A 115,343-nucleotide genomic window follows, 5' to 3' on the forward strand; every position below is an offset into this window, starting at 1 on the left:
CCTGGTGCTGGCCAACAACGGCACCAGCACCGGCCTCTACCTGGTGGTCGATGCCAACGGCGACGGCCAGGTGGCGACCACCGACATCCGGCTGCTCGGTGTCTTCAACAACACCACCTCCGTCGGCTTCGGCGACGTCACGCTGGGCTGAGCGCCGGCCCGGCACCGGTGCCATGACGGAAAAGGGGCGCTCCGCAGGGAGCGCCCCTTTTTCCGTTCAGGACCGGACCGGCGGTCGCCTAGCCGGACCGGCTCTCCGGACGCGCTTCCAGGGTCGTCACGTAGGTGCGACCCGAGCCTTGGATGTGGGCGGTCATCAACGCCTCGTAGGCGGCGAAGTCCCCGCGGTCGAAGAGGTCGAGCAGCCGCCGGTGCTCCTGGTAGGAGCGCGGCGTCATCACATCGACCGGGGAGGATAGGTTGGTGCGCAGGGCCGCCACCCGGCTCGCCACCAGCCGGTAGGCCTCCTCCACATAGGCGTTGCCGGAGCGCGCGACGATGCTGTCGTGGAAAGCGGTGTCGGCGCGGCCATAGGCGACCGTGTCGCCGGCCGCGACCGCCGCCTCCATGGCCGCGACCGCCCGCTCCAGCGCCTCCACCACCCCGGCGCGGTCATGCGCGAAGGCGAGCTCCGCGGCGCGCGGCTCCAGGATCATGCGGAAGCGGCAGAGCGCCTCGACATCGCCGACGCTGGGCGAGAAGACGAAGCTGCCGACCTGCGGCCGGATCACCACCAGCCCCTGGATCTGCAGCAGGTTGAGCGCCTCGCGCACCGGGGTGCGGCTGACCCCGAAGCTCTGCGCCAGCGTCTCCTCCGGGATCATCGAGCCGAGCGCGAACTCGCCGTCGATGATGGCGTCGCGCAGCCGCTCGAAAACGAGCCTGGCGCGGGACTTCTGCGGTTCGAGCTTCAGGGACTTCATGAGAAACCGCACATACAGCCACACCACCCCGCGCACAAGCCCGCCGGTTCCCGGCGCGGCGTCATACCGGCGGCACGAGACCGTGACCCGTGCCGCTGGAGGGCCGCGACCGCGGCCCCGCGCCCACATGGGCGCCCATGTGGACGTGGGGGGCAAGGGGCCGGATGGCCCCGCCCGCCGTCTGAGGGAGCCTTGGACGTGTCAACGTCCAAGGCCGTTGGCATCACTTGCCGCGGATCGCCTTCAGCTCGCCGAACACCAGATCCAGCGCCTCCTTGCCGATGGTGGCCGAGTGCCGGTCGTAGATCACCGCCAGCTTGCCGCGGATGCGGTCCAACTCGGCCGGGGCGATCTCGTTCACCGTCATGCCGTTGGCCTTGAGGTTGGCGAGGCTGACCTTCGACTTCTCGCGGTTGACCTTGCGCTGCTCCGCGCGCCCCACCGCGGCGCACTCCTTCAGCACCGTCTGTTCGCCGGCCGACAGCGTGTCCCACACCCGCTTGGAGAACAGCACCAGCGTCGGCGAATAGGCGTGCTTGGACAGCGTCAGGTATTTCTGCACCTCGTAGAACTTCATGTTCTCGATGTTGTTGTAGGGGTTCTCCTGCCCATCGACGGTCTTGGTCTCCAGGGCCGAGTAGATCTCCGAGAAGGCCATCGGCACGGCGTTGCTGCCGAGCTCCTTGAAGGTGTCGATGAAGATGGTGTTCTGCATGACGCGCATCTTCACCCCCTGGAAATCCTCCAGCTTCGTGATGGGGTGGCGCGAGTTGGTGGTGTGGCGGAAGCCGTTCTCCCACCAGGCGAGGTTGACCGCGCCGACCGCCGGCAGCTTGGCGGCGAACCAGTCGCCCGCCTTGCCGTCCAGGACCTTGTCCGCCTCCTCCTCGTTGTCGAACAGGAAGGGCAGGTCGAAGACGCCGAGCGACGGGATGATCGCGGTGAGCGGGGCGGTCGAGGTCAGCACCATCTCCAGCGTGCCCGACCGCACCGACTGGGTGGCGGTCAGGTCGTTGCCCAGAGCACCATCCCAATAGGGCTGGATCCTCATCTTCCCGCCGGTGCGTTCCAGGGTGCAGGCGCCCATGGCGGCCAGCCCGTTGCCCATGGGGTGTTCCTTGCTGACCCCGTTCGACACCCGGAAGACGCGATCCTGGAACTGGGCTTGCGATTGGGCCGGGGCAGTGGAGACGCCGGCCAGCAGGGCGACGGCGGCGAGCAGCAGCGATTTGACGGTCATGGCATTCCCTCCGCAGGATTTTGTTCTGAAACTCAATGGGTGAGCCACCACAGCGGGCCGGTGACGAGGCCGGGAAAGAGGACGAGCAGGAAGAGCACCGCCAGCTCGGCCCACAGGAACGGCCACAGCCCCTTCATCAGGTCCGGCATGGTGATCTTCGAGACACCGCACATCACGTTGAGCACGATGCCCACCGGCGGCGTGATCAGGCCGATGGCGTTGTTCATGATGAACAGCACGCCGAAATAGACCGGGTCGATGCCCGCCTCCTTGACGATGGGCATCAGGATCGGCGTCAGGATCATCAGGGTCGGGGCGAAGTCGAGTGCCGTGCCCACCACCACCACGATGACCATGATGACCAGCATCAGCACCGTCTTGTCCCACATGAACGGCTCCAGCATGGCCTTCACCTGTCCGGGCAGTTCCGACAGCGTGATGAGCCAGGCGGAGATCAGGGCCGCCGCGATCAGGAACACGACCACCGCGGTGCTGCGCGCCGCCGCGGTGAAGAGCCGCGGGAGTGCGGCGGGCTTCAGTTCCCGGTAGACGAACAGCCCGACGACCAGCGCGTAGACCGCGGCGACGACGCCGGCCTCGGTCGGGGTGAAGACGCCGAACTTCAGACCGCCGATGATCCCGAACGGCATCAGCAGCGCCCAGAAGGCCTCCAGCACGGCCTTGCCGCGCGCGTCCCAGCCCTGCCGCGGACGGATGGCGACCGCGTCGCGCCGCGCCACCCACAGCCAGGTCAGCACCAGCGCGACGCCCATCATCAGCCCCGGCACGATGCCGGCGAGGAACAGCTTGCCGATCGAGACGTTGGCGACGACGCCGAAGACGATCAGGCCGATCGACGGCGGGATGACCGGGGCGATGACGCCGCCCGCCGCGATCAGCCCGGCGGCGCGCGGCACGTCGTAGCCGGCCTGCCGCATCATCGGGATCAGCAGGGCGCCGATGGCGGCGGCGTCGGCGGCCGCACTGCCCGAGATCGCGGCCATCACCACCGACGCGAAGATCGCGACCAGCCCCAGCCCGCCGCGGATGTGCCCCACGAAGGTCAGCGCGAACAGCACGATGCGCCGCGAGATCCCGCCGGCGTTCATCAGCTCCCCGGCCAGCATGAAGAAGGGGATGGCGAGCAGGGGGAAGCTGTCGGCCCCCTCGACCAGCTTCTGCGACAGGATCGTCGTGTCGGTCTGCCCGCCCGCCACCATCAGCACGACGGCGCAGACCAGCAGCGCGAAGGCGATCGGCATCCCGATCGCCATGGACCCGAGCAGGGCCGCGGTGAAGAGCGCGACGGTCACGGACGGTCCTCCCGCAGCACGGGCGCCTCGTCCTCGCGCACCTCGATCAGCTCGTCGTCGCGGATGGTGCCGGTGGCGATTCGGGCCAGCCGCAACACGGCGTGCACCCCGATGCCGGCCGCGGTCAGGTAGACGACGCCGAACACCCAGGCCATCGGGATGCCGGTGACCGGGGCCATGGTCGTCGCGTTGATCTCGTGCTGGCGCAGCGTGCCCAGGAACAGCAGCACGCAGCACAGCAGGATCAGCGCGTTGCTGACCGCGGCGCAGACCATCCGCCCGCGCCGGCCGAGCCGGGCGACGAGGCTGTCCATGCCGAGATGCGAGCCGTCGCCCATCGCCACCACCGCCCCGATGAAGGTCAGCCAGACGAAGAAGAAGCGCGACAGCTCCTCCGACACCGTGATCCCCGAATTGAAGACGTAGCGGAGGACCACGTTGCCGAAGACCATCGCCACCATCGCCGCCAGCAGCAGGGCCAGCACCGCGTCGGCGAGCCGGACGAGGAGGCGCGTCATCCGACCACCTTTCCGGGGTTGAGCAGCCCGGCCGGGTCGAGCGCGGATTTCAGCACCCGCATCAGCGCGATCTCCACCTCGCTGCGGGCGTAGGGCAGCCACGGCTTCTTCAGGGTGCCGATGCCGTGCTCGGCCGAGATGGAGCCGCCCATCTCCCGGATCGTCCCGTAGACCACCGTATCCATGGCGTGCTTGGGCTGCTCGGCCAGCGGCAGGCCGGGGACCCACGCCACCAGATGCAGGTTGCCGTCGCCGATGTGGCCGTAATAGACGCTCTCGCAGCCCGGTATGGCGGCGGCGAGACCGGCCTTGCAGCGCGCCGTGAACGCGCCCAGCTTCCCGGTCGCCAGCCCCACGTCGTAGGAGATGTGGGGGCCCAGCACCCCGACGAAATCGGCGCAGGCGTCGCGCAGGCCCCAGAAGGCCTGGGTCTGGGCCAGCGACTGCGCGACCGCCGCGTCGGCCAGGATGCCGCGCTCCAGCACCCCCTCCAGCCAGCCCTCGAAGCGCGGCTGGTCCGCCGCCTCGTCGGTGCCCTGCGCCTCGACCAGCACATAGGCGCCGTGCCCGCCGCCGATCGGCGCGCGCACGCCGCAGCGCTCCGTCACCAGCTCCCAGTAATCGGGCCACATCACCTCGAAAGCCGAGAGGAGCGGGCCCAGACCCCGCCGCGCCTCGGCCAGGAAGGCCAGCACGGCGTCGTAGTCGGGCAGCGCGCAGAGCGCCGACATGGTGCTGAGCGGCTTGGGGTAGAGCCGCAGGACGACGCGGGTGATGATGCCCAGCGTCCCCTCCGAGCCGATGAACAGGTGCTTGAGGTCGTAGCCGGCGTTGTTCTTGAGCAGCTTGTTCAGGCTGTTCAGGACGGTGCCGTCGGGCAGCACCACCTCCAGCCCGAGCACGAGGTCGCGCGCCATGCCGTAGCGGATGACGCGGTTGCCGCCGGCGTTGGTGGACAGGTTGCCGCCGATGGCGCAGGACCCGCGCGAGCCGAGGTCGAGCGGGAAATACAGCCCAGCCTCCTCCGCCGCCCGCTGGATGGTCTCCAGCGGCGTCCCCGCCTTCACGGTCATGGTGGACGAGGCGGCGTCGATCTCCTCGATGCCGACCATCCGCTCCATCGAGATGGCCACCCACCCCGCGCGCGGCGTCGCCCCGCCGCACAGGCCGGTCAGCCCGCCCTGCGGCACGAAGGGAAGGCCGGCGTCCCGGCAGGCCCTGACCGCGGCCGACACGCCGGCCGCGTCCACCGGCCGGACCACGGCGAGGGGGGTGGCGGGCTCCAGCCCGCTCCAGTCGCAGCGGTTGCGCATTGGCACCGCGTCCCCGACCAGAACCGCGGCCGTTCCAAGCTCCGCCGCGAGAGCGCCGAACACCCCGTGCGCCTGTTCCACCCTCAGCCTCATTGCTCTTGTATGTAAGGTACATTTTGGTATCACCCGCCCGGAAACAGGTCAAGGGGCGTATTGCCGGCTACCCCGATCATCGGGCGACCGGATGGGCATAGGCCCTTGGGACGCGGCATGAGGCGCCAGGACACTTGACGATTCCGTCAATCCCGCGGATGGTGCTCCCGGCACCATGCCGGTGGAACGGCCGGAGGAACGGATGGCACCGAAATTCGTGATGGCGGGCGAGGAGCTGCGGCGCCTGCGCGAGCGGCGGCGGCTCGACCAGCAGGGGCTGGCGGAGCTGTTGAACGACCAGCTCGGCCGCTCCTACGACCGCAGCCGGATCTCGCGCTGGGAGAAGGGGACCGAGCGTATCCCGCAGGTGGTCGCCGCGGCCCTCCAGGCGCTGGAAGCGCCGGCGGAGCCGACGGGCACCGGCTCGGCGGTGGTGCTGGCGGTGGCCAACCAGAAGGGTGGGGTGGGCAAGACCACCTCCTGCGTCAACCTCGCCTTCCTGCTGGCGCGCAAGGGGCTGCGCGTGCTGCTGGTCGACTGCGACGGGCAGGCCAACGCCACCATCCATTTCGGTTTGGACCCGCTGGCGGAGGAGCACGCCGGCCACACGCTCGACCATGTGCTGTTCGCCCAGAAGCCGCCGGGCGACGCGGTGGTGCGGGTGTGCAACGATCTGTTGGGGCTGGTGCCCGCCAGCATCAACCTCGCCGCCGCCGACACCGAGCTGATCCGCGAGCCCAACGGCTCGCTGGTCCTGCGCGAGAACATCGACGACATCCGCGCCGACTGGGACTTCATCATCCTGGACTGCGCGCCGAACCTGGGGCTGCTGACCATCAGCGCGCTCAACGCCGCCGACCTCGTGCTGATCCCGTCGCAGACGGAAATGCTGTCGATTGCCGGCATCCCGAAAATCATGGAGACGATTTCCAAGGTGCGCCGCCGCATCAACCCGCGCGTCGCCGTGGTCGGCATCCTGCCGACCCTGCACAAGGCGCGCCGCGCGCAGAACCGCGACATGATGGACCAGCTCCGCGCCATGGCCGATCGCTTCGGGGTGCCGCTCTTCGACAGCGTCCCCGACGCCGCCGATTACGGCAACGGCGTCACCGCCGGCCGCCCGGCGCTGGAGATGAACCCGGCGGTGCCCGGCGCCGACATCTACGCCACCGTCGCCGACCGCCTGATCGCCCACCGCCGCGAGCGCGCCGAGGAGGGCCGCCATGCCGCCGCGTGACAGCCGGCGCCTCGCCAACGCAGCCTTGCTCGCCACCGCCACCGACCGCACCGCCCGGCTGTTCGGGGTGGAGGGCGGCTACACCCTGCGCGAGTTGGACGTCGCCCGGATCGAAACCAACCCCGAGCAGCCCCGCCGCCATTTCGAGGAGAGCGACCTCGCCGAGCTCGCCGCCTCCATCCAGCGGCACGGGCTGCTGCAGCCGGTCTGCGTGCAGGAGACCGCCACCGACCATTTCCGGCTGGTGGCGGGCGAGCGGCGGCTGCGCGCCTTCATCCGGCTGGAGCGCACGACCATCCCGGCCATGGTGGTGCGCACCACCGACCCGGAGGCGCTGTCGCTGATCGAGAACGTGCAGCGGGTCGACCTCGACGCCTTCGAGGTGGCGGGCGCCCTGGATCTGCTGCTCGCCAAGCACGGCGCCACCCACGCGGAGTTGGGCAGCCTGCTCGGCAAGAGCCAGCCCTACGTCACCCGCACGCTGGGCATCCTGCGGTTGCCCAGGACGATCCGCGAGGAATACGCCCAGCACCGGCAGGTGCCGGCCTCGGCGCTGATGATCATCGCGGAGACGGAGGGTGAGCGACGCCAGATGGCGCTGTGGCGCCTCGCCAAATCCGGCGGCAGCGTCCGCGCGCTGCAAGAGGCGCGCAAGACGGAGCCGCGCGACGCCCCGCCATCTCCCGACTTCGCCCGCGTCCACAAGGGGCTGAGCCGCAACATCGCGGCTCTGCAAGCCCTGCACAACGCCGGCGCGCTGGGTGATACGGAACGCACAGCGTTGCGCGCCCTCCGCGACGCGCTGGACGGGATGCTCGACGGGCCGGCGGACTGACCCTCCACTGGGGAAGGGCCGGCCGCCGGCAGCGCGCCGATTAGACGTTTAATAGGCCGGCTCCCGTCGCCGGGCGGACACGGCCTCCGCCGCTCAGTTCTTGGCGTCCTCGGCGCTGCGCTCGATGGCGCGGCCGGCGTCCTGGATGGCCTCGCCGGCGCGCTCGCCGACCCGGCCGGCCGCCTCCCCGGCGTTTTCACCGGCCCGGTCGATGGCCTGGCCGATCTCCTCGCCGGTCTCCTCGGCCGACTGGTCGCAGGCGGCGACCAGGGGCAGGGCCGCGAACAGCAGGGCGGCGGCGAGGGTCCGGGTACGGGTGGTGCGCATCATGGGGTCATCCCTGTGGTTTCCGATGCTGGAGAAACGCGAAAGGGGTGGTGCAGGTTCCACTCAACCCAACCGGCGCGCCACCACCGCCCCGCGGACCGGCGCCGTGATGTCGTAATGGGCCGCCTGCACCACCGCGGTGACGTGGCGCGGGCGCAACGCCACGGCGTTGGTCCCGCCCCGGTGACGCAGGCTGTCGTAGAGGATGCCGTCGCCGCCCGCCGCCCGCACCGCCTCACCGAACGCCTGCGAGGCCGTGTAGGAGGCGGGGTCGTACAGCTCCGGCCGGGTGTCCCGCAGGCCCCGCAGGTCGGTGTACGCACCCAGCAGGCGGGCGCTGTACGCGCGGTACTGCAGGCGCATCTCCGTCCTGCGCCGGAACAGCGCCTCGCGGCGCAGGTGGTGGGCCACCTCGGCGATGGCGGTCTTCAGCGTCAGCCCGGCGTACCAGCCGCCGAGCTGGCCGGAGGTGAAGCGCGTGCCGTCCGGGGCCGCGTGCAGGAAGCTCGCCATCACCACGCTGGCGCAGGGGCTGCCGAACACCCACTGGTCGCGCGGCAGCCGCGCCAGCCGCTCGGCCACCAGCCGGTCGTTGGTCCAGCCCTCCAGCTCCATCACGGCGGCCAAATCCTCGGCCGACGCCACCGTGTCGAAGGCGGCCACCGGCGGGAAGCGGGTGGGGATCAGCCGGTGCGTCGGCCCGTCGATGGCCGCGGTGGGAAGGCCCGTCACCGACGCCGCTCAGACGATCACGATGTCGTCGTCGCCGTACGCGTCGGCCGCGTCCACCGCCGAACCGGGCGCGGCGAAGACGCCGCCGCGCAGCGCGTCCAGATAGCGGCGCACCAGCATGATGCCGTCCGGCGTTCCGTTGGTCAGCAGCGCCAGCGGCGGCTGCCCGCCGAAGGTCGGGGCGTCGTGCGGATCGCGCAGCCACGCCACCCCTTCAGGATCATCGGCGAACAGGATGCGCAACGCCTTGTGCACCCCCAGCACGCCGGAGATGCGCAGCAGCGTGTCCACCGGCAGCGTCAGATCCTGCCCCGCCCGCGCCTTGGCGACCCAGCCGAAGTAGGTCGACCGCCCCGGCAGCCCCAGCAGCAGCAACCGCTCCCCCTCGCCCAGGCCCCAGGCGTCGGCGATGGCGAGGAAGCTGCGCAGCCCCGGCCCGCTCAGCCGCCGCCGGTTGTCAGCCGCGAAGCGGCCGGCGTCGAGGATGGCGGGGCCGGCGGCGGGATGGCCGGCAGTGCCGCCAGCGGGGTCGATTTTGTACGCGTGCCGGGCCATGCTCCGCCCCATCCTGCTTCCATCAGGCTGTCCAGATATGGACAACATGATGCAGCTCTGGACCACGGTCAAGGCCGCAGCGTGCCGGTTTCATCCGTTGGGGCATGGGCGGAGCGAACGGTGGTATCTGATTGTTGGTGGTTCCCCATCTCCGTCCCGGAGCATCCGATGACCCTGCATCCCGCGCTGGCCTTGTCCGGCGCCCTCGTCGCCCTGTCCGCCTGCGCCGCCGACCGCATCGCCCCGCCGCCGCGCCCCGCGCCGGAGGCGGCGACCCTGGCCGCGGTGCAGCGTCTGGCCCCGCACCCCTGCGAGCGCGCGATCGCCGGCGTGCTGACCGGGGTCGGCATTCCCGGCGACAGCATCAGCGCGATCACCGTGGAGGAGCGGCGGGAGATGGACGGCGACCAGTTGCTCGGTTACGAGGCGTGGGTGTGGCGCACCGGGCAGCCGGGGTCGGTGGTGGTCAGCCTGGACGCGATCTGCGTGCCCTATCAGGTCTACGCCCGCGAGGGCGCGCGGCTGCCGTCGCGCTGACCGTCGGCGCCATGGCCGCCGGCGGGCGGGTCCGCCTCCGCCACGCCGACCCGGTGGCGGTAGATCAGCTCGCCGCCGGCCCAGGCGGTGAGGCCCAGCAGCGCCGCGGTGGCCGCCGACAGGGCGAGCCCGCGCGGCAGGATGTCGGCTTCCGGATCGCGGCGGCGGGTGGCGAGGTTGGCGGCGGCCAGCCCCAGCACAACCGTGTTGCCGAGCGCGTGCAGCGGCCCGACGCTGTGCTTGCGCGCGCGCGGGATCGACAGGTAATCGACCGTCCCGGCCGTGGCCGCCGCGGCGCCCGAGGCCAGCCCCGCCTTCAGCAGCGCCGACGAGGCGCGCGCCCAGAAGGGATCGCGCGTGCGCCAATAGGCGAGGTCGCTGCCCAGCGTCGCCACCAGGAAGGCGATGGGGAAGGGCACCAGGGTCGGGTGGATCGGGTGCTTGCCGATGGCGGCGACGCTGGGCGCCGCGGCCCGCTCGTCCGCGGGGGTGTTGCGGCCAGCCCGGCGGACGGCGGTCAGCGTCTCGACGACGGTCATCTCGGTCGGTCCTGCTCTGCGTGCCTGTTGGCGGGATGATTCCCATGCGAACAGGGGGTGCGGCGGCGAGGTTCCGTTTTCCCGCGGTCAGCCGGTGCCGGGCTGGGAGGACTCGTCGTCATCCTCCGCCCGCTCGCGCAGCTCCTTCACCGTCAGCCCGGCGGGGGTGGAGCCCTGGAGCGAGCCGTCGCCCGGCGTGCGGTTCATGTCCAGCCGCTCGTCGCCGGGCTTCGTCCCCGCCGGCTCGTCGGCGGCCGGTGTGTCGGGAGTGGTCTTGCGGGTGGTGTCCTCGGCCATGGAGTGTCTCCTCAAGGGAAGCCTGTCCGAGGACAACACCGGCGGGACCGGGTGGTTGCGCGGGCGTGTCGCACCCGGCCCCCGCCCTCACGCCCCCATCTGCGTCACATACTTGGTGTTGAGGTACGCCTCGACACCCTCGCTGCCGCCCTCCGAGCCGTAGCCCGAATCCTTCACGCCGCCGAACGGCGTTTCCGGCAGGGCGAGACCGTTGTGGTTGATGGTCAGCATGCCGCTCTCGATGGCCGACGCCAGCGCCGTCGCCGTCCTGGTGGAGCGGGTGAAGGCGTAGGAGGCCAGCCCGAAGGGCAGCCGGTTCGCCTCCGCCACCACCTCGTCGAAATCGCCGAAGCGGGCGAACAGGGCGACCGGGCCGAACGGCTCCTCGTTCATGGCGCGGGCGGTGACGGGCACGTCGGCCAGCACCGTGGGCTCGAAGAAATAGCCCTTGTTGCCGATGCGCTTGCCGCCGGTGCGCACGGTGGCGCCGTGCTGCACGGCGTCGGCGACCAGCGTCTCCATGGCCTGCACGCGGCGCTCGTTGGCGAGCGGCCCCATGGTGGTGCCGGCCTCCAGCCCGTTGCCGACCTTGATCGCCTGCGCCGCCGCGGTGAACTTGTCGAGGAAGGCGTCGTACACCCGGTCCTGCACCAGGAAGCGGGTGGGGGCGACGCAGACTTGGCCGGCGTTGCGGTACTTGGCGCCGGCCAGCACCTTGGTGGCGGCGTCCAGATCGGCGTCGTCGAACACGATGGCCGGGGCGTGGCCGCCCAGCTCCATGGTCGCGCGCTTCATGTGCAGCCCGGCCAGCGCCGCCAGCTGCTTGCCCACCGGGGTGGAGCCGGTGAAGGAGATCTTGCGGATCACCGGGTGCGGGATCAGGTACTCGCTGATCTCCGCCGGGACGCCGTAGACCAGCCCGATCACGCCCGCCGGCACGCCGGCGTCGGCGAAGGCGCGGATCAGCTCCGCCGGGGCGGCCGGCGTCTCCTCCGGCGCCTTGACGATCACCGAGCAGCCGACGGCCAGACCGGCCGACAGCTTGCGCACCACCTGGTTGATCGGGAAGTTCCACGGCGTGAAGGCCGCCACCGGCCCCACCGGCTCGCGCACCGAAAGCTGGTAGATGCCGGGGCCGCGCGCCGGGATGACACGGCCATAGGTGCGGCGCGCCTCCTCGGCGAACCACTCGATGACGTCGGCGGCCACCAGCGTCTCGCCCTTGGCTTCCGCCAGCGGCTTGCCCTGCTCCATGGTCATCACGCGCGCGATGGCGTCGACCCGCTCGCGCATCAGGTCGGCCGCGCGGCGCATGATCTTGGAGCGCTCATAGGCCGAGGTGGCGCGCCACAGCGCGAAGCCCTTCTCCGCCGCCGCCAGCGCGCGGTCGAGATCCACGCGCGACGCGTGCGCCACCGTGCCGATCACCTCCTCCGTCGCCGGATCGAGAACGGGGATCGTCCGCCCGTCCGCGCTGCCGGTCCATTCGCCGTCGATGAAGAGGCGGACGTCGCTGTACATGCCGGTTGTCCTTTCTGTCCCGAACCCTGTGGTCCTTTGGGCATGGTTGTGGGGCATCGGGGAAGCGGGCGCAAGGGGGTGCGGGCGAGGGGCCGGATTGACTTCACGGCATCGGTGAAACCATGTAGGGACTCTGCACGCGACGCGCTCATTCGGCGCCATGGGTTGACGCATGTCCAGTCCGCAGCCGGCCGAAGCGGTGGTCGGCCTCTACAACGAGCTGGTCCGGCTGCAGCCGTCCGATCGGGCGGCGGTCGGTCGGATCGTGTGGCAATTGCGGAAGCTGCAGCTGGCGAAGCCGTCGGATGTCGACACGGCCATCGCCCTCGCCCAGTCGCTCGCCCTGAACGGGGAGCCGGCGGAAGCCTGCGCCCTGGCAGAGGGGTTGTGGGGGCGGCGGCACCTGCTAAGTGTGGAATCGGCGTATTCCTATGCCAACCTGCTGATGGGCGTGGGTAAATTCGACAAGTCCGTTGATGTTGCCCGCTCCGTTCAGACACACTTCGCCGAGGAATTTGACAAGGATTGGCGCCTGCTTGCGTCACATGGCGCCTTTGCCGCAGGCGATATGGCGAGCGCTCTCCGTTTTGGAACTGCCAGCGCGGATGATCCGGACGCCAATGCTCATACCGTTCGGTTGTTCGGCGATCTTGAAGCCCTTGGCGTTCTTCGTCACATCGCCTGGCATCAAAGCGTTGTCAACGCGGCGCTTGCTGACCGGATCACCCGGTTTGACTTGATTTTCACCGCACCCGATGGCCCGCCCGAAATCGGCCTCAACTATCATACTCCCGCCACCCGTGCCGAACGGAGGGCTCTGACGGTGATGATCGATGATGCCATCGAGCGGGAGACGGAAGTGCGCGGCCTTCCAGCCGGGCTGTTCGTCCCGACGCTGGTGGTCAACGTTCTGGACCACGACGCCCAGCCACCTTACCTGCACTGAGCACCGGCCGTGACTCCGCTGGAACTGGCCGAAAAGCTGCTCGCCGACGCCCAATCGGAAACCGAGTATCGCGCCGCGGCGTCCCGCGCCTACATGGCGACGTTCCAGCATCTCCTCGCCCACCGGAGCTTAGTGGCCTTTCCGGCGACCGCCACCGGCGCCGATCACCGGCTGCTGATCGAGCATCTGAAGACATCGACGGTCGCCACGCGGCGGAGAATCGGCATCCGCCTGCTTCCCCGTCCGCGCTCGCTGCGCAACCACGCCGGCTACGACCTGAAGAAGCACCCCTTCACCCGCGGCCTTGCCGAGGAAGCGCTGGACACCGCGTCCGAGATCATCCACGACCTCCTCCCCTGAGAGCCTGTCCTGAAAGATTATTTCCTGGTGAGGCGGCGTAGCATCAGGCGGATCATGGCGAGGCGGATGAAGGTGACGGAGGTGCGGAGGTACTGTTCGTAGTGGCGCACGAGCCGACGGCAACGGGTGGGCCATGACAGGGTTCGCTCGACCAGCCATCGCTTCGGGAGCACGACGAAGCCCTTGGCTTGGTCAGAGCGCTTAACGATCTCCAGGCGCGAGTTTCCCGCTTCACCGATCTTGGCGGCGGCGGCCTCCCCCTGATGGCCGCCATCAGCGAAGATCATTTGGAGAAACGGAAAGAGCGTGCGGGTGCGCTTGTCCAGCAGCAGGGTGGCTCCGTCGCGGTCCTGGATGTCGGCGCGATGGACGACGACGTTCAGCAGCAGTCCGAGTGTGTCGACGAGGATGTGGTACTTGATGCCCTTGATCTTCTTGCCCGCATGAAAGCCGACGGCATCGAACGGCACCCCCCTTTTTCGGCGGTGCGGGCGCTTTGACTGTCCATAACCGCCGCTGTTGGGCTGGCCTCCCGGCCTTCCTGCTCGCGCACCCGGACGTAGAGTTCGTGATGGATGCGCTCCGGGGTGCCCTCCCACGCCCACAGGTGCAGGCAACTGTCGCAGGTGGCGGCGGAACGTCCTTCGGCAGGTGGCGCCATTGGCACCCGGTTTCCAGGACGTAGAGCACGCCGTCCGGGACCGCCCGGAGATCGACGCTGCGCCGCCGCCCACCGCGACGGCCCGGCGGGATCAGCGGCTCGATCACCGCCCATTCCTCATTGCTCAGATCACCCGGGTAGCGCAGCCCGGCACGACGATCGCGGGTGCGGGTCTCCGGCTTCCACATCTCTGGCCCTCATTTGAATGCGACAGCGACACCTGCTCGGAGGGAGTTGGCGACGGTGCAGCGCTCCCGAGCCCGAGCCAACAATTCGTCAGCGGCTCCTCCGTCCGCAAGTTCGCACTGGACGCAGACTGTTGCAGTAATTGCTAGAAGCGGGTCGCCGTCAAAGTCGATAGTTACAGTGACCTGCAACCGCGATACAGCGGTGCCCAGTTCGTGTGCTGTATAGTGAACATCGTTGCAGAAGCAACCGCCAAGCGACAACGCAAGCAATTCGCCCCCGTTGAACCCGAGTCCGGTTCCTGAGGCTTTTCCTTCGGGCCTATCCGCAATGACCGTGTGATTGCCAGCACGACCAATCGAAGCTCCCATTCCTTCGATGCTTCGGTATTCAATTGTCATGGACGTCATAGCCACCCCCGCACCGCCCATATAGCAAAGACGATGTCCGTTTCTCATCCACGTAGACATTAGCACGATCACTTCTGATTGAGACGCTGCCAGGAGCGGTGCCACATATGTACTACATGCATCCCCCTGCTGAGCGCCAGTAGTTGGCGTAGGTCAACGCAACCATGACCGGCGTGAATGTCTGGCTTCCACATCACTGGCACCTTTCAGGGAGGTTCCTTGATCCATAACCGACTCTTCCGATTCAACAACTTCGTGAATGGGCTCTGATCGCTCCGCAATGCACCACCAAGCCCGTCGCGGCGGTCTTCCCCATGCTGGCAAGCCGGGCCGGCCGCGCGTGGTGGGTGCGATGGTGGTGGACGCGTGGTAGCGTGCCGGTCAGGCGGGTATACTGCGGAGCGGCATTGCGATGGCGTTGGATCCGGTGCTTTGGGATGTTCTCGACAAGGGGAATGCCCAACCGACCCTGGTGGACATCGGGGCGTCCGGCGGGTGCCCCGAACCCTGGAGGCTGTTGGCGCCGCGCAGCACCTACGTCGCGTTCGATCCCGACCGCCGGGAGTTCGGTGAGGGCACCGGCGACGGGTTCAAAAGGTCCTTCGTGATCCCCTACGCCGTCGTCGGTGCCGAAGGCCGCGACCGCGTGACGTTGAACCTGACCCACAATCCCTTCTGTTCGAGCACGCTCGAACCGGACATGGCGGTGCTGTCCGATTATTCCTTCTGGCCGTTCTTCCGCGTCGAACGAACCGTCGAGTGCCCCGCCATCACTTTGGACGCTGTGTGGGCGAAGTACGGTCTCGATGCCATGGATTGGCTCAAGGTCGACAGCCAGGGAACCGATCTGGCGATCCTGCAAGGTCTGGGCACGCGCATCGACGACGTGATCGCCTGCGAACTGGAGCCTGGATTCCTGCCCTTCTACAAGGGCGAGTCGGTGTTCCGGGACATCGACGCCTTCATGGCCGAACAGGGATTCTGGCTGGCCCACCTCGACATCCAGACGGCGGTGCGGTTCCGGCCGGAGACGCAGAAGCAGGTGTTCGGGGACAGCCACTGCCTGAACGATCCGGTGTTCGGCAGCAGCCCGGTCGCGCCGGAGGCCCTGTATTTCCGCCCGCTCCGCTATTTCAGGGAGCGGGGCGACAAGACGCGGCTCTATGTCAAGGCGTGGAGTTTCGCGGTGGTCCGGGGAAAGCTCGGCTTTGCCATGGACCTCGCCAGGGACTTCTTCGATGCGGGCGACGACCGTGAACTGGCGCGGTACATGATGGACATCTGCAAGACGATCGTCGTCCAGAAGAAGGCGGCGGCAACCTGACGCCGGGCCGCCTCCCCTGACCGCCCCTCAATACACCACCGCCCCCGTCACCGGGTTCTTGCCCATGATGATCATGCCGAGGATGTCGTCCTTGGACAGGTCCTTGGTGCGGACCACGCCGACCATCTTGCCGTTCTTCATCACGGCGCAGCGGTCGGCGAGGTCGTAGACGTCGTGGATGTCGTGGCTGATCAGGAAGATGCCGATCCCTTCCGCCTTCAGCTGGCGGATGAGGTCGGCGACCATGCGGGTCTCGGCGGGGCCGAGTGCCGCGGTCGGTTCGTCCATGATCAGGATGCGGGCGTTGAAGTGGATGGCGCGGGCGATGGCGACCGACTGGCGCTGGCCGCCGGACAGCGAGCGGACGGGGGTCGTCAGGTTGCGGAAATTGGGGTTGAGGCGCTGCATGACGCCGCGCGTCTCCGCCGCCATGCGCTCCTCGTCCAGCGTGCCCCAGGGCGTCATCAGCTCGCGGCCGAGGAACAGGTTGCCGGCGGCGTCGATGTTGTCGGCCAGAGCCAGCGTCTGGTAGATCGTCTCGATCCCGTATTTCTTGGCGTCGCGGGTGGAGCGGATGTCGGCCGGCTCGCCGTTCACCCGGATCTCGCCGGAACTGGCCTGGTAGGCGCCGGACAGGATCTTGATCAGGGTCGATTTGCCGGCCCCGTTGTGGCCGAGCAGCCCGACCACCTCCCCCGGCATCAGGTCCAGCGACACGCCGTCCACGGCGCGCACGCCACCGAACTGGATGGAGATGTCGCGCATCTCCACGAGCGGTGCGGTCATCACAGCTTCCCCCGGCGGTAGGACTGGTCGAGCCAGACGGCGAACACCAGCACGGCCCCGATCACCACATTCTGCATCGGGCTGGGCAGGCCCAGCAGCACCATGCCCGATTGCAGGCTCTGCATGGTCAACGCACCCAGGACGGCCCCGAAAATCGTGCCCACCCCGCCGGCCAGCGAGGTGCCGCCGATCACCGCGGCGGCGATGACGCGCAGCTCGTCCAGCTCCCCGGTGGCGTTCAGCCCGGCCTTCAGCCGCGCCGTGGCGATGGCGGCGCCCACGGCGACCAGCAGCCCCATCACCACGAAGATCCACACGGTGATGCGCTTCACGTTGATGCCGGACAGCTCCGCCGCCTCCGGGTTGCCGCCGATGGCGAAGACGTAGCGGCCGAAGCGGGTGCGCGTCGCCACCACCGTCATCACCAGCGTCACCGCGATGACGATCAGCACCGGCACCGGGATGCCCATGGGGATGCCCGTGCGCGGCTGGAGATAGGCGTTCATCACCATCACGAAGGCGATCACCGGCACCACCTGCACCAGCAGCACAGCGGCCTCCGCCCACAGCGGCCGGGTCAGGCAGCCGAACTGCCGGCGGCGGCGGCGGGCGTGGACGGCGCGCGCCACCAGCGCCAGCACCGCGGCGATTCCCAGCACCCAGGACCAGAAGGCGCCGATGGAGCCGTCGAGACCGCCGCCGATCACCTCGAAGCTCGGGTTCAGCGGCGCCACCGTCTGGCCGCTGGTCATCCACCAGGCGAGCCCGCGGTAGATCAGCAGCCCCGCCAGCGTGACGATGAAGGCCGGCACCCCGCGGTAGGCGATCCACCAGCCCTGCAAGCCCCCGACCGCACCCGCCAGCAGCGCGCCGCCGACCAGGGCGGCGATCCAGGAGATGTCGCCCATTCCCGGCAGCCAGCGCGCCTGGATCACCGCCATGACCATGCCGGTCAGGCCGAGCAGCGCGCCGACCGACAGGTCGATGTAGCGGGCGACGATCACCAGCACCATGCCGGTCGCCATGGTGGCGACCGAGCTGGTCTGCACCGCCAGGTTCCACAGATTGCGCGGCGTCAGGAACACGCCGCCGGTGACGAGGTCGAACACCACCCAGATGACCCCCAGCGCGCCGACCATGGCGAGCATGCGGGTGTCGAGGTCGAGAGCGTCGAGGACGCCGCGGGCCGTGGGCCGCGTGGTCGCCGTCGCGGGGCTGGTCGCGGTCATGGGGATGGCCTTCTGTCGGGAGGACGTGGTCGCGGAGGGCCCCCACCCCGACCCTCCTCCATCTTCGACGGGGGAGGTCGCCCGCGTCCGCGGGCGGGTGGGGGCCCTCGGCGACGCGCTTACTTGCAGGCCGCCGGCGCCTTGGCGGCGTCCACGCCCTGGCAGACCACCTCCTTCTTCACCCATCCCGCCTGGATGATGACGTCCAGGTTGTCGCGGGTGATGGCGACGGGGGTCAGCAGGATGCTGTCCAGCGGCACCTTGTTCGGGCCGCCGGCGAATTTCCCCGCACCCTTCACCTTGTCCAGCGCCGTTCCCTTGGCGAGCTGCACGGCGATGTCGGCGGCGTTGCGGCCCAGCTCGCGGCTGTCCTTCCACACGCTGACGGTCTGCTGGCCGCGGGCGATGCGGTTGAGCGCCGCGTGGTCGGCGTCCTGGCCGGACACGGGGATGCCGGCCATGCCCTGGGCGGTCAGCGCGGCGACGGCGCCGCCGGCGGTGCCGTCGTTGGAGGCGACGACCGCGTCCACCTTGTTGTTCGCCGCGGTCAGGATCTGCTCCATGTTGCGCTGGGCGTTGGCGGGCAGCCAGCCGTCGGTGTACTGCTCACCCACCTTCTTGATGTCGCCGGCCTTGATGGCGGGTTCCAGCACCTCCATCTGGCCGGAGAACAGGAAGTCGGCGTTGGGGTCCTGCGGCGAGCCCTTGATGAAGACGTAGTTGCCCTTGGGCTGGACCTTCTGGATCTCGCGCGCCTGGATGCGGCCGACCTCCTTGTTGTCGAAGGTGATGTAGAAGACGCCGGGCACCTCGATCAGCCGGTCGTAACCGACCACCGGGATGCCGGCCGCCTTGGCCTGCTCCACCGCCGGCCGGATGGCCCCGGCGTCCTGCGCCAGCACGATCAGCGCGGTGGCGTTGCGGGCGATCAGCGACTCGATGTCGGAGAGCTGCTTGGCGGCCGAGCTCTGCGCGTCGGCGCTGACATACTGGCAGCCCTGCTCCTGCAGGCGGGCCTTGATGGCCGCCTCGTCGGTCTTCCAGCGCTCCTCCTGGAAGTTGGACCAGCTCACCCCGACCACGCAGGCCTGCGCCCGCGCGGGCGTGGGCGCCGCCAGGGCGGCGGCGAGAGTGATGGCGGTGACTGCGCTCGCAACGATCTTCATGGTTCGGCCTCCCGTGCCGTGTTCGCCCTTGTACCCGGCGGTTCTTCCATCGAGGGAAGCATCCCGCCGGACGCCTGTCGAAATCAAGTGCCCAAACCCTCTCCCGCCATCGCGAAGCTGTCCTTCAACGCGCCGTAGAGCCCGCGGTACAGCCGGCGCCGGTGGGCCATGGCGGCGGCGAGTTCCGGATCCGGTTCGATCACGCGGGAGACCGGCAGCGGGGTGCAGACGGCCTCGGGCTCCTCACCCGTCACCGCCAGCCGCGCCAGCCGCGCGGCGCCGAAGGCCGGCCCGACCTCCGCCGCGGCGGGGTAGGCGAGGGGGGCGTCCAGCGCCGCGGCCAGGATGCGGCCCCACAGCGCGCTGCGCGCACCGCCGCCGATGACGCGCAAGGTGCCGAACCGCGTCCCGGCCTCCTCCAGCGCCTCCTTGCCGTCGGCCAGCGCGAAGGCCACCCCCTCCAGCACGGCGCGGCCGAGTGCGGCGCGGGTGGTGGCGTGGGTCATGCCGAACCACACCCCCTTGGCCTGCGGGTCGTTGTGCGGCGTGCGCTCGCCGGACAAATAGGGCAGGAAGACCAGCCCGCCGATGTCCGGGTCCTCCCGCTCCACCTCCTCCAGCAGGGCGGCCTCGCCGCCGGCCCCGGTGACCGCGGCGGCGAAGGTCAGGCTGGCGGCGGCGCTGAGGATCACCGACATGCGGTGCCAGCGGCCGGGCAGGGCGTGGCAGAAGGCGTGCACGCCCTGCGCCGGGTTGGGGTGGAAGCCGTCGTCGCTGACGAACAGCACGCCCGACGTGCCGAGCGACAGGAAGGCGGTGCCGGGCGCCACCACGCCCGCACCCACCGCCCCCGCCGCGTTGTCCCCACCGCCGCCGGCCACCACAGGCCGCCCGGCGATGCCCCAGGCGGCGGCCACCTCCGGCAGCAGCGTGCCGCCGGGGTCGGAGCCCTCGACCAGCGCCGGCATGTGGGCCTCGGACAGGCCGGTCGCCTCCAGCATCGCGCCCGACCACGCCCGGCGGCCGACGTCGAGCCACAGGGTGCCGGCCGAATCCGACATCTCCGACACCGCCTCCCCGGTCATGCGCAGGCGCAGCCAGTCCTTGGGCAGCAGCACCCGGCGGGTGGCGGCGAAGATCTCCGGCTCGTGCCGCGCCACCCACAGCAGCTTGGGCGCGGTGAAGCCGGGCATCGCCGGGTTGCCGGTGACGGCGCGCAGATCCGGTGCCAGCATCTCCAGCTCCGCGCACTCCGCCCCGCTGCGCCCGTCGTTCCACAGGATGCAGGGGCGCAAGACCCGGTCCCGCCCGTCCAGCAGGGTGGCGCCGTGCATCTGGCCGGACAGCCCGACGCCCCGCACCCCGGCCATCGCCGCCGGGTGCGCGTCGCGCAGCGCCGTGACCGCGGCGTTGGTGGCGGCCCACCAGTCGGCCGGGTCCTGCTCCGACCACAGCGGGTGCGGGCGGTGGACGGTCAGCGGCGCGGTCGCCTGCCCGACGACGCGCTGCTCGCCGTCCACCAGCACGGCCTTGACGCCCGAGGTGCCGAGATCGATGCCGAGAAACATGGCCGGCCTCCCCCCACGTCACACGAAGCGGTTGACGAGGTTCTCCAGCATCTCCTGCCGGCCCGAGCGCGGGCGCGGGTCGAGGCCCAGCCCGGTGTCGGCCGCCGTCGCCAGATCCATGCCGGTGCCCATCAGCTTGCGGCCGAGCTCACCGTCCCAGCCGGCGTAGCGCTCGGCGACGTGGCGGCGCAAGCTGCCGTCCTCCGCCATCCGGGCGGCGCACAGCAGGGCGCGGGCCAGCGTGTCGATGCCGCCGACATGGGCGTGCAGCAGGTCCGTGGGGTCGATGCTCTGGCGGCGGATCTTGGCGTCGAAGTTGAACCCGCCGGTGGTCAGGCCGCCGGCCTCGATCAGCCGCAGCAGGGTCGGCGCCAGCTCGGTGTGGTCGTTGGGGAACTGGTCGGTGTCCCAACCGTTCTGCGGGTCGCCGCGGTTGGCGTCCACCGAGCCGAAGATGCCGAGAGCCAGCGCCGTCGCCACCTCGTGCTCGAAACTGTGGCCGGCCAGCGTGGCGTGGTTGACCTCGATGTTGACCTTCACCTCGCCGGTCAGGCCGTAGCGCTCCAGGAAGCCGTAGACGGTGGCGACGTCGTGGTCGTACTGGTGCTTGGTCGGCTCCATCGGCTTGGGCTCGATCAGGATGGTGCCGGTGAAGCCGATCCGGTGCTTGTGCTCCACCACCATCGACAGGAAATGGCCGAGCTGGTCGAGCTCCCGCGTCAGGTCGGTGTTGAGCAGCGTGTCGTACCCCTCGCGCCCGCCCCACAGCACGTAATTGACGCCGCCCAGCCGGTGCGTCGCCTCCAGCGCGTCGCGCACCTGCGCGGCGGCGCAGGCGAACACCTCCGGATCGGGGTTGGTGGCGGCCCCCGCCATGTAGCGGGGGTGGGAGAACAGGTTGGCCGTCCCCCACAGCAGCTTCACGCCCGTGCGTTCCTGGCACTCCGCCAGCCGGTCGGTCAGGCGGCGGAAGACGGCTTGCGTGTCCCGCAGGCTGCCCATGTCGGGGCCCACGTCGCGGTCGTGGAAGGTGTAGAAGGGCATGCCGAGCTTACCCACCAGCTCGAACGCCACGTCCATCTTGCGCTCGGCGAAGGCCACCGCGTCGCCCGCCGCCATCCACGGCCGGTCGAAGGTGCCGGCCCCGAACGGGTCGCTGCCCGGCCAGCACAGGCTGTGCCAATAGCAGACGGCGATGCGCAGATGGTCCTCCATCCGCTTGCCCAGCACCATCCGGTCGGGCTCGTAGAAGCGGTAGGCCAGCGGGTTGGCGCTGTCGGGCCCCTCGAAGGGGATGCGGCCGATCCCGGCGAAGAAGTCTTCGGTCATCTCTGCTGTCCCCGGTGTGGGTGGACGTGGTCGTGGACGTGGTCGAGTGGGGCCCCCACCCAACCCTCCCCCACTGCGCGGGGGAGGGCTTCTCCTCCTCCCCCCACTTCGCGGGGGAGGGCTTTTTTCTTCCCCCTCCCCCGTCGAAGATGGGGGAGGGTCGGGGTGGGGGCCCGACGGGTAAACCTGATCGGCTCAAACCTCCGTCCACACCCCGCCGGCCCGGCTGGACCGCACGGCGGCGTGGATGAAGCGGACTCCGCGGACGCCGTCCTTGATGCCGGGCACCCAGGTGGCGAGCGGGTCGGGGTCGCGGCCCTCCAGGCTGGCGGTGATCAGCTCGGCGGCGTCGCGGTAAATTTGGGCGAAGCCTTCCAGATAGCCCTCCGGATGGCCCGACGGGATGCGCGTGGCGTGGCCGGCGATGGCGCCGGAGCCGGGGCCGCCGCGGGTCACCGTGCGCGGCGGCTCGCCCAGCGGCGAGACGCGCAGGTGGTTCGGCTGCTCCTGGAACCACTCGATGCCGCCGCGCTCGCCGTAGACGCGCAGGCGCAGGCCGTTCTCGTTGCCGGGGGCGACCTGGCTGGCCCACAGCAGGCCGCGGGCGCCGTTGTCGAAGCGCAGCATCATCTGCGCGTTGTCGTCCACCGGCCGCCCCTCCACGAAGCTGGTCAGCTCCGCGGCGAGCTGGGTGACGCGGCCGCCGGTGACGAACTCGGCCAGCTGGAAGGCGTGGGTGCCGATGTCGCCGACGCAGCCGCCGACGCCGGTGCGCGCGGGGTCGGTGCGCCACGCCGCCTGCTTCTGCCCCGTCTCCTCCAGCCGGGTGGACAGCCAGTCCTGCGGGTATTCCACCTGCACCACGCGGATGGCGCCCAGCTCCCCGGCCTCCACCATGGCGCGGGCGTGCCGGACCATGGGGTAGCCGGTGTAGTTGTGGGTCAGCACGAAGACGCGCCCCGACCGGCGCACGGCGTCGGCCAGATCCTCGGCGTCCTCCACCGTCGTGGTCAGCGGCTTGTCGCAGATGACGTGCACCCCGGCCTCCAGGAAGGCCTTGGCCGGCGCGTGGTGCATGTGGTTCGGGGTGACGATGGCGACGGCGTCGATGCCGTCGGGCCGCCCCGCCTCGCCGCGCAGCATCGCTTCCCAATCCGGGTAGCAGCGGTCGGGGTCGAGCAGCAGGTCGGCGCCGCTGGCCCGCGCCCGCTCCGCATCCGACGACAGCGCCCCCGCCACGAACGCGTAGCGGTCGTCCAGCCTTGCGGCCATGCGGTGCACGCCGCCGATGAAGGCGCCGCGCCCGCCGCCGACCATGCCCAGCCGCAGCCGGCGCGGAGCCGTGCCGCCGCCCTGTCCTTCGATGGCCATGTTGCCCCTCCCGCTCAGCCGATGCCGAGCATGCGCCGGTTGGCGGCCAGATCGGTGCCGCCGCCGGCGAAATCGTCGAAGGCCCGTTCCGTCACCCGGATGATGTGGCTGCGGATGAAGTCGGCGCCCTCGGCCGCCCCCTGCTCGGGGTGCTTCATGCAGCATTCCCACTCCAGCACCGCCCAGCCGTCGAAGCCGTACTGGGTCAGCTTGGAGAAGATGCCGGAGAAATCGACCTGCCCGTCGCCCAGCGAGCGGAAGCGCCCGGCGCGGTCGATCCAGGGCTGGTAGCCGGAATAGACGCCCTGCCGCGGCGACGGGTTGAATTCCGCGTCCTTGACGTGGAACATCTTGATCCGCTCGTGATAGACGTCGATGTAGCCGAGATAGTCGAGCTGCTGCAGAACGAAGTGGCTGGGGTCGTAGAGGATGTTGCAGCGGCGGTGGTTGCCCACCCGCTCCAGGAACATCTCGAAGGTCGTCCCGTCGAACAAATCCTCGCCGGGGTGGATCTCGTAGCAGAGATCGACGCCGGCCTCGTCGAAGGCGTCGAGGATCGGGCGCCAGCGTTTCGCCAGCTCGTCGAAGGCGGTCTCGATCAGGCCGGCCGGGCGCTGCGGCCAGGGGTAGAGGAAGGGCCAGGCGAGCGCGCCGGAGAAGGTGACGTGCGCGCTGAGCCCCAGATTGGCGGACGCCTTCGCCGCCTTCCTGAGCTGGTCCACCGCCCAGGCCTGGCGCGCCCGCGGGTTGCCGCGCACCTCCGGTGCGGCGAAGCCGTCGAACGCCTTGTCGTAGGCCGGGTGCACGGCGACGAGCTGGCCCTGGAGATGGGTCGACAGCTCGGTGAGCTGCAGGCCGGCCTCGGCCAGCACGCCCTTCACCTCGTCGCAGTAGCCCTTGCTCTCGGCGGCGCGGGCGAGGTCGAACAGGCGCCCGTCCCAGGACGGGATCTGCACCCCCTCGAACCCGAGATCCGCCGCCCAGCGGGCGATCGCCGGCAGGCTGTCGAACGGTGCGGCATCCCCCGCGAACTGCGCGAGGAAGATCGCCGGACCCTTGATGGTCTTCATGGGACTGTCTCCCGGATGGTCATCCCCACGCCCTCTCCCCGGCGGGGAGAGGGCTTTCCGCGGCGCGTCAGAACGGCGAGTCGGGGTAGTAGTACTTGGCGGCGTTCTCGGGCGTCACGAGCGTCGCCTCGATCACGTATTCCTTCTGCACCGGGGTCTTCTCGACCAGATGCTTGGCGGTGATCTCCATGGCGTCGGCGATCATCGCGGGCGGGTAGAGCACGTCGGCCGGCACCAGCCGGTCGCGGTCCATGACGCGCTTGATCATGTCCTTCATGCCGGCACCGCCGAGGATGAACAGCTCCTTGTCGCGGTTGGCCTGCTTCACCGCCTCGATCACGCCGACGGCGATGTCGTCGTCCTGCGCCCACACCGCGTCGATCTTGGGGAAGCGGGCCAGGAAGTCCTGCATCACCTTGAAGCCGTCGTCGCGGTTCCAGTTGGCGTACTGCATGCCCAGCACCTTGATCTGGGTGCCCTCGATGGCCTTCATGAAGGCGTCGACGCGCTGGTTGTCGATGACGGTGGGGATGCCGCGCAGCACCACGATGTCGCCCTTGCCGCCCAGCTTCTCCTTCATGAACTCGGCGGAGACGCGCCCCATCTCCGGGTTGTTGCCGGCGACATAGACGTCCTGGATGGTGGGGTCGGTCAGGCCGCGGTCGACCACGGTGACGAACTTGCCCTGCTTCTTCACCTCGCGCACCGGGTCGGTCATCGGGGCGGACTCGAAGGGCAGGATCACCAGCGCGTCGATGTTGCGCACCGACACCAGATCCTCCAGGTCGTTGGCCTGGCGGCCGACGTCGCGGGCGGTGACGATGATGACGTCCAGGTTGGGGTATTTCTGCTCCAGCCGCTTCTCGGCCTGCTGGGCATGCCAGTTCAGGCCGCCGGCCCAGCCGTGGGTGGCCGCGGGGATGGACACGCCCATCCGGATCTTCTGCTGGGCGTTGCCCGTGGCCGGAGCCAGCATCAGCCCGGCGGCGATGGCCGCAATCAGTCCAAGCCTGCGCTTCATGGTGCTTCCTCCGCTTGTTTGTTGATGGATCAGCGCCGCGCCGTGGCCCCCCGTTGCAGGAGCACCGCGACGATGATGATGGTCCCCTGGATGGCGCCGTTCAGGTACACGCTGACGGCACCCGTCAGGTTCAGGATGTTGTCGATGAGGGTCAGCATCACCGCCCCCACCACCGTGCCCCAGATGCGGCCGTAGCCGCCCTTCAGCATGGTGCCGCCGATGATCACCGCGGCGATTGCCTCCAGCTCCCACAGCAGGCCGGTGGTGGCCGACGCCGAGCCCAGCCGCGGCACATACACCACGACGGCCAGCGCCACGCACACGCCCTGGAGCACGAAGGCCAGCAGCTTCACGCGGTCGACATTGATGGCGGAATAGCGCGCCACCTCCTCGTTGGAGCCGATGGCCATGCAGTAGCGGCCGAAGCGCGTGCGGTAGAGGATCAGCGCGCCGACGCAGGCCACCACCGCGAACAGGATGATCGGGTAGGAGACGCCGTAGATCCCGCCGTAATAGACGGGGCGGTAGACCGCGCGCACGGAGCTGTTCAGCGACAGCGTGCCGCCGTCCGCCATCCAGGTCACCAGCGAGCGGTAGATGCCCATGGTGCCAAGCGTGACGATGAAGGCCTCGATCCGCCCCCGCGTCACCACCAGCCCGTTGACCAGCCCGGCCGCCAGACCCAGCGCCACCGCCACCAGCATGCCGACCAGCACCACCGGCACGCCGGCCCCCAGCGAGGCCACGGTGGCGTTCATCGCCACGATCGCCATGCCCGACGAGAAGGCGGCGAGCGAGCCGACCGACAGGTCGATGCCGCCCGCGGTGATGACGAAGGTCGCCCCCACCGCGATGATGCCGATGAAGGCGGTGCGGGTCAGCACGTTGCCGATGTTGCCGGGGCTGAGGAAGACCGGGTTGACCAGCACGCCGATGACGATCAGCGCCGCCAGCGCGATGAACGGGCCGTAGAGCTTGAGGTCGATGCCGCCAGGGCGGCGCGGCCGCGCGTCGCGCAGCACGGGCGAGGTCATGCGGCCCTCCCGTCTTCCAGACGGCCCGTTGGGCCATCGGTTGCCGGCCCGCCCTTCAGGCCGGTGGCGTAGCGCACGATCTCCGCCTCCTCGATGGCGTCGCCCTCCAGCGTGCCGGTGACGGTGCCGGCGCGCATCACCACCACCCGGTGCGACAGCCCGATCACCTCCATCAGCTCCGACGAGATCAGGATGACCGAGCCGCCGCGCCGCGCGAAGTCGTGCAGGAAGCGGTAGATCTGCTGCTTGGTGCCGATGTCGATGCCGCGCGTCGGCTCGTCGGCGATCAGGATGGTGGGCTCCACCTGCATGGTCTTGGCGAGCAGCAGCTTCTGCTGGTTGCCGCCGCTGAGCGAGGAGACGGCGACGCCGGGATCGCGCACGCGGATGTCGAACTCCTGCACCGCGCGCTCCAGCGCCGTTTCCTCCTTAGCCTCGTCGATGAAGACGCGGCCGTAGCGCTCCAGCGCCAGCAGGGTCAGGTTCGGGCGCAGCCCCTTGGCGACCAGCAGCCCCTTGCCCTTGCGGTCCTCCGACAGATAGGCGATGCCGGCGGCGGTGGCGTCGTCCAGATGCCGCAGCCGCAACGCCCTCCCGTCGCGCCGGATTTGCCCGGCCGTGCGCCGCCGCAGGCCAAGCAGCCCCTCCATCAGCTCCGTCCGCCCGGCCCCGACCAGACCGGCGAAGCCCAGGATCTCGCCCTTGCGCAGGGTGAAGGACGCACCCTCCACCCAGCCCGGCACGCTGATGCCGTCCGCCTCCAGCACCACGGCCGCGTCGGCCGGCGGGTGGATCTTTTCGGGGAACAGGTCGCTGACCGGCCGCCCGACCATGAGCTGGGCGATGTCGTCTTGGCTAAGGTCGGCGGCGTCGCGGGTGGCGATGTGGCGGCCGTCGCGCAGCACCGTCACCCGGTCGGCGAGCGCCTTCACCTCGTCCAGCTTGTGGGAGATGTAGACGACCCCCACCCCCTGCGCGGTCAGCCGGCGGATCAGCCGGAACAGCACGGCCGTCTCGGCCCCCGTCAGCACGGCGGTCGGCTCGTCCATGATCAGCACGCGCACATCGCGGGACACGGCCTTGCCGATCTCCACCATCTGGCGCTCGGACACCGCGAGGTCGCGCACGCGGGTGCGCGGATCGACCGGGCAGTCCAGCTCCGCCAGCACCTGGTGCGCCCGCTCCCGCATGGCGCTGCGGTCGAGGAACAGACCGCGCCGCAGCTCGCGGCCGAGGAAGACGTTCTCCTCCACCGTCAGATGTTCGGCGAGGTTGAATTCCTGGTGGATCAGCACGACGCCGAGCCGCTCGGCGTCGCCGCTGCCGGCGAACTCCACCACCGCGCCGTCGACGCGGATCGTGCCCGCGGTGGGCCGGTGGTAGCCGGCCAGAATCTTCATGAGCGTCGATTTGCCGGCACCGTTCTCACCGACGATGGCGTGGACCTCGCCCGCGCGCACGTCGACGTCGACCCCGAACAGGACCTGAACCGGACCGAAGCACTTCTCGACGCCGGATGCCGACAAAATCGGCTCGGCCATTGGTTTCCATCCCTGTTTTGCGGCTCTGTTGCTGGCGGCCGCGAATTAGGTAGACCCTCGAACTAAAACGACGCTACGCTTCCCGAAAGCCGCCGTCAAGGTGGTGTGATAGACGAGCCCCAGGGGGAGGGGCGCCATGAGACCGATTGTGAATTCCGCGGCCATCCGCCGCCTGAACCGCGCCCGCGTGTTCCACGCGCTGCGCGAACACCCGCACTGCGCCCAGCGCGATCTCGTCGGCCTGACCGGGCTGGACAAGGCCACCACGTCGGCGGTGGTCGCCCAGCTCGTGGAGGAGGGGCTGGTGGAGCGGCGCGAGGTGCCGCGCCCCCGCCGCGTCGGCCGGCCGGAGACGGCGCTCGCCATCGCGCCTTCGGCCGGGCTCCTGGTCGGCGCGCGGCTGGAGCCGGGCACCATCCGCATCGTCACCGCCACGCTGGCCGGCACCGTGATCGAGCAGCTCCAGACCCCCGGCAGCCGCGACATCGCCACCGCCATCCGCTCGCTGCGCGACGGCATCGACCGCGCGGTGCGCGCGGGGGAAGGCCCCGAGCGGCCGGTGCGCGGCGTCGGGGTGGGGGTGCCGGCGCTGATGGACCGCGACGGCCGGCTGGAGCTGGCGCCCAACCTCGGCTGGCGCGACTCGCCGATCGCCGCCCTGCTCCAGGCGGAGTTCGACGTCCCCGTCCATGTCGACAACGACAGCAAGGCCGCCGCCCTGGCCGAACGGCTGTTCGGCGCCGGGCGCGGGCTGGACGACTTCGTCTGCGTCGCCGGCCATTCCGGGGTGGGCTGTGGCCTGTTCCTCGGCGGCCGTCCCTACCGCGGGGCGGAGGGCTTCGCGGGGGAGTTCGGGCACATCGCGCTCGTCCCCGGCGGCCGCACCTGCGGCTGCGGCAAGCGCGGCTGTCTGGAGGCCTACGCGTCGGAACCCGCCATCCTGGCCCAGGCGGCCGAGCGCGGCCGGACGCTGGACGACCTGTGGGCGGCGGCCGACGCGGCGCGGGCCGGCGACCCGGTGCTGCTGGGCCTGCTGGAGGAGGTCGGCGGCCGTCTCGGCCTCGCCCTCTCCTATCTGGTCAACCTGACCAACCCGCAGGCGGTGATCCTCGGCGGCAACCTGTGCGTGGTCGCCCCCTTCATCCGCCCGGCCATCGACCGGGCGCTCGCCGAACACGCGCTGGAGCCGCTGCGCCGGTCCTTGCGCGTCGCCATCTCCCCCTTCGGCGCCGACGCCGTCCCGATGGGCGGCGTGGCCCTGGCGCTGGAGGGGTTCCTGGCGGCGCCGTAGGGGGGCTGTCAGGGCTGACGGGACCTCACCCCCATTTCATCTCGCCCTTCGCCACCTTGGCGCCGATCTCCAGCGCGATGCCCAGCCCGGCGTCGGGGTAGAGGCGCTTCATGGCGGCGATCAGGGCGGCGCTGTCGGCGGCCTTCGCCACCTCCGCCTCATAGGCGAGCAGATAGTCGCGGGTGTGGGCCACCGCCGACGCATCCAGCGGCCAGCCGGCGCGCAGATGGCCCGGCACGACCACCGCCGGGTCGCGGGCGGCGATGCCGTCGAGCGCTTGCACCCAGGCGGCGCGCTCCGCCGGGGTGGGGGTGTCGGCGGTCCAGGGGTGCAGGCCGCCGAAGCTCAGCACGCCGCCGAACACGGCGCGCAGCGATGGCACCCACAGGTAACGGCGGTCCTTCATGCCGGGGACCGTCACGATCTCCACCGGCTGGCCGTCCACGCTCAGCACCGTCTCCTCCGTGGCGGTGGGGAAGACCACCTCGTCCACCGTCCTGGGGCCGTTGTCGCCGAGCTTGGGGCTCCACACCTTCAGCTTGCCCTCGACCTTGCGGCGGATCAGCTCCACCGTCTCCGCCGCGGCGATGATGCGCGCCTCGGGGAAGGCCTGCCGCAGGACGTTCAGGCTGAAGTAATAGTCGGGGTCGTTGACGGTGACGACGATGGTGGTCAGCCGCTTGCCGGTGGCGCGGATCGCGTCCGCCACCGCGCGGCCGTCGGCGTAGGTGAAGCCGCCGTCGATCAGCAGCGCCTCGGTCGGGCCGGTCAGCAGCACCGGCGCCCGCAGGAAGCCGGCCTCGCCCGCCGGAAAGGCGGTCCAGGACAGCGGGCCGGACGCGGCGAGGGCGGAAGCGGCGAAGGCGTGGTCCGCCGCCAGCGCGACGCCGGTCGCGGCCAGGGTCATCAGGGTTTCCCGTCGGTTGAGCATGCGCAGGTCCTCCCGGCGCCGCGGACGCGGGCGCCGTCTCTCGGGGTTGGTGGGGAACGCGGAAAAAAGGCGGTTCAGCCGGCCTCGAACACCGCCAGCAGGGCGGCCCGGTCGCCAAACAGCAGGCCGGAGGGCAGGGCGCGCACCGCGTCCCCCCCGGTCAGCGCCAGGGCCGGCACGCCGGACAGGCCAAGCCCCGCCATCAGCCGCTGCGCCTGCGCGACCCGGCCGCGGCGGGCGTCGAGCAGCCCGTCGTCGGGCACCGCCAGCGCGTCGGCCGCGCCGTCCAGCCCCAGCGTCCGCAGGACGTCGCCCAGCACCGCGGTGTCGGCGATGTCGCGGCCATCGACGTAGCGCGCCCGCTGCACCGCGGCCAGGGCCTCCAGCTCGCGCGCCGGGTCCATCCGCGCCACGGCGGTCAGCGCCAGGGTGGCGGGGCCGGAATCGAAGGCGCCGCCGATGGCGCCCAGCACCTCGCGGCGGTAGGTCTCGGTGAAGGCAGCGCCGGTCAGGCGGGCGATGCGCTGGTCGTTGCTCCAGGCATAGCCGGCCAGCCCGGCGTCCATCCGCCGCGCGCCGGCGCCGGAGAACAGGCCGGTGGGCAGAGCCGCGACGCTCACCCCCGGCTGCGCGGCCACATCGCGCACCGCCGCCGACGCCCCGTAGCACCAGCCGCACAAGGGATCGTAGAGGTAGGTCACGCGGGGCATCCCGGCCGCTCCATCATCATTCGCCCCCCAGTGATGCCACTTGCCGATTGTCCGCGAAAGCGGGAAGATGTGGACAGATCGTATGGTAAAGACAAACAGTGGGCGCCCGTGACGGACACCGTGAACCTCAACCGGCTCGCCTATTTCGCCGCGGTGGTGGAGACCGGGTCCTACACCGCGGCGGCCCGGCGTCTCGGCATCACCAAGGCGGTGGTCAGCCAGCAGGTGGCGCGGCTGGAGGCGGAGCTGGGCACCGGGCTGCTGGTGCGCACCACCCGCCGGGTCGAGCCGACCGACGCCGGCCGCCGCTTCCACGCCCGCTGCGCCCGCATCCTGCGCGAGGCGGAGGAGGCCGTGCGCGAGGCGGCGCAGACCGACTCCACCCCGCGCGGCACGCTGCGGGTGACCGCGCCCACCGATTACGGGACCACGGTGGTGGTGCCGGTGGTCGCCGCCTTCCTGGCCCGCCACCCGCACTGCCAGGCGGACGTGACGCTCACCGACGAGACGATCGACCTCGGCGGCGGCAGCCTGGATCTGTCGGTGCGGGTCGGCTGGCTGGAGGAGTCCGGCCTCAGGGCGCGCCGGCTGGGCGGTTTCCGGCAGCTTCTGGTCGCCGCCCCCGCCTTCGCCGGGGCGCTGGCCGGGCTCGACCACCCGCGCGATCTGGCCGCGCTGCCCTTCGTCGCCAACAAGGCGCTGCGCGACCCGCTGCACTGGAGCTTCGAGCGTGACGGGGAGGAGCCGGCGGCCGTCCGGCTGCACGGGGTGCTGGCGCTCAACTCCACGCCCGCGGTGCTGGCCGCGGTGTTGCAAGGCGCCGGCCTGTCGGTGCTGCCCGACTATCTGGCGGCCGACGGGATCGCCGCCGGGCGGCTGTTGCACGCCCTGCCGTCCTGGCGGCTGCCGGCCGGGGGCATCCACGCGGTGTTCCCGCCGGTCCCCGTCCGCCCGCCGCGGGTGACCGCCTTCGTCGAACTGCTGGCCGCCGCCGCCCGCGCGCATTGACAAACCCGCATGATTTGCGTGCCATGCTGTTCCTATAGGGGAAGGAGACAGGGCATGCCCGGAAAGACCATCCACATCGCCTTCGGCCGCGGCCATCTGCCGGTCGCCGTGCCGGAGCAGGCGCAGGTGACCGTGATCCGCAAGCCGGCCCTGCCCAAGCTGCCCGATCAGGCGGCGGCCATCCGTGGCGCGCTCGACGCGCCGGTCGGCGCCCGGCCCCTGCGCGCGCTGGCGGCCGGCAAGGGCTCCGCCTGCATCCTGGTGTGCGACATCACGCGGCCGGTGCCGAACCGGCTGTTCCTGCGGCCGATGATCGAGGACATGGTGGCGTCCGGCATCCCGCTCGACCGCATCACCGTGCTGGTGGCGACCGGCCTGCACCGCCCCAACGAGGGCGAGGAGCTGGCCGAGCTGATCGGCGATCCCTGGGTGCTGGCCGAGGTCAAGGTCGTCAACCACTTCGCCCGCAACGACGAGGACCACATCGACCTCGGCACCACCCCCACCCGCGGCACGCCCGTGAGCATCGACCGCCGCTTCATGGAGGCGGATCTGCGCATCGCCACGGGCCTCGTGGAGCCGCATTTCATGGCCGGCTGGTCGGGCGGACGCAAGGTGGTGGCGCCCGGCGTGGCCGGGCACAAGACGATCCGCACCTTCCATTCCGCCCGCTTCATGGAGGACCCGCTGGCCGTCCAGTGCAACCTCGTCGGCAACCCGCTGCACGAGGAGCAGTTGCAGATCGTCCGCATGATCGGCGAGGTGTACGCGCTGAACACCGTGCTGGACGAGGACCGCGACCTCGTGCACGTCACCTTCGGCGAGATCATCGAGAGCCATCTGGCGGCGGTGGAGTACATCCGCGGCGCCACCGCCATCCCCGTCGGCCGGCGCTTCAAGACGGTGGTCACCTCCTCCGCCGGCTACCCGCTGGACAAGACCTACTACCAGACGGTCAAGGGCATGGTGACGCCGCTCGACATACTGGAGCCGGGCGGCACCCTGATCATCGCCTCGCAATGCTCCGAAGGCTTCGGCTCCGCCGAGTTCCGCGAGGCGCAGGAACGGCTCGTCACGCTCGGCCCCGACCGCTTCCTGGCGACGCTGCTGGCGAAATCGCTGGCCGAGATCGACGAGTGGCAGACCGAGATGCAGTTGAAGCCCATGAGGCGCGGCCACATCCAGCTCTACACCACCGGGCTGGATGACGAGGAGAAGCGCATTACCGGGGTGGAGACCATCACCGACATCGACGGCGCTGTGGCGGCCAGCATCGCCAGGCATGGGGACTCCGCGGTCGCCTTCATCCCCGAGGGCCCGTACGTGGTGCCGCTGCACGGTGTGGGCGGGGCCTGACGCGTGCACATACGGCTCGACGCGGTCGGCGGGATCGCCGGCGACATGTTCGTCGCCGCCCTGCTCGACGCCTTCCCCGACCTGCGGGGGCGTGTGCTGGCCGACGCCCGCGCCGCGCTGCCGCCCGAAGCCGGCGCCCCGGTCCTGGACGAGGCGGTGAACGGCGGGCTGGCCGCCCTCCGCTTCGGACTGGGGCCGGCGCCCTGCGGGCATCATCACCACGACCATGGGCACGGCGACCACCACCACGACCACGATCATCATCACGGCGATTCCGGCACCTTCCGCGCCATCGTCCGGCGGATCGAGGTCGCGACCCTGGCCGAGGGCACGGCGGCACACGCCATCGCCATCCTGCGGGTGCTGGCGGAGGCCGAGGCGCGCATGCACCGGGTGCCGGTGGAGGACGTGCATTTCCACGAGCTCGCCGATTGGGATTCGGTGATGGACGTGGTGGCCGCCGGCAGCATCATCGCGGCGCTGGAGGGCGCCGTCTGGAGCGTGTCCGACCTGCCGCGCGGCGGGGGCATGGTGCGCACGCAGCACGGGCTTCTGCCGGTGCCGGCCCCGGCGACCGCGGCGATCCTGACCGGCTTCCGCTGGCGCGACGACGGCATCGGCGGCGAGCGCGTGACCCCCACCGGCGCCGCCATCCTGCGCCACCTGATCGGCGACCATGGCGGTGACGGCGCGGCGGCGGAGGGCGTGCTGGCGGCGGTCGGCACCGGCTGTGGCACCCGCAGCCTGCCCGACCTGCCCAACGTGCTGCGCGCGCTGGTCTTCCGCGAGGCCGACGCGGCGGGGACCGAGACGGTGGCCGTGCTGTCCTTCGACATCGACGACATGACGGGGGAGGAGCTGGGGGTGGCGCTCGACCGGCTGCGCGCCGCCGACGGGGTGCTCGACCTGTCCTTGGGCACCCGCATCGGCAAGAAGGGCCGCCCGCTGCACGATGTGCGCCTGCTCGTCCGCCCCGACGCGCTGGACGCCGTGCGCGACCTCTGCTTCCGCGAAACCGCCACCATCGGCCTGCGCTGGCGCCTGGAGCGGCGCGCGGTGCTGCCGCGCACGGCGGCGCTGGCGGCGGTCGATGGCCAATGCGTGCGCGTCAAGCGGGTGGAGCGTCCCGGCGGCGGCGGCGCCAAGGCCGAAAGCGACGACCTCGCCGGCCTCGACGGCCTGGCCGAACGCCGCCGCGTCAAACGCCGGGCGGAGGAGGGGGCGTGAGGGCGTCCAACAACCCTCTCCCCCCCGGGGAGAGGTTGGGGGCGTCCATCGCTCCCCCCGCCCGATCACCCGTGGAGAAAAGCACGTGAGCGAGCTTGAGGACCGGCTGGCCGCGGCGCTCGACCGGCACGCGGCACTCGCCATCGCCGTCAGCGGCGGGGTGGACAGCATGACGCTGGCCCATGCGGCGCACCGTGTGGCGCGTACGGACGCCACCATGGTGCACGCCGTCTCCCCCGCCGTGCCCGCGGCGGCGACGGCGCGGGTGCGGGCGCACGCGGGACGGCACGGCTGGCGGCTGCTCTGCCTGGATGCTGGGGAGTTCGCGGACCCCGACTATCTCGCCAATCCCGTGAACCGCTGCTACTTCTGCAAATCGAACCTGTACGCGCGGGTGCGCGCGGCCACCGGCCTGACCATCGCGTCGGGCACCAACCGCGACGACCTCGGCGACTACCGCCCCGGCCTGACCGCCGCGGCGGAGCTCGGGGTGGTGCACCCGTATGTGGAGGCCGGGCTGACCAAGGCGGACGTGTACGCGCTGGCCCGCGCGTACGGGCTGGACGACCTCGCCGCCCTGCCGGCGCAGCCTTGCCTGTCCAGCCGGGTGGAGACCGGCATTCCCGTGCGCGCCGAGGATCTGCGCTTCGTGGAAAATGTCGAGGCGGCGCTGGCTGACCTGTTGCCGGGGCTGGAGGCGCTGCGCTGCCGGATCACACGGGCCGGCGTCGCGGTGGAGGCCGACCCGCTGCCGTCCGGCGCGCCGCTGGAGCGGGCGGCGGGCCGCGCCGCCGATCTCTGCGCGGCGGATGGGCGTGTCTTCGCGGGCTTGCGCCCCTACCGCCGCGGCTCCGCCTTCCTGAAGGACGCCGTGCGTTGAGCGATTTCCAGATCGACTGGCAACGCGAGGAGCGCACCGGCACCGCCGAGGCCATCCTGTGCGACGGCAAGACCGCCGGCCAGATCGCCGCCATGTTGGAAGCCGCCGCCGGCCGCCGCCTGCTGCTGACCCGGCTGTCGGCGGAGAAGCGCGCGGCCCTGCCCGACGCGCTCGATTACGACCCGCTGTCGCGCACCGCGCTGTCCGGGGAGCTGCGGGCGCTCCGCGACAGCGGCATCGGCATCGTCTGCGCCGGCACGTCCGACCTTCCCGTCGCCGGGGAGGCGCGGCGCACCCTGGCCTTCCACGGGCTCGACGCGCCGGTGATCGCCGATGTCGGCGTCGCCGGGCTCTGGCGGCTGATGGACAAGCTCGACCGCATCCGCGGCTTCCGCGTCCTCATCGCCGTCGCCGGGATGGAGGGGGCGCTGTTCAGCGTGCTGGCCGGGCTGGTGCGGGCCCCGGTGATCGCCGTGCCGACCTCCGTCGGTTACGGGGTGGCGGAGGGTGGCCGGGCGGCGCTGAGCACCGCGCTCGCCACCTGCGCCCCCGGCGTGGTGACCGTGAACATCGACAACGGCTTCGGCGCCGCCTGCGCGGCAATCCGCATGACGGCGGCGGGGCGGGGTGCGTGACGTTGGGTCGTCGCTGCGCCCGATCCGACCTGACAGGATGCAGGACGACCCGGCAGCGTGGTTGCGGCGAGCCGTGAAGGGCTGCGATTCGCTCGACACCGCCAGCGGCCCGATCAATCCCCTTGTTCACCCCTCCCAGGATTTCGGGTCACCTTGCCATTTTTCCAGCAGCGATCTTGCGTCAAAAAGGCACCCGCGGGAATCCTGATTGTCAAAGATTCATTGCCGCGCTTAAGGTTGCGGATGTCGCCGTCGGTAATTCGAGGGGGGGGATCCCATGGGAAGATTTCTTCTCGTTCTGGTCGTTGAGTACGTGGCGGGTATTGCATTTATTGGGTTCAACGGTGTTGGCATCGGCGATTTGTTGTCCGCTAATTATACTGATGGCGGGATATTGATGAGAAATTACATCATAACGATGACGCCGATAAATGTCGTGCTAAGCGTCTTCGTTCTTGATGGATACAACAGGATGATCGAAAATCATGATATAAGAAATCCTATATTTTTCGTCATGTTTATTTTTCTGTGTTCCTTGGCTGGTATTGTCTGGGCTTATATGCTCGCAGTCGTGGTGAAGGTCTTTGGACTCAGGGTGGAGCTTGAACAAATCACTGCTGTGATTCTTCCAGGCACTCTGGCACTCGGGCTTTTGATGGCCAACCAAAAGATGCCCAAGGATCGGTCGCGTTGCGATTTCGGGAAGTGCAAGCAGTATGCGTTGAATTATCGTGTGCTTTCAGACCTTCCAAATGCGACGCACGAGTATGTGTGCAGGAAATGCGGAGAAACGATGCAGTCGTCCGGAGGCTGAGTGCCGGTTTGGAAGCGGCGCATTCACGGCCATCCGTTCCGTTTCATCCTCATCCCCGGCCGCGCCGGGGATGAGGATGAGAGAGGAGTGACGCCTGTAAATGCCCCGTTTCCAAACGGTCTCTGACGGCGCCGGTGCGGACTGAACATAGGGAGGATACAGGTCATGACGACGTTTTTGGGCAAGGTCTTCGTGTCGACGGATGGCAAAGGCAGGAAGAATGTCATTGTGAAGACCAGCCAGGGATCTGAATCGAAGACTGACGAGAATGGATTTGCAAACGTGACCTTGGACAATAAAAAATCAAGATCGGCCGAAATATTTATAAATGGGAAGAAGGTGTGGAGTGGCTTCTGTTCTGAAATTGCCGGGAAGGAGATAGTGGTCGAAACCTGAAAAGACGCTTGGAGAATCGAGTTCGTGAGGATAGTTGGCGCCCGCCGGGGTGCCCCAGGCCTGATCGGACAGCCGGATCGACGCACCAGGACCCCGAAAAGAGCTGGCCGAGGATGGGAGGCCGACGGTCACGATCGGCCCCCACTGGGGCGACGAGGCCGAAACGATGGCCCGGCGCCGGTGGTCCTTGAGCAGCCTGCCGGGAAAGCGTCGTGGCAGGTCCGATCGGGGTGCAACGACCCAACGACGGGGACTGCACGGCGCTTGCGCTCAGAATTTTCCCAATGTAGGATTAAAAACCCTTGTACGACCGGAGGACCGCCATGCCCGTCGCTCCCGGCCTGCGCCGCGGTCCCCGCGCCGTCCCCCGCGACCGCTCGCAAGGGCTGGCGGCACTCGGCTTCTTCCAGAGCTTCACGCGGATCGCCTTCCGGAACAACGACCCGCGGGTGGCCTGCGCGGAAGCCGGCCACGCCAAGCGCGGCCGGCGCCTGCCGGAATCGGGGCCGGACGCCATCCCCGGCCCGCCAGCCATCCGCGCGCCGGAGGGGCGGCTGGTGCCCCGCTCGCGCACCCCCGACCGGGTGTGGGCGCGGGCGGCCCGTGCGCTCGCCGCCGGCTACACGCCGCGGCAGGTGTCGTAGACGCTGGGCATCGGCCCTGACGCTCTGCGGAATGCGTGGAAGGAGGCGGACGATTTCCGCTACCGCACCTATTGGGAATACCACTCCATGATCGCCGAGGCGCGGGCCCGGCTGCGGCGGAACAACGCCTATGTGCTGCCGGCGGCGCTGGTGCCGGACTGGCAGAAGGCGATGTGGCGGCGGATGGAGGAGGCGGGCAGGGCGTCGCCCCCGGCCCCCACCCCGACCCTCCCCCATCTGGCGGCGGGGGAGGGAGAAGAAAAAACCCTCTCCCATCCGGCGACGACGGATGGAGCGGAAGCCCTCCCCCGCGCAGCGGGGGAGGGTTTGGGTGGGGGCCAGACGCCGCGACTTCCCCCACCCCCATGCAACACCCCCGTCGCACGTTCGCGCACCGACAACCCCCCGCAACCCCTTGCCCCGCCACCGGAAACACCCGCTGATGGGCACGCGACACCCGCCGCGCACGGCAAAAACCGTCGCACGATGTCGCACGCCCCCGCCGCCGGCGGGACCATGCGGCACTTGACCGCGGTGCGGCCCCTGCGCCTAACTGATGGGGCACCGGGCAGCGGATGCGGGCCCGGCCGGAACGGGATGCAACGGGACTGTCGCAATGGCGTCATCATCCCGTCGCGCAACTCAGGCATCAACGCACTGCAACCGGATGGCGGGTCTCCCCATGGAACAGTGCAGTTCGATCGGCATGGCGCAAACGGACACGTCGTCCCTGGCGGCGGGTCTGGAGGTCCGGCTCGCGGCGGGCGCGGACGAGGTGGACGCGGCGCAGGCGCTGCGCTACCGGGTGTTCCACGAGGAGCTGGGGGCGACCCTGTCGGGCACGGTCCCCGGCCGCGACGTGGACGATTTCGACGCGGTCTGCGACCATCTGGTCATCCTCGACCACGACGCCGCACCGGATGGCCGGGGGGGGGGCCGGGGAGGGGGCCGGGTGGTCGGCACCTACCGGCTGCTGCGGCGCTCGGTGGCCGACCGGCACGGTGGCTTCTACAGCGCGGCGGAGTTCGACATCGCCCCGCTGCTCGCCCGTCCGGGCGAGGTGCTGGAGCTCGGCCGCTCCTGCATCGATCCGGGCTACCGGACACGCGCGGCCATGCAGCTTCTCTGGCGCGGCATCTCCGCCTACATCCTGGCCCACGACGTGTCGCTGATGTTCGGCTGCGCCAGCCTGCCCGGCACCGACGTGGAGGCGCTCGCCCCGGCGCTCTCCTACCTGCACCAGCACCACTTGGCCCCACCGGCGCTGCGCGCCCGCGCGCTGCCGCACCGCCATGTGGCGATGGACCGGCTGCCGGCCGGCAGCCTGGGCGCCGTGGCCGACCGCATGGACGGCCGGGCGGCGGTGGCCGGCCTGCCGCCGCTGCTCAAGGGCTATCTGCGGCTCGGCGGCTTCGTCGGCGACGGCGCGGTGATCGACCACGACTTCAACACCACCGACGTCTGCCTGATCGTCCCGGTGGACGAGCTGACCGGCAAATACGCCCGGCACTTCCTGAACCGGCTGCCGGGGGCCTGATCAAGGGTGGCCTGACCCCCTGGCAGCGTTTCAGCGTCAGGGCGTATCGATGTCGACGCCGGAGAAGACCTGCAGGAACGGGTCGATGCGGTAGCCGCGGACCTCCCGGCGCAGGACCACCGACACCACGGAGTGGGCGAGCGGGACCCACGGCGCCTCGCGGGCGAAAATCCGCTGCGCCTCCCGGTAGCGGTCGGCGCGCTCCTCGGTCACGGGGGTGCGCTTGGCCCGCGTCACCTGTTCCTCGAAGCCGGGGTCGCACCAGCGGGCGATGTTGCCTCCGCCCGGCCGCGCCGCGTCGCAGCCGAGCAGCAGGAACAGGAAGTTGTCGGGATCGCCGTTGTCGCCGGTCCAGCCATAGATCGCCATGTCGTGCTCGCCCTGGCCCAGCCGGCGGCGGTACTCGCGCCAGTCGTCGGTGCGCAGCGTGACCCGGACACCGACCCGCTCCAGGCTGTCCCGGATGATCTCGGCCGCCCGCTTGCCGTTGGGCATGTACTGGCGGGCCACCGGCGGGAACCAGAGCTCCGCCGTGAAGCCGTCCGGGTACCCGGCCTCGGCCAGCAGGCGGCGGGCGCCCTCGGGGTCGAAGGGGTATCCCGGCGTCGACTCGTCGTAGGACCACATGATCGGCGGGATCGGATTCTTCGCCGGACGCGCGGCACCCTGGTACACCGCCTCGATGAGCGTTTCCTTGTCGACGGCGAGGTTCAGCGCGCGGCGGACCCGCAGGTCGTCGAAGGGCGGTCGCGAGGTGTTGAAGGCGAGGTAGGCGATGTTCAGCCCCTCCCGCCGCTGCACCACGAGGTCGGGGTCCTTCTCGATCTTCGCCAGCTCGGCCGGGTTGGGGAAGACCATCAGGTGGCATTCCCCCGCCCGCAGCTTGTTCAGCCGCACCGCCGCGTTCGGGTTGATGGAGAAGATCAGGGCGTCGAGCCGCTCCCGCCCGCCCCAATAGCGGTCGTGCGCCCGGTAGCGGATCGCCACGTCCTTCTGGAAGGACACGAAGCGGAAGGGGCCGGTGCCGACCGGCGCCTCGTCGAACAGCTCCGGCCGCCCCCGTTCCGCCAGCACCTTGGCGTATTCGGCGGACTGGATGGAGGCGAAGGGCATGGCGAGGTTGGCGAGGAAGGGGGCCTCCGGCCGGGTCAGGACGATGCGCACGGTGCGGTCATCGACCCGCTCCACCGCCTTCAGAAGGACCGCCATGGACATGTCCTTGAAGTAGTCGTAGGTGCCCCGCCCCACCTTGTGGAAGGGGTGGTCCGCCCGCCACTGCCGTTCGATGGAGAAGACCACGTCGTCGGCGTTCATCGGCCGCGTCGGCGTGAAATGCTCGTTGGCGTGGAACCACACGTCGGGGCGCAGGGTGAACAGGTAGGTCAACCCGTCCTCCGACACCGTCCAGGATTCGGCCAGCCCCGCTTTGGTGCGGGTGGTGCCGCGCACGAACTCCACCAGGTTGTTGTAGAGGGGCAGGGCCGCGTTCATGCTGGTGCCGGTGGTGGTCACCTGCGGGTTGAAGCTCTCCGGGTTGCCTTCCGAACAGAAGACCAGCGACTTCTCCGCCAGCGCCGGCGTGGACAGCGCGCCGCCGGCCGCGACGAGCAGGGCGAGCGCCAGCCGGCGCGCGGGGAACGAACGAATGGGCATGAAGGACTCCGGTGCGATCCGCTACAGGGTCAGGGCGGGGATCGGGGCAGGGATCGGGGACCCCACGACGCGGCGGGGGAAACGGATGACGAAGCGCACGCCGCGGCCGGGCTCGCTGTCGACGGTCACCCGCCCGCCGAGCCGCGCCGTGACGAGGTTGTAGACGATGTGCAGGCCGAGCCCGGTGCTGCCGCCGGCCCGGCGGGTGGTGAAGAAGGGATCGAAGACGCGGTCGAGGTGGTTGGGCGGGATGCCGCGGCCGTCGTCGCGGTAGACCAGCTCGACCGTGTCCTCGTCGGGTGCGCGGGCCTGCAGGGTGATGGTGCCGGCACGCCCGTCCTCGTACCCGTGCAGCAGCGAGTTGACGACGAGGTTGGTCAGGATCTGGGTGAGCACGCGGGGGTACCCGTCGATCACCAGCCGCTCCGGGCAATCGATGTGGAGGGCATGGCCGGCCCGCCGCCAGGACGGCTGCAGCCCCTCCGCCAGATCCAGCAGGCAGGTCAGCAGGTCGAACGGCTGGCGCTCGTCGTTGGTCTGGTCGGCGGACACCTGCTTGAACCGCTGCACCAGCTCCGCCACCCGGCCGAGATTCTGCATCAGCAGGCGGGACACCTCCTCCGAAGAGGTCACGAACGCATCGAAATCGGCCCTCCGCATGGCACCGCCGGCGGCCGTGCGGACGATGTCCTCCAGCCGGTTCGACAGGTGGGAGGCCCCCATCAGCGCGTTGCCGAGCGGCGTGTTGATCTCGTGCGCCACGCCGGCCACGAGCTGGCCCAGCGCCGCCATCTTCTCGGCCTGGACCAGCTCGTCCTGGGTGACGCGCAGCTCCTGCAATGCCAGATCGGCCCGCTCCTTGGCGCGGAGCAGCGCCCGCTCCCTGAGCCCGATCTCGCGCACGAAGAAGGCCGCGGTGCGGGCCATGTCACCGAACTCGTCCCGGCGGCCGGTCCCGTCGATGCGGCCGGCCAGCGGGTCGTCGGCCAGCCGCATCATCTGCTCCTGGAGCCGCTGCACCGGCCGGCTGATCGAGCGGGCGACGAGGAAGGCCGTGCCGCCGCCGAGCAGAAGGCCGACGGTGGCCCCCACCGCCAGGATGGTGGTGAGCAGCGAGCCGATGCGCGCCGCCTCGCTGCGCAGGGTCTCGTCGAGAGAACGGGCCGCCTCCGTCATGGTGGCGGCGTCCTGGTCCATGTCGGCCAGCGTGGCGTTCAGCGCGCGCAGGCCCGACGCGGTCTTGCCCAGGCTGTCCCGCCAGTTGCCGATGGCGGCCACCACCTCGTCCTGGAGCAAGGGGGACATCGGCAGTCCGCGCACGACCCCGAGCAGCAGCCCGGCATCGGCCACCACCGCCTCCGCCGCGTCCGCGTCGCGGCCGGTGACGGCGTTCGTCGCCCGCTGCCCGAGGCGGAGTGCCACCACCGCCACGTTCTGGGTCTCCTGCTCCGTGTCGTTGGCCTGGATCGAGTAGGCGAGAAGCTGCACCACCTCGTCCTGGATCGCCGAATAGCCGGTCGACTTGATGGTCTGGATGCGGGCCGTCATCGTCTCGACCACCGCGGCGGCGGCGGTGCTGGCACGCAGCGCGTCGGCCAGCCGCGCGTCCGTCCCCGCGGCGCTCCCGCCGCCCAGCGCCGCCACCGCGCCCACCACCGCCTCGACCGCCATCACGTAGCGGTCGGCCGCCTCGACGGCGGGATAGCGCCCGACCGCGGCGGGATCGGTCCGGCGCAGGGTCTCCATCAGCTGCCGGGCGGACTCCAGCAGAGCCCGGCTTTCCGACTGGACGTCGCGGATCGACACCGACCGGCTGCCCGGAACGGCCAGACCGGCCAGCAGGTCGCCTTCGCTGCGTCTGAGCTTGAACAGCGCCTCGCGCGTGTCGTGGACGTGCTCCACCACGTCCCGGCTGTCGTGCAGCCGCCGGTCCGCGTCGGTCAGGGAGGCGAGCAGGTCGACGTTGGACGCGTGCTGCCGGTGCCGCGCCCGGTCGGTGAGGCTGGTGAGGGTGGCGGCGTGCCGGCCCATGTCGTTGACCAACCCGTCGTTCCGCGCGGCCACTGTCATGAAGCCGGTCATCAGCGTGACATACCGGTCGAGCACCCGGCCCGCATCGGCCACCGCCGGCCGGTCGGCAGGCCCCATCATGCCGGACAGCCGGTCCAGCCCGGCCCGTGCGGCCGCGGACGACTCCGCGAAACGCCCTGCCCTGGCGCTGCGCTCAGTCGGCGCGGCCTCAAGGTAGCCAATGCGCGCGGCCGTGGCATCCATGACGTGCCGGTGGACGGAACCGGACAGCACGGCGGCCTCGTAGACCCGCTCGCTCCGTCCGAGGAGCAGGCCCGCAGCCACCGCAATCACCACCGCGACCGCGACCGGCACGCCCCCGACCAGGGCGATGCGGTAGCGTATCCTCATGGGCGCGCCCGCCGGACGGTGGCGGGGGACTTGGGGTTGGGCACAGGGACTCCGAACGACGGACGGAATGCCCTGGTATGGACCCAACCCCGTAAACAGATCGTCACCACCACCGGGCCGCGCCTGCGCGAAGTCGGTGATATCCGCCGGGTTCAGGCGGCGCGGACATCCTCCAGGAAGCGTGCGACGAAGCGGCGGAGTTCCTGGGCGTCGCTGGTCAGCCCCCCCGCCGCGGCCAGCAGCTCGCGCGAGCTGTCCCCGGTCATGGTCACCGCTTGGGACACCCCGACAATGGTCCCGCTGACCTCCTGCGTGCCGCGTGCGGCTTCCTGGACGCTGCGGCTGATCTCGCCGGTCGCGTCATGCTGCTGGGCGATGGCGTCGGTCACGGCCGCCGTGATGCGGGCGATCTCCCCGATGGCCTCGCCGATCTCCGCGATGGCTGCGGCGGCGTTGCGGCTCACCTCCTGGATGCCGGCGATCTGGGTGCCGATCTCCTCGGTCGCCTTCGCGGTCTGGCTCGCCAGTGTCTTCACCTCGCTGGCGACCACCGCGAAGCCCTTCCCGGCCTCGCCGGCCCGCGCAGCTTCGATGGTGGCGTTCAGGGCCAGCAGGTTGGTCTGGCCGGCGATCTCGTTGATCATCTCCACCACCTCGCCGATGCGCTGCGCCGACTCGACGAGACCGCGCACCGTGCCGTCGGTGTTGCGGGCTGCGCGGACGGCGTCGCCGGCCATGTGGTTGCTGTCGGCCACCTGCCGCGCGATCTCCGCGACCGAGGCGGAAAGCTGCTCCGCCGCGGCGGCCACGGTCTGCACGTTGACGGTGGTCTGTTCCGAGGCGGCCGCCACGACGCTTGCCTGCCGGGACGTGGCGTCGGCGGTCGAGGTCATGGTTCCGGCCGTAGCGTGGAGCTGGTCGGCGGCGGCGGCCACGCGGCCGATCGCTTCCAGCGCCTCGCGGTCGAACGCGGCCGTGAGCGCCCGGATGCGCTCGGCCCGTGCCTGTCTGGCGGCATCGTCGCGGGCGCGCTCCGCGGCCAGGGCTTCGGCGCGGATCATGCCCTCCTTGAAGACCTCCACGGCCCGCGCCATGCCGCCCAGCTCGTCGCCGCGATCGGTGCCGGGGACCGGCGTGCCATGGTCGCCTCCGGCCAGACGTTCCATGCTGCGGGTCATCGCAACGACCGGACGCGACAGGCCACGGCCGAGCAGGATGGCGCTGGCCAGACCAAGGAGTATGGCCAGGACCGCGGCACCGATGGTCAGGGTGGAGGCGCCGGCGATCGCCTCGGCAGCCGACTCGCCGAGCGACCGCTGCGCCGTCGTGCTGTCATCCTTGAGCCGCGCCGCCTCGTCGGCGACGGCCGCACCGGTGGTGCCGATGGCGTCACGCACCAGGGCGTTGCGCTTCTCCGTTGTGACGACCAGCGTCTCGAACGCGGTCGTGTACACACGCTGGAGCGCCATGAAGGACTGGGCGCTGCGGCGTCGTTCCAGACCCTCCAGCTTGCCCATCATGGAATTGCCGACATCCCGCGCCGCTCGAACGGCCGCCCGTACGGCCTCTACCCGTTCCGGCACGCTGTCCGTCAGGTACCGGCTCGCCTCGATGCGGGCGGTCAGCGCGTGCCGCAACGCCGACCCAGCAAGGAACAAGGCGACCGGATCGCGGTCGACGTTGCCGCTGTCCAGGATCGCCGTCAGGGCGCTCTCCATCTTCGGTGCGATCTCGGTCATGTCCGCCACCGCGGCTCGGCGTTTCTCGTTGAGTTCGGCCACCTGCGCGAACGCATCTTCGAACGACTTGAGCCGCTCGGCCATGGCATCGAGCGCCGCAACCGTTGCAGCATCCGCCGCGTGCCCGCGCGCCTGTCCGATCATCGCGCCGACCTGCGCGGCGGTGTCCCGCACGCGGGCGACCGCTTCCGGGGCCCCGGTCAGAAGAAAGCTTTGGGCATGCAGGCGCGTTTCCTGAAGATCCGCCTGGATCAATGCCAGTTCGTTGGTGTGATCGGCCAGGGAGCGATAGCTTGCGAACCCGGTCCGCGCCTGCGTCAGGGCGAACACCGCCACCGCGCCGATGAGAAGAACAAAGGCGAGGACCGCGGTGCTGGCGAGGGTGATCTTCGTGCCGATGCTGAAGCGGCGGAACACGCTCATGGACGGCTGCTCCTCGATGGGCTGGGATCGGTAACCCGGATGCATTTCGCACACATTCGAAAGGCTAAGGCTGGCCGGTGCTATTCCGCAACTGCGAAAAGCGTCTTCGTTCAAAAGACGATTGCCCGCGGCATCAATGCAGGCGGGGGTATGGGCCAGTTTTCGGTCCAAAGAAGCAGTCATAAAGCCAAAGACCGAGTAGGAGCCGGATCCATTCATCTCAAATTCGAGAAAAATAGCGATGCATATTCCCGAGATTTTACGCGCACATGTCCGACTTTTGCCCCAACGGAACTGTTTATGGTGCCCCTCGACACATGGAGCCGGTGGGGACCGGCGGGGTATCCAGAACCCGGTGGTTAAAGTGCCGATCCGGAGACCGGCGGCCAGGAGCGGCCGGACGTCCCGTCATCCCGACCGAACGGCTCAATTCCCGATGGGACAACCTTGGAGACGCCAGACATGGCCACCGCCCGCACCGGTCTTCTGTTCGAGCAGACCTTCGACAGCGGCTCGATCGTCAGCGCGCTCGGATTCAAACACTCCGGCAACACTGACACCACGCTGGCCACCATCGCCGGCCAGCGTGCCGCCGAGGTCACTCTCGACCACTATGACAGCCGCGTGTCCTATCGCACCGAGATCCAGCCGACGAAGCTGCCTACGGCGGAGTTCAATAACGGCATGTTCGCCAAGATGGGCCACGAATACTGGTACGGCATGCGCCTGTTCCTGGACGAGGGATGGAAGCAGGTCGATAAGGTCGACACCGTGCTGATGCAGTTCCACTCCCAGCCGGACCCGGGCGAGGCGTGGCGCAGCCCGCCGGTGGCGCTGCAGGTCGTGAACAAGAACGGCGAGCAGCACCTGAACCTGATCGTCCGCTCCGACAGCAGCAAGATCACCACCGGGTCGGGCGAGGGGCGCTACGACAGCTCCAAGCAGTACGACCTGGGCAAGATCGACGGCGACATCGGCAAGTGGACCGACCTCGTCTGGCACGTGAAGTGGAACCACGATGGCAGCGGCTACCTGCAGCTCTACAAGAACGGCGAGATCATCGCCGACCTGAAGGGCGCCAACGCCTTCAACGACGCGACCGGCCCCTATCTGAAGATGGGCCTCTACAAATATGACTGGGCCAACGGCACCGACACAGGGCCGGACAGCCGCACCGTCTACATCGACGACTTCCGCGTCGGCGGATCCGATGCCGACTACGCAACCGTGGCACCGGGCGCAACAGGCGTTGCCGCGGCCCCGGCCGCGCCGGCAAAAGCTAGCGGGCTTACGGGGACGGCCGGAGCCGACAAGCTGGTCGGTGGTGCTGAGGGGGAGACGATCGCTGGCGGTGCGGGGAACGACGACCTGATCGGCAACGGCGGTAACGACGTTTTGAAGGGCGGGAGCGGGATCGACATCCTGACCGGCGGCGGCGGGCACGACCGCTATGTCAAGGCCACGCTGGGCGAAGGGATCGACTATGTCACCGATTTCGGCCCCGGCGACGTCCTCGACCTGACCGCCCTCGATCAGGCGGTGAAGGCGGAGTTCGGGCACGGGCTGAGCGCCGAACATCTGCACTTCGTGCAGTCGGGGACGGCCGCGCTGGTCACCCTCGATGTCGATGGAAAGGGCGGTGAACCGTCGGAGACGCTGTTCCACCTGGACGGGGTGGCGGCTTCGTCACTCCACCTCGGTGACGATGTCCTGCTGCAGGGTCACGACGGAGTGGCCTGACGCCGTCCATCGGCGGTCAGGCGTTCCCCTGCGTCACTCGGGATAGCACCGCGGAAACCGCCTCGGCGAGGGTCCTCATGTCGTAGGGTTTCGGCAGGATGTGGAAGCCCGACCCTTGGGCGATCTCCTCGCTGTAGCCGGTGGTGACGAGCACCGGCAAGTCCGGACGGGTGCGGCGCACCTTGCGGGCCAGATCCAGCCCGCTCATCTCCCCCGGCATGACCACGTCGGTGAAGAGCAGGTCCACCGGTTCGCCATCGGACAGTATGGCCAGGGCTTCCTCGGCCGAGGAAGCCCTGGAGACCTGGTATCCCAGTTCCACCACAGCCGCGGCCATCACGGCGGCGACGATCGGGTCATCCTCCACCAGCAGCACGTGCCGCACTGTTGCCGGCGCGTCGTGTTCGACCGGACGAACCGGCGGAAGAACTGGTTTGGTGCAGCGTGGCAGAAGCAGCGTGACGGCGGTGCCCTTGCCCGGAGCGGAGTCGATCCGGGCGACCCCGCCCGACTGACGTGCGAACCCGTACACCTGACTCAGCCCCAACCCCGTGCCCCGCGCCTTCTCCTTCGTCGTGAAGAACGGCTCGAAGGCCCGTACGGCGACGTCCTCGGACATGCCGATTCCGGTATCGGTGATGGTGAGCCGAACGAACTCGCCGCGCAATCCGCCGTGATCGCTGCCGGGTTGGAGGTGCGTGTTGGCGGCCTCGATGGTGAGCAATCCACCATCCGGCATCGCATCGCGCGCGTTTATGGCAAGGTTCAGCACCGCCAGTTCAAGCTGCGTCGGATCGACCTCGGCCGGCCAGAGTCCCGGTTCGAGCCGTACCTCCAGACGGATGTTCGCTCTCAAAGCCCCTGACAAAAGTTCGGACATCGTCAGCAAACGGTCACGCACGTCCACCGGTTCGGGGCGCAGCGCCTCGCGCCTCGCGAAGGCCATGAGTTGCCGTGTCAGTTTGGCTCCACGGTCCACCGCCTGTCGCCCGGCCTCCAGAAGCGGCTGGATCGATGGTTGCGATGCCCGGCGCTCGATCATGATGAGGCAGCCGGACAGCGCCTGGAGAAGGTTGTTGAAGTCGTGCGCGATGCCGCCGGAAAGCTGGCCCACGGCTTCCATCTTCTGGGCCTCCCGCAACGCCTTCTCGGCCTGTTCGCGGCGTTCGACCTCGGTCTGCCAATTCATCAAGGCAACGCGCTCGGCCGCCGTGCGCCGGAGGGCAAGGGCGGCCGTGAGGAACAGTGAGACCGCCGCCCCGAGGCAGAGCGCCCCGTAGAGCGCCATGTTGGTCCACCATTCGGCAAGGATGGCGTCCGTGCCCACTGCGAGAGCCACATAAAGCGGGTAAGCCGCCACTTTGCGGAAGGCGACGATGCGGCGGACGCCATCGACCGCGGAAACGCCTTCGAAGACGCCTTGGTCGTTGCCTTCGATGGCACGCATGAAGTAATGGCTCGCGGCCGGCCTGACATCGGCCGGTGGCGGCAATTGGGAGTCGCGAACGATGAAGGTGCCGTCCGACTTGACGAGCGCAACGGAGTGGTTCAGCTGCGGCGCCGCTTCGCGATAGATCGACAGGAAGGTGTCGACCCGGATGGAGGCGACGGCCACGCCACGTTGCTGGCCGGGGCCAGGGCCGGGGGTATGGGCGCGTGCCAGTGCGAAGACCGTCTGCCCGCTGACCCGCCCATTGACCGCTTCCGAGATTTCAAGATCGCTCGACCCATCCACGAGGGGTCGGAAATAGGCCCGGTCGTCCAGCCGCAGCGGTTCGACCGGGAACACCCTCGAGTGTTGGGCAAGGCGCCCCTCAGGGTCGATGAAGACGATCGCTGACAGGACCCGCGCGTGTTCGTTCGTCGCTGCGATGAAGTCGTGCAGCTTCCGGGAGGCGGCAATCTGCCGCCAGTCCAGACCGTCGGCGGCAAGACTCGCTTGCCGGATCGCCATATCGGCGAAAGAAAACACGTTTTCCGCATGCTCGTGCAGTATGGCGGTCGTCCGCTCCAGTTCGTGGATCGCATCCTCCATGATCCGTTCATGGTCATAGAGTGCGACAGCAACGAACATCAGCACTGGCACAAGGATACTGGCCACCATCGTCAGGCGCAGGGCGCGTGTCGAGTCGGCGAATGTGGCCGGGAGGGTAAGCGGCTGCTGCGACCCGGACATGCTCGTCTGTGGGATAGGCGGGAAGTTTCCGCGGGATTGGGGACGATTCCGGGCGTCAGCATACCCTGCCCTGTTCCGGCGGCAGCCCAGCCAAGGGTCATAGGCGACGATCATGCACCTCATGTCCGGTGCACGCCTCCGCAGACCGGAGCCATACGGTCCCGGGGTGCCGGATCAGCCGGCGGCGAGGCGGCGGGCAAGACGATGCAGCGGCTGCTGGTCGAGCAGCTCGGAGATGGCGAGTTCGACACCCCAGTCGGCCGCGATCCTCACCTGCATTTCAACCGCCATCAGCGAATCGGCGCCGATCCGGGCGAGCACACTGTCCCTGGTCACCACCCCGCCGGTCATGCCGAGGCAGCGGGTCGCCAGCTGCTTCATATAGTCCAGGGCCACAGCCTCGCGGTGTTCGGGCGTAAGGCTGGCGAGGCCGCCCGGAAGCAACCCTTCGCGATCCGACGCGTCCGGCAGGGTCGGGCCGGTCAACGTCTCGAACAGCCACGCGTCGCCAGGGCGTTGGCGCGCCAGTGCCGGCCAATCGGCAGATACGGCGTAGATCGCCGGCGCCGACTCCGCCCACACCCGCTCCAGCAGCTGTCCGCCCTCCCGCGGGGTGAAGGGAAGAAAGCCACGGGCGCGCAGAGATGCCGCCATGTCTCCCCGTCCTGCCATGCCTTCGGTCCACGGCCCCCACCCGAGACTGACCGCCGGGACGCCGGCACGCCGGAGCCGCTCCGCGAACCCGTCGAGATAGGCGTTGGCCGCGGCGTAACCGGCTTGGCCATAGGCCGGCAGCAGGCTGGCGATGGACGAGTAGAGAAGCAGAAAATCGAGGAACCGGACGTCGATCCGCTCCAGCAAATGATGCAGGCCGGCCACCTTCGGCCCGATGACGCGCTCCAGCTCTTCGGCGGTGGTTGTGGCCAGCGCCTTGTCGGCCAAATCGCCGGCCGTATGGACCACGCCGCGGACGGCCGGAAAGCCGGCCTCCTCCAGCGCCCTGGTGAATCCGTTCCATCCCTCCGCCGACGCCACGTCGAACCCCAGGGCCAGCACCCGGACCCCGCGCCGTTCCAGCGCCCGGATACGAGCAATGCGCTGCCGCAGGGCCGGCGCCAGCGGCCCGTTCCAGGCTGAGCGCGGTGGCAGCGGAACGCGGCCCACCAGCACCAACGCGCGCGCACCGCCCTCCACCAGATGATCCGCGGCCTGCGATCCGAGCGCGCCGAACCCACCGGTGATCAGATAGCCGGCATCGGTGCGGAAGCGCGGGCGTGGCGCCACAGTGCCCGATCGGGATTCCAGTCCGGGCTCCTCCCAGGATCCGGCCGGGGTCATGCGCAACTGCGTGGCGGGTGGCGCGGCGAGCAGCGCGGCCAGCGAGGCGCACCATCCGTCTGGCGGCTCCGCGGGCAAATCCACGATGCCGCCGAAGATTTCGCGTCGCTCGGCCCCGCCGACGGTGCGGCACAGGCCCCACAGGGCGCGGTGGAGCGGCGATCCCGGGCCGTCGGCGGCGAAGGCCGTACGGGTGACCGTCCACAGCCGCGCGGGCGGGGCCAGCCGGGCGCAGGTGGCGGCGAGACGCGCGGCAAGCGCCGCGATCCGGCCGGAATCCTCGCCATTCGGGTCCGCCGCCTCGTCCAGCGCGCGGAAATCGATGACGACCCCCTCGGCCGCCGCGGGCACGCCATCATGGGCAATGTGAATGTCCGCGCCGTCGATCGAGGCCAGGACGTCGGCGAAGCGCGTTGCGCAGCCACCGCGGTCGGCGAGCACCGTCCAGTGCCGGATCGGCGGTGCCGCGGCCGGGGTCGGGACTGGGGGCAGGGGGCGCCAGACCGGCGTGTACAGCGCCTCGGCGGACGTGCGGCCGCCCACGAAGGCGGAAGGCGCGTGCATGGCGTGCAACGTCACTCCCCGCAGTGTGGCCAGAACCCTGCCTTGCGCGTCGGAGAGCACCGCGTCGCCGACCGTCTCCTCCTCGTCGCGGCGCACCAGCTCCGCTGCGACCTGGAGCGGGAAGGATGCCTCGACGATCGGCCGCAGGATGGTCACCTCCTCCACCCCCACGAGCACGCGGTCGTTCAGGGAGGCGGAGGCGTTGGTCCGGGCGGCGACCTCGACGAACAGCATGGCCTGGAGCGCGCCGTCCAGAAGGACCGGCGGAAGACGCAGATCCGGCACCGTTTCCCCGCTCAGCCGCGCGCGACCGCTGGTTTCGGTGAAGCGGATGCCGTCGATGCAGCGGAAGGAGTCGCCGTAATCGTGCCCGAGCGCGCGCAGTGCGTCGTAATACCGCTCCGCCGACCAGTCGTATGGCCAGGAGGCGGTCTGCTCGCCGACGTCCAGAGGAGGGGCCCCTGCGGTCGGCAGGGCGGAAAGGGCGGTGGCGCTTGCCAGGATGTCGCCGCTCCGTCCGTCCTGAATTCGCAGGACTCCCAACGTGAGATCGACCATAGTGGTGACCACGGCATCCCCCTCCTCGAACAGGGCGGCGCGGTGGAAGCGCAGATCCGCGAAGCGCACCGGCGCATCCCCGGTCGCGGCACGCCACGCGGCATCGAACATCTCGATGAACATGGCGGCCGGCACCCGCGGTCGGCCCATGACGCGATGATCGTTCCAGTTCCAACCCGGACGGGGTGTCAGGTCGGTGTCCCAAGTCGGGTCGGGGCCGGGCCGTCGCACGCCGAGCAGGGGATGCTCCAGCGGTCGGAGGCGGAAAGTCCGCATGGCCGGCGCCTCGGACCAGTGGGGGTGGCGGTCCCAGGCGTAGGCCGGCAGAACCAAGGGCGTCTCCGGGGGCGGCGCGACCGCCGACCAATCTGGCCCGACACCCAGCGCGTCCAGCCGGCCCAGGCTTTCCGCCATTGCCGCGGCGTCGGCGGTGCCACGGCGAAGCGTGGCGACAACCGGTCGCCGGGTGCATTCCGTGACATGGCCGAGCAGCGTCGGATGGGCGCTGATCTCCTGGAAGACCGCGCCGTCATCGTTGGCGAGCGCTGTCACCGCTGCGGCGAAGGCCACCGGCTCCCGCAGGTTCCGCCACCAGTACTCGGCGAAATCCGCCGGGGGGAGGTCTCCGACCGCGGTTCCGGTGACCGTGGAAGCGAGCGGCACCTGCGGCGCCCGGAATTCCAACCCCGTCACGGCGGCGCGGAACTCGCTGGCGATCGCGTCCATGGCCGGGCTGTGATAGGGCACACCCACGTCCATGCGTCGGAACGGAACGCGGTTCACCTTCAGATCCTTGGCCAGCGCGTCGAGCGACCCGCGTGACCCGGCCACGGTGATGGTCGTCGGGCTGTTGACCGCGGCCACGGCCAACCCGATGTGGGCGGCAAGCCGGGGGTGCAGTTCCGCTTCCCCCAGCCGCACCACCAGCATGCCCCCGGTGCCGTCGAGACGGTCCTGCAGGCGGCTGCGGTGGAAGGCCAGCGTGATCGCCGTGTCGAGGTCGAGGGCGCCCGCCGCGTGGAAGGCGGCGATCTCGCCGACGCTGTGCCCCACCACGGCATCGGGCTTGATGCCCCAGGATTCCAGAAGGCGCGCCAGCGCGATCTGGAAAAAGACGGTCAAGGGCTGGGCGAGCCGTGGTGTGGTGATGGGGTCGCCCGCGTGCCCGGCGCGGCGTGTCTCTTCCAGCAGAGACACGCCCGACAGCCGCGTGAACACCGCGTCGCAGGCCTCCAGCGTCTCCCGGTAGACGGGGCGGGCCACCGTCAGCCCGTCGCCCATGGCGATCCATTGTGGCCCCATGCCGGCGAAGACCCAGACGAGCCGTCGTCCGCCGACGGCCTCGCCCTGCGCCCAGATCGTCGAGTCCGGCTCCCGCAGATAGGCATCGCAGGCCGCAAGCAGCGCTTCCCGATCCCCGGCCGGCAGGTTCAGCCGGTGTGGATGCGGCGGTCGCCGGTCCAGAGCCGCCGCCGCGAGGTCCGCGAAGGAGTCGCCATCCGTCATGCCGCCTGCGGCCACATGGTCGCGCATGGCCTTGACCTGGAGCGGCAGATGCGCGCGCGTCGGCCCTGCCATGGCGATGGGCAGGGGCGGGCGCATGCCGTGGCGATGCACGGTGGGGCACCGGCCAACGTCGGGTGCCGGCCCCACGATGGCGTGCGCGTTGGTGCCGCCGAAGCCGAAGGAGTTCACGCCCGCGAACCGGCCAGCCTGCGGCCAGGGCTGGGACCGCAGGGGCAACCGCAGGCCGAGACCGGGCAGGTCGATGTCGTCCGGTGTCCGCTCCCAATGCAGATGCGGCGGGATGGAGCGGTGTTCCAGGCAGAGGATGGCCTTGATCAGCCCGACCAGCCCGGCCGCCGCCTCCGCATGGCCCAGGTTGGTCTTGGCCGACCCGATCCACAGCGGATGGGTGCGCCGCCGGCCGAGCGCGACGCCCAGGGCCGCCGCCTCCGCCCGGTCGCCGGCACGGGTGCCGGTGCCATGCGCCTCCACATAGCCGATCTCGTCGGGAGACAGGCCTGCGCGCTCAAGGGCCGCACCGATCAGGCGGATCTGTGCGGCGGGGTCGGGCAGGGTCACGCCGGGGACCCGGCCGTTGTGGTTGACGGCGGTCGCCACCACCTCCGCGCGGCGGCGCCACCCGCGGCGCACCGCCTCGTCCAACGGCGCCAGCAGAATCATTCCCACGGCTTCCGCCCGCACATAACCGTCGGCGCGGCGGTCGAAGGCCCGGCACCGCCCGCCGGGTGACAGGAAACCGCCCATCCCCTCGATGGCGGTGTAGTGCGGTGCGAGCTGGAGCTGCGCCGCGCCGACGAGTGCCAGCTCGCATTCCCCGCGCCGCAGGCTTTCCGCCGCCAGATGCAGCGCCACCAGCGACGACGAGCAGGCGGTGTCGACCGTCAGGCTCGGCCCGGTGAAGCGGAAGCAATGGGAAATGCGGTTCGACAGCAGGGTCTGCATGACCCCGGTCGCCGTGTGCATCGACACCGCCTCACCGCTGGAATCGCCGAGCTGGAGCAGCTGGTAGTCCTGCGTGAAGCCGCCGACGAACACCCCGACCGGGCGCTCGGCCCAGCGCGACGGGGGAAGGCCGGCATCCTCCCAGCACCGCCAAGTCTCCTCCAGCAGCAGGCGCTGGGCCGGATCCATCGCGTCGGCCTCGCGTGGTGCGATGCCGAAGAAGGCGGCGTCGAATCCCGACACATCACCAAGGAAGCCGCCCTGGCGGCTCGGATGGGTCAGGCCGTTGCCCGGCTGCACCGCCATCGCGTGGAAGGGGCGGTGGAAGGCGTCGGCCCGCCAGCGGTCGGCCGGCACCTCCCCCACCAGATCGCGGCCGGCTTCGAGCGCCGCCCACAGCGCGTTGGGGGACTCGGCACCGCCGGGAAAGCGGCCCGACAGCCCAAGGACGGCAATGCGGCTCATGCCCGACCGCTGTAGAGTTCGCGGGCGTAGGAACCGCGGATGCGGCCGACCTGACGGTCGAACTCGCGGTCGTAGCCGCGCTGGCTGGCGACCGCGTCCTCGAAGCGCGGGATCACCGGCCGGTAGGGCTGGATCGGGGCGTTGTCCTCGCCATTGCGGGACGGCAGCGGAGCCTCCTTCTGGCCGGTGCCGATGGCGCCTCCGGCGTTGGGACCGGCACCGCCACCGGACGCAGCACCCTCCACGAAGCCCTGGATTCCCATGCCCATGCCGGCCATGCCCATGCCGAAGCTGGTGAGCGCCAGCACATTGACGAGCTTGCTTTCCGACAGACCGATGAAACTCGCCATGCCCGCTTTGAGCCCCTGGCCAACCCGGTAGGAGGTCGTGACCTTGGTGACGAACTGCGCGCCGCTGGCCTTGCCCAGCGTGGCCGTGGCGACGGTGGAGGCCAAGCCGTTGGACACCGTCTTCTGCGCCGAGCCGGCCAACTTGCCGAAGGTCGACACGCCTTCCTTGATGCCGGTCGCCCCGGCGGTCACGAGCGCCGCGACACCGAACACGAAAGAGGCTATGCCGAGTGCGTTGGTCACGTCGGAACGGTCCCAGCCGTTGATCTCGTCGGCCAGGGTGATCGATGCGGAGGTGACGTCCAGCACCGCGCCGACCACCCCCAGCCCGGCACCGATGGCGCCGACGACCGCCAGCAGCGACAGCGATGCCCCACCGGTGGGGATCGCCGCGGCGATCGCGACACCGAACAGGATGATCGAGAGGATCAGGCCGAGGCCCGAGAAGATCATGCTGAAGATGCTCTTCCCGCTCGCCAGCCCCGTGGGATCGATGGCGTTGATCGGGTCGCCGTTGGCGTAGCCGTAGCCGCTGTAGCCGGAGCCGCCGAAAGGCGCCAGCGGATCGGGCGACAGGAACATCATGAGCTGCGGGCTGTAGGCGCGGCGCCCGTTGCCGAGGTGGTAGAGATTGGCCGCCCCGTCCAGCCGCTCGCCGTTGAAGGCGATCCGGTTGCGTTCGATCAGCGGCGTTGCCGGCGTGACGCCGGTCGGCCCGGATTCGCCGTAGGGGGTGTACATGCGGCCCAGCACCTTCCCGGCGCTCGCCACATCCACCACGCTGCCGGACTCGTCCACCGCGTTCAGCTCGTCGACCGCCGGGCCGCCGGCCGGCTGCAGCCGGCGCCCCAGCACCTGCTCGCCGTCGCGCCGGTAACGGATCGACGCGCCGCCCTGCGTCTCGCCCACCACGCGGCTGCCGCCGTAATGCAGGGTCAGCGGTGTTGCTGAGCCTTCCTTCTGGGTGAGCAGCCGGTTCTCCGCGTCGTAGCCGTAGTCACCGGCCAGCGAGCTGAAGCTGAGACGGTCCAGCTCATCGTAGCGGAAGGTCTGGCCATGCCCGTCGTCGATCAGGTTGCCGGCCTCGTCGTAGCGCAGGCTGTGGCGCGCCGCGGGGGCGGTGTCCGCGATCTCCACGAGCTGGCCCGGAACCGCCGGGTTGTAGCTGCGTGTGCTGGTGTTGGATGTGCCGTCGCGGAACTTGGTGACGACCCGCGTGATGTTGTCGAAGGCGTCGAAGGTGAAGCTCTGCTCCGCCACCTCGCGGCCGAGCGTGTCGGACGGGTAATGGCTGCCGATGCACCGGTAGGAGATCAGGCGTGAGAAGCCGTCGTAACCGAAGCTCTCGTCGCTCAACGCCGTGCCGGCGCCATCGCGGGTCAACCGCCGCTTGAGGTCGCCGTTGCGGTGGTACTCGTGGTTGACCGTCTGAAGGGTGGCGCCGTTCAGGATGAAGGTGCGCGACGCCTCGCGCCCGTAGCTGTCGTAGGCCAGCGTCGTGCGCAGCGTCACCCCGGACTGGGTGGCGGTGGTGGCGACGACGCGTCCATAGCCGTCATACTCCGTCGCGATGGTGCAGGGGCCGTTGACGATGCCCGCCACACGACCCGCGCTGTCGTAGGATCGCGTCTCGACATCGGCGGTCGGTGCCTCGAAGCGCAGCAGCCGGCCGCCCGGGGAATGCGTGTAGCGGCTGACGCTTTCCGTCCCTCCGATCGTCAGCGTGTCGGTCACGGGGTATTCGTAGGTGTTGTAGCTGTAGCGCCGGCTGTTGGCCGGTGCACCCGCCGACACGACCTGCCCCGACACCCCGTCGTAGGTGAAGCTGCTCAGCGATTGCTGGCCGGAGGAGACATGGGTCACGTTCTCCAGTGCGGCGTCGTAGGTGTAGTCGATCCCGAAGCCGCGCGGCGACTGCTTGCGCGACGGCAGCATGCCGCCGCCGCTGTAGTCGTAGCTGGTCGCCGCCATGCCGGCGCGCGCCTCGGTCGTCAGCCGGCCCAGCCCGTCGAAGCTGCGGGCGCCCAGCGTGGTGCCGTTCACCGCGATGGTGGCGGACAGATCGGCGCTGGTGTGCGTCGGGTAGGTGGCGGTGACGGTGCGTGGGGCCGAGCCATCCGCCGGCGTTGTCACCGAACGGACGAGGCGGTCGAAGACATCGAATTCGAAGCTCGACATGTTGCCGTCGACATCGGTCACGCTGGTGCAGCGCCCGAAGCCGTCGTAGCCGCGGAGCAGCGTCACCAGCCGACCACCCGCCATGTCCACCTGCGTGACTCGGGAGACCTGGTCGAATTCGTTGTGGTCGGTGATGGTCGTGTTCAGGCCGAGCGTGCCGGTGGTGACGGAGTTGTCCGCGTAATTGCGGTCGGACAGCTCCACGCTGCCGTCGGGCCGGGTGGTGCGCGCGACCTCGTCCCAGTCGTTGTAAGCATAGCGGGTGACCAGGGCCAGCTCCTGCCCGTTCACCACGTCGTAGAGCGTGTCGGTGACCTTGCGACCGCGCAGGTCGTAGGCGGTGGCCGCGATCCGGCGTTCGGACTGGGCGTTGGAGACGTCGGCCGAGGAGATGGACCGCCCCATCCCGTCGTAGCGGGTGGCGAAGCGGTTGCCTTTGGCGTCGGTCACACGGAGCTGTGCCGGAACGAATCCGGCGCCCGATCCGGAGGCGTAGCGGTATTCGTAGCGGCGCGCGGCCTCGGCCGACGTGCCGGGGGACGCGACCTCGGCGATCACCCGCGCCATGATGTCGAGGTCGAGCCGCAAGCTGGTTCCGCCGGGCTTGCGCACCTCCAGAAGCTGGGCGGTGGGCAGGTCGAAGCGGCGCATGCCGTCGCTGCGCTTCCCGTCATGCCCGACGATGCTGCGGGTCTCGGTCAGCGCGCCGCCGGACACCGCGTAGGTGAAGTTGGTCGTCGTCGTGGCGCCATTCAGGGTGCTGGCCATCGTCTGCAGCCGGCCGTGCAGCACCGCACGGCTGGTGTCGTTGACATAGGCGCAGGTGGCCACGACGCCGTTGCTGCCGGTGTCGACCCAACGCTGGACGAAATAGCCGCCGCCGAGGCGCGGGCACTGCAGATGCGTGAAGCCGGTGACGCGGGCCGTGCCCTTGCCGCCCGCGGGGTGTACCGTTTCCTGTTTGCGGTAGCGGACGAACAGCCCGAAGGGATCGGCCGGGCATTTGCCCGCCTCCCCGGCCACCGGATAGTAGGTGTAGGCGCTGCGGATGCCCGACGGCTCGGTCTTGGAGACGACGTTGCCGTAATCGTCGGACTCGATGATCGTGGTCTCGCTGCGCGACGTCGTGGAGGCGGTGGTGGTCCAGGACTTCCTGATCTCGCGCGCGATCTGGAGGTTGGGGGGTTGGTCGGGGAACAGCTTGCCGGGGATCTCGTTGTAGGTGACGGTGGTGATCTGGGTGGCCGCCCCGCGCCGGACCTCCTCGCGCGCCATCAGGTGGAACTTGTTGTAGGTGGTGGTGGTGCTTTCCAGGATCGCGTTGCCGGCGTTGCGGTCGATCAGCGTCTCCTCGCTCCAGTAGGCGTAGTCGCCCACCACCCGGTACAGGTTGTCGGTGTCCTCCGCGAAGCCGCCGTTGTACGGATAACCGGTGAAGTTGGTGCCGGAGCTGTAGGAATAGCGCCGGACGACCGGCGGCTGCCCCGATCCCGGATCGCGCTCCCACTGCGTGACGAAGGGCAGGAACTGGCCGTTGTGGTAGTGGTGCCCGTCCTCCTGGTAGGCGATGCGGTCGACACCGCCCATGGGGTTGTCGACCTGGGTGATGCCGGACAAACCGTTTGCAAAGCCCAGATACTTGTATGCGAAGGACGGCTGGCCGAGGGGGCTGGCGTTTCCGTTCGTGTTGTCGTAGGGCACGGTGATGCCGACCATCAGCCCATTGGCGACGGTGAAGGCGACTTCGGCCTTGCGACCGCCGGGTGCCACGGAGCGCGCTTTGGCGATGATGCCGTTGTTGTAGGTGAGACTCAGGCATTCGGTGCCGGTGGAGCCGTTGACGATCCGTTGCAGCGTGCCAAAGGGGTCGTACAGGAAATCGAACCGCTCACCGTTGTCGAAGGCCAGTGCCACGCACTTGTAGGGGCCGGAGATGCCGGGAATCCGCAGCGTCTCGACGGTGCCGTCGCTGTGGTAGACGGTGAGCGTGCTGCCGTCGGTCCGCTTCACCTCGACGTTCTTCAGCTTCTTGTCCTTGAAGGACAGGAAGTAGCCGACGGGCGGCAGCGACTGCGACACGAACCGCTCGCCGGTGCCCAGCGCCAGAACCCCCGACTGCGGATCGAAGGTCGTCAGGCTCATCGTCCAGCCGATGCCGAAGCCGGTGTTGTTCGGGCTGGTCATGGAGAAGGTCAGGCTGATCGTGCGTTCCGCCTGGGTGCAGCCTTCCGGCCGCAGCGTGACCAGGTGGACGACGGCGCTGTACATGCCGGTGCGGGGATCGACCTTGCCATCCTGATGGGACGCGAAGTTGAAGGCGTTCGAATAGATGTTCGTGGTCATGGGTCGACTCCCCGTGGCGCGCGACGGTCGCAAGGAACGGCGCCGCGGCCGGCCGGCTTGGCCCGACCACGGTGCCCGCTGATTGGAAGGGGATGCAGGGTGCCGCCCGCCAGGGCGGCACCCTCCGGCATCAGGCGTTGAGCAGGTTGAGCGTGTTGCCCTTGTCCTCGCTGTTCGCCTTGAGCACGAACTTGCTGACGCAGCCCAGATTGTCGGTGACCGACCAGTTCATCAGCATATCGTAGGAGTTGGACTTCGAGCAGCAGGTGCAGGAGTAGCGCAGGGCGCGCAACAGACCGGCGCCGTTGACGATGGGAACGTTGGTGGTGCCGGACACCCCCGACGGCATGCTGCCGATGTCGCCCAGCGTCAGGGAGGTGACGCCGTCCTTCAGGGCAGCACCGATCCGCAGCCCATCATCCGTCTTGTCATAGGGGTAGGCCAGCTTGTTGCTCCACCAGCCCATGTTGCTGAACTCCTGCGACATGACGCGCAGGCTGCTCGGCAGGGGCCAGTAATAGACGTCCACATCGACGTAGCATCCCTTCGAATACTCCGATGTATAGGCGTCATCCCGCTTGGGCTTGCCTTCGCGATCGAGCATCTCGTCGACGCGGATGACATAGGGTCGCTGCGGGCTCACCGTGATCTTGGACTCGTAGGGCTTGCTGTTGACGGTGGAATGGGTGGTGTACACCGTGCCGTCATCCAGACGCACATAGGCCATGAACTGGTAGTCGGTCACCGGTGTCACCGTGGTGCCGGCGCGCAGATACAGGTAAAAGACTTGCCACGACCCGCGCATCTCGGCGCTGCGGGATTCCGGCGCCGTGTCCTCACCGTCACCGTCCTCGGCGTCCGGAAGAGCAAGCGATCGGGTGGCGGAGCCGCGCAGGCCCTGGTCGTACTGGTTCCTGGACGTGTCCATGCTCCAGCCCGGCGGCAGGGCGGGAGAGGTGGACGAGGAATACTGGACGACCCGCAGGCTGGCCGCCTCGCTGCTGGACAGGTTCACCGCCACCCACTGGTTGTTCTGGAACACCTGCTTCTGGATGTTGATGAAGACCGGAAGCTGCTGGTTGCCGTTGGCGTACAGCTGGTTGGAGTAGGACTCGTTCTGGCCGACGATGCCGATCCGGAAGGTGTCCAACGTCATGGTGCTGGTCATGCTGGGCCTCCTCGGATCACAGGGCGTTGGAAACGATCGAGAACCCGACGAAGGGCTCGGCCAGATCGGCGTAGCTTTCGACCGTGTAGCGGTCCTTCAGATCATCCGGCAGATCGGTGAAGGCGGACAGCAGCATCGGCTTCGTGGTGGGGTCGGCGCGGAAGAAATACTGGTTCGCGTGCGGCGACGAGCGGTAGTAGGCGAGCACGGCGGCGCGCAAGACGGCGGCGAAGGCGGCCGGATCCTGCGGGGCCGACGCCGCGGCGACGTTGCAGAGATTCGTCAGACTGTCATCGTCGCCGACCTGCATCACGTCGATGTACCGGTGCTCCAGCTTGGGAACGAAGACGCCGCCGCTCTCGGTCGCGAGCAGCATGTCTTCGTAGAGCTGGCCTTGGGTGAGGATGTAGGGGATGTTGAATTCGACGACATACTTCTTGCCGTCGAAGGAGAAGGGAACGCACTCCTTGTTGCGTTCAAGGGCGTAGACGCTGCCGACGATGCCGGCCCCTCTCGCGTGTTTGAACATTTCGTTGGAAATGCCGGTTCGCAATGTCCGCATGTCGCCTTCCTTCGTTTCCCGGAGCCTTGGTGGAGGGTCATGGCGCGGTGCCGTGTCCGGCGCTCCCGCCGGCCATTCGTTATTGGGAAAACTTAGAAAGATTAAGTTTTCCGCTTGTCTTCTTTGGCGAATTGAAAATATGGTTCTGAGTCTTTAGTGTCAAACACCAAAGAAATAGTAATCAAACCAGACAATATTCGAATACAAATGTATCAACGGGTCTTTTTTGACATTACATACGTACGCCGAGGCGGCGGCCATCACTGTTTTTGTTGTTCATTTGTATGCGCTTTCGGCCGAATCATGGTGCCCGAACGGATCGAATCGGCCTTGCGAGGGCGACCACTATGGGGAGCGCAGCCGGAAGCGGGCCGCAGCGCGATGCGCTCGGCCTTTTGACGACGTGTGACAGGTGGAGTATCGACGACGTTGTAGCGTGATGCGTGGCGCGGTCGGCAGGTTCGACGGGGACGTGATCGTCGCCATGCCCGGCGGCGGACCCGAGAGGAGCCCGCCCGCCGAACCGAAACGGTCAGAGCAGCCGGTTCACCAGCGCGTCGCCGGCCATGAGCCGGTTGATGTTGCCGGCCATGGTCTCCTGGCGGCGGCGGATGGTGCCGGCAGTCCAGCCGGACATGTGCGGGGTCATGACGATGTTGTCCAGCTCATGGAAGGGCAGGCTGGACGGGTTCGGCGTCGGTCGGCCCTCGCCGGGGTAGACGTACCAGGTGTCGATGACGGCCCCGCCAATGCGACGGTCCTTAAGCGCCGCGTAGAGCGCGCCCTCGTCGATCACCGGGCCGCGCCCGACGTTGAGGATCACCGCGTCCGGCCGCATGGCGGCGAGCAGGCGTGAGTCCACGATGCCCGTCGTCTCCGGCACCAGCGGCAGCGACACCACGATGGCGTCGGCCGAGCCCATGAACTCTTCCAGTGCATCGAAGGTGAAGGAGCGGTCGACCAGGGCGGAGACGGGAACCGGGCTGCGGTTGGCAACCGTCACCCCCATGCCGAAGGCGTGGGCGCGTTCGGCGATGGTCCGGCCGATGTGCCCGAAGCCGAGCAGCCCGACGGTGGTCCCGCCCAGCTCCGTGCGCGGCCCATTCGGCGACCCCGACCAGTAGCGCCAGTCCCCCCGCCGCAGCCGCGCGTCGGCGTCGGCCAGCGGGACATGCCGCGCCAGCAGCGCCGCCATCACATACTCCGCGATGGCGTTCTCGTGACCGAAACAGTTGCAGAGCGCCACCCCTTCCGGCAGGGCGGCGGTGTCGATGGCGTCGGTTCCGGCCGCCGGGGCGTGGTAGAGCCGCAGCCGCTCCGGCCGCGGCAGCGTGTCCGTGAAACGGACCCCGATGAGCACGTCGGCGGTGGCGAAGGCGTCCCGCTCTCCGGGCTGGTCCACGGCGTCGCCGACCTCCAGGATCTCGTGGCGGCCCGTCAGCAGTTCTTCGAAGCCGGGGCGGAACATGCGGGCGTTCTGCCCGTGGAAAACGATCTTCATGGCATCTCTCCGTCAGCCGGCCAGCGTGAGCTGGACCTTCATGGAGCGCGAGCGGTCGGCCGCAAGGTCGAAAGCCTCCCGCGCGCGGTCGAGCGGCAGGGTCGCGGTGACCAGCGGGCGCACGTCGATGCGGCGGCCGGCAATCAGCTCCGCGGCCCAGGCGAACTCCGCGTCGAAGCGGAAGGTGCCGTGGAGCTGCAGCTCCTTGGCGACCACCATGTTCATCGGCAGCGGCACGTCGCCGCCCAGCCCCACCAGCACGATGGTGCCCTGGGGCCGGGTGACTTCCACCGCCGCGGCCAGGGCGCGCGGGTTGCCCGAGCATTCGAAGGTGACATCGACCCGGCCCTTGTCGCGCCGGTATTCCGCAAGTCCAGCGTCATCGCCCGCGTTCACCGCCACGTCCGCTCCGATGCGGGTGGCGAGGGCCAGCGGTGCCGCCACCACGTCGGCCGCGATGATCTCCTGCGCTCCGGCGAAGCGGGCGGCCATGATGGTCAGGCAGCCGATCGGGCCGCAGCCGGACACCAGCACCCGCTTGCCGGTCAGGCTGCCAGCACGGGTGACCGCGTGCAGGCAGACCGACAGCGGCTCGGCACAGGCCGCCTCCTCCAGCGTCACCGTGTCGCCGACCGGGAAGGCCTGCGCCTCGGCGATGACGATCTCCTCGCGGAAGGCGCCCTGCACATGGGGGAAGCGCATGGCGCTGCCGTAGAAGCGCATGTCCAGGCACTGGTTGCGCAGTCCCTCGCGGCAATAGGCGCACTGCCCGCAGGGCACGCTGGGGTTCACGGTGATGCGGTCGCCCTGTGCCACCGCGGTCACCCCGGCGCCCGTCGCGGCCACGGTGCCGGCCACCTCGTGGCCCAGCACCATCGGCTCGCGCAGCCGGATCGCGCCGAAGCCGCCATGCAGATAGTAATGCAGGTCGGAGCCGCAGATCCCGCCGGCGCCCAGCCGGACACGGACCTCCCCCGGTCCCGGATCGTCGCAGGCGATCTCCTCCACCCGCAGGTCGCGGGGGGCGTGGATGACGACGGCACGCATGGATGTCCTCTCCCGAAGTCCGTTTCGCGGCGCGGCCGTCAGAGGACGGCCAGCATGCCGCCATCGACGTAGATGATCTGTCCGTTCACATAGTCGGACGCGGCCGATGCCAGGAACACCGCGGCGCCGACCAACTCCTCCGGCCGGCCCCAGCGGCGCGACGGCGTGCGGCCCTTGACCCAGGCGTCGAAGGCCGGGTTGTCCACCAGCGCCTGGTTCATGTCGGTCAGCATGTAGCCGGGGCCGATGGCGTTGGCCTGGATGCCGTGCTCCGCCCATTCGGCGGTCATGGCGCGGGTCAGCATCTTGATGCCACCCTTCGCCACCGTGTACGGCGCCACCGTCGCCCGCGCCGCGTCGCTGGTCAGCGAGCCGATGTTGATGACCTTGCCGCGCCCGCGCGGGATCATCCGGCGCGCCGCCTCCCGCCCGATGACGAAGGCGCTGGTCAGGTTGATCTCCAGCACCCGGCGCCAGTCGTCGGTCGCCAGTTCCACCATCGGGCGGCGGAGCTGGATGCCGGCGTTGTTGACCAGGATGTCGACCGCGATCCCCGCGGCGTCCAGCCGCTCGAAGGCGGCGGCGATGGCCGCCTCGTCGGTCACGTCGAAGCAGGCCTCGTGCGCCGTGTGGCCGGCGTCGCGGAAGGCCGCCGCCGCCGCCGACAGCCGGCCCGGATCGGCGCCGTTCAGAACGATGGCGGCGCCGGCCTCGGCCAGGCCCCGCGCCATGGCGTTGCCGAGGCCGCGGGACGAGCCGGTGACCAGGGCGGTGCGGCCCCGCAGGTCGAACAGCGTGGTGGACATGGCGGCGCTCTCCATCACAGGGCGGAGCGGCGGACGGTCAGGTCCGGCCGCTCGAACACGGCGGGCAGGAGGTCGGTGCCCAGCCCCGGTCCCTCCATGGGGTGGACGAAGCCGTTCTCGATGTGGGGAACCTCCGTCACCAGCTCCTTGTACCAGCCGGTGTAGAACGCGCGCACGGATTCCTGGATCAGCGTGTTGGGCTGGCTGAAGGAGGCGTGCACCGCCGCCGCGAACCCCACCGGGCCGATGCAGTCGTGCGGAGCGAAGGGGCGGTGCCAGGTCTCCGCCAGGGCGGCGATCTTGCGGCCCTCGGTCAGGCCGCCGCTCCAGCACAGATCGACCATCACCACATGGGTGGCGTCGCGCTCCAGCATGTCCTTGTAGGGCCAGCGCGAGCCCAGCGTCTCGCTGGCGCACACCCACACGTCGGTGCAGCGCGCGTACTCCGCTAGCGCCTGGGGCGAGTTCATGCGGATCGGGTCCTCGAACCAGGTGGGCTTGTAGGGCTCCAGCGCCTTGGCGATCATCTTGGCGGTGGGCAGGTTCCACAGGGAGTGGAACTCCACCATGATCTCCATGCGGTCGCCGACCGCCTTGCGGATCTTCTCGAACGGCTCGATGGCGGTCTTCATCTGCGCGGCTGAGATGTGCAGTCCCCCGGTTTCCTGGGCTGCGGGGTCGAAGGGCCAGATCTTCATGGCCGTGATGCCGCGCTCCAGCAGATCCTCGGCCAGCGCGTCGGCGCGGTTCATGAAGGCGTGCAGATCCTCGAACGGCCCCTCGCCCTGCCCGAGGTTCCAGTTCGACACCGGCCGGATGTTCTTGGAGCGCACATAGCCGTAGCCGGCGCAGGTGTTGTAGACGCGGATGCGGTCGCGGCAGAGGCCACCCAGCATCTGGTGCACCGGCTGGCCGCAGACCTTGCCGAACAGGTCCCACAGCCCGATGTCGACCGCCGACGCCGCACGGTACTCCGCGCCGGTGCAGGACTGCGCCATCGGCAGGTTGACCATCTCCTTGTTCAGCGCCTCGATGTGCAGCGGGTTGCGGCCCAGCAGCCGCTGGGCCAGCGTGTCGTGGATGTGGGCCTCCACCGCGCCGGCGCCGTAGAAGGTCTCCCCCAACCCGATCAGTCCGGTGTCGGTGTGGACGCGGACCCACAGCACATTGCTGAATTCCTCGGTGCGCAGGGTCTCGATGGCGGTGATTTTCATCGTCGGATCATCTCTCGAAGGACGGGCGTGCGCGGGTTACAGGATGACGCTCGGCAACCACAGCGCGATGCCGGGGAAGAGCAGGAGCAGGGCCAGTGCGAACAACTGGATCAGCATGAAGGGCCACAGCGACGCGAAGATCGTCTGAAGCGAGATCTCCGGCGGGGCGACGCTCTTCAGGTAGAAGGCGGCCGGACCGAAGGGCGGGCTGAGGAACGACACCTGCATGGTGACCGAGAACAGGATGCCGAACCACACGGGGTCGTAGCCCAGCGTGATGATGATCGGCACGAAGATCGGGATGCACAGCAGCAGGATGCCGATCCAGTCCATGAAGCAGCCGAGGAAGACGAAGATCGCCATCATCAGCAGCACGGTGACGAAGGGGGAGATGTCGAGCCCCCGGATCAGCTCCGTCACGAAGGTCTGGCCGCCCGACAGGTTGTAGACGCTGATCAGCACCGCCGCCCCGAAGGTCACCCACAGGATGATACCGCAGGCGCGCAGCGTCTGGACCAGCGCCTCCTGGAGGAGGCGGACGGAGAATTCGCCGCGCAGCGCGATGATCAGGATGGTCAGGGCGACGGCGATGCCCGCCGCCTCCGTCACCGAGGTGACGCCGCCATAGATGCAGCCGAACACCGTGACGATCAGGGCGACGGCCGGCAGCACGCCGCGCACCAGCTTGTCCCGGTCCAGGCGGGAGATGGACTCCGGCGACGGGGCCGGGGCCGCCTTGGGGTCGAGCTGGCAGCGCGCCACCACATAGACCAGGTAGAAGCCGGCCAGCATCAGCCCCGGCACCACGCTGGCCATGAACAGCCGCTGCACCGAAACGTCGGCGGCCAGCCCGTAGACGATCAGCACGATGGACGGCGGGATCATCGTCCCGAGCGAGCCGCCGGCGCACACCGTGCCGATGGCGAGCTTGGGGTCGTACTTCAGCCGCAGCATCTGCGGCAGGGCGACCAGCCCGAGCAGCACGATCTCGCCGCCGATGATCCCGCTGATCGCGGCGAGGATGACAGAAATCAGCAGCGTGATGATGGCGACGCCACCGCGCAGCCGCCCGAAGACGCTGTTCAGACAGTCGTACAGGTCACGCGCCAAGCTGGAGCGTTCCAGCAGCGACGCCATCAGAACGAACATCGGAACGGAGATCAGCACATACTCGGTCGCCAGCCCATAGACCGTCTTGTGGGCGATGGCGACGGCGTTGGGGCCGAACTGGATGTAGGAGACGAGGACGGCCAGGGCGCCCGCCGCGTAGGACAGCGGAACTCCGATCGCCATCAGGCCGAAGACGCCGAACAGCAGGACGGCGGAGACGAGTTGCACGGACATCGGGGGTCTCCGCTCAGAGCGCGCCGGTGTCGGCGCCGTCCCCGTGGGGGCGGCGCCGGACGAAGTTGACCACCGCCATCCCCGCCATCGCCGCGGCGATCACCACCAGCAACGGCTTCAGCACGGCCGGAATCGGCGGGTCCCACGCGGTGCCGTACAGCTCCCAGGTGACCATCGCCCGCCACGAGCTGGGAAAGCCGAACCAGGCGATGGCGCCGAAGAAGACCAGCGCGCAGGCCAGCGCCACCGCGTCGAACACCCGCCGCAGCCAGGGAGGCGACAGGTCGTAGAGGATGGAGATGCGCAGATGCTCGTCGCGGCGGACGATGTAGAGACCCGACCACAGGAAGACGATGGCGCTGAGGAACAGCGTCAGCTCGTTGGCCCAGATGGTCGGGGCGTCGAAGACGTACCGCGCCACGACCTCGTACAGCGTCACCGCGACGATGGCGATGAAGATCCAGGCAGGCCAAGTCATCACACCGCGGTCGGCGGTGGGGGAGGGTTGGGAAGACATGTCGGTGATCCAGGCTGGACGATGGTCGGGCGCGGAGGACAGGCAGCCGTTTACTTCAGCAGCCCGATTTTCTTCATGTAGCCGACATGCGATTCGTACGCCTTCCCGGCCAGCGGCGTCCGCTTCGACCAGTCCGCCCACACCTGCTGCGCAACGGCGCGGAACTTGCCGCGATCCTCGGCGCTCCAGTTGTGGATGGTCACGCCGGCCTTGGTCAGCTCGGCGGCGGCGGCTTCATCATCCGCGGCGGACTGCTTGGGCACCTCGGCGGCGATCTGGGCGACCGCTTTCTCCATGACCTTCTTGAGGTCGTCCGGCAGCGCCTTCCACTTGTCGAGGTTCACGGTCACATGCTCGATCGGCATGGAGTGGAAACCGGGCCAGGTGGTGTGCTTGCCCACGTCGTACAGCCCCAGCCCCTTGTTGACGGCCAGCGTCGAAGCGTCGGCGCCGGAGACCACACCGGAGCTCATGGCGGTGAACACCTCGCCGAACGGCATCACGACGGGGCCGGAGCCGAGCTTCTGGAAGATCTCCGATTCCATGCCCGGCGGCGAGCGGAACTTCCACCCCTTCAGGTCCGCGATGCCGGCCAGCGGCTTGGTCGAGCCCAGCGATTCGGGCGTGGCGACGAAGATCCCGATCAGGTGCATGTTGAAGCGGTGGTACAGCTCGTCGGCGATGGCGCGCCCGCCACCGTCGTTGAACCAGCCATAAATCTGCTCGGCGTTGTCGTAGCCGCCCATCACGTCGCCGAAGAACTGGAAGGCGGCGTCCTTGTTGGTGACGTAGCCGGCCCCGGTCGCGTCGCCGTCGAGGATGCCCATGGATGCCGCCTCGAACACCTCGGTCGATTTCACCGCGGCGCTGCTGGTCAGCATCTCCACCGTGAGCCGGCCGCCGGACATCTCCTTGACCAGCCCGGCGAAGCGCAGCAGCGCCTTGCCCTGGAGCGAGTTGGCGCTGTGGTGCGTCTGGAACCGCAGCTTCGTCTCCGCCGAGACCGGCGAGGACAGGGCGGTGCAGGCAATGGCGACGAGGCCCGCGGCAAGCGTGCGTGAAATCCGCATGATCGGAGGTTCCCTTCCCATGTGCGGCGTCGATTTCGTGCCGGCCCGCGATCCGGGGATCGGGGCCGGACGGGTGCGCCGGTATTGACATTTCGTGAAATATCACTGTATCTCAGGGTATGCAACAGTTTTTGATCCCAATTGGTGGCACGTGATAGGGTCGGTCCCATGAAGGCGGCGCAGGCTGGGATGAACGAGGCGACGATGGACGCAGAGATCGAGGCCGACGGACCCGGTCCGACGCCGCGCACCGAGGCGGGATCGCGCTCCGTCAGCCTGGCGGAGACGGCCTACGACCGCATCGAGGAGCTGATCGTCCATTTCACGCTACGGCCCGGCGCCGACCTGAAGACGCAGACGGTGCAGGAGATGATCGGGCTCGGCCGCACGCCGACCCATCAGGCGATCCGGCGTTTCGCGGCCGAGACGCTGATCATCATCCGCCCGCGCGACGGCTTGCAGATCAGCCCCATCGACCTGATGCGGGACCGACGTCTGCTGCGGCTGCGGCGCGACATGGACCGCTTCGTGGTGGAGCTGGCGGCCGAGCGGCTCAGCGGCAACCACCGCAACCAGCTCCTCCACCTCGCCCAGCGCCTGCGCGACCGGCGCGACGCCATGGACGCGGTTGAGTTCAACGGCTACGACCGGGCGCTCGACCAGACCATCCTGGCGGCGGCCGGGGAGCCGTTCCTGGACCGGACGCTGCGCCCGCTTCACATCGTCTTCCGGCGGATCGGCTGGCTGTACCTCTCGGAGATCGACCGCGAGGTCGGGCTGAAGGAGACCATCGACCGTCACATCGACCTTCTGGAGGCGGTCATCGACCGCAACGCCGCCCGCGCCAAGGCGGCGTCCGACCTTCTGATCGATTTCGCGGACAGCATGTTCGGACCGTTGGAAACCACCATCGCGCCCGAACTGCTGGACGCGAGCGTGGTGCCGCTCTACACCGCGACTCCCCGCCGTCAGCCGGGGCGGCAAGCGCCCGTTCCCTAAGGAGCGGGTCGGAACCGGTCGTCATTCCCCTGCGTGGATCGTACCCCCGCACCGGCCGGTTGACGCTTCATCCGACATAAAATATAACACGTTATATAACAAGGAATGGAAGACATGGCGCATGATGTCGTCCGCGCGCTCGGCTATCTCTGTCTCGGCACCCGGCTGCGCCGCATCGGGGAGCAGGTCCAGGCGGATTCGCAGCGCATCATGGATAGCCTGGACGTGCCGCTTCAGGCCGGACAATACCCGCTGCTGGCGGCCATCAGCCGGCTGGGACCACTGTCGGTCGGCGAGCTTGCCGAAGCGCTCGGCGTCACCCAGCCGGGCGTGACGCGGGCGGCCGGGCTGTTGACGAAGGCAGGGTACCTGAAGGTCCGCAAGGGCAAGGACGACCAGCGCATCCGGCGCCTGTCGCTGACCGGGGCGGGCGAAGCGCTGATCGCCCGGTCGCGCGCGGAGATCTGGCCGATGATCGAGGCGGCCGTGCGTGATGTTTGCGACGGGCTGGAGGGCAGCCTCATTGCCCAACTCGACGGGCTGGAGGACGCCCTCAAGGAAAAGCCTCTCCACCGCCGTGCGTTCGAGAACGAAGGAAATCGCCGATGAAACACCCGCTCGACCGTCCGATCTGGAGCGCGCTCACCACACGGCAGCTCGACTTCGGCGCGGGCACCGGCCTTGCCCGGCGGTATCGCCCCGAATATCTGCCCTTCGCAGCCACCGGGACCGACGATCCCGGGGCCCTCGCCGACCTTGCCGGTCTTGCGCAGCCCGGCGAAACGCTGTTCTTCCTGATGGCCGATCCCGTCACCCCGTTGCCGGGCTTCGAGGCCACGACGACGGCGGACGCCGTGCAGATGATCGCGCAGACGGTGCCGATGCCCGCTGCCGACACCGCCATCGAACCGCTCGGCCCCGACGATGCCGAGGAGATGCTGGCGCTTGCGACCTTGACGAAGCCGGGGCCGTTCTCGCTGAAATCAGGGATGCTGGGCCGGTTCTGGGGCGTGCGGAAGGATGGCCGCCTGGCCGCCATGGCGGGCGAGCGCATGAAACAGCCGGGTTTCACCGAACTCAGCGGTGTCTGCACCCATCCGGATTTCCGCGGCGAGGGTTATGCCCGGCGCCTGTCGCTGCATGTCGCCGCGCGGATTCTGGAGGTGGGCGACCAGCCGTACCTGCATGCGTACGCGGTGAACGATGCGGCCATCAGACTCTACGAATCCATCGGTTTTGCGCTGCGCAGCACGATGCACGTCGCGGCCCTGCGCAGGATCGGGGCATAGCACCGGCCCCGTCACACCACGCAGTCGCAGGTTTCCTGCTGCGCCTCGATCACCGGGGCGGGCGTTCCGACCTCGCAAACGCCGTCGACATCCTCGCCCTGGAGCAGCGGGCAGCGCTCGAACAGCTCGGCCACCCAGTCCACGAAGACGCGGACCTTGGGGGAAAGCTGGCGGTTGTGCGGGTAGACGGCGGAGATGGGCATGCGCCGCGGGCGCCAGTCGCGGAGGATTTCCCGCAACGCCCCGCTGCGCAGGTGCGGCAGCACCATGAAGCGGCCCGGCTGCAGGATGCCCAGCCCCTCCAGCCCGCAGGTGACGTAGGCGTCGGCGTCGTTGACGGCGACGGTCCCCCCCATCGGCACCTCGCGCGTGACGCCGTCGCGCTCGAAGGTCAGGCTCAGGGGCCGCCCCGACCGGCCGCCGAAATACTGCACGGCGGCGTGCCGGTCCAGCTCGTCCGGCGAGGCCGGTTCCCCATGGGCTGCGAGGTAGGCGGGGCTGGCGCAGGTCACCGGCTGCATGGCGCCGATGCGCCGGGCGATCAGGGTGGAGTCCGCCAGCTCACCCACCCGGATCACGCAATCCACCCCCTCCTGCACCAGATCGACCGGCCTGTCGCCCATGCCGATCATCAGCTCGATGTCCGGATACTGGTGGTGGAACTCGTGGATGGAGGGGATGATGACCAGCCGGCCGATCGATCCCGGCATGTCCACCCGCAGCCGCCCGCGCGGCGTCCGGCGGGCGCTGGTGAAGCCGGCCTCGATCTCGTCCACCTCCGCCAGGATGCGGGTGGCGCCCTCCAGATAGGCCGCGCCGTCCAGCGTCAGGTTGAGGCGGCGCGTCGTGCGCTGGAGGAGCTGCACGCCGAGCGACGCTTCCAGATTCTGGATCGTCGTCGTGACCGACGCGCGCGGGAGCCCCAGCGTCTCCGCCGCCTTCGAGAAGCTGTTGACCTCGACCACGCGGACGAAGACGCGCATGGCGTGCAGCTTGTCCATCGCCATCCCTGACCCTGCCCGACCCTGTCCCGCTTCTAACGGTCGCGGCGCCGGGCTGTCGAGGGCGAAGTGGGGGACCGGCCCCAGTCCCTTCGGAGGGGCAGGTGCCCGCCCCCGTCGCGGCGCCGGTTCAGCCGGCCAGGAAATTCGCCGGCCACAGGACGATCTGCGGCACCAGCGCGATGAGAACGAGCACGACGATGTTGACGAGGTAGAAGGGCACCGAGGCGCGCGACAACCGCTCGATCGACACGCCCGACACCTGGGCGGTGGCGAACAGGCAGGTGCCGACCGGCGGCGTCGCCAGCCCCATGGCCAGGGCCGCCACCATGAAGATCAGGAAGTGCAGCGGATCGACCCCCACCTTCACGGCCGCCGGCATCAGGATGGGGATCAGCATCAGCGCCGCCGCGACGATGTCCATCAGCATCCCCACCGCGAGGAAGATCAGCCCCATAAGCAGCAGCACGAAGGCGGGATCGGCGGTCAGCGACATGATCGTGCTGGAGGCTTTGGCCGGAAGCTGGTCGATGGTGAACACATAGGTGGCCGCGCTCGCCACCATCAGGATCAGCAGCACGGTGCCCGCGGTGCGGCCGGCGCCGATCAGCATGCCCGGCAGGTCGGACAGCCGGATTTCGCGGTGGACGAGCAGCCCGACCAGCAGGGTGTAGAGCACCGCCAGCCCGGCCGCCTCGGTCGGGGTGACGATGCCGGAGAACATGCCGACCAGGATGATCACGGGCGCGCCCAGCGAAGGCGCGGCGCGGCCGATCGCCCGCAGGCTCTCGCCCAGCCCGGCGCGGCTGTCGCTGCCATAGCCGTTTGCCCGCGACACCAGCGCGTTGTAGACGAAGAGCGCGACCGCCAGCAGGATGCCCGGCCCCAGCCCGCCGGCCAGTGCCTTGCCCACCGACTGTCCCGCCGCCGCCGCGGCGACGATCACCAGGATGCTCGGTGGTACCAGCGTCGCCAGTGTGGAGGTGATCAGGGTCAGGGCCGCCGAATAGGGCCGCGGGTACCCGCGCGCGGTCATCTGGCCGATGGTGATGCGGCCGATGCTGGCGATGTCCGCCACCGATGAGCCGGAGATGCCCCCGAACACGAAGCTGGACAGCACGTTGACGTGCCCCAGCCCGCCCTTCAGCCGGCCGACCACCGCCTCGGCCGCGCCGAAGATGCGTTCGGACAGGCCGCCGCGTTCCATGATGTGGCCGGCCAGCACGAACAGAGGCACGGCGATCAGCAGGAAGGAGTTGATGGAGGTCGACATGGACTGCGCGACCATGGAAAGCGGCAGCTCGTAGTGCCACAGCGTGACGACCGCCCCGAGGCCGAGCGCCACCGCGAGCGGCACCCCGAGGAAGGACAGGCCGAGGAAGACGGCCAGCAGGAGAAGGCTCATGATCGGTGCTCCCGGCCCAGGGGGATGGTGTCCGGCGTTGGCTCGGGCGTGACCGTTCGCTGCGCCCGCTCGTCGGCCAGATCGCGGCGCAGCCCGGCGATGCTCCCGGCTATGGCCAGTGCCGATCCCAGCACGACCGGCGCGGTGGCGACCCACATGCCGACGCCGAGCACCGGCGACATCTCGCCGAAGGCGATCCGCTGCATCAGCAGGTCCACCGCGTGCCAACCGACGATCGCGAACAGCAGGACCGTGCAGGCCGCCGACAGCCAGTGCGGAAAGGCCCGCAGGCCCGGCGGCAGGATGGCGGACAGCATCAGGATGCGGGGATGCTCGCGCGTCCGGAAGCCCGTCGCCATGCCGAGGAAGGCGGTCCACACGAACAGGAAGCGGGCCAGCTCCTCCGTCCAGGGTGCCGCGAAGCCGAGCAGCCGGCTGGCTGCCTGCCACGACACCGAAAACAGCAGCCCCGCCACCACGATGAAGAGCATGGCATCGACCGCCCGCCAGAGCAGGCGGTCGATGCGGGCACCCCGGTCTCCAACCCGGGCCGCGATCGGGGGGTGCAGGGCCATGGTCATGATTTCCCGACGAAGCTCATGGTCTGGCTGAGGAACTCCTTCCCGACCAGCTCGGCGAATTGGGGGTAGAGGCCGGTCGCGGTCTTCTGCACCTTCTCCAGCTCGCCGGTTTGGAACTCGTTCACCGCCATGCCCTTCTCCTTGAGCTGGGCGACGATGGCGGATTCCTGCGCGATCTCCTTGGCGTTGCGTTCCCTCACGGTCTGGGCCGCGGCCTCGCGCACCGTGTCGCGCTGGTTCTCCGGGATGCGGCCCCAGGCGGTCTTGCTGAGCGCCAGGACGTAGGAGTCGGCCACATGCCGTGTCATGTTCAAGTGCTTCTGCACCTCGTAGAAGCGGTTGTTCATCGGCACCTCGACCGGGTTCTCCTGCCCGTCGATGGCGCCGAGCTGGAGTGCGGTGTAGACCTCGGCGAATGCCATCGGTGTGGGGTTGGCGCCCAGAGCCTGGAAGAGCTGCACGAACAGCTTGTTGTTCGGCACCCGCAGCTTCAGGCCCTTGAAAGCCTCGGCGGTGGTGATGGCGGTGTTGCGCGTCGTGGTGTTCCGGAAGGTGCGGATCATCAGGCCCAGCCCCTCGATCCGCAGCCGGTCGAGCGAGGCGAGCAGCGTCTTGCCGGGCGCCCCCTCCAGATAGCCGGTGAGCTGGTCGTAGTCGGAGAACATGTAGGGCAGGCTGACCGCGTTCATGCGCGGTTCGAAGGACGCGTACACGCTGCTGGCCAGGATCAGACCGTCCAGCGAGCCGCCGCCGAGCTGGTTGATCGCCGCGTTCTGGTCGTTGCCGAACAGCAGGCCGTCCGGGAAGATCTGGATCGTCACGGCCCCGCCGGTCTTCTCCTTGACCAGCTCCGCGAAACGCGTGGCGGCCTGCCCGACCGAGGAGCCGGCGGGGTCCGCCACCGCCATGCGCAGCGACACCGCCGCGTTCGCCGGCCGGACGACGGCCAAGGCCGTCGCCCCGGCCCCGAGCGCCAGCATGGACCGCCGGCTCCAACCCTGTGTCATCAGCTTCCTCATGGTTTCCTCCCTTGTGCGGCGCCTGGATGGTCCGGCGCCTTCCTCGTGGTTCGTGTGCGGTTACCGGCTCCGTCGTCGCAGTTCGAGGATGACGGCGCTGTGGTCGAGATCGCCGTCGCCGTGCGCCACCATGTCGGCGAACAGCCGGTCCACCAGCGCGGCGACCGGCAGGTCGAGGCCCAGCCCGTGCGCGAAGGCGAGGGCGGTGGTGGTGTCCTTGACCTGGTACTTGGCCGGTCCGCCGGGTTTGAAATCGCCCTCGATCATGCGGGTGCCGTGCTGGCGGAGAACGGTGGAGTCGGCGAAGCCGCCGAGCAGCGCCTCCCGCACGCGGGCGGGATCGGCGCCCCCGCGTTCGGCCAGCAGAAGCGCCTCGGCGACCGCGCAGACGCTGGTGGCGACCATGAGCTGGTTCACCAGCTTGGCGAGCTGCCCCGTGCCGGTGGGGCCGACATGGGTGGCGCGGCCGAGCGGGGCGAAGAGCGGGGCGGCCTCCTCCACGGTGGCGGCGTCGCCGCCCACCATGATCGCCAGCGTTCCCGCCGCCGCCCCCCGCTCGCCGCCGGATACCGGGGCGTCGAGGTAGCGCACGCCCCGCGCCGCCGCGCGGGCCGCCTGTGCCCGCGCCGTCTCCACCGGGATGGAGCTCATCACCACCAGCGTCGCTCCCGGCCGCATGACGTCGATGACGCCGCCGGGCGCCAGCAGCACCTCGTCGCACACCGGACCGGAACTCAGCATGCAGACGACGACGTCGGCCGCCGCCGCCGCGCCGCCGGCGTCATCGGCGACAGACACGCCGTGGGCGCGCAGCGCCTCGGCCTTGTCGGGCGTACGGTTCCACACCGTCACCCGATGGCCGGCTTCGGCCAGTCGCCGGGCCATGTGGCCGCCCATGATGCCGGTGCCGACCAGCCCGACGGTGCGGGTGTCGATGACCGCACTCATGGATGGACCCGCCCGGCGAAGCGCACGGGGCGCTCCGCCTCGATCAGCGGCGGGAAGGCCAGCCGGAAGCGGTCGAAATGCGGCGTCCGAAGATGCGCGTCGAAGGCCTCCCGGCTGTCGTACACCTCGTAGAACAGCACCGCGTCGGGCAGCCCCTCCGGACGGACCACGTCGAACTGGCGGCAGCCCGGCTCGTCGCGGACGGAGCAGCGCGCGTCGTCCAGCGCCGCCTCCATAAACGCGGCCATGTGGCCCGCTTTCACCACGAACTCGGCGATGACGACGAAGGCGCCGGCCGGGGCGCCCCCGGAGGCGCCCTCCGGATGCTGATCGGACATGATGGTCTCCTACTTCGTCCCGCCGGGGCGGCCGGACGCTCCCGCCTCCATGGTACGCCGGAGATCCACCACGTCGAGATCGTCCACCAGCTCCACGTCGTCGTAGCTCACGATGCAGTCCTTGGCGACCGGCCGCGTCAGCCGTGCGTTGTGGGCGAGGCCGATGGGCAGGGCGTGAACGGACAGGCTGCGCGAGGCCGGGATGGCGTTGGCCCACACCGTGTAGCCGCCTTCGCCGTCCAGCCGCTCGCCGGGCTTCAGGTCGCGCTTGGCCGTCGCCACGGCGTCGCCGCGAAACTCCTTGGCGGTGCCCGTCGCCTCGTTGCGCAGCACCGCGGACAGCACGCTGACCGAGGTCTCCAGCCCGATGATGTGGAAGGGGCGCCACATGGACGCGTACCAGCCGGACGGATCGGTCAGAAGCCCGTACTGCTTGAAGCAGGCGCGGGTGTACTCGTTGTGCGCCTTGAAGGTGACGAAGACGCCGTAGCGGATGTTGTTGAACACCTCGCGCCCGTCGGGTTCCTGGCTCGCCGCGATGTCGACCAGCCCGCTGCGCGCCATGCGGCCGCCGTCCGCCGCCGGGCGGAAGACGCGGGCGAGGTCGTGCAGGCCCGCCGGCGGGAAGGCCAGCCCGTCGTCGGGGCAGTCCAGCCCGGTGCCGTTGGCGACCGCCGCCATCTCGATCGCCGCCTTGGTGCCGTCGGTGAAGGAGTTGTACATCTTGGGATTGAAGTCTCCCTTGGCGACCTCCTCCTCGGTCCAGCCGAAGAAGCCCCACACCGTGTCGGGGGTCGAGTAGCGGTAGCGCGGCTCGAAATTCATGCCCTTGCCGGCGCTGGTCAGCTCGAAGCCGCAGGCGCGCACCCAATCCACCAGCTCGCAGATCAGCGCCGGCTGGTCGCCGTAGGCCATGGAGTACACGACGCCGCGCTGCCGCGCCCGCTCGGCCAGCAGCGGCCCGCAGAGCACGTCGGCCTCGACGTTGACCATCACCACATGCTTGCCGCTGTCGATGGCGGCCAGCGCGTGGCGGACGCCGGCGATCGGATGACCGGTCGCCTCGATCACGCACTCGACCTCGTCGCAGGCCATCAGGGCGGCGGCGTCCGCCGTGACGCAGGTGGTGCCGTCGCGCACCGCGTCGCCGACGCTGCGCGCCTCGTAACGCTCGCGCGGCCAGCCGACCCGCTCCAGCGCCTGGCGTGCCTTGCCGACGTCCAGATCGACCACGCCGGCCACATGCAGCCCATCGATCTTTTGCGCCTGCGAAAGAACCATCGATCCGAATTTGCCGGCACCAATGATCCCGATCCGCACGGGCCGTCCGCGGCCGGCTCGCTCCAGAAGTTTTGTCGAGAGATTCACGTCACATCCTCGCGATTGCTTTGGTGGTGGCTGCGTCTGCTTGGTCGCGCCGGACCACCTGATCGCGGAGTCTAGATGCGAGCGGTGTTGTCGTACAATTTAGCTGTCGCGCTCAAAACGTTAGGATAGCTAAACAATCAGCCCATAGGACGATCGGAGCGCTGCGGCGTTCCGCGCCCAGGCGTCGCGCTCCAGCCGCACCCAATCGATGAAGGCCCGCACCTTGCCCAGCCGCAGCCGTTCGTGCGGGCAGACGATCCATTGGGTGACGGCGGTGATGTCGGGCGGGGCCGCCACCGGGCAGACCAGACGCCCGTCGCGCAGCTCCTCCCAGGCCAGCAGCTCGCTTTCCAGCGCGATGCCGAAGCCGGCGACCGCCCCGTCGATGACCATGTGGGAGCGGTCGAACAGCACCCGGCTCCAGCGCCGGTCGGTGGCGACCCCGGCGCGGGCGAACCAGTGCTTCCATTGGATCTGCGACTTCACGGAGTGGATCAGCCGCCGGTCGGGAAGGTCCTGCGGGGCGAGGCTGCCAGCGGTGGCGTAGGCGGGGGCGCAGACCGGCAGGAAATGCTCCTCGACCAGCGGCTCGACGTAGAGGCCGGGCCACTGGCCCTCGCCGTGGCGGATCTCGATGTCGACGCCCTCGCGGTCGAAGTTGGTCGGCTCGTTGGTGCCGTCGATGCGTACCTCGAACTGCGGGTGCGCCTCGATGAAGCCGGCCAGTCGCGGCATCAGCCACTTGGCGGCGAGGCTGGGGGCGGCGCGGACGGTCAGCGCCGCGACGACGCGGAAGCCGCGCAGCGCGTGGGTCGCCTCGACGATCCGTTCGACGCTGCCGACGATCAGTTCGAAATAGCGCTCACCCGCCTCCGTCAGCTTGATGGTGCGGCCGTCCTTGATGACCAGAGCGGTGCCGAGATAGGCCTCCAGCGAGTGGATCTGCTGGCTGATCGCCGAGGGCGTGACGCCCTGCTCCTGCGCCGCGCCGACGATGCTGCCGGCGCGCGCCACGGCGTGGAACATGCTGATCGCTCGAAACGGAATCATCGCTGGACCTCCGGGCTCCATCCATAGCACGGCAAGGTCCAGCGACGACGGCGATCCGATCAAGGGCCCGCCGGCCGGCGCCTCACCGGTTCCTGGACACCCGCCAGTCCGCGAACTCCATGCGCCAGCGCTCGTCGGTGGGCGGGTAGAGGCCGAGGATGCTCTCGCCCTCCAGCACCTTCTCGGTGACGAAATCCTCGAACGCGGTCATGTCAATCGCCTCCTCGGCGATCTCGTCGGCGAGATGGGCGGGGATGACGACCACACCCTCCGCGTCGCCGACCACGATGTCGCCCGGCCACACCGCCACGTCGCCGCAGCCGACGGGCAGGTTGATGTCGACGGCCTGATGCCGGGTCAGGTTGGTGGGGGCGGAGGGGCGGCTGTGGTAGGTCGGAAAGTCGAGCGCCCCGATGTCGGGGCTATCGCGGAAGCCGCCGTCGGTCACCATGCCGGCGGCCCCGCGCACCATCAGCCTCGCGGCCAGGATCGACCCGGCCGAGGCGGCGCGCGGATCCTTGCGGCTGTCGATGACCAGCACGGCGCCGGCCGGGCATTCCTCCACCGCCTTGCGCTGGGGGTGGCTGCGGTCCTGGAAGACGCCGATGGGGTTCAGATCCTCGCGCGCGGGGATGTAGCGCAGGGTGTAGGCGGGGCCCACCATGTTGCGGCCCTTCGGCGCCACCGGGTGGACGTCCTGGATGAACTGGTTGCGCAGGCCGCGCTTGAACAGGGCGGTGCACAGGGTGGCGGTGCTGACCGTCATCAGACGGTCGCGGGTGGTGTCGGACAGCATCGGGTGATCCTCAGAAGATGTCCGGCTCGCCCACGGGCGGGCCGAAGTCGGTTTGCAGGAAATCGAAGTCGCAGCCCTTGTCGGCCTGCGCGATGTGGCGGGAGAACATCCAGCCATAGCCGCGGCCGTAGCGCGGGGCCGGCGGCACCAGCGCCGCACGCCGGCGCTCCAGCTCCGCCTCGTCCACCTCCAGGGAGATGCTGCGCGACGGCACATCGACGCTGATGAGGTCGCCGGTGCGCACCAGGGCCAGCGGGCCGCCGACGTAGGATTCCGGGGAGACGTGCAGGATGCAGGCGCCGTAGCTGGTGCCGCTCATCCGCGCATCGGAGATGCGCACCATATCCCGCACGCCCTGGCGCACCAGCTTCTTCGGGATCGGCAGCATGCCCCATTCCGGCATGCCGGGACCGCCGAGCGGGCCGGCGTTGCGCAGCACCAGCACATGCTCCGGCGTCACATCCAGATCGTCGCGGTCGATGGTCGCCTTGAGATCGGGGTAATTGTCGAACACCAGCGCCGGGCCGGTGTGGCGGAGCAGGTGGGGGGCCGCGGCCGAGGGCTTCATGACGCAGCCGTCGGGCGCCAGATTGCCGCGCAGCACCGCCAGCGCCCCCTCCGCGTAGATGGGGTTGTCGAGCGGGCGGATGACATCGTCGTTGTAGACCTCGGCCTCGGCCAGCTCCTCCGACCATGGGCGGCCGGTCACGGTGAGCTGGTCGAGGTCGAGGAAGGGCTTCAGCCGCAGCATCAGCCCCGGCAGCCCGCCGGCATAGTAGAAATCCTCCATCAGGTAGCGGTCGCCGCTGGGGCGGATGTTGGCGATCACCGGCACGGTCCGGCTGGCGCGGTCGAAGTCGTCGAGCCCGATCGCGTGCGCCGCCCGTCGCGCCATCGCCAGCAGATGGATCACCGCGTTCGTCGAGCAGCCCATCGCCATGGCGACGGTGATGGCGTTGCGGAAGGCGCCCTCCGTCTGGATGCGCGACGGCGTCAGATCCTCCCACACCATGTCGACCGCGCGGCGGCCGGCGGCGGCGCACATGCGGATGTGGTTGGAATCCGCGGCCGGGATGGAGGAGGCGCCAGGCAGCGTCATGCCGATCGCCTCGGCCAGGGCGGTCATGGTCGCGGCGGTGCCCATGGTCATGCACACGCCGTAGGAGCGGGCGATGCCCACCTCCATCTCGTTCCAGTCCTTGTCGGAGATGGCGCCGGCCCGCCGCTCGTCCCAGTATTTGAACGCGTCCGACCCGGAGCCCAGCACCCGCCCGTGCCAGTTGCCGCGCAGCATCGGCCCGGCCGGGACGTAAATGGCCGGAACCCCGGCGCTGGTGGCGCCCAGAAGAAGGGCCGGCGTGGTCTTGTCGCAGCCGCCCATCAGCACCACGCCGTCCACGGGATGGGAACGGATCAGCTCCTCCGTCTCCATCGCCAGGAAATTGCGGTAGAGCATGGTGGTCGGCTTGACCTTGCTCTCCGACAGCGAGAGGGCGGGCAGCTCCACCGGGAAGCCGCCGGCCTGGAGCACGCCGCGCTTCACGTCCTCCACCCGCTGCTTGAAATGGGCGTGGCACTGGTTCAGGTCGGACCAGGTGTTGATGATCGCGATCACCGGCTTGCCGGCGTAATCCGCGGCCGCATAGCCCATCTGGTTCATCCGCGACCGGTGCCCGAAGGACCGGAAGTCGTCGGGGGCGAACCAGCGGGCGCTGCGCAGCTCGTCCGCCGTCTTGCGGCGCGGCGGTGTGTCGTGTGAGGGCATCGAACGGGCCTCGCGGAAGGGGGGTGGTGGCGGGAGAAGCGGGGCCGTTTCCGCCGGCGGCCCCGCGCTGGGTTGAACGCTCAGCCGAGCGGAAGGAAGCCGCACCAGAACATCGGCCCCTTGGCGGTATCGACCGCGTGGGTGGCGGCGAGCGTCAGCTTGCCGTCGTCGCCGATGCGGAACATCGACAGCGTCGCCGGGACATTGGTCACGCTGCCGCCGTCCTTCACCGCCATGGGTGCGACGCTGGCGGCGACCAGGGTCTTGCCGGCCGGATCGACGGTGAAGGTGCGGACGTGGAAGCTGCGCGTCGGGGCGGACTGGACCAGCGTCGGCTCGCCCGTCGCCGGGTCGAGCGCGAACACGGCGATGCTGTTCTCGCCGCCGGCGAAGACCTTCTGCCCGTCCACATCGACCCGCCGGTCGGCGCGGTTGGAGAGGTAGAGGAAGCCGCCGCCGGGATGCAGATGGATGGCGCCGGCCGCCTGCGACGGCAGCGTGCTGGCCGGATCGGCGAGCGTGGTCTTGGTGAAGACCGGGGCGTCCGACAGCCGGTCGTTGTCGATCCGGTACATCTGGAGCGTGTTCTGGCGCTCGATGGCCGCGTACATCCAGGGCTGGCTGGGGTGGAAATCGACGTGGCGGGGGCCGAAGCCGTAGCCGCTCCCCGGCGCCACCGTCTGCGCCGCCGTCAGCCGGCCCTCGGTCAGGGTGAACAGCTTGATGGCGCCGGGATCCTCGGGCTTCCCGGACGCCGGGTCGTTGCCGCGCGCGATCACGACGGCCGCGCGGTTCGACGGCAGCACCCGCACCTGATGGGCGTAGATCCCGGCATCGACCCGCCCGTCCTGCACGATCTCCGCGCCCACCGCGCCGTTCTCAGCGATTGCATGGACGCCGAGGTGGCTGGGGTCGTTGTAGGCGATCAGCAAGAACCGGCCGGTGGCGTCCACCGTGATGTTGATCGGCCGCGCCTTGAGCGACGCCGGCTCGCCGCTGGCGGTCAGGGCGCCGGTCGCGGGGTCCTGGCGGAAGGTGGTGACGTGGTGCTTGTCGTTGGTGGTCGACGAGAAGCGGTTGCTCGACGCCACGAAGACGAAGGGCTTGGACGGGTGTTTCCAGACATACTGGATCGGCGCCGGCACCGTGACGGTGCCGCGGGCGACCGCGGCGGTCCCGTCCCCGCCGGTGTCGTACAGCGTCAGATCCGGCCCGACGGCGACGTAGAGGGCCGTCCGGCCCGCGGGCGCGGCGGATGCCAGGCGCCACGGCGCGGCCGACAGGACGGGAAGCGACATTCCAACCACCAGGGACTGCGTGAACCGACGACGATCGAGCATGGCATGGTTCCTCCCGTGCCGCGGGCCTTGCAATAGCCGGCGGTGTTGATTTTTCGCGTGGGGATGTCTTGCGGTGGCGTTTCCGCCCGCCGCGGGCCGCGTCAGGTCTGGGTGCCCCAGCGCAGCACCGTCCGCCGTTCGATGGTGCGGAAGATCAGGTTCTCCACCACCAGACCGATGGTGATCACGGTGAGCAGCCCGGCGAAGACCGCCGGGATTTCCAGCAGGTTGCGGTTCTCGAAGATAAACCAGCCGAGCCCGCCCTGTCCCGACGCCACGCCGAACACCAGCTCCGCCGCCACCAGCGTGCGCCAGGCGAAGGCCCAGCCGATCTTCAGCCCGGTCAGGATCGAGGCGAAGGCCGCCGGGATCAGGATCTTGCGGATGTAGGCGAAGCCCTTCAGACCGTAATTGCGCCCGACCATGCGCAGCGTCTGCGACACCGCGCGGAAGCCGGAATGGGTGTTGAGCGCCACCGGCCACAGCACGGAATGGATGAGGATGAAGACCAGGCTGCCGTTGCCCAGCCCGAACCAGATCAGCGCCAGCGGCAGCAGCGCGATGGCCGGCAGCGGGCTCAGCATCGCCGTCATCGTCTCCAGGAAATCGGACCCCAGCCGGGTGCCGATCGCCAGCACCGTCAGCAGCCCGGCCAGCACCACCCCGGCCGCGTAGCCCATCAGCAGCACCTTGATCGAGGTCCAGGCCCGCGCCGGCAGGCTGCCGTCGGCCACCCGGTCGGCGAGCGCCGCCAGGGTCTCGGTGAAGCTGGGGAACAGCAGGGGGTTGTCGAGCAGCCGGCCATAGGTCTCCCAGATCAGGGCGAGAACCACGACCAGCAGCGTCTTGCGGACGAAGCCGTTGTCCCAGGCCCGTTCCAGCAGGCCGCGGGCGCGTTCGACCTCGCCGCTGGCCGGGCCGGCGGCGGATCGCATCAGGATGCGTGCGGTGGCCATCGGCGTCAGGCCCCGTGCCCGGTGTCGGAGAACAGCATGTCGTGAATCTCCTTCTCAAGCCGGCCGGCGCTGCCGTCGGTCGGCGACACCGTGTCGACCCCTTCCACCTCCGCCTTGACGCGGCCGGGGTGCGGCGACAGCAGCAGGATGCGGTTGCCGATCTTGATCGCCTCGGCGATGGAGTGGGTGACGAACATCACGGTGAAGCGCGTTTCCTCCCAAAGCTGCAGCAGCTCGTCCTGGCAGGTGCGGCGGGTCAGCGCGTCGAGTGCCGCGAAGGGCTCGTCCATCAGCAGGATGTCCGGCTCCATCGCCATGCCGCGGGCGATCGCCACCCGCTGCTTCATGCCGCCCGACAGCGTGTGCGGGTAGCTGTCGACCGCCCGCGTCAGATGCACCTTCTCGATGTAGTGGCGCGCCTTCTCCTCCGCCTCGCGGTGACCGAGCCGCCGCGCGTCGAGCAGGGGGAACATCACGTTTTCCAGCACCGTCTTCCAGGGCAGGAGCTGGTCGAACTCCTGGAACACCATCATGCGGTCGGGCCCCGGTTCCGTGACCGTGCGGCCCTTGATGGTGATGCGCCCCTCGCTCGGCCGCATGTAGCCGCCGACCGCCTTCAGCAGGGTGGACTTGCCGCAGCCGGACGGACCAAGCAACACGAAGCGGTCGGACACGCCGACCTGGAAGCTCACCCGCTCGGTCGCCGTGACGACGGCTCCCGGCGTCTTGTAGCGCAGCGTGACCCCATCGACGTCGAGCAGCACCGGGGCGGCCTCCCCCGCCGCGGCGGGGGAGAAGGCTTGGACCGCGGCCATCCTAGTTGCCGGCCAGGTCATGGGCCACCGGCAGGTAATAGTCCTTCCACGAGGCCGGCATGGTCTTCAGCGCACCGGTCATGTGCAGGTGGGCGGCGAACTTCATGGTGCCCTGCGGCTGTAGGCTCCATTCGGACATGCCGGGCTGGGCGAGCAGGGCCAGCAGATCCTCCGCCGGCGTCTTGTCGCTGGTCACCTCCTTGTAGATGGCGACCGCCTCCTTCGGGTTGTTCTCGATGAAGGCCTTGGCCTCGGCGGCGGCGTTGCGCACGGCCTGGATGATCTTGGGGTTGGCGTCGGCGAACTTGGTGGTGGTGAAGAACTGGCCCTGCGACAGTGGGCCGCCGATGATCTCGGCCGAGGTCGTCACCACATGGGCGCCCGGCACGTCCTTCAGCGCGTAATGCTGGAAGGGCGGGGCGCCGAAATGGTTCTTGATCTCGTGCCCGGCGTTGCGCATCGCGACCAGCGCGTCGGCGTGCCCCATCTGCACCGTCAGCGTGTCGAAATGGTTCCACTTGTCGGGGCCGAACATCTTGGCGGCCGCCATCTGGAGCAGGATCGCCTGGGTCGACACCTTGACCGTCGGCACCGCGATCTTGTCGCCGGGCTGGAAATCGGCCAGCGTCTTGATGCGGGGGTCGCGGCTGACCAGCAGGTTGGGCTGGGCGGAGCTGGCGACGATCCCCTTCACCGCGCCGCGGGTGCGGTCCCACATCAGCAACAGCGGCCCGGTGCCGGTGTTGATGATGTCGACGTTGCCGGAGATCAGCGCGTCCTGCTGCGCGCTGCTGCTGCTGAAGGACACCCAGCTCGTGGTGACGCCGGACAGCCCCAGCTTCTGCGCCTCCGATTCGATCAGCTTGCGCTTCTCGATCACATGGGTGGGCAGATAGAGGATCCCGAGCTGCCGGCTGAGCGAGATCTCGGTCTTCGTCTGCGCCGCCGCCGGGGCTGCCGACAGGGCGGCCAGAACGGCCGCACCGGCAAGGACGGACCTGCGATGGATCATAGGGTTTCCTCCTGTAGGACGGCGCCCGCGCGGGCGCTTGTTGTTCTTGGAGCGATCACCGGCGCGTCGGTACGCGGGCTGACGCACGGTCGGTTGCTTGGATTGTTCGGTTCGCGCACTAAAGCACTAATGCATTAGTGCGTCAAGCTGGTTCGATGGGTTACACTGCGGTCGGTCGGCTATCGGGTCGGCGGAAAGGACGGGGTATGGACGCGATGACGACCGGGCGGCGGGCCGGCAGCGGGCGCATCGGCGCGGTGCAGGTGTTCGACATCCTGCGCGAGGAGATCATTTCACTGCGGCTGGCGCCCGGCTCGACGCTGTCGCGGCTGGAGTTGCAGGACCGCTTCGGCCTCAGTTCGACGCCGATCCGCGACGCCCTGATGCGTCTGGAGGAGGAGGGGCTGGTCCATGTCTTCCCGCAGCACGCCACGGTGGTCAGCCCCATCGACCTGGAGCACGCCCGCCGGGGCCAGTTCCTGCGCCGTTCGGTGGAGACGGAGGTGGTGCAGACGCTGGCGCAGCGGCCGGACGCCGCCGCGGTCGACCGTCTGCGCGGCCTGATCCGCCAGCAGCGCGCCTTCGCCGATGTCGGCGAGTATGAGGAGTTCACGCGGACGGACCGCGAGTTCCACCGCTCCATGTACGAGGCCGCCGGCGTCGGCGACCTCTGGCACCTCGTGCAGCGCCAGGGCGGCCATATTGATCGCCTGCGCCGCCTTCACCTGCCGGTGGCCGGCAAGACGGTGGAGATCCTGTCGGAGCACAGCGCCATCGTCGACGCCATCGAGGCCGGCGACCCGGCGGCGGCGGCCCGCGAACTCCGCGCGCACCTCTCCCGCTCGCTGGAGTTCATCGGCCGGCTGCGGGAAACGCACCCGGAGTATTTCGGAGGGTAGCCGGCTCCGTCCTGCGGAACCGGCGCCCATGGAAGCCTCAGCCGCGATCCAGCGGCCGTTCGCCGATGCGGCGACCCGCGGCGTCCTCGATGACGAGGCTGGTCCAGCGCGGCGCCCGGCCGCCACTGCGCGCGACCGTCAGGGCGGCGGGATCGTCGCCGGTGATGGTCAGGACGCACCCGTTATCGTCGCGGCAGACGCTCACCCCGTCGTCGTCGAACAGGGTCAGCGTGGCGAAACCATCCGGGCCGGGGAAGACGCGCACGGTCAACGGCCCCTCGCCCCAGGACGGGGACGGCCCCAGCGGCAGCAGCGTGCCAGCGCGCACGAAGGCGGGGGCCACGCCCAAAGGTGCGGCCACAGTGACACGCACACCCCCCTCGTACCGCTTCCCGTCGCGCAGATCGTACCAGCCGCCGGGCACCGCGGGCAGCCACAGCGCACGCTCCTCCACACCCGGATCGAGCACCGGGGCGACCAGGATCCGGTCGCCGACCATCACGCTGTCCTCCTCGCCGTACGCCTCCGGCTGGTCGGGGAAGTCGAAGAACAGCGGGCGCAGCACCGGCGTGTGCTCGCGGTGGGCGCGCCACAGCAGCGTGTAGAACAGCGGCACCAGCCGTTCCCGGAGCTGGAAGGCGGCCCGCACCTGCGGCAGGATCTCGGGGAAGGTCCAGGGCTCGGTGACGCTGCCGTCGTCGTTCCAGGAATGGATGGTGAAGCGCGGCCACCACACCGCCTGCTCGATCCAACGCAGCAGCAGCTCCGGCTCCGGCCGCGGGCCGGCGAAGCCACCGACGTCGTGGCCGAAGTCGAACAGGCCGGTCAGGCTGAAGCCGTGCCCCATGCGCAGGTTCCAGCGCAGCGTCTTCCAGTCCGTCCGGTTGTCGCCCGACCAGGTCTGCACATAGCGTTGCAGCCCAGGCCCCCCGGAGCGCGAGATCAGGTAGGGCCGCCGCTCCGGCGCGTGCGCGATCTGGGCCAGATAAGACGCGCGGATCATCAGGTGCGTCTGCACTGGCCGCAGCGTCGCCATGGTGCCGCCGCGCCCCGCCACGTCGCAAGGCGCCGCGTCGTCCCAGATCTCGTACTCGTTGTTGTCGTTCCAGGTGGAGCCGATGCCCCGCTCCAGCAACTCGCGCGTCACGTTCTCGCTCCACCAGCGGCTGGTTGCCGGGTTGGTGAAGTCGAGATAGGCGCCATCCCCACCCCAGAACTGGGTGACATGCGGACGCGTCGGATCGTCGCCGTCGCGCACGAAGCCGCCGAAGGCCAGCACCTCGCCGAATTTCGGGTGGTCGTCCAGCAGCGCCGGCTTGATGTTGGCGACGAGCTGCACGCCGGCATCGACGAAGCGCTTTGCCACCGCGTCCGGATCGGGGAACTTGTCACGGTTCCAGTGGAAGACGTAGCGCTTGTCGCCGATCATCGTGTAGCCCGACGACATCTGGAAGGACCCGCAGGGCAGGACGTGCCGCTCCAGCTCGTCCAGGAAGCCCAGCAGCCGGCGGTCGGCGTCCGGCGCGTCGGTGTACTGCATGGTGGAGCCGGAGTAGCTGAGCGCCCAGCGCGGCCGGAAGGAGGTGCGGCCGGTCAGCGCCGTGAAGCCCGCCACCACCTCGGCGACGCTCGGCCCGAACACCACGTAGTAGTCGAGGTCGCCGTCGGTCGCCTCGAAACGGATGAAATCGCCGTGGTAGGCGTCGATGGTCTGGCCCAGGTCCCAGACCCCGCGCGACAAATTGTCGTGGAACAGCCCGACCGCCGAGCCACCACGATCGGGGCGAACCGACAGGCAGAAGGGGATGTGCTTGTAGAGCGGGTCGCTGGTCTCCGCGTCGTAGCCCAGCGCGTCGGTGGTTCCCATGGCGAGGCGCCGGCCGCGCTTGTCCGTGCCGCCGCTCTTGTCGCCGAAGCCGTGGTAGCGCTCGCCCGCGTGCGCCACGAGGTGGTGGGCGAAGCGCGGCGAGCGGCCGTCGAACAGGTAGGGCTGGGTCGGCCGGTCGGCCAGCACCGTGCGCCAGCCGTCGCCGTCCCGCTCCTCCCACGTCAGGGCCAGCGGCGCGCGGCGGACGGTGACCCGCCAGCGCTCCGTGGTGACGGTCACGGCGGCCTCGTCCTCCGCCACCGCGGCGTCGACGGGGGCGAAGCCGGTCAGGTCGCGGCGGTCGCGGCCATCGATGGGGTCGGCCAACGCCGGATCGCTCTGGCCCGACAGCTCGGGCGACAGCGACCAGGTGCGCGGCGAGCGCAGACCCTCGGGCCGTTCGATGAGGACGCGCGCCAGCGCCGGCCCCAGCGGAAACAGGGTCAGGCGGTAGCCGTGGTCGAGGGCGAGGACGATCCCCTCGGGCCCGTCGGTGAGGAGACGGGCCCCGGTCAGCGGACGCATGGCGCGTGCACTCCTGAAGTGTTGGAAGCTATTGGATCAGGCCGAACAGCCGCGGCAGCCACAGCGACAGGCCCGGCACATAGGTGACGACCAGCAGCGCCGCCGTGCTCCACGCGAAGAGCGGGATCAGCGGGCGCGTGACCTGCTCGATGGACACCCGCGCGATGGCGCAGCCGATGAAGAGCGCGCTGCCGGTCGGCGGCGAGACGATGCCGAGGCACAGGTTGAACACCAGGATCACCCCGAAATGCACGGGGTCGACGCCCAGCTCCACCAGCACCGGCAGGAAGATCGGGGTGAAGATCAGGATGCCCGGCGTGATGTCGAGGAAGGTCCCCATCAGCAGCAGCACGATGTTGACCAGCAGCAGCGCCACCACCGCGTTGTCCGACACCGACTGCACCCAGTCGCCGATGATCTGCGGGATCTCCGCCAGCGACATCACATAGGCCATCGCCATGGAGGTGCCGACCATCAGCGCCACCACGGCCGTCGCCTCGATGGTGTCGAGCAGAATCTGGTGCAGGTCGCGCACGCTGAGCTCGCGGTAGACCAGCGCCAGCACCAGCGCGTAGACCACGGCGATGGCCGAGCCCTCGGTCGCGGTGAAGACGCCGCCGACGATGCCGCCGATCACCACCACGATCAGCCCCAGGCTGGGCACCGCGGACACCACGGCGCGCGCGGAATCCGACAGGGACAGCGGCGGCAGGCGGCTGTAGCCGCGCTTCCTCGCCATCAGCATCGCCGGGATCATCACCGCGATCCCCAGCAGGATGCCGGGCAGGTAGCCGGCCAGGAACAGGGCGGCGATGGAGGTGCCGCCCGACACCAGCGAATAGACGATGAAGGCGCCGGACGGCGGGATCAGCAGCCCGGTGATGCAGGAGGAGATGTTGACCGCCGCGCTGTAGCTGCGGTCGTAGCCGGCCTTGTCCATGGAGGGCTGCATGGTGCCGCCGATGGCCGAGGCTGCCGCCACGGCGGAGCCCGACACGCAGCCGAACATCATGTTGGCGAGCACCGTGATCTGCGCCAGCGGCCCCGGCAACCAGCCGACGAACACCTTGGCGCAGTCGATCAGCCGCCGCGCGATGCCGCCGCGGTTCATGATCGAGCCGGCCATGAAGAAGAAGGGAATGGCGAGCAGCGCGAAGCTGTCCAACCCCGTCGCGATGCGCTGCGCCGTCACCGACAGGGCCGGCAGCGGCGGCATGATGGTCAGCAGCGTCGCGATGGAGGCGAGCCCGGTGGCGTAGGAAATGGGAACGCCGAACGCCAGCAGGCCGCAGAAGGCGACGCTCAGGATCAGGGCGGGGGAGGAGAGGAGATCCACGGGATCGGCTCCGCGGCGGAAGGGAAAGGGGGAACGGCGGTGCGTGCCGGGCGTCAGTCGAGCGAGACGGTGCCGCGCTCCGGCTGGCCGCGCAGCGCCTCCAGCGTGGCGATCACGGCGTAGACCAGCGTCAGCACCCCGGACACCGGGATCACCGAATAGACCGTCCACATCGGGACCTGGAGGGCGGGGGTGACCTGCCCAAGGGTGAGCGCCTTGTTGACCAGCAGCCAGCCGCCCATCCCCAGCACCGCCACCGCGAAGGCGACGACCAGCAGGGCGATGGCGATCTCCACCCCGCCGCGCGGCCGGGCCGGCAGCATGTCCACCAGCCCGCTGATGGCGATGTGCCCGCGTTTGCCCAGCACATAGGTCGCCCCCAGGAGGCTGACCCAGATGAAGGTGAAGCGGGCGATCTCGTCGGTGGCGGAGGTGGAGACGCCGAGCGCGTAGCGGGCGACCACCTGCCACACCACGCAGCCCAGCATGACCAGCGTCAGCGGCATGGTGACGGCGAGCACGAGCGTGTCGAGCGCGCGATGGATGGTCGCCAGCATGACGCGCCCCTCCTTACTTCACGGACTGGATGCGGTCGGCCAGCGCCGCCACCGCCGGGGTCGCCTTCAGGTCGTCGTACATCGGCTGCACGGCCTGGCGGTAGGCGGCCTTGTCGGCGTCCACGAAGGTGACGCCCAGCTTCACCGCCTCGCCCTCGGCCTTGTCCAGCTCAGCCTTCCAGCGGGTGTTGTGGCCCTTGCCGCTGTCCTTGGCGGCCTGACGGATCAGCGCCTGCTGTTCGGGCTTCAGCCGGTCCAGTGTGGATGTCGCGATCAGCAGCACGTCGGGCACGCGGGTGTGCTCGTTGCGGGTGTAGAACTTCATCACCTCGCCGTGGCGGGCGAGCGTCAGGGCGGTGACGTTGTTCTCCGCCCCGTCGATCACGCCGGACTGCAGCGCCGTGTACACCTCGCCCCAGGCGAGCGGGGTGGCGGTGGCACCCAGCAGGTTGACCATGCGGGTCGCCACCGGGCCGGGCTGCACGCGGATCTTCATGCCCTTCAGGTCGGCGGGGGTGGGCACCGGCTTCCGGGTGTAGAAGCTGCGCGTGCCATTGTCGTAATAGGCGAGGCCGACAAAGGCCTTGGGGCGGCTGGATTGCAGGACCGCCTCGCCGACCTCGCCGTCGACCACCTTGAAGAAGTGATCGGCGTCGCGGAACAGGAAGGGCAGGTCGTAGACGCCGTAGCTGGCCTCGAAGGCGCCGAGCGGCGAGGCGTTGGCGTGCACGAGGTCGATGGCGCCGTTCTGCATCTGCTCGATCAGTTCCCGCTGCTGGCCGAGCTGGCCGGCGGGGAACACCTTCACCTCGATGTCGCCGTTGCTGCGCTCGCGCACCAGCTTGGCGAACTCCTCCATGGACACGTCGACCGGGTGGCCCTTGGCCAGCCCGTGGCCCAGGCGCAGCGTGGTCTTGGCAGCGGCCGGGCCGGCGAGCGCCACGCCGAGAGCTACGGTGGCGGCGGCGATGGCGTGACGGCGGTTCAACGCGAACATCAGGGTTCCTCCGGTTCTTGTGGTTGGGTGGATCGGGTTTCGGCGGCGGCCAGGGCGCTGTAATGGTCGGCCAGCACGGCGAAGGCGCGCTTGCGGGTGGTCTTGTCCTCGGCGATCAGGCCCTTGCGGTTCCAGCCCCGCTGGAAGGCGGTCTGCCGCCGCTCGGTGCGGAAATCATAGAGGATCCAGGGCGTCAGCCCGCGCACATAGGGGGCGGTGGCGAGGATGGCGAGCTGCTCGCGGTAGACCGCCTCCTGGCAGTCCTCGGTGAACAGCTCCCGCGCGCCGCCGCGCAGGCCCGCCACCGCGTCGGCCCCGAACTCGCTGATGATCACCGGCTTGCCCGGCGCCGAATTGGCGAGCAGCCGGCGCAGCCCGTCGAAGGACGGCTCGTACCAGCCGAAATACTCGTTCAGCCCGATGACGTCGAGGCTGTCGGCCAGCCGGTCGGCGATGGCGAAGCGTTGGCGGTCGATCAGGCAGGCGGCTGTCACCAGCCGCGTCGGGTCCAGCGCGCGCGCCAGCCCGGCGAGCCGCCCCATGAAGGATAGCCGCGCGTCGGTGTCGGCGTTCTCGTTGCCCACACCCCAGAGGATCACGCTGGCGCGGTTGCGGTCGCGGGTGATCAGCTCGGCAAGCTGGTTGGCGGCATCGTCGTAGCTGTCGGGGCCGGTGAAGTCGATGGCCCAATAGACCGGGATCTCCGCCCACAGCATCAGCCCGACCTCGTCGGCGATCGCCGCGGCCCGCGCATCATGCGGGTAGTGGGCGAGGCGCAGGAAGTTGCAGCCCAGCTCCTTGGCGTCGGCGTAGCGGCGGCGGATGTCCGCCTCGCCGCTGGTCTTGCCGCTGTGCAGGTCATCCTCGTGCACCGAGACGCCGCGCAGGACGACATCGCGGCCGTTGAGCAGGATGCGCTCCCCCTCCACCCGGATCTCGCGGAAGCCGATGCGGTCGGCGACCGTGTCGGCGCCGAAGCCCAGGGTCACGTCGTAGAGCCGCGGCGCGTCGGGCGACCACAGCTCCGGGGCCAGCTCCAGCTCGATCCGCCCGCGCCCGCCGGTCACCGGGATGGGGTGCGGCGGCAGCAGCCCGTCGATGGCGACCGTCGCCTCCCCGTAGACCGGCGCCGACAGGGCGATGTCCACGAACACGCGGCCGAAGCCGCTGCCCGGCACCAGCCCGACGCCGAAATCGCGGATGAAGACCGGCGGCAGCCGAAGCAGCGACACCGACCGGTAGAGGCCGCCGTAATTGAACCAGTCCGTGTGGTGCATCGGCACGCGCTCGGCGCGCCGGGCGTTGTCGACCTGGATCTGCAGGCGGTTGGTGCCGTCGCGCAGATGCTCGGTCAGCTCCAGGCAGAAGGGCGTCGACGCGCCACGGTGCGCGCCGATGAAGGCCCCGTTGAGGAACACCCTCGCCTCGTAGGCGGCGGCCCCCACATGCAGCATCACCCGCTCGCCCACCGGTCCCGGCCGGTGTTCGAACAGCCGCGTGTACCAGGCCCCACCCTCGTAATGCCGCCATTCCGGCTTCTGCGTGTTCCAGCAGGAGGGGACCGGCACGGTCTGCCACGCGCCGTCGTCGTAGTCGCGCGGGGCGATCCAGGATGCGGCCGGCAGCGGCTCGTCGGCGTACCAGGCCTGCCGCAGCCCCTCGTCGTGGGGGTCGATGCAGAAGCGCCAGTCGCCGTCCAGCGACACCAGTGTACGCCCGGCGGTCGTCACCAGCCCGTCCGCGCCGACACGGCCCAGCGCGAAGGGACGGGCGTACGCCTCGTCGTGCAGATGCTCGTACGGGTCCACGACCCCGCTGTGATCGCCGTCCGCGGCCGGCATGGCCGTCCCCCTCCCGATGGGAAAATCGCATGATCCGGCCGTTCCGGCCCTGGATCGTCGCTGTTTCTGCCAAGGGAAATCGATTACCCTCTTGCGCGACCATAGATCCGGCTGCGACGCCGTGCAACGATTTTCCGAACCGAGGATCCGATGCGCCAACCACCCGATCGCCGCCAACCCGCCGCCAGACCGGGTGTTGATCGCCGGAACGGCGCGTCGCTCGCCATGGTGGCGGCGCGGGCGGGTGTGTCGGTCGCCACCGCGTCCCGCGTCATCAACGGCGTCGCCAACAAGGCGTCGGCGGAGACGGCGGAGCGGGTGCGCGCCGCGGTGGCGGATCTGGGCTACCGCCCCGGAAGTGTCGGCCGGGCGCTGCGCCGGCAGGAAAGCCGGATCGTGGGCGTGCTCGCCGCCAACCTCGCCAACCCGTCGATGGCGGCCATAGCCTCCTCCATCGAATGGTCGCTGCGCGGGGAGGGGCTGGTGATGTCGCTGTGCGACACGCACGAGCGCGCCGACGTGCAGGACGAGTACATCCGCGAGATGCGCGCCCAGCTCGTCCGCGCCATGATCTTCGTGGGCGCGGTGGACAGCCCGGCGCTGGACGAGGTGCGGGCGGATGGCGACACGCTGGTCTTCGTCAACCGCCCGGACCCCGGCGACCCCACATCCCCCTATGTCGGCATCGACAATGTGGCGGCAGGGGCGGAAATCGCGGAACGCATCCTGGAGCGCGGCGTGCGGCGGATCGGCGTGCTGCACGCCTCATTGGACCGCACGGCGGGACACTGGCGGCTGCTCGGCCTGTTCGACCGCCTCCAGGCGGCGGGGATCGACACCGCATCCCTGCCGCGGGCGAGCGGCCCCGGCCTCGACCACATCGTCATCGGCTACCAGGGCATGGCCCGCCTGCTGGAACTTCCGGTTCCGCCGCGCGTCGTGGTCTGCCTCAGCGATCTCCTGGCCTACGGCGCCTACCGCCGGGCGCGGGAGGCGGGGCTGGAGGTGCCGGGCGAGGTCGCCTTCTTCGGTTTCGACGACAACCCGATCAACCCCTGGATCGCCGACTGGTTGAACAGCGTCCGCGTGCCCTCCGACCATTACGGCCCGGCGATCGTGGCGTTGTTGCAACAGCTCTGGCGCGGCGAACGCCCGCCGCCCCTGTATCTGACGCACCAGCTCACGATGCGCAGTCCTCGCCTGCCGGGGTAATAGGGCGGCCATCCGGCGTCAGCGTTCGACGATGCGCCGCCCCGTCGGCCGCACCGTGGCGCAGGTGGGCGTGCCGTCCTTGCCGGTGCCGTTCACCGTCGTTTCGATGACCCCGCCGTTCGTGGCCGCAAGATCCAGCAGGTCGGGCGCGATGTCGTGGATATCGATCTTCATCCGGCGGGACCAGGGCGAGGATGGGTCGCCCGCCAGTTGACCAATCCGGATGTAGACGAACCTCCGCTCGGGGCCCTCCCGGCGCACCTGATCGCCGGAGAATTTGGGCCCCGGTCCCACGCGGATCTGGAAATCGAACGGCAGCGCCTCGCCCTCGCGCGACGATTTCGGATCGAGCGGAGAATCATCCTTTGCCTGAAGGCTGTGGAGCACGCCGACGACCGGCTGCTCGATGACGATCCGCAGGTTGATGATGCTTTGATCGGTCCGTGCCATGCGGATTCACCGCTCCATCGCCCGTGCCGGGAGGAGGTGTCAGCGTACCACCCGGTGTCGGGGACGCAAATCGCGATGCGGCCGGATGCGATTGCCGGCGGCACCCACCCCACCCTTTGGAAGGGGACGGCACCGGTCCGGTTCCGGCATTCTGGGATTGGTGGCCGGACGGACAATGGGGAGAACAAGCATGACCATGGCGAGACGCTGGTACTACAACCGCTTCACCAGCGGCGCGCTGGAGGACGACACGCTGGTGCTGCGCGAGGAGCCGCTGCGCGATCCGGGGCCGGGCGAGATGGAACTCCGTTCCATCCATCTGTCGCTGGACGCCACCAACCGCGTCTGGCTCAGCGACTGGGACATCTACATGGAGCCGGTGCGGGTGGGCGACCCGATGCGCGGCTTCCTGATGGCGGAGGTGGTGCGCTCCGACAACCCGGCCTTCCCCGTCGGCGCGCTGGTCACCGGCATGCACACATGGTCGGACCGTTTCATCACCGACGGCACGGGCTTCGTGCCCTTCCCGCGCTTTCCCGGCATCCCGCTGGACGAGGCGTTCGGCGTGCTGATGATCGCCGGGCCGACGGCGCTCTACGGCCTGATGGACGTCGGCCGGCCGAAGCCGGGCGAGACGGTGGTGGTCTCCGCCGCGGCGGGGGCGGTGGGCGCGGTGGTCGGGCAGATCGCCAAGATCCACGGCTGCCGCGCCGTCGGCATCGCCGGGTCCGCCGACAAATGCCGTTGGCTGGTCGAGGATCTCGGGTTCGACGCCGCCGTCGATTACCGCGACGGCGACCTCGTGGAAGGCCTGCGCGCGGCCTGCCCCGATGGCATCGACGTGCTGTTCGAGAATGTCGGCGGCGCCTGCCTGGACGCCGGGCTGACACTGATGAACGACTTCGGCCGGGTCGTCGTCTGCGGCCTGATCTCCACCTACAACCGCACGGCGGAGGTGGTGCCCGGCCCCACCATGTTCCGCAACGTGATCATGCGGCGGCTGCGGGTGGAGGGGTTCGTCATCCTCGACCACCTCGACCGCTACCCCGAGTTCCAGGGCAAGCTCGCCGGCTGGATGCGGGAGGGGCGGATCAAGCACCGGCTGCATGTGGTGGACGGGCTGGAGAACGCCGCGTCCGCCCTGACGCTGCTCTACTCCGGCGGCAACACCGGCAAGCTGATGGTGCGCATCGGGGCGGAACCGGCCTGACAGGCCACCCGCTCATAATGTTAGTTTGCCACACTTATCATCGTGCGTGCACGGCGCTCGTCATACAGGCATACTCGGACACCAGGGAGGAAGCGGCGGCGGAACGACCGCCGCCGCTCGACAACACTCGGGAACAAGGGTGGCAGCAGTGCTCATGCGCGACGCCGAACGGACAGCCGCCGTCAACGTGGTGCAGCGGCGCGAGCCGATGAAGCGGCTGGTGCGCAACGCCCATGCGCGGCTGGTGGTGGTTCACGGCCCGGCCGGCTTCGGCAAGACCACGCTGCTGCGCCAGTACCGCGCGCTGCGGGAGGAGGCCGGCGGACGCGTGGTGTGGGTGGACATGGACAGCCACGCCGCCGACCCCGCCCACTTCGTCCGGCTGCTCGGGGAGGCGCTGGAGTCGGAACAGGGCACAGGACCAAATGGGCCGCCGGCCGCGTCGATCCCGGAAATCCTGCGCCGGGCGGCGCGGGACCTCCGCGATCTGACCATCGTCCTCGATGATTTCGAGACGGCGGCCTCGGCCGGGCTGGCATCGGCGCTGAACCAGCTTCTGCGGGCCTTGCCGGAGCGCGGCCAGCTCTGCGTCGGCACCCGCACGGTCCCCGCCATCAACCTGTCCCGCCTTCAGGTGCTGGATCAGGCGATCGTGCTGCGGGCCGACGAGCTGCGCTTCCGCCCGTCGGAAACGGCGGAGTTCTTCAAGCCCTTCCAGGCCCTGTCGCCGGAGGAGGTGGCGCGCATCCACGACAGCGCCGAGGGCTGGCCGGCGGCCCTCCAGTGCATCCGCCTCTGCCTGCGCGACGGCCGGCTGCGCCACGGGCTGGCGTCCCCGGCGGGGGAGGTGGCGCCGGAACTGATCACCTACCTCGCCGCCAACGTGTTCGACGGGCTGGCGGACGCGGTGCGCAACCGGTTGCTGCACGCCTGCCTGCCGGAGCGGATCAACCCCGACCTGCTGGTCCATCTGACCGGCGACGAGGCGGAGCGCGGGCGGCTGGAGGACATCGAGCGGCTGGGCCTGTTCCTCGCCCCGGACGGCAGCGGCGTCTGGTACCGGTTCCACAACGTGTTCCGCCGCTTCCTGCTGGCGCGCGTGGCGCGGGAGCTGCCGGCCGCGGCGCTGCGCGACCGTCACCGCCGGGTGGCGGTGTGGCTGGCCGCCAACGGCCAGGCCGACGACGCGGTGCTGCATTTCCTGGAAGCCGGCGACCCCGAGACCGCCGCCGCGACGCTGGCCGGCATCGTCGACCGCCTGGTGGCGGAGGAGCGGCTGGGCCTGATCGTGCGCTGCGTCGACCGCATCCCGGCGGAGGTGCTGCGTCGGCACGAGAACCTGCTGCACGCCGCCGGCATCGCCTACGCCTTCCGGCGGGAGTTCGCCAAGGCCGACGCCATCGTCGATCTGCTGCGCCGGGTGCTGGAGGAGCGGGGTGGCGGGCCGGTGGACTGGGGGTTCCACAATTTCGTGCGCGTGTTTGTGCTGGCCGCCCAGGACCGCATCGCCGAGATGGGCGAGGTGGCGGCCGCGATGATCGGCCAGCTCCGCCGCGAGCACGGGTTCAAATACGCCGTCGCCTTCAACGCGCGGGCCTTTGCGCTGGCGGCACGCGGCGACTTCGACGGCGCGCGCGACGCGCTGCGCACCGCGCGCCCGCTGCACGACGAGTCCGGCAACCTGTTCGGGCAGGCCTACCAGGAAGCCATTTCGGCCACCCTGCACAGCAGCCAGGGCCGGCTGGAGGAGGCGTTGGGCGGCTTGAAGACGGCGCTGCGGCGGGTCGAGGAGGATGGCGCGTCCTGCTGCACGGCGGGCGCCGTGATCGGCGCCTACCTGTCGGAGGCGCTGTACGAGCGCAACCGTCTGACCGAGGCCGAACGCCACCTCGACGACTTCGCCCGCAGCGTCGAGCAGGAAGCCATCGTCGATCCTTTGGCGGTGACCCTGCAAACGGTGGCGCGCATCGCGCTGGCGCACGGCGACGCCGACACCGCGGCGGCCACCATGGAGCGGGCCATCTATCTGGGCCACCGGCATGGGCTGCCGCGCCTCGTGCGCTACGCACGGGCCGAGCTGGCGCGTCAGGCGACGCTGGCGGGAGACTTCGCCGCCGCCCGGCTCCATCTCGACGCCATGCCCGAGGACGAGCAGCCCGGCATGACCTATTTCGCCAGCGAGGCGGAGGCGCAGGACATCACCGCCATCCGGCTGCAGATCGCCATGGGCCGTCACGGCGAGGCGCGCGCCGCCATCCAGGCCCAGGCGCGTCGCGCCCGCGCCGGCCGCCGCAACCGCCGTCTGCTGAAGCTGACCCTGCTGCTGGCGGTCTCGCTGAACGCCGAGGGGCAGACCAGCGCCGCGCGCCGCGCGCTCATCACGGCGCTGGAGCTGGGCCAGCCCGGCACCTTCATCCGCAGCTTCCTGGACGAGGGGCCGGCGGCGATCCGCCTGCTGCGGGAGACCGCGGCGGCCCTGCCCAGGACCCCCGGCCATCTGCGGCGCGACCCGGTCGAGGGCTACCTGCACCGGCTGCTGGCCGAAGCCGGCGAGACTCCGCTGCCCGACCTGCCACTGCCCGAGGTGCTGCTGCCCGACGTGCTTATGGACAAGGGCTGGGCGGAGGAGGACGGGGCGGAGACCTCCCCCCAGCTCTTCGAGCGGCTGACCGAGCGGGAGCGCGACATCCTGCGTCTGGTCGCCAGCGGGCTGCCCAACAAGGCTTTGGCCGAGCGGCTGTCGCTATCGTCCAACACCGTCAAATGGCACATGCGCAACATCTTCGAGAAGCTGCACATCGCCAGCCGCATGCAGGCCGTCGTCGTCGCCCGCCATTTCGGGCTGATCGACTGAAGCGCCGGGACGGGGCCGCCACGGAGGGGGCGGCTCGCCCGGCCGCCCCCCGTAGCATCCCCCTCCGCGTCGGGATCACCCCCCGCCCCGCAGGACCGCCAGCTCCCGCTCCAGCGCGTCGATGCGCGTCTGCAAGGGGTTGGGCAGGCGTACGGGGGGCAACACCTGACCGGCGGGATGAGTGACGTCGGACCGGCCGGCGTGTACGCGCGTACGGTCGTCCCAGCAGCCGAAATACGGGATGTCGGGCGACGGGGCCGGCTTCACCCAGTCCTTGCGGAACTCGTCGAAGGGCCGGCTCGCCGCGATGCGCTCCCGCCGCGCCTCGTCGCGGGCGGCGGCGGTGGCGTCCTGGTCGATGCGCAGCGTCCCGGCCTCGGCGACCACGCGGTAGACGCGCCACGCCGCCTCAGCCGACAGCAGCCCCTCCTCCAGGTCGCGGACCACGGCCGCCGGGTCGCGGTCGAGCGGATCACCCATGCCGCCGCCGGTGCCCTGGGCGATCATGTACAGCTCGCCGCGCTTGGCCAGCGTGTAGGGCAGCGACATCGGGTGGGTGCTGTAGGTCGCCTCCGGGAACGGCCGCTCGTTCATCAGCTCCTCGATGGAGTAGCGGAACTGGCCGGGGTTGGTGCGCAGGATCTCGAACACGTCGATCCCGCTCACCCGTGCCAGCGGGTAGGTCGGGCAGCCGTAGCCGCCGAACAGGCCGGGCACGTTGGGGAATTTGCAGCCGATGGCGGTCAGCATGAAGCCGAACGCGGGGCTGTCGCGCATCGCCAGCACCATCTGGTAGCCCATGCCGCCGCGCGTCCGCCCGAAGCCCTGGTTGTCGCGCATCAGCTTCTTGGAGACGAGCTGGATGAAGGGCATCTCCTCCTCGATGAACTCCTGCTCGCCGAGGTCGGCCATGGTGGCGAAGATCGGCGCGCAGGAATGCTGCCCGTCGCGGTCGGCCAGCGCCCCGCCGCCCATGCCGTTGATGTCGGCGCAGACGTTGCCGACCATCTCGCCATGCTGGGTGATGCCGCCGAACAGGAAGGTGTTGATCATGTTGAACCACGGCGCCACCACCCGGGTGTGCTTGTGCGGCACCGAGTGCAGGAACTTCATGGCGCTGACCTGCCCGACGCTCCAGGCGGTGAACACGCTCATCATCGACTGGGCGTTGGGCGTGCCGAAGGCGGGCTTGAGGATGGACGGTGTGTCGAAGATGAATTTCACCGGCTCCAGCACCCCCTGGTTCCGCGGCAGGTCCGGCCAGATGAAGGTCAGGAAGAGCTGCGCCAGCATCCCCTTGACGGTGATGTCCAGGCTGTTGTTCGAGCGGTTGGTGAATTCCGGGCTGGAACCGCGGTAGTCGAAGGTCAGGCTGTCGCCCTTCTTCACCAGCTCCAGGTTGATCTTGATCAGGCAGTTCTCGCGCAGCGTCCCGTCGGTCCACCAGGCGTGGCGCACCGTGCCGTCCGGCCATTCCAGGAAGCGGCGGCGCACCTCGGCGGCGGTGTCCTCCAGATTCATGCGGAGTGCGGCGACCACCGCCTCCACCCCGAACTCGGCGATGGCCTCGTGGATGCGGCGCTCGATGCGCCGGCACACGTACATCTTCACCTTCATGTCGGCGTATTGCAGCTTCGGCTCCCGCACCGAGTTCTGCAGGAAGGTGACGAGGTCGCGCTTCAGCTCGTAATTCTCGGCGACCTTGATCGGCGAGATCTTCAGCCCCTCGTCCCACACCTGCTCGGCGGTGGAGGGCATGCCGCCCGGCTCGATGGCGCCGTTCTCCCCCTCGTGCACGGTGGCCCCGGCCCAGGCGACGATGCGCCCCTCCCAGAAGACCGGCAGCATCAGCGACTGGTCGGTGTTGTGCGCCTGCCCGTAGCGGGCGTCATTGACCAGGAAGGCGTCGCCCTCCCGCACGCCCACCGAGGATTCCTCCGTCCAGTATTTGTTGATGAACTTGATCGGGTACTGGACGAGGTTGCAGAAGATGACCACGCCGCCGGTGCTCGCCAGCGACAGGTCGCCCGACGCGGTGTAGACCGCCGACACGCAGTCGCCCCATTTGGCGCCGGGTGCGGCACCCATCTGCTCCAGCATCTCGAAGCTCTCGTTGACCCCGGCGAGCAGGCGCTCGCGCAGGATCTCCAGCCGCCGCGGGTCGTTCTCGCGCGCGATGCTGGCCTCCTCATACGCCGTGCGCGGCTCCAGACCATGGTTGTTCATGATCTCCGGGTCGGGCGACAGGAACAGCGTGGTGTCCTTCAGGAACTTGTCGATCCCCGACGCCACGTCGGATGCGGCGCCGGCTGATGTGATGGTCTCGCTCATGGTGTTTCCTCCCGGTTCCGCTCACGCCACGCGTTCGAACAGGCCGCTGCCGTGGCGGCCGACGCTCAGTTGCCAGCCCGGCTCCACCAGGAAGGTGGTGGAGGGGGAGATGACGACGGCGGGCGCCGCGACCACGCTGCCGAAGGGCAGATCGTCCAGATCGTGGAAGGCGGTGTCGCGCGGCCCGTCGTCGCTAAGGAAATGGCAGGGGCGGATCAGCGGCGGCGGTGGTGCGGCCCGGCGGTCGGCCGCGCCCGGCAGCACGTCGCGGAAGTTCAGCGACGGCACGGTGGAGTAGCTGGCGACCCGCATGGTGTTGATGCGGATGCCGGCCTCCGGCGCCTGGCTGCCCTCGCCGTTGCGGCGACCGTAGTCGCGCGAGAAGGCCTCGATCAGCCCGAGCAGCTGGTCCGCCCCGGTCAGCCGCTCGATGCCGGCGACCACGGTGGTCTGCGCCAGCTGGTTGCCGTAGCGCATGTCCAGCTCCAGCCGGTGGAAGACGTTGTCGGCCGCCACCCCCTGCCGGGCCAGATCGTTGCGCCCGCGCGCCTCCAGCTCTGCCACGATGGCGTTGAAGCGGTCGTAGTCGTCGAAGAGCGCGCGGGTGTTGCTGTCGTAGAGGGTCAGGTACACCGACATCTCGTGGATGTGCATCTGCTGCATGTTGCCGGCGCCGATGGCGGAGAAGATGGCGCTGAAGGGCGGCACCAGCACCCGCTCCACCCCGATGACCTTGGCGATGCCGCAGGCGTGCAGCGGCCCGTTGCCGCCATAGGCGAGCAGGGTGAAATGGCGGGGCTCGTAGCCGCGGGCGCGCAGCTCCTGCGCGATGCCGTTGGCCATGTCGTTGTCGACCTTTTCGCGGATCGCCTTGGCCGCCTCCACCACATCGACGCCCAGCGGCTCGCCCACGGCGCGGCGGATGGCGGTTTCGGCGCGCCGGGCGTTCAGCTTGATGGCGCCGCCGGCGTAGCGGTCGGCCGGCAGATAGCCCAGCATCAGATCGGCGTCGGTCACCGTCGGCTCGCGGCCGCCGCGGTTGTAGCAGGCGGGACCGGGGTCGGAGCCGGCGCTCTCCGGCCCCACCACCACGGTGCGGCGCAGCCGGTCGTAGCGCGCGATCGAGCCGCCGCCCGAGCCCAGCGTCACCAGATGCACCATCGGGATGTTGACCATCCAGCGCTCGATCACGGGATTGAAGTCGTAGAACTTCACCCCGCCCTTGACGACCAGCCCGATGTCGAAGGAGGTGCCGCCCATGTCGGTGCAGACGACGTTGCCCAGATCCGTCTCCGCCGCCAGATGCTCGGACGCGTGGATGCCCGCCACCGGGCCGGAATGGATGGTCTGCAAGGCATCCGTGGAGTTGAGCTGCGCCATGCCGCCGGAATTGTGGATCACCAGCATCGGCTTGCGGTAGCCGTGGTCGCGCAGGTTCAGCTCAAGCGTCGCCAGCCCGTGGTACATGGTGTTGTGCAGGAAGGCGTCGACGATGGCCGAGGAGGTGCGCGCATACTCCCCTTTCCGCCCGCCGACGAGGTGGGAGAGGATGACGGGGGCCGAGCCCAGCATGTGCTCCGGAAACTCCTCCCGGATGATCTCGGCGACGCGCCGCTCGTGCTCGGGGTTGACCACGGCGTTGACCAGCGAGACGACGAAGGCCTGGGTGCCGCCGTCCACCAGATCGCGCACCATGGCGCGCACGTCGTCGGCGTCGAGCGGCATCAGGATGTCGCCACGCTCGCCGACCCGTTCGCGGATGCCGACGATGCGCTGGATCGGCACCAGCGGGGTGGGCCGCTCGGCCATCGGCAGGTCGCGGCGCTGCCGGTCGGGCAGCCCCTCGCCATAGCCGCGGCCGCGGCTCAGCGGCACCATGCTCTCGAAGCCGGCTGTCGTGATCAGCCCGACGCGCGGCCCCTTGCGCTCGATCAGCGCGTTGGTGCCGAGCGTGGTGGCGTAGCGCACGGAATCCACGCCCTCCATCACGTCCTCCAGCGACAGGCCGAGGCGGGCGTAGGCGTTGGCGAGCGAGGCGTTGAAGCCGAGCGCCAGGTTGTGGTGGGTGGTCAGCGCTTTGGCTTCCACATACTGTCCGTCCCAGACCAGCGAGCAGTCCGTGAAGGTTCCTCCGATATCGACGGAGACGCGGCGCATGCGGGCGGCCCTCAATGATGGTGGTGCGGCGGGGGGGTGAAGTCCGGCCCCAGCGATGGTTCCGTCTGCTCCTCGCGCGCGGCCCACTGGGCCTTCAGCGCGTCGATGTCGAGCTCGATGTCGTGCGCCGGCGGATGGCCGGGCGGCAGATACTCGACCTCCGCCAGATGGCCGCAATGCGGGCAGCAGTATTCCAGAAGCCGGCACCAGGCCGGGTCGGGGGCGAAGGTGAAGGCGTAGCGCGCCGGGTCGAGGATCGGGGCGTGCACCTCGGCCGGGTCGCGCTCGCGCACCAGCAGCCCGCGCTTGTAGCTGTCGCGCGCCGGCCCCAGCTCGTGGCCGCAGTGGGCGCATTCCCACGCCTCGCTCTCCAGGTCGATGGTGAGCGCGGTGGTGACGAAGACTTTCATGGTTGTTTCCTCCCTCAGCGGGTCAGGAACAGGTCGCCGTTGCCGCTGACGGTGAACCGCCAGCCGGCCTTGACCCGTGTGGTGAAAAAAGCCTCCTCGACGAGGCAGGGGCCGGCGCCGTGCTCGCCGGGCGCCAGGTTTTCCAGCCGGTAGAGGGGCAGCGTCTCGGACCCGCGGCGCTCGCCCGACGGTTCGGCGCGGGTGCCCTCCGTCACCTCGGCGGGTCCAAGCGCGATGCGGTCGATCGGCCGCACCACCGACAACGCCAGCCAGCGCCCAGCACCGGGCGCGTCGGCCGCCGCCTCGTCCAGCGGGGCGCTGCGGTGGCCGCCGTCGTCGGGGGTCAGCACCGACCAGTCCAGTCGGCAGGCGTCGAGCGCGAAGCCCTCCGCCAGCATGCCGCGGCGCGCCTGCTCCAGCAGTTCGGCTCGCGCCGGCTCCAGCCCGCCGCCGGCCTCGGCCAGCGGCTCCAGATGGGTGTGCCGGATGTCGCTGAAGGAAATGCCGAAGGCGCTGAACACTGCGGCGAAGCGCGGGATCAGCACGCGGGAGAGCCCGGCCTTCTCGGCGACGCCGCAAGCGCTCATCGGCCCGGCCCCGCCGAAGGCCATCAGCACGCAGCCGTCCCCGTCGCCGCCACCTTCCGTCCGCAACGCTGCGGCGATGCGGGCGTCGTAGGCGTCGACCATGGCGGTCACCGCCTCCTCCAACGTCAGGCCGAGCGGCTCGGCGACGGCGGTGCGCACCGCCCGTTCGGCGCGCTCCACGTCCAGCGTCAGCCGCCCGCCGAAATAGGCGGCGGGGTCGAGCACACCCTGGACCAGCAACGCGTCGGTGATGGTGGCGTGGGTGCCGCCACGACCGAAGCAGGCGGGGCCGGGGGCGGCGCCGACGCTCTCCGGCCCCACGGTGATGGCGCCATCGACCACCCGGATGATGGAGCCGCCCCCGGCGCCGATGCTGAGGATGCGGGCGAGCGGGATCGGCACCGGCGCCCCTTCGATGGCACCCGCCTCGTCCACCGCGACGCGGCCGTCGAGGAGCACGGCGATGTCGGTGGTGGTGCCGCCGATGTCCATGGTGACGGCGTCGCGGATGCCGTAATGGGCGGCCAGCACCTCCGCCCCGACCACGCCCCCCTGCGGGCCGGAGGAGTAGGTCTTGATGGCGACGGTCTTGGCGACGCGGGTCGACGTGCCGTCGTTGCCGAAGATCAGCAGCGGCTTGCGCGCGCGGTGGTCGCGCAGGCTGTTCTCCGCGTTGTAGAGGAACCGCTCCATGGCCGGGTGCAGGAAGGCGTTCACCAGCGCCGCCCACAGCCGCCGCTCCTCGCTGCCGATGCGCGACAGCCGGGTCGAGAACAGCAGCGGCACCGCCCCCAGCAGATGGCGCGGGAAGGCGCGGTAGAGCGCGCGCATGGCGGCCTGTTCCAACGCCTCCGCCTGCGCGCCGGACAGCGCCACCACCACCCGGTTGGTTCCGGCCGACACCAGCCCGGACACGGCCATCACCAGATCCTGCGGATCGCTGCCGGCCGTCCCCGCCCCCGGCACCACCGCCACCCGCCCGCCGACGAAGGCCTCGAACAGCGCGGGCGCGGCGTTGGCGGCGGCCTCGGCGAGTGCCGCGGAGTCCGTCAGCAGCCCGATCCGCGGCCCCTTGCGCTGGACGATGGCGTTGGTGCCCTGCGTCGTCGAATAGCGGATGTGGTCGATGCCGGCGATCATGCGGCCGAGATCGGCCTCCCCGAACACCCGCTCGGACAGCGCCTCCAGCCCCTTGATGAAACATTCGGTGAGATCGTGCGGCGTGGTGATCGTCTTGACATGGATGGTGCCGGCGCCGTCGGTCGCGCACACGTCCGTCAAGGTCCCGCCGTTGTCGATGCTGACCAGGAACCCCACAGTCTTCCTCCCCCTTGGCACCCGCTGGCGCGGGTCGTCCCGGTCCGCATCCTGGCCGGGGAGGGAAGGGGCCGCCCCACCCGAAAGAATTGCCGTCGGGCAGGGCGGGAGAAATGCCCCCTCCGCGCAGGGCGGAGAGGGTGGGGCCATCGTCAGGTGTGCCGAGCCAGATTGGAAATCAGCTCAGTCAGTACATTAGGATCCAATGGACTTGTTGCCATTTTAGGAAAAATTAATCCTTAAAAACATCAATATTATCAAATATTATGCAATCATCGTCATCAATGGTGAAAGTAACTACGCTCACAGAAAGTTCCTCTATGGCGCGTTTGAAATTTGGATCCTCTCGATTTGCAGGGCATACGAGAATACGCTTTGGGCGAGGCGTTTGTCCTGCGCCATAAACAACAAGCTGCCCCAATGCCGTAAACCAGCTTTGAGTATCGGATGACACTTTGACTTCAAAAAGTACTTTCATCTTATTATATTTATCCATTATATATAGATCAGGTCTCATTTCATCATGCATGCTGTTTTTGGGGGCTGCTCCAAGTGCATCTGCCAACGCATTTACAACGCGGCCATGCAAGCGGTTTATATCATACGTCCCGCTTGATACACCTATTCCATTGGACCCATTTTGTCGATTAAATACGTTATCTGCTCCGGACAATTTTCGGATATTGAAAAATCTGTCTTCCGGTATTTTCCCATTCTTGGCGAGTGTCCGGATGCGCTCACATTCTTTTACGTATGAGAATAGACGCGGCAAAAAGGACTGCGAGGTTATAGCGCCAATGATGAAAACATGTTCCTCCTTCTGATCAGATCGGATAATTTTCTCGCGAACAAAACCTCGAATCAGTTCAGAAAAATCATCAGATGAGACGGATGCACGACCACCGCCAAGCCCACCGCGATGCCCGATATAGAAATTTCCTGCATCATCTCTGAGTGCGCGTGTCGAAACCCGTCGGTTTTCAGGATCAAAAGAAAAATTCATTTCAACGCTGGGGGTAAGATTGCTAAAATCTTCGCCCTCAAATGAGCCAAATCCACAGGGCAGACGATTCCCACTCCATGCTTTTTCTAGAAAGTAAGCCCAAAGCCCTTCCCCGCTGCCGCCATTCTTTGGCCAGCACACTAGATCAGCGTCAAAAGCGCCTCCAGGCGTAGTTAGGCGGCGCTCCCCGAGCTTTTTGCCCTTCCGCTCGAATATTGCACGCAGGGCATCCCGGACGTACCCAACCTGATTATGTTCGACAAGCTGAAGCATGTCAGACCTCGCGCTAAAATACCTCCTATGGATAGCACACTCACCCGACAATGGATATAAAATCCCATCGATAGCGGCATGAGAGGTAACGCGGGCTACGGCACAAAAAGGCTGCATCGAATTCGGCACCGGCAAATCTCGGATTTTTTGTCCAGTGGACGGAGATCGTAGTCGCCGACCGGTGCCGAATGGTAGACGCAAAATCAGGTGTGCCGCGGTTCCAGCACGCTCAGGTAATTGGCGACCGCCGCACCGCCCATGTTGAAGGTGGCACCGAGGGTCGCACCGGGGATTTGCAGGTCGCCGGCGCTGCCGGTGAGCTGCATGGCGGCCAGCGCATGCATGGACACGCCGGTGGCGCCGATCGGGTGGCCCTTCGCCTTCAGCCCGCCGGAGCGGTTGACCGGCAGCCGGCCGTCCTTCAGCACCGTGCCCTCGGCGATGGCGCGCGCCCCCTGGCCGGGCTCCGCCAGGCCCATGGCCTCGTAGATCATCAGCTCGGCCATGGTGAAGCAGTCGTGCACCTCGGCGAAGGACAGGTCGGACAGCGCAGCGCCGGCCGCCGCCAGCCCGCGCGCCCAGGTCTCCCGCGGGCCTTCGAAGGCGAGGATGTCGCGCCGGCTCATCGGCATGACGTCGTTGACCTGCACCGCGGCGCGGAAACCCACCGCGCGCGGGGCGCTGCGGGCGCGGTCGGCCGAGGCCAGCACCAGCGCCGCCGCCCCGTCGGACACCAGCGAGCAGTCGGTGCGCTTCAGCGGCCCGGCGACGAAGGGGTTCTTCTCCGACGGTTCCCGGCAGAAGGCGTAGCCGATGTCGCGGCGCATCTGGGCGTAGGGGTTGTCGCAGCCGTTCGCGTGGTTCTTGGCGGCGATGGCGGCCAGCGCGTCGGACTGGTCGCCGTGGCGCTCGAAATAGGCGGCGGCGATCTTTCCGAAGACACCGGCGAAACCGGCCTCGATGCCACTCTCCTCCGCCACGTAGCAGGCGTGCAGCAGGATCTCGCCGACCTCCTTGGGCGGCACCTCGCTCATCTTCTCCACGCCGACGACCAGCGCCACGCGGGCGTCGCCGACGCGGATGCCGCGCAGCGCCGCATGCACCGCGGCCGACCCGGTGGCGCAGGCGTTCTCCACCCGCGTCGCCCGGCGGAAGCGCAGATCCGGCGAGACGCCGAGCGCCAGCGAGGCGGAGAAATCCTGACGCACGAATCCGGAATTGAAATGGCCGAGCCAGATCTCATCGATCTCCGCCGGCTCCACGCCGGCGTGCGCGATGGCCGCGGCGGCGGCGTCGATGATCATCCGCTCCACGCTGCGCGGGTCGGCGCGCGTGAACGGCTCGTGCGACCAGCCGATGATCGCCGGCGATGCGCTGCTGTCCATGGGTCTGTCCCTCCTGTTTTTCCCTGCCGGGCTGGTCCGGAGGCACGAGGCGTGCCACCCCCGGCCAATTGCCCGCCCCACACTTTGAGGTGGGGGACGGCCAGCTACGGCCGCTTAGCGTCGCCCGTCAAGACGGGACGGAGAGGGAGAGGAACCGCCATGGGACAGGGCACCCCCGCAGCCGGCGCGTAGGTCGGGGCATGTTCGCGGAATTCCGCCCGACCTGGTTGACGCCGGACCTGGACCTGCTGGACGACACCGTCGGTCGCTTCGTCGAGCGGGAGGAGACGCCCGACACCGCCACCGCCAGTCCGAGGTCATGCGCGGGATCATCGCCAAGGCGCATCTCGGCGCCCCCGTCGACCGGGGCCGCTGACCTCTGACCGCCGTCGGCACCAATCAAACAACGGGAGGACAGCATGCCGTTCGATTTCACCGGCCGGATCGCGCACGTCACCGGCGCCGCGTCCGGCATCGGGCGCGCCATCGCCCGCGCCTTCGCCGCGGCCGGGGCCACGGTGGTCGCCACCGACATCGACGGGGACGGGCTGGAGCGGCTGGCCGCCGAACTCGGCCCCGCCGGTGCCACGCGCCGGATGGACGCCGGCAGCGACGCCGACATCGCCGCCACCACCGCCTGGATATCCGACCGCTTCGGCCGGCTGGACATCCTCGTCAACAACGCCGGCATGGCGATCCTGGAGCCCATCGCGGCGGTGGGCGACGTCTCCTTCGACCGCCAGATGGCGGTGCTGCTCAAGGGGCCCATGCTGCTCACCCGGTACTCGGCGCCGCTGCTGAGCCGGGCGGAGGATGGGGCGATCGTCAACATCGCGTCCATCGCCGCCGTCATCCAGGCGCACCGCCACGCCGTCTATTCCGCCTGCAAGGCCGGGCTGGTCAAGTTCACCAAGGACGCCGCCAAGGAGTTTCCCGCGGTGCGCAGCAACGTGGTGCTGCCCGGCTTCATCGACACGCCCATCCTCGACGTCTACGGCAAGGGCGAGGCGCTCGACGCGATCAAGGCCGAGGTGGCGCGGCAGGTCCCGCGCGGCCGGCTGGGGCGGCCGGAGGAGATCGCCGACGCCGTCCTGTTCCTGTGCTCCCGCCACGCCGCCTACATCACCGGGGCCGAGCTGGTGGTCGATGGCGGTCTCACCAGCACGCCGCTGGAGCGGCTGTGACCGGGCGGTCGGCCCGGCCGGCCAGCGAACACGGCATCCCGGCCACGGAACCCGCAACCCCCCTTCAAATGGGTGGGGCGGGTGGGGACAGCCTTCCGCCAAATGTCGTCAAGCCCGCGACCGCGCCGACGGGAACAAAGTTCGGGGAGTGAATGGTGGAACCGAGTCAGCTCAATTGGCGGATCGCCCGCAGCATCATCGGCCACCGGTGGATTTCGGCCACGATCCTGCTGGCGATCACCCTGTTCTTCGCCGCCGGCCTGCGCAACGTCCAGCTCCAGACCATCTTCAGCGACCTGCTGCCGAGCGACCATCCCTTCGTCCAGACCTACAAGGCGCACCCGAATTTCGGCAACCCGTTGACCGTCACCATCATGGTGCAGCGCAAGGACGGCGACATCTACAACGCCGAGACGCTGGCCAAGGTGTGGGACCTCACCCGCGACATCGATCTGGCACCCGCCGTTGATCACGACCAGGTGCTGTCCATCGCGACGGAGAAGGCGCGCTACGCCGTGGCCGTGCCGGGCGGCATAGACGTCCGCCCGCTGATGGAGAACCACCCCCCGCGCACCGCCGCCGAGATCGCCGATTTCCGGGAGCGGGTGAAGAAGTCGCCCAACGCACGGCGCTTCCTGATCGCCGACGACCAGTCGGCGACGCTGATCAACGCCACCTTCATCGAGCACAACCTCGATTACGGCGAGACCTTCCGCTATCTGCAACAGCTCGTGGAAAAGGCGCGCGACGCGAAGCACGAGGTCTTCATGGCAGGGCAGCCGGCGCTGACCGGCTGGGTCTACCACTACGAGTGGGAGATGCTGGGCATCTTCGGCGTCACCGCGGCGGCGATGATCCTGGCGCTCATCCTCTACATGCGCAATGTCACCGGCGTGGTGGCGCCGGTGCTGGCGAGCGTGGTGTCCGCCATCTGGGGCTTCGGCTTCGTCGGCTGGCTGGGCGTGCCGGTCGAGCCGCTGGTGATGGTCGTGCCGATGCTGCTGGTGGCGCGCTCCTTCAGCCACTGCGTGCAGGCGACCGAGCGCTATTACGAGGTCTTCGCCCACATCTCCGACCGCCGCAAGGCGGCGGAGATCTCCATGGCGGTGATGATGGCGCCGGGCGTGCTCGGCATCTTCACCGACGTGGCGGGGCTGATGCTGGTGGCGGTCGCACCCATCCCGGCGATGCAGCGCTTCGCGCTGTTCACCGGCTTCTGGGCGATGATGCTGGTGCCGACCAGCGTGCTGCTGACGCCGCTGGCGCTGCTCTGGCTGCCGCGCCCGAAGAACGTGAAGTCCATCGTCGGTGCGGACGCGGAGGAGGGGACCGGCCACCGCGCCATCAAGCACCTGCTCGACCGCATCGCCCGGCTGACCTTCGGCCGGCGGGCGCGGGCGACCACCGCGGTGCTTTTGGTCGCGGTCGCCCTCGGCGGGTGGGAATTCAGCAAGCTGACCATCGGCAACCCGGTCGAGGGCACGCCGCTGCTGCATCCGGACTCCGAATTCAACCGGGCCGTGGCCGCCATCAACCGCCATTTCCCCGGCGTCAACACGCTGGAAGTGGTGTTCGAGGCCAAGTCGGAGGACCGGCTCGACCGCGTCGTGCGGCACGCCGACACCATCATGACGATGCAACGCTTCCAGCACATCATGGAGGACAACCCCAACCCGCCGGCGGCGACGCTGTCCTTCGCCGACTATCTGGGGGAGGCGAACCGGCTGTTCAGCGGCGGCAACCCGAAATGGGCGCCGCTCGACCGCGACGACGCGGCGGTGTCGGCGGCTGCGGGTGCCCTGATGGTGGGCACCAGCCCCAAGGCCTTCCTGCACGTCACCGACTTCGAGCAGCGCAACGGCACCGTCTCGCTCTGGTACAAGGACAACCGGCAGGAAACGGTGGACGAGGCGCTGCGCCAGGCGCGCGCCGCGGTGGCCGAGGTGGGCGCCGAGCATCCCGATTTCCGCATCCGGCTGGCCGGCGGCACCATCGCCCTGCAGCAGTCGATGAACGACACGGTGGACCAGTACCACTACATCATCCTCGGTCTGCTGAATCTCGTCATCCTGCTGGGCTGCGGACTCGCCTACCGCTCGTTGATGGCGGGGATCATCCTGCTGATCCCGGTCAACCTGTCGAACCTGTTCCTGCTGGCGGTGATGACGGCGCTGGGGATCGGGCTCGACGTCAACACGCTGCTGATCATGGCCATCGGGATCGGCGTCGGCATCGACTACGGCATCTACCTGCTCAGCCGCATCTGCGAGGAGTACCAGGATTACGGGGAGGAGGGGGCCGCCATCCTCGCGTCGGTGACCACGACCGGCAAGGCGATCTTCTTCACCGCCATGATCAACCTGATCGGCATCCTGCCCTGGTACGTCATGTCCGAGCTGAAGTTCCTGTCCGACATGGGGCTGATGCTGGTCATGGTGATGCTCATCAACATGGTGCTGGCGCTGATCGCCCTGCCGCTTTGCGTCTGGTGGATCAAGCCGCACTTCGTCCGCTCCAAGGACCTGTTGGTCGGGGAGGGGGTGGACCTGTCGCAGTTCGTCTTCCACCAGCCGGCGGTGGCCGACGAGGCGCGCGATGTCGAAGGCCTGCTCGCCGACAGCCGCCGCAAGGGCGTGGCGGGCGCCAAATCGTGAAAAATCTCAACGGGAGGAGATCGATGCACATCGCCAAATTCGGGCACGGCTTCAGCCGCCGCGTCTTCCTGGAGCGCACCGCCCAGGGCATCTGCGCCGCCGGCGTCCTGGCGCCGCTGTGGTCCACCATCGCGCGCTCGGGCGACATCACCAAGGCCTACCCGGCGGAGCTGCTCTCCATCGACGCCCACACCAAGGGCAGGATCAAGACCGGCGACGTCATCACCGCCGCCAACGTGGACATCGTGAAGCACCTGCTCGACCCCGTGGCCTACCGTCAGGTGAAGGAGATGGGGCGGCGCTTCACCATCGTGCCGACCACCACCGACGCCACCAGGCTGTTCCCGCACGAGTATCTGGAAGCCACCCTGCGCAACGCCGGCAAGGGCCGGCTGGACGCCGACGGCAACGTCACCACCAGCGACGGCAAGCCGTGGATCGGCGGCAACCCCTTCCCCGACGCCAAGACCGGGCTGGAGGTGTTCGCCAACCTCGTGCTGTCCTGGGGCCGGCACAACGACAGCGTCTACGCCATCCGCGACTGGGACATCTCCCCCGACGGGGCCGTCTCCTACCAGTACGACTTCGTCTGGGCGGAGCAGAACACCATCGGCCTGACCAGCGGCGGCACCCCCTACATCGAGGGCAAGGAGGACAAGCTGCGCTACCAGGCGGTCTATTTCACCGCCCCGTCGGACGCCAAGGGCACCGCCTACCTCAACACCTGGTACAACGACCAGCGCAAGTTCCCGGATCTGATCGGCTACATCCCGGCCTTCAAGCGGGTGCGCAATTTCCCCACCAACCAGCGCTTCGAACCGCTGGTGCCCGGCATCACCTACTTCCTGTCCGACGCCTGGGGAGCCGGCGACCCCATGTTGACCTGGGGCAACTACAAGCTGGTCGGCACCCAGCCGATGCTGGGCAGCCAGTCCGCCAACTTCACCGGCGGCCGCAACGCCAACTGGGAACGCGGGCTGCACGGCGGGCCGCAGAACCAGACCTTCTTCGATGATTACAAGGAGCTCTGCCCGGAATGCTTCGTGGTGGAGTGCGAGCCGGTCGGCTACCCGCGCTCCCCGGTCAGCAAGAAGCGCGTCTACATCGACGCCCGCAACATGATGTTCATCGGCTACGTCACATTCGATCGGCGTGGCGAGCTGTGGAAGTCGTTCGAGCCGGCCTTCAGCCAGTATGTCGACGGCAACACCAAGGTGATGGACGGCAAGCACGTCGCGTGGTCGTGGACGCATGTGATGAGCCACGACATCCAGACCAACCGGATGAGCCGCTTCGTCCAGGCCCGCGAGATCGTCGGCGGGGTGAGGAGCGAATACAACCAGGGCCCGTCCATCTACAGCCGCTACCTGACGGAGCAGGCGGTCCGCCGCTTCGGCACCTGACCGGCAGGACGCACGGGCGCTTCGGCGTCCGTGCGTCCGTCCGGCCCGACATTCCATTTTCCGGGAGTATCCCGTGACGCTGCGACGATTGGGGTTCGCGGCCCTGGCCCTGCTTGTTCCGGCGGCGGCCATGGCCGGTGATGTTCGGGTGCTGCATCAGGCGAAGGCGCACGACGCCGTCTTCGCGTTGGCGATGCAGGGCGACCGCGTGCTGGGGGTCGGTGCCTTGGGTGTGGTGGTGGCCAGCGGCGACGGCGGCGCCACCTGGAAACGGCAGGCCGCCCCGACCGACGACGCGCTGCTGGGCGTGGCGCTCGACCGGGACCGGGCGCTGGCGGTGGGGCAGGGCGGCATCATCCTGCGCCGCGAGAGCGGCGCCTGGACGGTGGCGGCGTCCGGCACCGGCGAACGCCTGTTCGGGGTGGCCCTGCGTCCCGACGGCGTGGCCGTGGCGGTGGGCGCCTTCGGCACCCTCCTGCGCTCCGACGACGCGGGGCGGAGCTGGGCGCCGGTCGCCGTCGACTGGGCGTCGATGCTGGAGGACGCCATGGAGCCGCACCTCTACGCCGTGCGGGTGGCCGGCGACGCGCTTCTGGCGGTCGGCGAATTCGGGCTGGTGATGCGGTCGGAAGATGGCGGGCGGCGCTGGACCGGCACCCGTGTGACCGACGCCTCGCTCTTCGATCTCGCCATGGACGGCAACGGACAGGGGCTCGCCGTCGGTCAGAAGGGCACGGTGGTGCGCACCACCGACGGCGGCGCCAGCTGGACTGCCACGTCGGTGGGCACCGACACCGCGCTGCTCGGCGCGTGGCGCTCGGGGCCGGACGCCCGGATCGTCGGCGTGCAGTCAGCGTGGCGCAGCACCGACGGTGGCGCCACCTGGGCCGCGGACGACCGCGGCGACCTCGCGACCGCCTGGTACCAGACCATCGCCGGCGAGGGCGAACCGATGGCCGGCGGGCACGCCGGCCGGATCGTCGCACTGGGGAAGTGACGAGAGGACAACGCGACCGTGTGACAAAAGGGGGAGGAACGATATGCGACGCGCGATTTCATCGGTGCTGCTGGGGACGGCGCTCGCCGGCGGCGGTGGCACGCTGGCCCTGGCCGAGACGAACGTCACGGTCCAGGGCTTCATCCGGCAGGAGC

At 69.5% G+C, this 115,343-nt stretch carries 94 protein-coding genes and 1 pseudogene (1 of these 95 running past the window's edge); 29 read left to right on the forward strand and 66 right to left on the reverse strand.

The window, feature by feature from the left end:
- Nucleotides 1-239: 239 nt before the first annotated feature.
- The 5 genes from HL658_RS26115 to HL658_RS26135 all read right to left on the reverse strand — a co-directional run bounded on the left by HL658_RS26115 (nt 240) and on the right by HL658_RS26135 (nt 5,388).
- Nucleotides 240-923, reverse strand: a complete 684-nt coding sequence (locus HL658_RS26115; RefSeq protein ID WP_180284695.1) for a GntR family transcriptional regulator — start codon at nt 921-923, stop codon at nt 240-242.
- A 223-nt stretch (nt 924-1,146) separates the two neighbouring features.
- Nucleotides 1,147-2,163, reverse strand: coding sequence for a TRAP transporter substrate-binding protein (locus tag HL658_RS26120; protein ID WP_180284696.1), 1,017 nt, complete (start codon nt 2,161-2,163; stop codon nt 1,147-1,149).
- A 32-nt stretch (nt 2,164-2,195) separates the two neighbouring features.
- Nucleotides 2,196-3,476 carry a TRAP transporter large permease subunit gene (locus HL658_RS26125; protein WP_180284697.1) on the reverse strand — a complete coding sequence of 427 codons (1,281 nt, stop codon included), beginning with the start codon at nt 3,474-3,476 and terminating at the stop codon, nt 2,196-2,198.
- Nucleotides 3,473-3,994, reverse strand: a complete 522-nt coding sequence (locus tag HL658_RS26130) for a TRAP transporter small permease (protein ID WP_180284698.1) — start codon at nt 3,992-3,994, stop codon at nt 3,473-3,475. Before HL658_RS26130 ends, HL658_RS26125 begins: the two co-directional genes overlap by 4 nt.
- Complete coding sequence (locus HL658_RS26135; protein WP_211109852.1) at nt 3,991-5,388, reverse strand: FAD-binding oxidoreductase; 1,398 nt, start codon at nt 5,386-5,388, stop codon at nt 3,991-3,993. The genes HL658_RS26130 and HL658_RS26135 overlap by 4 nt, the downstream gene beginning before the upstream one ends.
- Before the next feature lie 214 nt (nt 5,389-5,602).
- On the opposite strand from HL658_RS26135, the gene HL658_RS26140 reads away from it, so the two are divergent.
- Together HL658_RS26140 and HL658_RS26145 are read left to right on the forward strand one after the other, a co-directional pair.
- Complete coding sequence (locus tag HL658_RS26140) at nt 5,603-6,637, forward strand: AAA family ATPase (RefSeq protein WP_180284700.1); 1,035 nt, start codon at nt 5,603-5,605, stop codon at nt 6,635-6,637.
- Nucleotides 6,624-7,472, forward strand: coding sequence for a ParB/RepB/Spo0J family partition protein (locus HL658_RS26145; protein ID WP_180284701.1), 849 nt, complete (start codon nt 6,624-6,626; stop codon nt 7,470-7,472). Before HL658_RS26140 ends, HL658_RS26145 begins: the two co-directional genes overlap by 14 nt.
- Nucleotides 7,473-7,565: 93 nt before the next feature.
- On the opposite strand, the gene HL658_RS26150 is transcribed toward HL658_RS26145, so the two are convergent.
- From HL658_RS26150 to HL658_RS26160, 3 genes are read right to left on the reverse strand one after another with little or no spacing between them, the layout of a single operon-like run.
- Complete coding sequence (locus HL658_RS26150; RefSeq protein ID WP_180284702.1) at nt 7,566-7,802, reverse strand: hypothetical protein; 237 nt, start codon at nt 7,800-7,802, stop codon at nt 7,566-7,568.
- A gap of 60 nt (nt 7,803-7,862) precedes the next feature.
- Complete coding sequence (locus HL658_RS26155; protein WP_211109853.1) at nt 7,863-8,531, reverse strand: RES family NAD+ phosphorylase; 669 nt, start codon at nt 8,529-8,531, stop codon at nt 7,863-7,865.
- A 9-nt stretch (nt 8,532-8,540) separates the two neighbouring features.
- Complete coding sequence (locus HL658_RS26160; protein WP_180284703.1) at nt 8,541-9,086, reverse strand: MbcA/ParS/Xre antitoxin family protein; 546 nt, start codon at nt 9,084-9,086, stop codon at nt 8,541-8,543.
- A gap of 168 nt (nt 9,087-9,254) precedes the next feature.
- On the opposite strand from HL658_RS26160, the gene HL658_RS26165 reads away from it, so the two are divergent.
- On the forward strand, nt 9,255-9,623 hold the full coding sequence (locus HL658_RS26165; RefSeq protein WP_180284704.1) for a hypothetical protein: 369 nt from the start codon (nt 9,255-9,257) through the stop codon (nt 9,621-9,623).
- Here the strand turns inward: HL658_RS26165 and HL658_RS26170 are convergent.
- From HL658_RS26170 to HL658_RS26180, 3 genes are all read right to left on the reverse strand, one after another.
- On the reverse strand, nt 9,587-10,162 hold the full coding sequence (locus tag HL658_RS26170) for a DUF2231 domain-containing protein (RefSeq protein ID WP_180284705.1): 576 nt from the start codon (nt 10,160-10,162) through the stop codon (nt 9,587-9,589). The genes HL658_RS26165 and HL658_RS26170 overlap by 37 nt on opposite strands.
- Before the next feature lie 87 nt (nt 10,163-10,249).
- Nucleotides 10,250-10,459 carry a hypothetical protein gene (locus tag HL658_RS26175; RefSeq protein ID WP_180284706.1) on the reverse strand — a complete coding sequence of 70 codons (210 nt, stop codon included), beginning with the start codon at nt 10,457-10,459 and terminating at the stop codon, nt 10,250-10,252.
- Between the two features lie 87 nt (nt 10,460-10,546).
- Entirely contained in the window at nt 10,547-11,980 is a 1,434-nt protein-coding gene (locus HL658_RS26180; RefSeq protein ID WP_180284707.1) for an NAD-dependent succinate-semialdehyde dehydrogenase, read from the reverse strand.
- Between the two features lie 172 nt (nt 11,981-12,152).
- Between HL658_RS26180 and HL658_RS26185 the strand changes: the two genes are divergently transcribed.
- Entirely contained in the window at nt 12,153-12,926 is a 774-nt protein-coding gene (locus tag HL658_RS26185) for a hypothetical protein (RefSeq protein WP_180284708.1), read from the forward strand.
- A 9-nt stretch (nt 12,927-12,935) separates the two neighbouring features.
- Nucleotides 12,936-13,286 carry a hypothetical protein gene (locus tag HL658_RS26190; RefSeq protein ID WP_180284709.1) on the forward strand — a complete coding sequence of 117 codons (351 nt, stop codon included), beginning with the start codon at nt 12,936-12,938 and terminating at the stop codon, nt 13,284-13,286.
- A gap of 17 nt (nt 13,287-13,303) precedes the next feature.
- On the opposite strand, the pseudogene HL658_RS26195 reads toward HL658_RS26190, so the two are convergent.
- Nucleotides 13,304-14,135 (reverse strand): annotated as a pseudogene (locus HL658_RS26195) (IS5 family transposase).
- A 9-nt stretch (nt 14,136-14,144) separates the two neighbouring features.
- On the reverse strand, nt 14,145-14,603 hold the full coding sequence (locus HL658_RS38255) for an OsmC family protein (protein WP_425485377.1): 459 nt from the start codon (nt 14,601-14,603) through the stop codon (nt 14,145-14,147).
- A gap of 352 nt (nt 14,604-14,955) precedes the next feature.
- Here HL658_RS38255 and HL658_RS26205 point away from each other — a divergent pair, with 352 nt between their 5' ends.
- Nucleotides 14,956-15,867, forward strand: coding sequence for an FkbM family methyltransferase (locus HL658_RS26205; protein WP_180284711.1), 912 nt, complete (start codon nt 14,956-14,958; stop codon nt 15,865-15,867).
- Between the two features lie 27 nt (nt 15,868-15,894).
- Here the strand turns inward: HL658_RS26205 and HL658_RS26210 are convergent, their stop codons facing one another.
- From HL658_RS26210 to HL658_RS26255, 10 genes are all read right to left on the reverse strand, one after another.
- Entirely contained in the window at nt 15,895-16,653 is a 759-nt protein-coding gene (locus HL658_RS26210) for an ATP-binding cassette domain-containing protein (RefSeq protein WP_180284712.1), read from the reverse strand.
- The gene (locus HL658_RS26215; protein ID WP_180284713.1) at nt 16,653-17,882 is read right to left on the reverse strand and encodes a sugar ABC transporter permease; all 1,230 of its coding nucleotides are present in this window, start codon (nt 17,880-17,882) and stop codon (nt 16,653-16,655) included. Before HL658_RS26215 ends, HL658_RS26210 begins: the two co-directional genes overlap by 1 nt.
- 119 nt (nt 17,883-18,001) lie before the next feature.
- Complete coding sequence (xylF, locus tag HL658_RS26220) at nt 18,002-19,048, reverse strand: D-xylose ABC transporter substrate-binding protein (protein WP_180284714.1); 1,047 nt, start codon at nt 19,046-19,048, stop codon at nt 18,002-18,004.
- 83 nt (nt 19,049-19,131) lie between these two features.
- Complete coding sequence (xylB, locus tag HL658_RS26225; protein WP_180284715.1) at nt 19,132-20,616, reverse strand: xylulokinase; 1,485 nt, start codon at nt 20,614-20,616, stop codon at nt 19,132-19,134.
- Nucleotides 20,617-20,634: 18 nt separating this feature from the next.
- On the reverse strand, nt 20,635-21,945 hold the full coding sequence (gene xylA, locus HL658_RS26230; protein WP_180284716.1) for a xylose isomerase: 1,311 nt from the start codon (nt 21,943-21,945) through the stop codon (nt 20,635-20,637).
- A 195-nt stretch (nt 21,946-22,140) separates the two neighbouring features.
- Complete coding sequence (locus HL658_RS26235; protein WP_180284717.1) at nt 22,141-23,316, reverse strand: Gfo/Idh/MocA family protein; 1,176 nt, start codon at nt 23,314-23,316, stop codon at nt 22,141-22,143.
- Nucleotides 23,317-23,330: 14 nt separating this feature from the next.
- A complete protein-coding gene (locus tag HL658_RS26240; RefSeq protein WP_180284718.1) occupies nt 23,331-24,386 on the reverse strand; it encodes a sugar phosphate isomerase/epimerase family protein in 1,056 nt (351 codons plus the stop codon).
- A 67-nt stretch (nt 24,387-24,453) separates the two neighbouring features.
- Nucleotides 24,454-25,407: an ABC transporter substrate-binding protein gene (locus HL658_RS26245; RefSeq protein ID WP_180284719.1), complete on the reverse strand. Its 954-nt coding sequence runs from the start codon at nt 25,405-25,407 to the stop codon at nt 24,454-24,456.
- Nucleotides 25,408-25,436: 29 nt separating this feature from the next.
- Complete coding sequence (locus HL658_RS26250) at nt 25,437-26,441, reverse strand: ABC transporter permease (RefSeq protein ID WP_180284720.1); 1,005 nt, start codon at nt 26,439-26,441, stop codon at nt 25,437-25,439.
- A complete protein-coding gene (locus tag HL658_RS26255; protein WP_180284721.1) occupies nt 26,438-27,982 on the reverse strand; it encodes a sugar ABC transporter ATP-binding protein in 1,545 nt (514 codons plus the stop codon). The genes HL658_RS26250 and HL658_RS26255 overlap by 4 nt, the downstream gene beginning before the upstream one ends.
- Before the next feature lie 136 nt (nt 27,983-28,118).
- Here HL658_RS26255 and HL658_RS26260 point away from each other — a divergent pair, with 136 nt between their 5' ends.
- Entirely contained in the window at nt 28,119-29,273 is a 1,155-nt protein-coding gene (locus HL658_RS26260) for an ROK family transcriptional regulator (RefSeq protein ID WP_180284722.1), read from the forward strand.
- Between the two features lie 25 nt (nt 29,274-29,298).
- On the opposite strand, the gene HL658_RS26265 is transcribed toward HL658_RS26260, so the two are convergent.
- Both HL658_RS26265 and HL658_RS26270 read right to left on the reverse strand, forming a co-directional pair.
- Nucleotides 29,299-30,204, reverse strand: a complete 906-nt coding sequence (locus HL658_RS26265; RefSeq protein WP_180284723.1) for an MBL fold metallo-hydrolase — start codon at nt 30,202-30,204, stop codon at nt 29,299-29,301.
- A 74-nt stretch (nt 30,205-30,278) separates the two neighbouring features.
- Nucleotides 30,279-30,914 carry a DsbA family protein gene (locus HL658_RS26270; protein ID WP_180284724.1) on the reverse strand — a complete coding sequence of 212 codons (636 nt, stop codon included), beginning with the start codon at nt 30,912-30,914 and terminating at the stop codon, nt 30,279-30,281.
- A 108-nt stretch (nt 30,915-31,022) separates the two neighbouring features.
- Between HL658_RS26270 and HL658_RS26275 the strand changes: the two genes are divergently transcribed.
- The 9 genes from HL658_RS26275 (at nt 31,023) to HL658_RS26315 (ending at nt 39,411) form a co-directional block, all read left to right on the forward strand.
- Nucleotides 31,023-31,922 (forward strand): LysR family transcriptional regulator, encoded by a 900-nt coding sequence (locus HL658_RS26275; RefSeq protein ID WP_343055343.1) that lies wholly within the window; start codon nt 31,023-31,025, stop codon nt 31,920-31,922.
- 54 nt (nt 31,923-31,976) lie between these two features.
- Nucleotides 31,977-33,278 (forward strand): nickel-dependent lactate racemase family protein, encoded by a 1,302-nt coding sequence (locus HL658_RS26280; RefSeq protein WP_180284726.1) that lies wholly within the window; start codon nt 31,977-31,979, stop codon nt 33,276-33,278.
- Nucleotides 33,279-33,281: 3 nt separating this feature from the next.
- The gene (gene larC / locus HL658_RS26285; RefSeq protein WP_180284727.1) at nt 33,282-34,505 is read left to right on the forward strand and encodes a nickel pincer cofactor biosynthesis protein LarC; all 1,224 of its coding nucleotides are present in this window, start codon (nt 33,282-33,284) and stop codon (nt 34,503-34,505) included.
- Nucleotides 34,506-34,590: 85 nt separating this feature from the next.
- A complete protein-coding gene (gene larE, locus HL658_RS26290) occupies nt 34,591-35,385 on the forward strand; it encodes an ATP-dependent sacrificial sulfur transferase LarE (protein ID WP_180284728.1) in 795 nt (264 codons plus the stop codon).
- The gene (gene larB / locus HL658_RS26295) at nt 35,382-36,020 is read left to right on the forward strand and encodes a nickel pincer cofactor biosynthesis protein LarB (protein ID WP_180284729.1); all 639 of its coding nucleotides are present in this window, start codon (nt 35,382-35,384) and stop codon (nt 36,018-36,020) included. Before larE ends, larB begins: the two co-directional genes overlap by 4 nt.
- 277 nt (nt 36,021-36,297) lie before the next feature.
- A complete protein-coding gene (locus HL658_RS26300; protein WP_180284730.1) occupies nt 36,298-36,834 on the forward strand; it encodes a hypothetical protein in 537 nt (178 codons plus the stop codon).
- A gap of 165 nt (nt 36,835-36,999) precedes the next feature.
- Entirely contained in the window at nt 37,000-37,230 is a 231-nt protein-coding gene (locus HL658_RS26305; RefSeq protein WP_180284731.1) for a hypothetical protein, read from the forward strand.
- A 323-nt stretch (nt 37,231-37,553) separates the two neighbouring features.
- Complete coding sequence (locus HL658_RS26310) at nt 37,554-37,874, forward strand: hypothetical protein (protein ID WP_180284732.1); 321 nt, start codon at nt 37,554-37,556, stop codon at nt 37,872-37,874.
- A gap of 682 nt (nt 37,875-38,556) precedes the next feature.
- Nucleotides 38,557-39,411 carry a GNAT family N-acetyltransferase gene (locus tag HL658_RS26315; protein WP_246337907.1) on the forward strand — a complete coding sequence of 285 codons (855 nt, stop codon included), beginning with the start codon at nt 38,557-38,559 and terminating at the stop codon, nt 39,409-39,411.
- A 36-nt stretch (nt 39,412-39,447) separates the two neighbouring features.
- Here the strand turns inward: HL658_RS26315 and HL658_RS26320 are convergent, their stop codons facing one another.
- The 3 genes from HL658_RS26320 to HL658_RS26330 all read right to left on the reverse strand — a co-directional run bounded on the left by HL658_RS26320 (nt 39,448) and on the right by HL658_RS26330 (nt 45,647).
- A complete protein-coding gene (locus HL658_RS26320; RefSeq protein ID WP_180284733.1) occupies nt 39,448-41,064 on the reverse strand; it encodes an ABC transporter substrate-binding protein in 1,617 nt (538 codons plus the stop codon).
- A 21-nt stretch (nt 41,065-41,085) separates the two neighbouring features.
- Nucleotides 41,086-43,485, reverse strand: a complete 2,400-nt coding sequence (locus HL658_RS26325) for a sensor histidine kinase (RefSeq protein ID WP_246337909.1) — start codon at nt 43,483-43,485, stop codon at nt 41,086-41,088.
- A gap of 152 nt (nt 43,486-43,637) precedes the next feature.
- A complete protein-coding gene (locus HL658_RS26330) occupies nt 43,638-45,647 on the reverse strand; it encodes a methyl-accepting chemotaxis protein (protein ID WP_180284734.1) in 2,010 nt (669 codons plus the stop codon).
- 462 nt (nt 45,648-46,109) lie between these two features.
- Here HL658_RS26330 and HL658_RS37360 point away from each other — a divergent pair, with 462 nt between their 5' ends.
- A complete protein-coding gene (locus HL658_RS37360; RefSeq protein ID WP_180284735.1) occupies nt 46,110-47,387 on the forward strand; it encodes a heparin lyase I family protein in 1,278 nt (425 codons plus the stop codon).
- Between the two features lie 16 nt (nt 47,388-47,403).
- Here HL658_RS37360 and HL658_RS26340 read toward each other — a convergent pair whose 3' ends face one another.
- The 12 genes from HL658_RS26340 to HL658_RS26395 form a co-directional block, all read right to left on the reverse strand.
- Nucleotides 47,404-49,563 (reverse strand): ATP-binding protein, encoded by a 2,160-nt coding sequence (locus HL658_RS26340; RefSeq protein WP_246337911.1) that lies wholly within the window; start codon nt 49,561-49,563, stop codon nt 47,404-47,406.
- Between the two features lie 174 nt (nt 49,564-49,737).
- Nucleotides 49,738-54,957 carry a type I polyketide synthase gene (locus tag HL658_RS26345; protein WP_180284737.1) on the reverse strand — a complete coding sequence of 1,740 codons (5,220 nt, stop codon included), beginning with the start codon at nt 54,955-54,957 and terminating at the stop codon, nt 49,738-49,740.
- On the reverse strand, nt 54,954-59,828 hold the full coding sequence (locus HL658_RS26350; protein ID WP_180284738.1) for an RHS repeat domain-containing protein: 4,875 nt from the start codon (nt 59,826-59,828) through the stop codon (nt 54,954-54,956). Before HL658_RS26350 ends, HL658_RS26345 begins: the two co-directional genes overlap by 4 nt.
- 130 nt (nt 59,829-59,958) lie before the next feature.
- Nucleotides 59,959-60,996: a hypothetical protein gene (locus HL658_RS26355; protein WP_180284739.1), complete on the reverse strand. Its 1,038-nt coding sequence runs from the start codon at nt 60,994-60,996 to the stop codon at nt 59,959-59,961.
- Nucleotides 60,997-61,012: 16 nt separating this feature from the next.
- On the reverse strand, nt 61,013-61,558 hold the full coding sequence (locus tag HL658_RS26360; protein ID WP_180284740.1) for a hypothetical protein: 546 nt from the start codon (nt 61,556-61,558) through the stop codon (nt 61,013-61,015).
- A 532-nt stretch (nt 61,559-62,090) separates the two neighbouring features.
- On the reverse strand, nt 62,091-63,059 hold the full coding sequence (locus HL658_RS26365; protein WP_180284741.1) for a 2-hydroxyacid dehydrogenase: 969 nt from the start codon (nt 63,057-63,059) through the stop codon (nt 62,091-62,093).
- A 12-nt stretch (nt 63,060-63,071) separates the two neighbouring features.
- Nucleotides 63,072-64,106 (reverse strand): L-idonate 5-dehydrogenase, encoded by a 1,035-nt coding sequence (locus tag HL658_RS26370; RefSeq protein WP_180284742.1) that lies wholly within the window; start codon nt 64,104-64,106, stop codon nt 63,072-63,074.
- Between the two features lie 38 nt (nt 64,107-64,144).
- Nucleotides 64,145-64,912, reverse strand: a complete 768-nt coding sequence (locus HL658_RS26375; protein ID WP_180284743.1) for an SDR family oxidoreductase — start codon at nt 64,910-64,912, stop codon at nt 64,145-64,147.
- Between the two features lie 14 nt (nt 64,913-64,926).
- Nucleotides 64,927-66,126 (reverse strand): mandelate racemase/muconate lactonizing enzyme family protein, encoded by a 1,200-nt coding sequence (locus HL658_RS26380; RefSeq protein ID WP_180284744.1) that lies wholly within the window; start codon nt 66,124-66,126, stop codon nt 64,927-64,929.
- 36 nt (nt 66,127-66,162) lie between these two features.
- On the reverse strand, nt 66,163-67,470 hold the full coding sequence (locus HL658_RS26385; RefSeq protein ID WP_180284745.1) for a TRAP transporter large permease: 1,308 nt from the start codon (nt 67,468-67,470) through the stop codon (nt 66,163-66,165).
- A 13-nt stretch (nt 67,471-67,483) separates the two neighbouring features.
- Nucleotides 67,484-67,987, reverse strand: a complete 504-nt coding sequence (locus tag HL658_RS26390; RefSeq protein WP_180284746.1) for a TRAP transporter small permease subunit — start codon at nt 67,985-67,987, stop codon at nt 67,484-67,486.
- A 50-nt stretch (nt 67,988-68,037) separates the two neighbouring features.
- Complete coding sequence (locus tag HL658_RS26395; protein WP_180284747.1) at nt 68,038-69,057, reverse strand: TRAP transporter substrate-binding protein; 1,020 nt, start codon at nt 69,055-69,057, stop codon at nt 68,038-68,040.
- Between the two features lie 204 nt (nt 69,058-69,261).
- Here HL658_RS26395 and HL658_RS26400 point away from each other — a divergent pair, with 204 nt between their 5' ends.
- The 3 genes from HL658_RS26400 (at nt 69,262) to HL658_RS26410 (ending at nt 71,345) form a co-directional block, all read left to right on the forward strand.
- Nucleotides 69,262-70,056 (forward strand): GntR family transcriptional regulator, encoded by a 795-nt coding sequence (locus HL658_RS26400; protein ID WP_180284834.1) that lies wholly within the window; start codon nt 69,262-69,264, stop codon nt 70,054-70,056.
- A 114-nt stretch (nt 70,057-70,170) separates the two neighbouring features.
- A complete protein-coding gene (locus HL658_RS26405) occupies nt 70,171-70,665 on the forward strand; it encodes a MarR family winged helix-turn-helix transcriptional regulator (RefSeq protein ID WP_180284748.1) in 495 nt (164 codons plus the stop codon).
- Nucleotides 70,662-71,345 (forward strand): GNAT family N-acetyltransferase, encoded by a 684-nt coding sequence (locus tag HL658_RS26410; RefSeq protein ID WP_180284749.1) that lies wholly within the window; start codon nt 70,662-70,664, stop codon nt 71,343-71,345. The genes HL658_RS26405 and HL658_RS26410 overlap by 4 nt, the downstream gene beginning before the upstream one ends.
- Nucleotides 71,346-71,356: 11 nt before the next feature.
- Here the strand turns inward: HL658_RS26410 and HL658_RS26415 are convergent, their stop codons facing one another.
- The 14 genes from HL658_RS26415 to HL658_RS26480 all read right to left on the reverse strand — a co-directional run bounded on the left by HL658_RS26415 (nt 71,357) and on the right by HL658_RS26480 (nt 85,739).
- Nucleotides 71,357-72,352 carry a LysR family transcriptional regulator gene (locus tag HL658_RS26415; protein ID WP_281378881.1) on the reverse strand — a complete coding sequence of 332 codons (996 nt, stop codon included), beginning with the start codon at nt 72,350-72,352 and terminating at the stop codon, nt 71,357-71,359.
- A gap of 124 nt (nt 72,353-72,476) precedes the next feature.
- Nucleotides 72,477-73,751 (reverse strand): TRAP transporter large permease, encoded by a 1,275-nt coding sequence (locus HL658_RS26420; protein ID WP_180284750.1) that lies wholly within the window; start codon nt 73,749-73,751, stop codon nt 72,477-72,479.
- The gene (locus HL658_RS26425; RefSeq protein ID WP_180284751.1) at nt 73,748-74,326 is read right to left on the reverse strand and encodes a TRAP transporter small permease; all 579 of its coding nucleotides are present in this window, start codon (nt 74,324-74,326) and stop codon (nt 73,748-73,750) included. Before HL658_RS26425 ends, HL658_RS26420 begins: the two co-directional genes overlap by 4 nt.
- A 2-nt stretch (nt 74,327-74,328) precedes the next feature.
- On the reverse strand, nt 74,329-75,351 hold the full coding sequence (locus HL658_RS26430; protein ID WP_180284752.1) for a DctP family TRAP transporter solute-binding subunit: 1,023 nt from the start codon (nt 75,349-75,351) through the stop codon (nt 74,329-74,331).
- 60 nt (nt 75,352-75,411) lie between these two features.
- Nucleotides 75,412-76,299 carry an NAD(P)-dependent oxidoreductase gene (locus HL658_RS26435; RefSeq protein ID WP_180284753.1) on the reverse strand — a complete coding sequence of 296 codons (888 nt, stop codon included), beginning with the start codon at nt 76,297-76,299 and terminating at the stop codon, nt 75,412-75,414.
- The gene (locus HL658_RS26440; RefSeq protein WP_180284754.1) at nt 76,296-76,637 is read right to left on the reverse strand and encodes a putative quinol monooxygenase; all 342 of its coding nucleotides are present in this window, start codon (nt 76,635-76,637) and stop codon (nt 76,296-76,298) included. Before HL658_RS26440 ends, HL658_RS26435 begins: the two co-directional genes overlap by 4 nt.
- 9 nt (nt 76,638-76,646) lie before the next feature.
- Nucleotides 76,647-77,957 carry an NAD(P)H-dependent oxidoreductase gene (locus HL658_RS26445; protein WP_343055345.1) on the reverse strand — a complete coding sequence of 437 codons (1,311 nt, stop codon included), beginning with the start codon at nt 77,955-77,957 and terminating at the stop codon, nt 76,647-76,649.
- Nucleotides 77,958-78,134: 177 nt separating this feature from the next.
- The gene (locus HL658_RS26450; protein WP_180284756.1) at nt 78,135-79,055 is read right to left on the reverse strand and encodes a LysR substrate-binding domain-containing protein; all 921 of its coding nucleotides are present in this window, start codon (nt 79,053-79,055) and stop codon (nt 78,135-78,137) included.
- An 82-nt stretch (nt 79,056-79,137) separates the two neighbouring features.
- Nucleotides 79,138-79,851 (reverse strand): ribonuclease activity regulator RraA, encoded by a 714-nt coding sequence (locus HL658_RS26455; RefSeq protein ID WP_180284757.1) that lies wholly within the window; start codon nt 79,849-79,851, stop codon nt 79,138-79,140.
- Nucleotides 79,852-79,861: 10 nt separating this feature from the next.
- Complete coding sequence (araD, locus tag HL658_RS26460) at nt 79,862-81,616, reverse strand: L-arabinonate dehydratase (protein ID WP_180284758.1); 1,755 nt, start codon at nt 81,614-81,616, stop codon at nt 79,862-79,864.
- Between the two features lie 80 nt (nt 81,617-81,696).
- Complete coding sequence (locus tag HL658_RS26465) at nt 81,697-82,956, reverse strand: lactonase family protein (protein ID WP_180284759.1); 1,260 nt, start codon at nt 82,954-82,956, stop codon at nt 81,697-81,699.
- Between the two features lie 101 nt (nt 82,957-83,057).
- Nucleotides 83,058-83,912 (reverse strand): ABC transporter permease, encoded by an 855-nt coding sequence (locus HL658_RS26470; RefSeq protein WP_180284760.1) that lies wholly within the window; start codon nt 83,910-83,912, stop codon nt 83,058-83,060.
- 5 nt (nt 83,913-83,917) lie between these two features.
- A complete protein-coding gene (locus tag HL658_RS26475; RefSeq protein WP_180284761.1) occupies nt 83,918-84,727 on the reverse strand; it encodes an ABC transporter ATP-binding protein in 810 nt (269 codons plus the stop codon).
- Between the two features lies 1 nt (nt 84,728).
- Nucleotides 84,729-85,739, reverse strand: coding sequence for an ABC transporter substrate-binding protein (locus HL658_RS26480; protein ID WP_180284762.1), 1,011 nt, complete (start codon nt 85,737-85,739; stop codon nt 84,729-84,731).
- Nucleotides 85,740-85,945: 206 nt separating this feature from the next.
- On the opposite strand from HL658_RS26480, the gene HL658_RS26485 reads away from it, so the two are divergent.
- The gene (locus HL658_RS26485; RefSeq protein ID WP_180284763.1) at nt 85,946-86,638 is read left to right on the forward strand and encodes a GntR family transcriptional regulator; all 693 of its coding nucleotides are present in this window, start codon (nt 85,946-85,948) and stop codon (nt 86,636-86,638) included.
- 37 nt (nt 86,639-86,675) lie between these two features.
- Here HL658_RS26485 and HL658_RS26490 read toward each other — a convergent pair whose 3' ends face one another.
- From HL658_RS26490 to HL658_RS26510, 5 genes are read right to left on the reverse strand one after another with little or no spacing between them, the layout of a single operon-like run.
- Nucleotides 86,676-89,030 carry a glycoside hydrolase family 31 protein gene (locus HL658_RS26490; protein ID WP_180284764.1) on the reverse strand — a complete coding sequence of 785 codons (2,355 nt, stop codon included), beginning with the start codon at nt 89,028-89,030 and terminating at the stop codon, nt 86,676-86,678.
- A gap of 28 nt (nt 89,031-89,058) precedes the next feature.
- Entirely contained in the window at nt 89,059-90,366 is a 1,308-nt protein-coding gene (locus HL658_RS26495; RefSeq protein WP_343055349.1) for a TRAP transporter large permease, read from the reverse strand.
- 53 nt (nt 90,367-90,419) lie between these two features.
- A complete protein-coding gene (locus HL658_RS26500; protein WP_180284765.1) occupies nt 90,420-90,923 on the reverse strand; it encodes a TRAP transporter small permease in 504 nt (167 codons plus the stop codon).
- Nucleotides 90,924-90,936: 13 nt separating this feature from the next.
- Nucleotides 90,937-91,920: a TRAP transporter substrate-binding protein gene (locus HL658_RS26505; RefSeq protein ID WP_180284766.1), complete on the reverse strand. Its 984-nt coding sequence runs from the start codon at nt 91,918-91,920 to the stop codon at nt 90,937-90,939.
- Entirely contained in the window at nt 91,920-93,761 is a 1,842-nt protein-coding gene (locus tag HL658_RS26510; protein WP_180284767.1) for a glycoside hydrolase family 2 protein, read from the reverse strand. Before HL658_RS26510 ends, HL658_RS26505 begins: the two co-directional genes overlap by 1 nt.
- 150 nt (nt 93,762-93,911) lie before the next feature.
- Between HL658_RS26510 and HL658_RS26515 the strand changes: the two genes are divergently transcribed.
- A complete protein-coding gene (locus HL658_RS26515) occupies nt 93,912-94,973 on the forward strand; it encodes a LacI family DNA-binding transcriptional regulator (protein WP_180284768.1) in 1,062 nt (353 codons plus the stop codon).
- An 18-nt stretch (nt 94,974-94,991) separates the two neighbouring features.
- Here HL658_RS26515 and HL658_RS26520 read toward each other — a convergent pair whose 3' ends face one another.
- Nucleotides 94,992-95,423: a DUF5990 family protein gene (locus HL658_RS26520; RefSeq protein ID WP_180284769.1), complete on the reverse strand. Its 432-nt coding sequence runs from the start codon at nt 95,421-95,423 to the stop codon at nt 94,992-94,994.
- Nucleotides 95,424-95,613: 190 nt separating this feature from the next.
- Between HL658_RS26520 and HL658_RS26525 the strand changes: the two genes are divergently transcribed.
- Nucleotides 95,614-96,633: an NADP-dependent oxidoreductase gene (locus HL658_RS26525; protein ID WP_180284770.1), complete on the forward strand. Its 1,020-nt coding sequence runs from the start codon at nt 95,614-95,616 to the stop codon at nt 96,631-96,633.
- 139 nt (nt 96,634-96,772) lie between these two features.
- Nucleotides 96,773-99,487 carry a winged helix-turn-helix domain-containing protein gene (locus HL658_RS26530; protein ID WP_180284771.1) on the forward strand — a complete coding sequence of 905 codons (2,715 nt, stop codon included), beginning with the start codon at nt 96,773-96,775 and terminating at the stop codon, nt 99,485-99,487.
- Between the two features lie 75 nt (nt 99,488-99,562).
- Here the strand turns inward: HL658_RS26530 and HL658_RS26535 are convergent, their stop codons facing one another.
- The 6 genes from HL658_RS26535 to HL658_RS26560 form a co-directional block, all read right to left on the reverse strand.
- A complete protein-coding gene (locus tag HL658_RS26535) occupies nt 99,563-101,818 on the reverse strand; it encodes a hydantoinase B/oxoprolinase family protein (RefSeq protein WP_180284772.1) in 2,256 nt (751 codons plus the stop codon).
- Between the two features lie 21 nt (nt 101,819-101,839).
- On the reverse strand, nt 101,840-103,975 hold the full coding sequence (locus HL658_RS26540; RefSeq protein WP_180284773.1) for a hydantoinase/oxoprolinase family protein: 2,136 nt from the start codon (nt 103,973-103,975) through the stop codon (nt 101,840-101,842).
- A gap of 11 nt (nt 103,976-103,986) precedes the next feature.
- The gene (locus HL658_RS26545; RefSeq protein ID WP_180284774.1) at nt 103,987-104,385 is read right to left on the reverse strand and encodes an acetone carboxylase subunit gamma; all 399 of its coding nucleotides are present in this window, start codon (nt 104,383-104,385) and stop codon (nt 103,987-103,989) included.
- 14 nt (nt 104,386-104,399) lie between these two features.
- A complete protein-coding gene (locus HL658_RS26550) occupies nt 104,400-106,289 on the reverse strand; it encodes a hydantoinase/oxoprolinase family protein (protein WP_180284775.1) in 1,890 nt (629 codons plus the stop codon).
- A 232-nt stretch (nt 106,290-106,521) separates the two neighbouring features.
- Nucleotides 106,522-107,565 carry a hypothetical protein gene (locus HL658_RS26555; protein WP_180284776.1) on the reverse strand — a complete coding sequence of 348 codons (1,044 nt, stop codon included), beginning with the start codon at nt 107,563-107,565 and terminating at the stop codon, nt 106,522-106,524.
- A gap of 203 nt (nt 107,566-107,768) precedes the next feature.
- Nucleotides 107,769-108,950 (reverse strand): acetyl-CoA acetyltransferase, encoded by a 1,182-nt coding sequence (locus tag HL658_RS26560; protein ID WP_180284777.1) that lies wholly within the window; start codon nt 108,948-108,950, stop codon nt 107,769-107,771.
- Between the two features lie 419 nt (nt 108,951-109,369).
- Between HL658_RS26560 and HL658_RS26565 the strand changes: the two genes are divergently transcribed.
- The 5 genes from HL658_RS26565 to HL658_RS26585 all read left to right on the forward strand — a co-directional run.
- Complete coding sequence (locus HL658_RS26565; protein ID WP_180284779.1) at nt 109,370-110,134, forward strand: SDR family NAD(P)-dependent oxidoreductase; 765 nt, start codon at nt 109,370-109,372, stop codon at nt 110,132-110,134.
- A gap of 152 nt (nt 110,135-110,286) precedes the next feature.
- Entirely contained in the window at nt 110,287-112,788 is a 2,502-nt protein-coding gene (locus HL658_RS26570) for an efflux RND transporter permease subunit (RefSeq protein ID WP_180284780.1), read from the forward strand.
- Between the two features lie 23 nt (nt 112,789-112,811).
- On the forward strand, nt 112,812-114,191 hold the full coding sequence (locus HL658_RS26575; RefSeq protein WP_180284781.1) for a DUF1329 domain-containing protein: 1,380 nt from the start codon (nt 112,812-112,814) through the stop codon (nt 114,189-114,191).
- A gap of 73 nt (nt 114,192-114,264) precedes the next feature.
- On the forward strand, nt 114,265-115,188 hold the full coding sequence (locus HL658_RS26580; RefSeq protein WP_180284782.1) for a WD40/YVTN/BNR-like repeat-containing protein: 924 nt from the start codon (nt 114,265-114,267) through the stop codon (nt 115,186-115,188).
- Nucleotides 115,189-115,231: 43 nt separating this feature from the next.
- Nucleotides 115,232-115,343: the 5' portion of a DUF1302 family protein gene (locus HL658_RS26585; RefSeq protein ID WP_180284783.1), read on the forward strand. It continues 1,643 nt past the right edge of the window; only the first 112 of its 1,755 coding nucleotides appear in the window; the start codon lies at nt 115,232-115,234; its stop codon lies beyond the right edge, outside the window.

The organism is Azospirillum oleiclasticum, assembly GCF_013423485.1.
Classification (GTDB): Bacteria; Pseudomonadota; Alphaproteobacteria; order Azospirillales; family Azospirillaceae; genus Azospirillum; species Azospirillum oleiclasticum.

Excerpts from the sequence above, each read along its gene's own strand:
- HL658_RS26170 (WP_180284705.1), bottom strand. The coding sequence starts at position 10,162 with ATGACCGTCGTCGAGACGCTGACCGCCGTCCGCCGGGCTGGCCGCAAC.
- HL658_RS26370 (WP_180284742.1), bottom strand. The coding sequence starts at position 64,106 with ATGCGTGCCGTCGTCATCCACGCCCCCCGCGACCTGCGGGTGGAGGAG.
- HL658_RS26130 (WP_180284698.1), bottom strand. The coding sequence starts at position 3,994 with ATGACGCGCCTCCTCGTCCGGCTCGCCGACGCGGTGCTGGCCCTGCTG.
- HL658_RS26345 (WP_180284737.1), bottom strand. The coding sequence starts at position 54,957 with ATGAGCCGCATTGCCGTCCTTGGGCTGTCGGGCCGCTTTCCCGGCGGT.
- HL658_RS26260 (WP_180284722.1), top strand. The coding sequence starts at position 28,119 with ATGAGACCGATTGTGAATTCCGCGGCCATCCGCCGCCTGAACCGCGCC.
- HL658_RS38255 (WP_425485377.1), bottom strand. The coding sequence starts at position 14,603 with ATGTCTACGTGGATGAGAAACGGACATCGTCTTTGCTATATGGGCGGT.
- HL658_RS26340 (WP_246337911.1), bottom strand. The coding sequence starts at position 49,563 with ATGTCCGGGTCGCAGCAGCCGCTTACCCTCCCGGCCACATTCGCCGAC.
- HL658_RS26440 (WP_180284754.1), bottom strand. The coding sequence starts at position 76,637 with ATGTCCGATCAGCATCCGGAGGGCGCCTCCGGGGGCGCCCCGGCCGGC.
- HL658_RS26505 (WP_180284766.1), bottom strand. The coding sequence starts at position 91,920 with ATGTTCGCGTTGAACCGCCGTCACGCCATCGCCGCCGCCACCGTAGCT.
- HL658_RS26175 (WP_180284706.1), bottom strand. The coding sequence starts at position 10,459 with ATGGCCGAGGACACCACCCGCAAGACCACTCCCGACACACCGGCCGCC.
- HL658_RS26420 (WP_180284750.1), bottom strand. The coding sequence starts at position 73,751 with ATGAGCCTTCTCCTGCTGGCCGTCTTCCTCGGCCTGTCCTTCCTCGGG.
- HL658_RS26570 (WP_180284780.1), top strand. The coding sequence starts at position 110,287 with ATGGTGGAACCGAGTCAGCTCAATTGGCGGATCGCCCGCAGCATCATC.
- HL658_RS26150 (WP_180284702.1), bottom strand. The coding sequence starts at position 7,802 with ATGATGCGCACCACCCGTACCCGGACCCTCGCCGCCGCCCTGCTGTTC.
- HL658_RS26565 (WP_180284779.1), top strand. The coding sequence starts at position 109,370 with ATGCCGTTCGATTTCACCGGCCGGATCGCGCACGTCACCGGCGCCGCG.
- HL658_RS26560 (WP_180284777.1), bottom strand. The coding sequence starts at position 108,950 with ATGGACAGCAGCGCATCGCCGGCGATCATCGGCTGGTCGCACGAGCCG.
- HL658_RS26350 (WP_180284738.1), bottom strand. The coding sequence starts at position 59,828 with ATGACCACGAACATCTATTCGAACGCCTTCAACTTCGCGTCCCATCAG.
- HL658_RS26395 (WP_180284747.1), bottom strand. The coding sequence starts at position 69,057 with ATGCGGATTTCACGCACGCTTGCCGCGGGCCTCGTCGCCATTGCCTGC.
- HL658_RS26185 (WP_180284708.1), top strand. The coding sequence starts at position 12,153 with ATGTCCAGTCCGCAGCCGGCCGAAGCGGTGGTCGGCCTCTACAACGAG.
- HL658_RS26330 (WP_180284734.1), bottom strand. The coding sequence starts at position 45,647 with ATGAGCGTGTTCCGCCGCTTCAGCATCGGCACGAAGATCACCCTCGCC.
- HL658_RS26535 (WP_180284772.1), bottom strand. The coding sequence starts at position 101,818 with ATGAGCGAGACCATCACATCAGCCGGCGCCGCATCCGACGTGGCGTCG.
- HL658_RS26520 (WP_180284769.1), bottom strand. The coding sequence starts at position 95,423 with ATGGCACGGACCGATCAAAGCATCATCAACCTGCGGATCGTCATCGAG.
- HL658_RS26245 (WP_180284719.1), bottom strand. The coding sequence starts at position 25,407 with ATGAAGCGCAGGCTTGGACTGATTGCGGCCATCGCCGCCGGGCTGATG.
- HL658_RS26430 (WP_180284752.1), bottom strand. The coding sequence starts at position 75,351 with ATGAGGAAGCTGATGACACAGGGTTGGAGCCGGCGGTCCATGCTGGCG.
- HL658_RS26515 (WP_180284768.1), top strand. The coding sequence starts at position 93,912 with ATGCGCCAACCACCCGATCGCCGCCAACCCGCCGCCAGACCGGGTGTT.
- HL658_RS26140 (WP_180284700.1), top strand. The coding sequence starts at position 5,603 with ATGGCACCGAAATTCGTGATGGCGGGCGAGGAGCTGCGGCGCCTGCGC.
- HL658_RS26425 (WP_180284751.1), bottom strand. The coding sequence starts at position 74,326 with ATGGCCCTGCACCCCCCGATCGCGGCCCGGGTTGGAGACCGGGGTGCC.
- HL658_RS26375 (WP_180284743.1), bottom strand. The coding sequence starts at position 64,912 with ATGTCCACCACGCTGTTCGACCTGCGGGGCCGCACCGCCCTGGTCACC.
- HL658_RS26385 (WP_180284745.1), bottom strand. The coding sequence starts at position 67,470 with ATGTCCGTGCAACTCGTCTCCGCCGTCCTGCTGTTCGGCGTCTTCGGC.
- HL658_RS26160 (WP_180284703.1), bottom strand. The coding sequence starts at position 9,086 with ATGGCCCGGCACGCGTACAAAATCGACCCCGCTGGCGGCACTGCCGGC.
- HL658_RS26165 (WP_180284704.1), top strand. The coding sequence starts at position 9,255 with ATGACCCTGCATCCCGCGCTGGCCTTGTCCGGCGCCCTCGTCGCCCTG.
- HL658_RS26525 (WP_180284770.1), top strand. The coding sequence starts at position 95,614 with ATGACCATGGCGAGACGCTGGTACTACAACCGCTTCACCAGCGGCGCG.
- HL658_RS26545 (WP_180284774.1), bottom strand. The coding sequence starts at position 104,385 with ATGAAAGTCTTCGTCACCACCGCGCTCACCATCGACCTGGAGAGCGAG.
- HL658_RS26465 (WP_180284759.1), bottom strand. The coding sequence starts at position 82,956 with ATGCTCGATCGTCGTCGGTTCACGCAGTCCCTGGTGGTTGGAATGTCG.
- HL658_RS26380 (WP_180284744.1), bottom strand. The coding sequence starts at position 66,126 with ATGAAAATCACCGCCATCGAGACCCTGCGCACCGAGGAATTCAGCAAT.
- HL658_RS26480 (WP_180284762.1), bottom strand. The coding sequence starts at position 85,739 with ATGATCCATCGCAGGTCCGTCCTTGCCGGTGCGGCCGTTCTGGCCGCC.
- HL658_RS26435 (WP_180284753.1), bottom strand. The coding sequence starts at position 76,299 with ATGAGTGCGGTCATCGACACCCGCACCGTCGGGCTGGTCGGCACCGGC.
- HL658_RS26405 (WP_180284748.1), top strand. The coding sequence starts at position 70,171 with ATGGCGCATGATGTCGTCCGCGCGCTCGGCTATCTCTGTCTCGGCACC.
- HL658_RS26315 (WP_246337907.1), top strand. The coding sequence starts at position 38,557 with ATGGAACAGTGCAGTTCGATCGGCATGGCGCAAACGGACACGTCGTCC.
- HL658_RS26280 (WP_180284726.1), top strand. The coding sequence starts at position 31,977 with ATGCCCGGAAAGACCATCCACATCGCCTTCGGCCGCGGCCATCTGCCG.
- HL658_RS26355 (WP_180284739.1), bottom strand. The coding sequence starts at position 60,996 with ATGACCAGCACCATGACGTTGGACACCTTCCGGATCGGCATCGTCGGC.
- HL658_RS26120 (WP_180284696.1), bottom strand. The coding sequence starts at position 2,163 with ATGACCGTCAAATCGCTGCTGCTCGCCGCCGTCGCCCTGCTGGCCGGC.
- xylA (WP_180284716.1), bottom strand. The coding sequence starts at position 21,945 with ATGACCGAAGACTTCTTCGCCGGGATCGGCCGCATCCCCTTCGAGGGG.
- HL658_RS26500 (WP_180284765.1), bottom strand. The coding sequence starts at position 90,923 with ATGCTGGCGACCATCCATCGCGCGCTCGACACGCTCGTGCTCGCCGTC.
- HL658_RS26320 (WP_180284733.1), bottom strand. The coding sequence starts at position 41,064 with ATGCCCATTCGTTCGTTCCCCGCGCGCCGGCTGGCGCTCGCCCTGCTC.
- HL658_RS26410 (WP_180284749.1), top strand. The coding sequence starts at position 70,662 with ATGAAACACCCGCTCGACCGTCCGATCTGGAGCGCGCTCACCACACGG.
- HL658_RS26145 (WP_180284701.1), top strand. The coding sequence starts at position 6,624 with ATGCCGCCGCGTGACAGCCGGCGCCTCGCCAACGCAGCCTTGCTCGCC.
- HL658_RS26240 (WP_180284718.1), bottom strand. The coding sequence starts at position 24,386 with ATGAAGACCATCAAGGGTCCGGCGATCTTCCTCGCGCAGTTCGCGGGG.
- HL658_RS26540 (WP_180284773.1), bottom strand. The coding sequence starts at position 103,975 with ATGCGCCGCGTCTCCGTCGATATCGGAGGAACCTTCACGGACTGCTCG.
- HL658_RS26510 (WP_180284767.1), bottom strand. The coding sequence starts at position 93,761 with ATGCCGGCCGCGGACGGCGATCACAGCGGGGTCGTGGACCCGTACGAG.
- HL658_RS26210 (WP_180284712.1), bottom strand. The coding sequence starts at position 16,653 with ATGACCGCACCGCTCGTGGAGATGCGCGACATCTCCATCCAGTTCGGT.
- xylB (WP_180284715.1), bottom strand. The coding sequence starts at position 20,616 with ATGTTTCTCGGCATCGATCTCGGCACCTCGGGCGTCAAGGCCGTGCTG.
- HL658_RS26390 (WP_180284746.1), bottom strand. The coding sequence starts at position 67,987 with ATGTCTTCCCAACCCTCCCCCACCGCCGACCGCGGTGTGATGACTTGG.
- HL658_RS26455 (WP_180284757.1), bottom strand. The coding sequence starts at position 79,851 with ATGCTGTCCGACACCACCCGCGACCGTCTGATGACGGTCAGCACCGCC.
- HL658_RS26470 (WP_180284760.1), bottom strand. The coding sequence starts at position 83,912 with ATGGCCACCGCACGCATCCTGATGCGATCCGCCGCCGGCCCGGCCAGC.
- HL658_RS26485 (WP_180284763.1), top strand. The coding sequence starts at position 85,946 with ATGGACGCGATGACGACCGGGCGGCGGGCCGGCAGCGGGCGCATCGGC.
- xylF (WP_180284714.1), bottom strand. The coding sequence starts at position 19,048 with ATGAAGATCGTTGCGAGCGCAGTCACCGCCATCACTCTCGCCGCCGCC.
- HL658_RS26255 (WP_180284721.1), bottom strand. The coding sequence starts at position 27,982 with ATGGCCGAGCCGATTTTGTCGGCATCCGGCGTCGAGAAGTGCTTCGGT.
- araD (WP_180284758.1), bottom strand. The coding sequence starts at position 81,616 with ATGCCCTCACACGACACACCGCCGCGCCGCAAGACGGCGGACGAGCTG.
- HL658_RS26325 (WP_246337909.1), bottom strand. The coding sequence starts at position 43,485 with ATGAGGATACGCTACCGCATCGCCCTGGTCGGGGGCGTGCCGGTCGCG.
- HL658_RS26310 (WP_180284732.1), top strand. The coding sequence starts at position 37,554 with ATGCCCGTCGCTCCCGGCCTGCGCCGCGGTCCCCGCGCCGTCCCCCGC.
- HL658_RS26575 (WP_180284781.1), top strand. The coding sequence starts at position 112,812 with ATGCACATCGCCAAATTCGGGCACGGCTTCAGCCGCCGCGTCTTCCTG.
- HL658_RS26265 (WP_180284723.1), bottom strand. The coding sequence starts at position 30,204 with ATGCTCAACCGACGGGAAACCCTGATGACCCTGGCCGCGACCGGCGTC.
- HL658_RS26490 (WP_180284764.1), bottom strand. The coding sequence starts at position 89,030 with ATGCGTCCGCTGACCGGGGCCCGTCTCCTCACCGACGGGCCCGAGGGG.
- HL658_RS26250 (WP_180284720.1), bottom strand. The coding sequence starts at position 26,441 with ATGACCTCGCCCGTGCTGCGCGACGCGCGGCCGCGCCGCCCTGGCGGC.
- HL658_RS26205 (WP_180284711.1), top strand. The coding sequence starts at position 14,956 with ATGGCGTTGGATCCGGTGCTTTGGGATGTTCTCGACAAGGGGAATGCC.
- HL658_RS26450 (WP_180284756.1), bottom strand. The coding sequence starts at position 79,055 with ATGATTCCGTTTCGAGCGATCAGCATGTTCCACGCCGTGGCGCGCGCC.
- HL658_RS26215 (WP_180284713.1), bottom strand. The coding sequence starts at position 17,882 with ATGACCGCGACCAGCCCCGCGACGGCGACCACGCGGCCCACGGCCCGC.
- HL658_RS26235 (WP_180284717.1), bottom strand. The coding sequence starts at position 23,316 with ATGGCCATCGAAGGACAGGGCGGCGGCACGGCTCCGCGCCGGCTGCGG.
- HL658_RS26475 (WP_180284761.1), bottom strand. The coding sequence starts at position 84,727 with ATGGCCGCGGTCCAAGCCTTCTCCCCCGCCGCGGCGGGGGAGGCCGCC.
- HL658_RS26360 (WP_180284740.1), bottom strand. The coding sequence starts at position 61,558 with ATGCGGACATTGCGAACCGGCATTTCCAACGAAATGTTCAAACACGCG.
- HL658_RS26555 (WP_180284776.1), bottom strand. The coding sequence starts at position 107,565 with ATGCTTCAGCTTGTCGAACATAATCAGGTTGGGTACGTCCGGGATGCC.
- HL658_RS26415 (WP_281378881.1), bottom strand. The coding sequence starts at position 72,352 with ATGGCGATGGACAAGCTGCACGCCATGCGCGTCTTCGTCCGCGTGGTC.
- HL658_RS26365 (WP_180284741.1), bottom strand. The coding sequence starts at position 63,059 with ATGAAGATCGTTTTCCACGGGCAGAACGCCCGCATGTTCCGCCCCGGC.
- HL658_RS26300 (WP_180284730.1), top strand. The coding sequence starts at position 36,298 with ATGGGAAGATTTCTTCTCGTTCTGGTCGTTGAGTACGTGGCGGGTATT.
- HL658_RS26305 (WP_180284731.1), top strand. The coding sequence starts at position 37,000 with ATGACGACGTTTTTGGGCAAGGTCTTCGTGTCGACGGATGGCAAAGGC.
- HL658_RS26180 (WP_180284707.1), bottom strand. The coding sequence starts at position 11,980 with ATGTACAGCGACGTCCGCCTCTTCATCGACGGCGAATGGACCGGCAGC.
- HL658_RS26270 (WP_180284724.1), bottom strand. The coding sequence starts at position 30,914 with ATGCCCCGCGTGACCTACCTCTACGATCCCTTGTGCGGCTGGTGCTAC.
- HL658_RS26115 (WP_180284695.1), bottom strand. The coding sequence starts at position 923 with ATGAAGTCCCTGAAGCTCGAACCGCAGAAGTCCCGCGCCAGGCTCGTT.
- HL658_RS37360 (WP_180284735.1), top strand. The coding sequence starts at position 46,110 with ATGGCCACCGCCCGCACCGGTCTTCTGTTCGAGCAGACCTTCGACAGC.
- HL658_RS26400 (WP_180284834.1), top strand. The coding sequence starts at position 69,262 with ATGGACGCAGAGATCGAGGCCGACGGACCCGGTCCGACGCCGCGCACC.